The sequence below is a fragment of the Streptomyces sp. BoleA5 genome (assembly GCF_000373665.1).
Taxonomy (GTDB): Bacteria; Actinomycetota; Actinomycetes; order Streptomycetales; family Streptomycetaceae; genus Actinacidiphila.
This window is the reverse complement of record NZ_KB892135.1, coordinates 1-111208: the sequence shown is the minus strand read 5'-3', so window position 1 is coordinate 111208 and position 111208 is coordinate 1. Positions and strand designations below refer to the sequence as shown.

At 73.3% G+C, this 111208-nt stretch carries 110 protein-coding genes and 1 pseudogene (1 of these 111 cut by a window edge); 70 read left to right on the top strand and 41 right to left on the bottom strand.

Features of this window, described 5'->3' with window-relative positions; translation table 11 throughout:
- Both B085_RS0134185 and B085_RS0134180 read right to left on the bottom strand, forming a co-directional pair.
- Window positions 1-757, bottom strand: the 5' portion of a protein-coding gene (locus tag B085_RS0134185) for a hypothetical protein (protein WP_018563106.1). Its footprint begins 38 nt before the window's first position; 757 of the gene's 795 nt are visible here — the first part of the coding sequence; it begins with the start codon at window positions 755-757; the stop codon falls past the left edge of the window.
- 674 nt (window positions 758-1431) lie between these two features.
- On the bottom strand, window positions 1432-3078 hold the full coding sequence (locus tag B085_RS0134180; RefSeq protein ID WP_018563105.1) for a PucR family transcriptional regulator: 1647 nt from the start codon (window positions 3076-3078) through the stop codon (window positions 1432-1434).
- A 266-nt stretch (window positions 3079-3344) separates the two neighbouring features.
- On the opposite strand from B085_RS0134180, the gene B085_RS0134175 reads away from it, so the two are divergent.
- The 6 genes and pseudogenes from B085_RS0134175 to B085_RS52040 all read left to right on the top strand — a co-directional run bounded on the left by B085_RS0134175 (window position 3345) and on the right by B085_RS52040 (window position 9604).
- On the top strand, window positions 3345-4232 hold the full coding sequence (locus B085_RS0134175) for an FAD binding domain-containing protein (RefSeq protein ID WP_018563104.1): 888 nt from the start codon (window positions 3345-3347) through the stop codon (window positions 4230-4232).
- Window positions 4223-4783 carry a (2Fe-2S)-binding protein gene (locus B085_RS0134170; RefSeq protein WP_018563103.1) on the top strand — a complete coding sequence of 187 codons (561 nt, stop codon included), beginning with the start codon at window positions 4223-4225 and terminating at the stop codon, window positions 4781-4783. Before B085_RS0134175 ends, B085_RS0134170 begins: the two co-directional genes overlap by 10 nt.
- Before the next feature lie 5 nt (window positions 4784-4788).
- On the top strand, window positions 4789-7170 hold the full coding sequence (gene pucD, locus B085_RS0134165; protein WP_018563102.1) for a xanthine dehydrogenase subunit D: 2382 nt from the start codon (window positions 4789-4791) through the stop codon (window positions 7168-7170).
- 144 nt (window positions 7171-7314) lie between these two features.
- A pseudogene (locus B085_RS0134160) lies at window positions 7315-7824 on the top strand (solute carrier family 23 protein); the annotation flags it as partial.
- A gap of 191 nt (window positions 7825-8015) precedes the next feature.
- The gene (locus tag B085_RS0134155) at window positions 8016-9119 is read left to right on the top strand and encodes an XdhC family protein (protein ID WP_018563100.1); all 1104 of its coding nucleotides are present in this window, start codon (window positions 8016-8018) and stop codon (window positions 9117-9119) included.
- Window positions 9092-9604 carry a DNA glycosylase AlkZ-like family protein gene (locus B085_RS52040; RefSeq protein WP_420706636.1) on the top strand — a complete coding sequence of 171 codons (513 nt, stop codon included), beginning with the start codon at window positions 9092-9094 and terminating at the stop codon, window positions 9602-9604. Before B085_RS0134155 ends, B085_RS52040 begins: the two co-directional genes overlap by 28 nt.
- Here B085_RS52040 and B085_RS0134145 read toward each other — a convergent pair.
- A complete protein-coding gene (locus tag B085_RS0134145) occupies window positions 9564-10124 on the bottom strand; it encodes an NADPH-dependent FMN reductase (RefSeq protein ID WP_018563098.1) in 561 nt (186 codons plus the stop codon). The two genes, B085_RS52040 and B085_RS0134145, sit on opposite strands and share 41 nt — an antisense overlap.
- A gap of 117 nt (window positions 10125-10241) precedes the next feature.
- Here B085_RS0134145 and B085_RS0134140 point away from each other — a divergent pair, with 117 nt between their 5' ends.
- On the top strand, window positions 10242-10748 hold the full coding sequence (locus B085_RS0134140; protein WP_018563097.1) for a MarR family winged helix-turn-helix transcriptional regulator: 507 nt from the start codon (window positions 10242-10244) through the stop codon (window positions 10746-10748).
- Window positions 10749-11241: 493 nt separating this feature from the next.
- Here the strand turns inward: B085_RS0134140 and B085_RS0134135 are convergent, their stop codons facing one another.
- Window positions 11242-14046 (bottom strand): helix-turn-helix transcriptional regulator, encoded by a 2805-nt coding sequence (locus B085_RS0134135; protein WP_018563096.1) that lies wholly within the window; start codon window positions 14044-14046, stop codon window positions 11242-11244.
- A gap of 448 nt (window positions 14047-14494) precedes the next feature.
- Entirely contained in the window at window positions 14495-15343 is an 849-nt protein-coding gene (locus tag B085_RS0134130) for a helix-turn-helix transcriptional regulator (protein ID WP_018563095.1), read from the bottom strand.
- Window positions 15344-15436: 93 nt separating this feature from the next.
- Between B085_RS0134130 and B085_RS0134125 the strand changes: the two genes are divergently transcribed.
- From B085_RS0134125 to B085_RS46040, 4 genes are all read left to right on the top strand, one after another.
- Window positions 15437-17113 carry an AMP-binding protein gene (locus B085_RS0134125; RefSeq protein WP_018563094.1) on the top strand — a complete coding sequence of 559 codons (1677 nt, stop codon included), beginning with the start codon at window positions 15437-15439 and terminating at the stop codon, window positions 17111-17113.
- Window positions 17110-18735, top strand: a complete 1626-nt coding sequence (locus tag B085_RS0134120) for an AMP-binding protein (RefSeq protein ID WP_018563093.1) — start codon at window positions 17110-17112, stop codon at window positions 18733-18735. The genes B085_RS0134125 and B085_RS0134120 overlap by 4 nt, the downstream gene beginning before the upstream one ends.
- A 181-nt stretch (window positions 18736-18916) precedes the next feature.
- Window positions 18917-19441 carry a hypothetical protein gene (locus B085_RS0134115; RefSeq protein WP_018563092.1) on the top strand — a complete coding sequence of 175 codons (525 nt, stop codon included), beginning with the start codon at window positions 18917-18919 and terminating at the stop codon, window positions 19439-19441.
- 226 nt (window positions 19442-19667) lie between these two features.
- Entirely contained in the window at window positions 19668-20789 is a 1122-nt protein-coding gene (locus tag B085_RS46040) for an RICIN domain-containing protein (protein ID WP_018563091.1), read from the top strand.
- A 31-nt stretch (window positions 20790-20820) separates the two neighbouring features.
- Here the strand turns inward: B085_RS46040 and B085_RS44715 are convergent, their stop codons facing one another.
- Entirely contained in the window at window positions 20821-21591 is a 771-nt protein-coding gene (locus tag B085_RS44715) for an LppU/SCO3897 family protein (protein WP_158689880.1), read from the bottom strand.
- 235 nt (window positions 21592-21826) lie between these two features.
- Between B085_RS44715 and gcl the strand changes: the two genes are divergently transcribed.
- Entirely contained in the window at window positions 21827-23614 is a 1788-nt protein-coding gene (gcl, locus tag B085_RS0134100; protein ID WP_026251726.1) for a glyoxylate carboligase, read from the top strand.
- Window positions 23615-23728: 114 nt separating this feature from the next.
- Here the strand turns inward: gcl and B085_RS0134095 are convergent, their stop codons facing one another.
- The 4 genes from B085_RS0134095 to B085_RS0134080 form a co-directional block, all read right to left on the bottom strand.
- The gene (locus tag B085_RS0134095; protein ID WP_018563089.1) at window positions 23729-24274 is read right to left on the bottom strand and encodes an EF-hand domain-containing protein; all 546 of its coding nucleotides are present in this window, start codon (window positions 24272-24274) and stop codon (window positions 23729-23731) included.
- Between the two features lie 128 nt (window positions 24275-24402).
- The gene (locus B085_RS0134090) at window positions 24403-25131 is read right to left on the bottom strand and encodes a hypothetical protein (RefSeq protein WP_018563088.1); all 729 of its coding nucleotides are present in this window, start codon (window positions 25129-25131) and stop codon (window positions 24403-24405) included.
- A gap of 314 nt (window positions 25132-25445) precedes the next feature.
- Window positions 25446-26345, bottom strand: a complete 900-nt coding sequence (locus B085_RS0134085; protein ID WP_018563087.1) for a 2-hydroxy-3-oxopropionate reductase — start codon at window positions 26343-26345, stop codon at window positions 25446-25448.
- A 15-nt stretch (window positions 26346-26360) separates the two neighbouring features.
- On the bottom strand, window positions 26361-27191 hold the full coding sequence (locus B085_RS0134080) for a TIM barrel protein (protein ID WP_018563086.1): 831 nt from the start codon (window positions 27189-27191) through the stop codon (window positions 26361-26363).
- Window positions 27192-27309: 118 nt separating this feature from the next.
- Here B085_RS0134080 and B085_RS0134075 point away from each other — a divergent pair, with 118 nt between their 5' ends.
- Window positions 27310-27561 carry a hypothetical protein gene (locus B085_RS0134075; RefSeq protein WP_018563085.1) on the top strand — a complete coding sequence of 84 codons (252 nt, stop codon included), beginning with the start codon at window positions 27310-27312 and terminating at the stop codon, window positions 27559-27561.
- On the top strand, window positions 27558-27938 hold the full coding sequence (locus tag B085_RS0134070; protein WP_018563084.1) for a helix-turn-helix domain-containing protein: 381 nt from the start codon (window positions 27558-27560) through the stop codon (window positions 27936-27938). Before B085_RS0134075 ends, B085_RS0134070 begins: the two co-directional genes overlap by 4 nt.
- A gap of 46 nt (window positions 27939-27984) precedes the next feature.
- On the opposite strand, the gene B085_RS0134065 is transcribed toward B085_RS0134070, so the two are convergent.
- Entirely contained in the window at window positions 27985-28551 is a 567-nt protein-coding gene (locus B085_RS0134065) for a dihydrofolate reductase family protein (RefSeq protein WP_018563083.1), read from the bottom strand.
- Between the two features lie 283 nt (window positions 28552-28834).
- On the opposite strand from B085_RS0134065, the gene uraD reads away from it, so the two are divergent.
- From uraD to B085_RS0134045, 4 genes are read left to right on the top strand one after another with little or no spacing between them, the layout of a single operon-like run.
- Window positions 28835-29347 carry a 2-oxo-4-hydroxy-4-carboxy-5-ureidoimidazoline decarboxylase gene (gene uraD, locus B085_RS0134060; protein WP_018563082.1) on the top strand — a complete coding sequence of 171 codons (513 nt, stop codon included), beginning with the start codon at window positions 28835-28837 and terminating at the stop codon, window positions 29345-29347.
- A complete protein-coding gene (gene uraH / locus B085_RS0134055; protein ID WP_018563081.1) occupies window positions 29344-29736 on the top strand; it encodes a hydroxyisourate hydrolase in 393 nt (130 codons plus the stop codon). The genes uraD and uraH overlap by 4 nt, the downstream gene beginning before the upstream one ends.
- Window positions 29737-29743: 7 nt before the next feature.
- The gene (gene pucL / locus B085_RS0134050; RefSeq protein ID WP_018563080.1) at window positions 29744-30631 is read left to right on the top strand and encodes a factor-independent urate hydroxylase; all 888 of its coding nucleotides are present in this window, start codon (window positions 29744-29746) and stop codon (window positions 30629-30631) included.
- An 11-nt stretch (window positions 30632-30642) separates the two neighbouring features.
- Entirely contained in the window at window positions 30643-32028 is a 1386-nt protein-coding gene (locus tag B085_RS0134045) for an 8-oxoguanine deaminase (protein ID WP_018563079.1), read from the top strand.
- Window positions 32029-32316: 288 nt separating this feature from the next.
- On the opposite strand, the gene B085_RS51205 is transcribed toward B085_RS0134045, so the two are convergent.
- Window positions 32317-33366: a hypothetical protein gene (locus B085_RS51205; protein ID WP_018563078.1), complete on the bottom strand. Its 1050-nt coding sequence runs from the start codon at window positions 33364-33366 to the stop codon at window positions 32317-32319.
- Between the two features lie 72 nt (window positions 33367-33438).
- On the opposite strand from B085_RS51205, the gene B085_RS51200 reads away from it, so the two are divergent.
- On the top strand, window positions 33439-33771 hold the full coding sequence (locus tag B085_RS51200) for a substrate-binding domain-containing protein (protein ID WP_026251725.1): 333 nt from the start codon (window positions 33439-33441) through the stop codon (window positions 33769-33771).
- 61 nt (window positions 33772-33832) lie between these two features.
- On the opposite strand, the gene B085_RS0134030 is transcribed toward B085_RS51200, so the two are convergent.
- Window positions 33833-34924: a PP2C family protein-serine/threonine phosphatase gene (locus tag B085_RS0134030; RefSeq protein ID WP_018563076.1), complete on the bottom strand. Its 1092-nt coding sequence runs from the start codon at window positions 34922-34924 to the stop codon at window positions 33833-33835.
- A gap of 187 nt (window positions 34925-35111) precedes the next feature.
- Here B085_RS0134030 and B085_RS0134025 point away from each other — a divergent pair, with 187 nt between their 5' ends.
- Window positions 35112-35432 carry a hypothetical protein gene (locus B085_RS0134025; protein ID WP_018563075.1) on the top strand — a complete coding sequence of 107 codons (321 nt, stop codon included), beginning with the start codon at window positions 35112-35114 and terminating at the stop codon, window positions 35430-35432.
- A gap of 20 nt (window positions 35433-35452) precedes the next feature.
- Here the strand turns inward: B085_RS0134025 and B085_RS0134020 are convergent, their stop codons facing one another.
- The 4 genes from B085_RS0134020 to B085_RS0134005 all read right to left on the bottom strand — a co-directional run bounded on the left by B085_RS0134020 (window position 35453) and on the right by B085_RS0134005 (window position 39224).
- Window positions 35453-36058 (bottom strand): class I SAM-dependent methyltransferase, encoded by a 606-nt coding sequence (locus tag B085_RS0134020; protein WP_018563074.1) that lies wholly within the window; start codon window positions 36056-36058, stop codon window positions 35453-35455.
- The gene (locus B085_RS0134015) at window positions 36048-36659 is read right to left on the bottom strand and encodes an exonuclease (protein WP_037733058.1); all 612 of its coding nucleotides are present in this window, start codon (window positions 36657-36659) and stop codon (window positions 36048-36050) included. The genes B085_RS0134020 and B085_RS0134015 overlap by 11 nt, the downstream gene beginning before the upstream one ends.
- Before the next feature lie 122 nt (window positions 36660-36781).
- Window positions 36782-38404 (bottom strand): malate synthase A, encoded by a 1623-nt coding sequence (aceB, locus tag B085_RS0134010; protein ID WP_018563072.1) that lies wholly within the window; start codon window positions 38402-38404, stop codon window positions 36782-36784.
- 175 nt (window positions 38405-38579) lie between these two features.
- Window positions 38580-39224 carry a nucleotidyltransferase family protein gene (locus tag B085_RS0134005; RefSeq protein ID WP_018563071.1) on the bottom strand — a complete coding sequence of 215 codons (645 nt, stop codon included), beginning with the start codon at window positions 39222-39224 and terminating at the stop codon, window positions 38580-38582.
- Window positions 39225-39269: 45 nt separating this feature from the next.
- Between B085_RS0134005 and B085_RS0134000 the strand changes: the two genes are divergently transcribed.
- Together B085_RS0134000 and B085_RS0133995 are read left to right on the top strand one after the other, a co-directional pair.
- Window positions 39270-39923, top strand: a complete 654-nt coding sequence (locus B085_RS0134000; protein WP_018563070.1) for a histidine phosphatase family protein — start codon at window positions 39270-39272, stop codon at window positions 39921-39923.
- A 176-nt stretch (window positions 39924-40099) separates the two neighbouring features.
- Window positions 40100-40408, top strand: a complete 309-nt coding sequence (locus B085_RS0133995) for a DUF5955 family protein (RefSeq protein WP_078620205.1) — start codon at window positions 40100-40102, stop codon at window positions 40406-40408.
- A gap of 21 nt (window positions 40409-40429) precedes the next feature.
- On the opposite strand, the gene B085_RS0133990 is transcribed toward B085_RS0133995, so the two are convergent.
- Both B085_RS0133990 and B085_RS0133985 read right to left on the bottom strand, forming a co-directional pair.
- A complete protein-coding gene (locus tag B085_RS0133990; protein ID WP_018563068.1) occupies window positions 40430-41311 on the bottom strand; it encodes an LLM class F420-dependent oxidoreductase in 882 nt (293 codons plus the stop codon).
- A gap of 281 nt (window positions 41312-41592) precedes the next feature.
- Window positions 41593-42357, bottom strand: a complete 765-nt coding sequence (locus tag B085_RS0133985; RefSeq protein WP_018563067.1) for an IclR family transcriptional regulator — start codon at window positions 42355-42357, stop codon at window positions 41593-41595.
- Between the two features lie 259 nt (window positions 42358-42616).
- Between B085_RS0133985 and allB the strand changes: the two genes are divergently transcribed.
- Together allB and alc are read left to right on the top strand one after the other, a co-directional pair.
- Window positions 42617-43978 carry an allantoinase AllB gene (gene allB, locus B085_RS0133980; protein WP_018563066.1) on the top strand — a complete coding sequence of 454 codons (1362 nt, stop codon included), beginning with the start codon at window positions 42617-42619 and terminating at the stop codon, window positions 43976-43978.
- Complete coding sequence (gene alc / locus B085_RS0133975; protein WP_018563065.1) at window positions 43975-45084, top strand: allantoicase; 1110 nt, start codon at window positions 43975-43977, stop codon at window positions 45082-45084. The genes allB and alc overlap by 4 nt, the downstream gene beginning before the upstream one ends.
- A 359-nt stretch (window positions 45085-45443) precedes the next feature.
- On the opposite strand, the gene B085_RS0133970 is transcribed toward alc, so the two are convergent.
- Genes B085_RS0133970 through B085_RS0133955 form a run of 4 tightly spaced genes read right to left on the bottom strand, consistent with a single transcriptional unit; the run spans window position 45444 to window position 50038 of the window.
- A complete protein-coding gene (locus B085_RS0133970; RefSeq protein WP_018563064.1) occupies window positions 45444-46802 on the bottom strand; it encodes a GH1 family beta-glucosidase in 1359 nt (452 codons plus the stop codon).
- A 41-nt stretch (window positions 46803-46843) separates the two neighbouring features.
- Window positions 46844-47704 carry a carbohydrate ABC transporter permease gene (locus B085_RS0133965; protein ID WP_106435098.1) on the bottom strand — a complete coding sequence of 287 codons (861 nt, stop codon included), beginning with the start codon at window positions 47702-47704 and terminating at the stop codon, window positions 46844-46846.
- Window positions 47697-48707, bottom strand: a complete 1011-nt coding sequence (locus tag B085_RS0133960; protein WP_018563062.1) for an ABC transporter permease subunit — start codon at window positions 48705-48707, stop codon at window positions 47697-47699. Before B085_RS0133960 ends, B085_RS0133965 begins: the two co-directional genes overlap by 8 nt.
- A 14-nt stretch (window positions 48708-48721) precedes the next feature.
- Entirely contained in the window at window positions 48722-50038 is a 1317-nt protein-coding gene (locus B085_RS0133955; protein WP_018563061.1) for an ABC transporter substrate-binding protein, read from the bottom strand.
- Between the two features lie 139 nt (window positions 50039-50177).
- On the opposite strand from B085_RS0133955, the gene B085_RS0133950 reads away from it, so the two are divergent.
- Genes B085_RS0133950 through B085_RS44700 form a run of 3 tightly spaced genes read left to right on the top strand, consistent with a single transcriptional unit; the run spans window position 50178 to window position 52584 of the window.
- Window positions 50178-51449, top strand: a complete 1272-nt coding sequence (locus tag B085_RS0133950; protein ID WP_018563060.1) for an ROK family transcriptional regulator — start codon at window positions 50178-50180, stop codon at window positions 51447-51449.
- A 34-nt stretch (window positions 51450-51483) separates the two neighbouring features.
- On the top strand, window positions 51484-52299 hold the full coding sequence (locus tag B085_RS0133945; RefSeq protein WP_018563059.1) for an AIM24 family protein: 816 nt from the start codon (window positions 51484-51486) through the stop codon (window positions 52297-52299).
- 33 nt (window positions 52300-52332) lie between these two features.
- The gene (locus tag B085_RS44700; RefSeq protein ID WP_018563058.1) at window positions 52333-52584 is read left to right on the top strand and encodes a hypothetical protein; all 252 of its coding nucleotides are present in this window, start codon (window positions 52333-52335) and stop codon (window positions 52582-52584) included.
- Window positions 52585-52629: 45 nt separating this feature from the next.
- Here B085_RS44700 and B085_RS0133935 read toward each other — a convergent pair whose 3' ends face one another.
- Window positions 52630-53277, bottom strand: coding sequence for a helix-turn-helix domain-containing protein (locus B085_RS0133935; protein ID WP_051102233.1), 648 nt, complete (start codon window positions 53275-53277; stop codon window positions 52630-52632).
- Between the two features lie 107 nt (window positions 53278-53384).
- On the opposite strand from B085_RS0133935, the gene B085_RS0133930 reads away from it, so the two are divergent.
- Window positions 53385-54371, top strand: a complete 987-nt coding sequence (locus tag B085_RS0133930) for an alpha/beta fold hydrolase (protein WP_018563056.1) — start codon at window positions 53385-53387, stop codon at window positions 54369-54371.
- A 23-nt stretch (window positions 54372-54394) separates the two neighbouring features.
- Here the strand turns inward: B085_RS0133930 and B085_RS0133925 are convergent, their stop codons facing one another.
- On the bottom strand, window positions 54395-54997 hold the full coding sequence (locus B085_RS0133925) for a TetR/AcrR family transcriptional regulator (RefSeq protein ID WP_018563055.1): 603 nt from the start codon (window positions 54995-54997) through the stop codon (window positions 54395-54397).
- A gap of 102 nt (window positions 54998-55099) precedes the next feature.
- Here B085_RS0133925 and B085_RS0133920 point away from each other — a divergent pair, with 102 nt between their 5' ends.
- The 4 genes from B085_RS0133920 (at window position 55100) to B085_RS0133905 (ending at window position 59052) form a co-directional block, all read left to right on the top strand.
- The gene (locus B085_RS0133920; RefSeq protein ID WP_018563054.1) at window positions 55100-55582 is read left to right on the top strand and encodes a peroxiredoxin; all 483 of its coding nucleotides are present in this window, start codon (window positions 55100-55102) and stop codon (window positions 55580-55582) included.
- 248 nt (window positions 55583-55830) lie between these two features.
- Complete coding sequence (gene tdh, locus B085_RS0133915) at window positions 55831-56859, top strand: L-threonine 3-dehydrogenase (protein WP_018563053.1); 1029 nt, start codon at window positions 55831-55833, stop codon at window positions 56857-56859.
- Between the two features lie 62 nt (window positions 56860-56921).
- Window positions 56922-58115 carry a glycine C-acetyltransferase gene (locus tag B085_RS0133910; RefSeq protein ID WP_018563052.1) on the top strand — a complete coding sequence of 398 codons (1194 nt, stop codon included), beginning with the start codon at window positions 56922-56924 and terminating at the stop codon, window positions 58113-58115.
- 4 nt (window positions 58116-58119) lie between these two features.
- Window positions 58120-59052 carry a LysR family transcriptional regulator gene (locus tag B085_RS0133905; RefSeq protein ID WP_018563051.1) on the top strand — a complete coding sequence of 311 codons (933 nt, stop codon included), beginning with the start codon at window positions 58120-58122 and terminating at the stop codon, window positions 59050-59052.
- Between the two features lie 44 nt (window positions 59053-59096).
- Here B085_RS0133905 and B085_RS0133900 read toward each other — a convergent pair whose 3' ends face one another.
- Entirely contained in the window at window positions 59097-59918 is an 822-nt protein-coding gene (locus tag B085_RS0133900; protein ID WP_018563050.1) for an HAD family hydrolase, read from the bottom strand.
- Between the two features lie 193 nt (window positions 59919-60111).
- Here B085_RS0133900 and B085_RS49760 point away from each other — a divergent pair, with 193 nt between their 5' ends.
- From B085_RS49760 to B085_RS0133830, 14 genes are all read left to right on the top strand, one after another.
- On the top strand, window positions 60112-60267 hold the full coding sequence (locus tag B085_RS49760) for a hypothetical protein (protein ID WP_018563049.1): 156 nt from the start codon (window positions 60112-60114) through the stop codon (window positions 60265-60267).
- A gap of 264 nt (window positions 60268-60531) precedes the next feature.
- On the top strand, window positions 60532-61824 hold the full coding sequence (locus B085_RS0133890) for an ABC transporter substrate-binding protein (RefSeq protein WP_018563048.1): 1293 nt from the start codon (window positions 60532-60534) through the stop codon (window positions 61822-61824).
- Window positions 61825-61826: 2 nt separating this feature from the next.
- Window positions 61827-62723, top strand: coding sequence for a carbohydrate ABC transporter permease (locus B085_RS0133885; RefSeq protein ID WP_018563047.1), 897 nt, complete (start codon window positions 61827-61829; stop codon window positions 62721-62723).
- Complete coding sequence (locus B085_RS0133880; protein WP_018563046.1) at window positions 62723-63646, top strand: carbohydrate ABC transporter permease; 924 nt, start codon at window positions 62723-62725, stop codon at window positions 63644-63646. The genes B085_RS0133885 and B085_RS0133880 overlap by 1 nt, the downstream gene beginning before the upstream one ends.
- Window positions 63643-65754 carry an alpha-galactosidase gene (locus tag B085_RS0133875; protein WP_018563045.1) on the top strand — a complete coding sequence of 704 codons (2112 nt, stop codon included), beginning with the start codon at window positions 63643-63645 and terminating at the stop codon, window positions 65752-65754. The genes B085_RS0133880 and B085_RS0133875 overlap by 4 nt, the downstream gene beginning before the upstream one ends.
- Window positions 65755-65809: 55 nt before the next feature.
- Window positions 65810-66568 (top strand): SDR family NAD(P)-dependent oxidoreductase, encoded by a 759-nt coding sequence (locus B085_RS0133870; protein ID WP_018563044.1) that lies wholly within the window; start codon window positions 65810-65812, stop codon window positions 66566-66568.
- 49 nt (window positions 66569-66617) lie between these two features.
- A complete protein-coding gene (locus B085_RS0133865) occupies window positions 66618-67379 on the top strand; it encodes a FadR/GntR family transcriptional regulator (RefSeq protein WP_026251718.1) in 762 nt (253 codons plus the stop codon).
- Window positions 67376-68521 carry a galactonate dehydratase gene (dgoD, locus tag B085_RS0133860; RefSeq protein WP_018563042.1) on the top strand — a complete coding sequence of 382 codons (1146 nt, stop codon included), beginning with the start codon at window positions 67376-67378 and terminating at the stop codon, window positions 68519-68521. The genes B085_RS0133865 and dgoD overlap by 4 nt, the downstream gene beginning before the upstream one ends.
- Window positions 68515-69312 carry a hypothetical protein gene (locus B085_RS0133855; RefSeq protein ID WP_018563041.1) on the top strand — a complete coding sequence of 266 codons (798 nt, stop codon included), beginning with the start codon at window positions 68515-68517 and terminating at the stop codon, window positions 69310-69312. The genes dgoD and B085_RS0133855 overlap by 7 nt, the downstream gene beginning before the upstream one ends.
- Window positions 69313-69338: 26 nt before the next feature.
- Window positions 69339-69974, top strand: coding sequence for a bifunctional 4-hydroxy-2-oxoglutarate aldolase/2-dehydro-3-deoxy-phosphogluconate aldolase (locus B085_RS0133850; protein WP_018563040.1), 636 nt, complete (start codon window positions 69339-69341; stop codon window positions 69972-69974).
- The gene (locus B085_RS0133845) at window positions 69971-70861 is read left to right on the top strand and encodes an SMP-30/gluconolactonase/LRE family protein (RefSeq protein WP_018563039.1); all 891 of its coding nucleotides are present in this window, start codon (window positions 69971-69973) and stop codon (window positions 70859-70861) included. The genes B085_RS0133850 and B085_RS0133845 overlap by 4 nt, the downstream gene beginning before the upstream one ends.
- 9 nt (window positions 70862-70870) lie before the next feature.
- Window positions 70871-71848 carry a sugar kinase gene (locus B085_RS0133840; protein ID WP_018563038.1) on the top strand — a complete coding sequence of 326 codons (978 nt, stop codon included), beginning with the start codon at window positions 70871-70873 and terminating at the stop codon, window positions 71846-71848.
- Window positions 71849-71929: 81 nt separating this feature from the next.
- A complete protein-coding gene (locus B085_RS0133835) occupies window positions 71930-73159 on the top strand; it encodes a cytochrome P450 family protein (protein ID WP_018563037.1) in 1230 nt (409 codons plus the stop codon).
- A gap of 365 nt (window positions 73160-73524) precedes the next feature.
- Window positions 73525-74262, top strand: coding sequence for an SAM-dependent methyltransferase (locus B085_RS0133830; RefSeq protein ID WP_018563036.1), 738 nt, complete (start codon window positions 73525-73527; stop codon window positions 74260-74262).
- Between the two features lie 10 nt (window positions 74263-74272).
- On the opposite strand, the gene B085_RS0133825 is transcribed toward B085_RS0133830, so the two are convergent.
- The 7 genes from B085_RS0133825 to B085_RS0133795 form a co-directional block, all read right to left on the bottom strand.
- Window positions 74273-74941 (bottom strand): hypothetical protein, encoded by a 669-nt coding sequence (locus tag B085_RS0133825; protein WP_018563035.1) that lies wholly within the window; start codon window positions 74939-74941, stop codon window positions 74273-74275.
- Between the two features lie 117 nt (window positions 74942-75058).
- Complete coding sequence (locus tag B085_RS0133820; RefSeq protein WP_018563034.1) at window positions 75059-76096, bottom strand: Gfo/Idh/MocA family oxidoreductase; 1038 nt, start codon at window positions 76094-76096, stop codon at window positions 75059-75061.
- Between the two features lie 106 nt (window positions 76097-76202).
- Complete coding sequence (locus B085_RS0133815) at window positions 76203-77222, bottom strand: Gfo/Idh/MocA family protein (protein WP_018563033.1); 1020 nt, start codon at window positions 77220-77222, stop codon at window positions 76203-76205.
- A gap of 31 nt (window positions 77223-77253) precedes the next feature.
- Window positions 77254-78165: a sugar phosphate isomerase/epimerase family protein gene (locus B085_RS0133810; RefSeq protein WP_018563032.1), complete on the bottom strand. Its 912-nt coding sequence runs from the start codon at window positions 78163-78165 to the stop codon at window positions 77254-77256.
- Between the two features lie 193 nt (window positions 78166-78358).
- The gene (locus tag B085_RS0133805; RefSeq protein WP_037733050.1) at window positions 78359-79234 is read right to left on the bottom strand and encodes an ATP-binding cassette domain-containing protein; all 876 of its coding nucleotides are present in this window, start codon (window positions 79232-79234) and stop codon (window positions 78359-78361) included.
- Window positions 79235-79239: 5 nt separating this feature from the next.
- Complete coding sequence (locus B085_RS0133800; protein ID WP_026251717.1) at window positions 79240-80313, bottom strand: ABC transporter permease; 1074 nt, start codon at window positions 80311-80313, stop codon at window positions 79240-79242.
- A 5-nt stretch (window positions 80314-80318) separates the two neighbouring features.
- A complete protein-coding gene (locus B085_RS0133795) occupies window positions 80319-81332 on the bottom strand; it encodes a sugar ABC transporter substrate-binding protein (RefSeq protein WP_018563029.1) in 1014 nt (337 codons plus the stop codon).
- A gap of 274 nt (window positions 81333-81606) precedes the next feature.
- Between B085_RS0133795 and iolC the strand changes: the two genes are divergently transcribed.
- From iolC to B085_RS0133730, 13 genes are all read left to right on the top strand, one after another.
- On the top strand, window positions 81607-82554 hold the full coding sequence (gene iolC / locus B085_RS0133790) for a 5-dehydro-2-deoxygluconokinase (protein WP_018563028.1): 948 nt from the start codon (window positions 81607-81609) through the stop codon (window positions 82552-82554).
- 32 nt (window positions 82555-82586) lie between these two features.
- Window positions 82587-83465 (top strand): Cgl0159 family (beta/alpha)8-fold protein, encoded by an 879-nt coding sequence (locus B085_RS0133785; RefSeq protein WP_018563027.1) that lies wholly within the window; start codon window positions 82587-82589, stop codon window positions 83463-83465.
- Between the two features lie 37 nt (window positions 83466-83502).
- Window positions 83503-84408 carry a 5-deoxy-glucuronate isomerase gene (gene iolB, locus B085_RS0133780; protein ID WP_018563026.1) on the top strand — a complete coding sequence of 302 codons (906 nt, stop codon included), beginning with the start codon at window positions 83503-83505 and terminating at the stop codon, window positions 84406-84408.
- Window positions 84408-86279, top strand: coding sequence for a 3D-(3,5/4)-trihydroxycyclohexane-1,2-dione acylhydrolase (decyclizing) (gene iolD / locus B085_RS0133775; RefSeq protein WP_018563025.1), 1872 nt, complete (start codon window positions 84408-84410; stop codon window positions 86277-86279). Before iolB ends, iolD begins: the two co-directional genes overlap by 1 nt.
- A gap of 207 nt (window positions 86280-86486) precedes the next feature.
- Window positions 86487-87206, top strand: coding sequence for a GntR family transcriptional regulator (locus tag B085_RS0133770; protein WP_037733049.1), 720 nt, complete (start codon window positions 86487-86489; stop codon window positions 87204-87206).
- Window positions 87207-87340: 134 nt separating this feature from the next.
- Window positions 87341-88303, top strand: a complete 963-nt coding sequence (locus B085_RS0133765; RefSeq protein ID WP_018563023.1) for a sugar ABC transporter substrate-binding protein — start codon at window positions 87341-87343, stop codon at window positions 88301-88303.
- Window positions 88300-89322, top strand: a complete 1023-nt coding sequence (locus B085_RS0133760) for an ABC transporter permease (protein WP_018563022.1) — start codon at window positions 88300-88302, stop codon at window positions 89320-89322. The genes B085_RS0133765 and B085_RS0133760 overlap by 4 nt, the downstream gene beginning before the upstream one ends.
- A complete protein-coding gene (locus B085_RS0133755; protein WP_018563021.1) occupies window positions 89319-90098 on the top strand; it encodes an ATP-binding cassette domain-containing protein in 780 nt (259 codons plus the stop codon). Before B085_RS0133760 ends, B085_RS0133755 begins: the two co-directional genes overlap by 4 nt.
- 199 nt (window positions 90099-90297) lie before the next feature.
- On the top strand, window positions 90298-91416 hold the full coding sequence (locus tag B085_RS0133750) for an ROK family glucokinase (RefSeq protein WP_026251715.1): 1119 nt from the start codon (window positions 90298-90300) through the stop codon (window positions 91414-91416).
- 5 nt (window positions 91417-91421) lie between these two features.
- Entirely contained in the window at window positions 91422-91943 is a 522-nt protein-coding gene (locus B085_RS0133745; RefSeq protein WP_037733025.1) for a hypothetical protein, read from the top strand.
- A gap of 84 nt (window positions 91944-92027) precedes the next feature.
- On the top strand, window positions 92028-93308 hold the full coding sequence (locus tag B085_RS0133740) for an alpha/beta fold hydrolase (RefSeq protein WP_018563018.1): 1281 nt from the start codon (window positions 92028-92030) through the stop codon (window positions 93306-93308).
- Window positions 93309-93435: 127 nt separating this feature from the next.
- Window positions 93436-94083, top strand: a complete 648-nt coding sequence (locus tag B085_RS0133735; RefSeq protein ID WP_018563017.1) for an MBL fold metallo-hydrolase — start codon at window positions 93436-93438, stop codon at window positions 94081-94083.
- A gap of 84 nt (window positions 94084-94167) precedes the next feature.
- Window positions 94168-94947 carry an exodeoxyribonuclease III gene (locus B085_RS0133730; RefSeq protein WP_018563016.1) on the top strand — a complete coding sequence of 260 codons (780 nt, stop codon included), beginning with the start codon at window positions 94168-94170 and terminating at the stop codon, window positions 94945-94947.
- Here B085_RS0133730 and B085_RS0133725 read toward each other — a convergent pair.
- Complete coding sequence (locus B085_RS0133725) at window positions 94872-95753, bottom strand: hypothetical protein (RefSeq protein ID WP_018563015.1); 882 nt, start codon at window positions 95751-95753, stop codon at window positions 94872-94874. The two genes, B085_RS0133730 and B085_RS0133725, sit on opposite strands and share 76 nt — an antisense overlap.
- A gap of 108 nt (window positions 95754-95861) precedes the next feature.
- On the opposite strand from B085_RS0133725, the gene B085_RS0133720 reads away from it, so the two are divergent.
- A complete protein-coding gene (locus B085_RS0133720; protein ID WP_018563014.1) occupies window positions 95862-96200 on the top strand; it encodes a cupin domain-containing protein in 339 nt (112 codons plus the stop codon).
- A 5-nt stretch (window positions 96201-96205) separates the two neighbouring features.
- A complete protein-coding gene (locus B085_RS0133715) occupies window positions 96206-96646 on the top strand; it encodes a DUF6278 family protein (RefSeq protein ID WP_018563013.1) in 441 nt (146 codons plus the stop codon).
- Between the two features lie 25 nt (window positions 96647-96671).
- Here the strand turns inward: B085_RS0133715 and B085_RS0133710 are convergent, their stop codons facing one another.
- Entirely contained in the window at window positions 96672-97526 is an 855-nt protein-coding gene (locus tag B085_RS0133710; RefSeq protein ID WP_018563012.1) for a helix-turn-helix domain-containing protein, read from the bottom strand.
- 140 nt (window positions 97527-97666) lie between these two features.
- Between B085_RS0133710 and B085_RS0133705 the strand changes: the two genes are divergently transcribed.
- Both B085_RS0133705 and B085_RS0133700 read left to right on the top strand, forming a co-directional pair.
- The gene (locus B085_RS0133705; protein WP_018563011.1) at window positions 97667-98188 is read left to right on the top strand and encodes an ATP-binding protein; all 522 of its coding nucleotides are present in this window, start codon (window positions 97667-97669) and stop codon (window positions 98186-98188) included.
- A 29-nt stretch (window positions 98189-98217) separates the two neighbouring features.
- A complete protein-coding gene (locus B085_RS0133700; RefSeq protein WP_018563010.1) occupies window positions 98218-98502 on the top strand; it encodes a TfoX/Sxy family DNA transformation protein in 285 nt (94 codons plus the stop codon).
- Between the two features lie 52 nt (window positions 98503-98554).
- Here B085_RS0133700 and B085_RS0133695 read toward each other — a convergent pair whose 3' ends face one another.
- Window positions 98555-99301: a GntR family transcriptional regulator gene (locus B085_RS0133695; RefSeq protein ID WP_018563009.1), complete on the bottom strand. Its 747-nt coding sequence runs from the start codon at window positions 99299-99301 to the stop codon at window positions 98555-98557.
- A 119-nt stretch (window positions 99302-99420) separates the two neighbouring features.
- Window positions 99421-99561, bottom strand: a complete 141-nt coding sequence (locus tag B085_RS49755; RefSeq protein WP_018563008.1) for a hypothetical protein — start codon at window positions 99559-99561, stop codon at window positions 99421-99423.
- 204 nt (window positions 99562-99765) lie between these two features.
- Here B085_RS49755 and B085_RS0133685 point away from each other — a divergent pair, with 204 nt between their 5' ends.
- Window positions 99766-100680: an SGNH/GDSL hydrolase family protein gene (locus tag B085_RS0133685; protein WP_018563007.1), complete on the top strand. Its 915-nt coding sequence runs from the start codon at window positions 99766-99768 to the stop codon at window positions 100678-100680.
- A 55-nt stretch (window positions 100681-100735) separates the two neighbouring features.
- Here B085_RS0133685 and B085_RS0133680 read toward each other — a convergent pair whose 3' ends face one another.
- The gene (locus B085_RS0133680; protein WP_018563006.1) at window positions 100736-101491 is read right to left on the bottom strand and encodes a hypothetical protein; all 756 of its coding nucleotides are present in this window, start codon (window positions 101489-101491) and stop codon (window positions 100736-100738) included.
- 88 nt (window positions 101492-101579) lie between these two features.
- Here B085_RS0133680 and ggt point away from each other — a divergent pair, with 88 nt between their 5' ends.
- Window positions 101580-103394 (top strand): gamma-glutamyltransferase, encoded by a 1815-nt coding sequence (gene ggt, locus B085_RS0133675; protein WP_078620196.1) that lies wholly within the window; start codon window positions 101580-101582, stop codon window positions 103392-103394.
- On the opposite strand, the gene B085_RS0133670 is transcribed toward ggt, so the two are convergent.
- The gene (locus tag B085_RS0133670) at window positions 103376-104122 is read right to left on the bottom strand and encodes a metallophosphoesterase (protein WP_018563004.1); all 747 of its coding nucleotides are present in this window, start codon (window positions 104120-104122) and stop codon (window positions 103376-103378) included. The two genes, ggt and B085_RS0133670, sit on opposite strands and share 19 nt — an antisense overlap.
- 91 nt (window positions 104123-104213) lie before the next feature.
- Here B085_RS0133670 and B085_RS0133665 point away from each other — a divergent pair, with 91 nt between their 5' ends.
- From B085_RS0133665 to B085_RS0133650, 4 genes are all read left to right on the top strand, one after another.
- Window positions 104214-104816, top strand: a complete 603-nt coding sequence (locus B085_RS0133665) for a CGNR zinc finger domain-containing protein (protein WP_018563003.1) — start codon at window positions 104214-104216, stop codon at window positions 104814-104816.
- A gap of 194 nt (window positions 104817-105010) precedes the next feature.
- Window positions 105011-106462, top strand: coding sequence for a hypothetical protein (locus B085_RS0133660; RefSeq protein WP_018563002.1), 1452 nt, complete (start codon window positions 105011-105013; stop codon window positions 106460-106462).
- A 130-nt stretch (window positions 106463-106592) separates the two neighbouring features.
- On the top strand, window positions 106593-107438 hold the full coding sequence (locus B085_RS0133655) for a nitrilase-related carbon-nitrogen hydrolase (protein ID WP_018563001.1): 846 nt from the start codon (window positions 106593-106595) through the stop codon (window positions 107436-107438).
- Window positions 107439-107446: 8 nt separating this feature from the next.
- A complete protein-coding gene (locus B085_RS0133650) occupies window positions 107447-108754 on the top strand; it encodes an aspartate aminotransferase family protein (RefSeq protein ID WP_037733047.1) in 1308 nt (435 codons plus the stop codon).
- A 56-nt stretch (window positions 108755-108810) separates the two neighbouring features.
- Here B085_RS0133650 and B085_RS0133645 read toward each other — a convergent pair whose 3' ends face one another.
- Window positions 108811-109650, bottom strand: a complete 840-nt coding sequence (locus tag B085_RS0133645; RefSeq protein ID WP_018562999.1) for an endonuclease/exonuclease/phosphatase family protein — start codon at window positions 109648-109650, stop codon at window positions 108811-108813.
- Window positions 109647-110393 carry a hypothetical protein gene (locus B085_RS0133640; protein ID WP_018562998.1) on the bottom strand — a complete coding sequence of 249 codons (747 nt, stop codon included), beginning with the start codon at window positions 110391-110393 and terminating at the stop codon, window positions 109647-109649. The genes B085_RS0133645 and B085_RS0133640 overlap by 4 nt, the downstream gene beginning before the upstream one ends.
- Before the next feature lie 291 nt (window positions 110394-110684).
- On the opposite strand from B085_RS0133640, the gene B085_RS0133635 reads away from it, so the two are divergent.
- On the top strand, window positions 110685-111208 hold a 524-nt coding region (locus B085_RS0133635; RefSeq protein ID WP_018562997.1), incomplete at its 3' end, for an amidohydrolase family protein.

Genomic DNA, 111208 nt, shown 5'->3' with positions numbered 1-111208 from the left:
CCGCCAGCCACACGGGCACCCCGCCCAGGGTCCGGAACAACCGCGCCGCCTCCGCGCGCAGCCGTCCCGCCTCGGGATCCGGCGTCACCCCGGCCAGCGCGGTCAGGGCCGGCGCGACCCCGACGGCGTAGCCGAGCTCCACACGGATCCGCAGCGACTCCGTGAAGCCGTGGCGCGCCTCGGTGACGTCCCCGTCGCGAGCCGCCAGCCCGGCCAGGTGCCGCCAGGTGTACGAGGTCAGCAGCACGTCGTCGTGGGCCACCGCCCCCGCGTGCGCCCGGCGGTACGCGGCGCGCGCCGCGGCCGGGTCGTCGCCCAGGTTCTCCGCGACCAGCCCGCGGCGGAAGTCCAGCAGCGGACGCCCCGCCGCACCGGGCGCCAGCAGCGCCGCGCTGCGCATCAGGGCCGCCCGTGCCTCGTCGGCCCGGTCGCGGAGCCCGAAGAGCGTCGCCAGGTACGCCAGGTTGCCGCGTTCGCAGGCGGCCTCGCCGCGCTCGTCGTCGGTACGGGCCAGGGCCTCCGCCGTGCGCAGCGCGTCCTCGGCCTCCGCCCAGCCGTCCAGGGTGAACATGCAGCACTCGATCAGCAGCGCCGCCCGCCGTGTGGCCGCCGCCGGCGACCGCTCCGCGTGGGGTGCGAGCAGCAGCGCGGCCTCCGTCCAGCACCCGCGGCCCCGCAGCCGCGTCACGTCGGGCGGCGTGTCGCCACCCGGCGCGTTCGGTCCCACCTCTGCGTCCGACATGGCGGTGTCCGCCACTTGCCCTCCCCGAAGCGCGTCATCGAGCCGGTTGGGCCGAAGTCCAGCACGACACCGGGTGTCACGCCAAGAGGGCGGACGGCGCGTGATCGATTTCCTGCCCGTCCCCGGCCCCCTTCACCCCGCAACCGCGGCGCAACTTCCCCGCATCCGCGCCGCATCCGCCGGGGCGCACGGCGTTCACCGGTTCCGAAGGTGTGCATGTCCCAGGAGGTACAGGGCCCACCGGTACCGCCCGGCCCACGAGGGGGCGCCACCCCACCCGTCGCCGGACGACGGCAGGGGCATCCGGCTGGATTCCCCCGTCCGGCCCCCGGTGCGGATCGGGAAAGTGCCACGGTGTGCCGCCGCGGACGGCGCTCACGGCCCCGCGGACCGCGGGGACCCCGGGCGGCCGCCCGGGGCGCAGGAGACCGTATCCTCCAGGCCCGGTGCGCCGCCCGCGGCGAACGCCGCCTCGCAGGCGGCGTCGCCGGAGGCGAGGCGGCGTGCGCCCGGGCGTCGACGCGCACGGCCATCTCCGGGGTGCCGCCGAGCAGCCGCCGCACCGTCGGGGAGGCCCGCACGTGGCCCGGCGGCCGCGGGCACGACGGCCGCGGCGGCACCCGGCGGATGTCCGAGGCGACCCGGGAACGGCCGCCGCCGACCGCCCGCGCCGGCGCGGCGTGGCGCCGTCAGCTCATCCGCAGGGCCAGGAAGAAGTCGAGCTTGTCCTCCAGGCGCGACAGGTCGCGGCCCGTCAGTTGCTCGATCCTGCCGATGCGGTAGCGCAGAGTGTTGACGTGCAGATGCAGCCGGTTCGCGCAGCGCGTCCAGGAGCCGTCGCACTCGAGGAAGGCCTCGAGGGTGGGGATGAGCTCCGCGCGGTGCCGCCGGTCGTAGGCCCGCAGCGGGTCGAGGAGCCGGGCGGTGAAGGCGCGGCGGACGTCGTCGGGGACGAACGGCAGCAGCAGGACGTGGGAGGCCAGTTCCTCGTGGCCCGCGACGCAGACCCGGCCCGGGCGGGCGGCGGCGACGCGCCGGGCGTGGCGGGCCTCCTCCAGGGCGCCGCGCAGGCCGTCGGCGGAGTGGACGGCGGCGCTGACGCCGATGGTGAGCCGTCCGTCGCCGTCCAGGCCCCGGGTGAGGGGGGCCCGCAGGAAGGAGAGCAGGCCCTGCGCGGACAGCTCGGGGGCGCTGCCGCCGGACTCCGGCGAGGACAACGGGACGAGGGCCATCGCCTCCTCGCCCGCGTGGGCGACGGCGATGCGGTCGGCCTGGTCGGGGCCCACCGCGCCCGGGTCTACCAGGGCCTCCTCCAGCAGTGCCTGGGCGACCGGGCCGGCCGCGGGCCCGCCGCCGGCCCAGTCGACGCGGGCGACGACGACCTGCCACTGCGGCGCGGTGCCGAGCCCCGGCACCAGCACGGGCGCGGCCACCCGCAGCCGTGCCGCGATCTCGCCCGTCGGCGCACCGGTCTGCACGAGGTCCATCACCTCGGCGGCGAGCCGGCGGCGCACGGTGCGCTCGGCGTCCCGCCGGTCGCGCTCGACGGCGATGAGCTGGGTGACGCCGTCCAGCAGGTCCAGGCGCTCGGCAGGCCAGTCGCCCGTGTCGGCGTCGACCGCAAGGAACCAGTCGGAGAGCACGGTGCCGCGGATGTCGTCGGCGGGGTCGCCGCTGCGGATGGGGAAGAGCGCGTAGTGGCGGCCCACGGTGTAGGCGCGGTGCGGCCAGGGGCGGCCCGTCCGGGCGGCGGCCAGGTGCTCGCCGGCGAGCTCGGCCGGTACGCCGGCGGGCAGCGGATGGTCGGAGCCGGCGATCCTGCGCCCCGTCGAGGACAGCACCCAGGCGCGCAGGTCGAGGTCGCTGCCGAGCAGGTCCAGCACGGCGTCGGGACCGCCGCCCTCGGGTCCGGAGGTCATCAGGCGGCGGTGCCGCTCCACCACGGCTGCCAGGTCCCCGGCACGCTCGGTGGACACCTGGCGCACGACGTGCTCGGTGATGGAGGCGAAGGCGACGTCCTCGTCGACCGCGAACAGCGGCAGCCGGTGCCGGGCGCAGGCCAGCACCAGATCGTCCGGGACGGAGCCCAGCTCCGCCTCGCCGGCCGCGAGACCCGCGACACCGGCCGCGGCGAGGATCCGCACGAAGCGCTCGGAGTCGTCCGGCCCACGGCGCCAGGCCAGCCCGGTCAGCACCAGTTCGCCACCGGAGAGGTAGCGGCTGGGGTCCTTCAGGTCGGTGGTCATCACACCACGGACCGTGCGGTCCAGCTCCTCCCCGCCGCCGAGCAGCCGCAGGCCGAGGGCATCGGTGTCCAGCAGTGCGCGCAGCCGCATCGTCGTCGCCTTGTCTCGAACGCTTCCGTCTCTGAGGCGGTACCAGGGTGGCGCCCGCTCGATTGCATCGGTGTTGCCGCGTCGATGCCGACAGGTTTCAGGTCAGCGTCTTTCGGAGGAATCTACGAGGCCAGCTTACCGACCAGCGAAGTGCTTCATGCGTTCGGTGACTGCACCCGGCACGGTGCCCGGACGTGTACTGGGTCACACAGCGTGAACAGGACATGAACAGCCATCCCGTCCCCCCGACGAAGAAGAGAGCACTCATGGACTTCCTGCGTCCCGCGACCTGGGAGGAGGCCCTCGCCGCCAAGGCGGAGCACCCCACGGCCGTACCCATCGCGGGTGGCACCGACGTGATGGTGGAGATCAACTTCGACCACCGCCGGCCCGATGTCCTGCTGGACCTGAACCGTGTGGGCGACCTGTACGAGTGGGAGGTGGGGGAGGAGACCGTACGGCTGGGCGCCGCGGTCCCCTACACCCGCGTCATCGAGGCGCTGGGCAGGGAACTGCCCGGTCTCGCGCTCGCCGCCCGCACCGTGGGCTCCCCGCAGATCCGCAACCGCGGCAGCGTCGGCGGCAACCTCGGTGCCGCCTCCCCGGCAGGCGACTCGCACCCGCCGCTGCTCGCCGCCGGCGCCGAGGTGGAGGCGGTGTCCGTACGCGGCACCCGGCTCATCCCGGTCGAGGAGTTCTACACCGGGGTGAAGCGCAACGCCCTCGCCCCGGACGAGCTCATCCGCGCCGTGCACATCGCCAGGGCCGACGGCCCCCAGCAGTTCTCCAAGGTCGGCACCAGGAACGCCATGGTCATCGCGGTCTGCGCCTTCGGCCTGGCCCTGCACCCGGCCACCCGTACGGTGCGCACGGGCATCGGCTCGGCCGCGCCCACGCCGGTCCGCGCCGGCACCGCCGAGGAGTTCCTCACCGCGGCGCTGGAGGAGGAGGGCCTGTGGGACAGCGGGAGGACCGTCCCGCCGTCCGTGGCACGCCAGTTCGCGGAACTGGTCGCCGCCTGCGCCAGCCCCATCGACGACGTGCGCGGCAGCGCCGCCTACCGCCGCCACGCCCTGCGGGTGATGGCCCGCCGCACCCTCGGCTGGACCTGGGACGAGTACCTCGGCAACGAGAGGAGCGCCCGATGCGCGTGACCTTCACCGTCAACGGACGGCGCCAGGAGGCCGACGACGTGTGGGAGGGCGAGAGCCTGCTGTACGTCCTGCGCGAGCGCATGGGCCTGCCCGGCTCCAAGAACGCCTGCGAGCAGGGCGAGTGCGGCTCCTGCACGGTCCGGCTGGACGGGGTGCCGGTGTGCGCCTGCCTGGTCGCCGCCGGCCAGGTGCAGGACCGTGCGGTCGTGACCGTCGAGGGCCTGGCGGACTTCGCCAAGGAGCGCGGCACGGGCGAGGCGGGCCCCGGCACCGATCCGGGCGCCGCACAGCGGTGGCAGCCGCGTCCCGCCGGCCCGGCCACGGAGCTGTCCCCGGTCCAGCAGGCCTTCGTCGACGCCGGAGCCGTCCAGTGCGGCTTCTGCACCCCGGGTCTGCTGGTCGCCGCCGACGAACTGCTGGAGCGCAACGCCCAGCCCACCGACGCCGACATCCGCGAGGCCCTCTCGGGCAACCTGTGCCGCTGCACCGGCTACGAGAAGATCCTCGACGCGGTCCGCCTCGCGGCCGCCCGCACGGGGGAGGAGGCCTGACCGCGATGGGCGTGACCCGCACCCCCACCCCCACCACCCAGGGCAGCGAGACCAGGGGCGGCATCGGCGAGTCCACGCTGCGCCCCGACGGCGTCCTCAAGACCACCGGCGAGTTCGCCTACGCCTCGGACCTGTGGCACGAGGACATGCTCTGGGGCCACACCCTGCGCAGCCCGCACGCGCACGCCGAGATCGTCTCCCTGGACGTCTCGCGGGCGCTGGCGCAGCCCGGTGTGTACGCCGTGCTCACCTACGACGACCTGCCCACCGACGTGCGGCACTACGGCCTGGAGATCCAGGACACCCCCGTCCTCGCCCACGGCCGGGTCCGCCACCACGGCGAACCGGTCGCGCTGGTCGCCGCCGACCACCCCGAGACCGCCCGCCGCGCCGCCGCCAAGATCGAGGTCGAGTACCGGGAACTGCCCGTCGTCGTCGACGAGGCCACCGCCACCGCCCCCGGCGCGCCGCTGCTCCACGAGGACCGCACCGACCACCACAGCGGCCACGTCCCGCACCCCAACATCGTCCACCGCCAGCCGATCGTCCGCGGCGACGCCGACGCGGCCGCCCGGCGCGCCGACGTGATCGTCACCGGCGACTACGAGGTCGGCATGCAGGACCAGGCCTTCCTCGGCCCCGAGTCGGGGCTCGCCGTTCCCGCCGAGGACGGCGGCGTCGACCTCTACGTCGCCACCCAGTGGCTGCACGCCGACCTCCGCCAGATCGCCCCCGTCCTCGGCCTGCCCGAGGAGAAGGTCCGCATGACGCTCTCCGGCGTCGGCGGCGCCTTCGGAGGGCGCGAGGACCTGTCGATGCAGATCCACGCCTGCCTGCTGGCGCTGCGCACCGGCAAGCCCGTCAAGATGGTCTACAACCGCTTCGAGTCCTTCTTCGGCCACGTCCACCGGCACCCCGCCACGCTCCACTACGAGCACGGCGCCACCCGCGACGGGAAGATCACCCACATGCGGTGCCGCATCGTGCTGGACGGCGGCGCGTACGCCTCCTCCTCCCCGGCCGTCGTCGGCAACGCCTCCTCCCTCGGCGCCGGCCCGTACGTCATCGACGACGTCGACATCGAGGCCCTCGCGCTCTACACCAACAACCCGCCCTGCGGAGCGATGCGCGGCTTCGGCGCGGTCCAGGCCTGCTTCGCCTACGAGGCGCAGATGGACAAACTCGCCGCCGCCCTCGGCATGGACCCGGTCGAGTTCCGGCGGCTCAACGCCATGTCCCAGGGCGCCGTCATGCCCACCGGGCAGGTCGTCGACTCCCCGGCGCCCGTCGCCGAACTGCTGCGGCGCGTCAAGGCGATGCCGATGCCGCCCGAGCGGGAGTGGGAGAGCGCCGGCGGAGGCGTGGACGTCCGCGCGCTGCCCGGGGGGCTGTCCAACACCACCCACGGCGAGGGCGTCGTCCGCGGCGTCGGCTACGCCGTCGGCATCAAGAACGTCGGCTTCTCCGAGGGCTTCGACGACTACTCCACCGCCCGCGTCCGCCTGGAGGTGATCGCCGGGGAACCGGTGGCCACCGTGCACACCGCGATGGCCGAGGTCGGCCAGGGCGGCGTCACCGTCCACGCCCAGATCGCCCGCACCGAACTCGGCGTCACCCAGGTCACCATCGACCCCGCCGACACCCGAATCGGTTCGGCGGGCTCCACGTCCGCCTCCCGGCAGACGTACGTCACCGGCGGCGCCGTGCGGCACACCTGCGAGGCGGTGCGCGAACGCGTCCTGGAACTGGGCCGCGCCAGGCTCGGCACCCACCACCCGGCCTGGGCCACCGCCGAACTCCTGCTGGAGGGCGGCAAGGTCGTCACCGACGGCGGAGAGGTACTCGCCGGGATCGCCGAGGTGCTGGGCGACGAGGCGATCGACATCGAGCGCGAATGGCGGCACCGCCCCACCGAACCCTTCGACCCGCGCACCGGCCAGGGCCGCGGCCACGTCCAGTACTCCTTCGCCGCGCACCGCGCCGTCGTGGACGTCGACACCGAACTCGGACTGGTCAAGGTCGTCGAACTCGCCTGCGCCCAGGACGTCGGAAAGGCACTCAACCCGCTGTCGGTCATCGGCCAGATCCAGGGCGGCACGACCCAGGGCCTCGGCCTGGCCGTCATGGAGGAGATCCTCGTCTCCGACCGGGCCACGGTCCGGAACCCGTCCTTCACCGACTACCTGATCCCCACCATCCTCGACACGCCGCCCATCCCGGTCGACGTGCTCGAACTCGCCGACGACCACGCCCCGTACGGGCTGCGCGGCGTCGGCGAGGCCCCGACCCTGTCCTCCACCCCGGCCGTCGTCGCCGCCATCCGCGCCGCGACGGGCCTCGCCCTGCGCCGCGTACCGGTGAGGCCGGAGCACCTGACCGGCACGTGAGGCAGCTCCGCCCGGCGCCGCACGGCGCCGGGCGTGCACACCGCACCACTCTCGGGCCGTCCCCCGGTCGTGCTGCGGACCATCCCCAATCCCGTACGGCGCAGGCCGTCCGGGTGTCCCTGTGAACCTTGGGAGTGGCACCGCATGACCCCATCGACCCCGTCAGCCACGGACAGCACCGCCGCCGACGCCACCACCACCGACGCCACCACCGGCACGCCGCCTCCCCGGCCGGCCGGGCGAACCCGGCTCGACCGGTACTTCCACATATCCGAACGCGGCTCGACCGTCGCCCGCGAACTCCGCGGAGGCCTGACGACCTTCATGGCGATGGCGTACATCCTGCTGCCCAACCCGCTGCTGCTGTCCGGCCCCGACGTGGACGGCCACCGGCTCGGCCAGACGGGCCTGATCACGGCGACCGCGCTGGCCGCCGCCGTCTCCACGCTCCTCATGGGCCTGCTCGGCAAGGTGCCGCTCGCCCTCGCCGCGGGCCTGTCCGTCTCCGGCGTGCTCGCCACGCAGGTCGCCCCGCACATGACCTGGCCCCAGGCGATGGGGACGTGCGTGCTGTACGGCGCGGTGATCGTGGTCCTGGTGGTCTCCGGTCTGCGCGAGGTCGTCATGAACGCGATCCCGCTGCCGTTGAAGCACGATGCCCTTCACCTACTCCATCACCGCCGGGGTCGGCGCCGGAGTCATCGCGTACACCGCGATCAAGTCGGCCCAGGGCAGGTTCCGTGAGCCCGGGCTCTTCATGTGGGTGCTCACGGCCGTCTTCGTCGTCTACTTCGCCCTGCACCCCTCGAGGGCTGGCTGGGCGTCGGCTAGGAGGAGTCCCCACCATGCTCGACATCGCCGACGCGCTCGACCGCTGGTCGGCCGAGGGCAGGCCGTTCGCCGTGGCGACCGTCGTCGCGGTCGGCGGCAGCGCACCCCGGCAGCCCGGCGCGGCACTCGCCGTCGACGCCGAGGGCACCGCCGTCGGCAGCGTGTCCGGCGGATGCGTCGAAGGCGCCGTCTACGAACTCTGCCAGGAGGTGCTGGAGACCGGCGAGCCGCTGCTCAGGCGCTTCGGGTACTCCGACGACGACGCCTTCGCCGTGGGGCTGACCTGCGGCGGTGCCATCGACGTCTTCGTCCAGCGGATCGCGCCCGGGGCGCGAGCGTTCGCCGGGGCGCTGGCCGCCGCCTCCCGCGGGGAGGCGGCGGCGCTGGCCAGGGTGGTCGCGGGCCCCGCCGGCATGCCCGGCCGGGCCCTGCTGGTGCGCCCCGGCGGGACGTACGAGGGCACCCTCGGCGACCCGGAACCGGACCGCACCGCCGCGGCCGAGGCCCGCGCCCTGCTGGACGCCGGCCGCACCGCCACCGTCGGCATCGGCGCGGACGGCGGGCGCCGCGGCGAGCCGCTCACGCTGCTGGTCGAGACCAGCGTCCCGCCGCCCCGCCTGCTGGTGTTCGGGGCGATCGACTTCGCCGCCGCACTGGTGCGGGTCGGTGCGTTCCTCGGCTACCGGGTGACGGTCTGCGACGCGCGCCCGGTCTTCGCGACCGCCCTGCGCTTCCCCGAGGCCGACGAGGTCGTCGTGGAGTGGCCGCACCGGTATCTCGAACGCACCCCGGTCGACGGGCGCACCGTCGTCTGCGTCCTCACGCACGACGCCAAGTTCGACGTACCGCTGCTGGAGCGGGCCCTGCGCATGCCCGTCGCGTACGTCGGCGCGATGGGGTCCCGGCGCACCCACGAGCAGCGGCTCGCCCGGCTGCGCGAGACGGGCCTCGGCGAGGCGGAACTGGGCAGGCTGCGCAGCCCGATCGGCCTCGACCTCGGGGCGCGCACGCCCGAGGAGACGGCGCTTTCCATCGCGGCGGAGTTCGTCGCGGAGGGGCGGGGCGGCACGGGGCGTCCCCTTACGGGGGTGTGTACGCCGATCCACGGGGTGGTGTGACCGGGGTCGGTTGTTGCTGCCGGTTGCTCGTGTGCGGGTTGTTCGCGCCTGCGGGCGGCTGCGCCGGGCTGCCCGGTGGGTGCCCCTTGCGGCCGGTTGTTGTGTCGCGGGTCCTGGCCCGGGAGCACATGCGCCGGGTGATGACGGCCAACGGCATCGTCCGCGGCACGGTCCTGGTCGACGGCTTCGTGGCGGGCACCTGGCGCACCGACCGGGCGCGAGGCTCCGCCGTGGTCGAGGTCGCGCCGTTCGCGCCCCTGGCGAGTGCAGACCGCGACGCCCTTGAGGCGGAGGGCAGGCGGCTGCTGGCCGCCTCCGACCGGAGGCCGGCCACCACGACGTGCGCTTCGCCTGACCGGCGCGGGCAGCAGCCGGGGCCGGACGGAGGATCACTCCGCCCGGCCCCGAGTGCTGCCCCGCCCGGCGGCAGGGGCGGCGCGGAGGTCAGCCGCGCAGCGGCGCCAGGGCGCGGCTCCACTCGATGACCTCGTCGATGAGGGTCGACAGGCTCGCGGCCTGGTGCTCGCCGGGGGCGAACTCGCTGAAGTTGACGAAGTCGGTGAAGAGGGAGAGCGCGACCTGGGAGCGCACGTCGGCCATCTTCAGCTCGCCGGCGATCAGCCGCAGGTGCTCGGCGGCGCGGGCGCCGCCCACGGAGCCGTAGGACACGACGCCCAGCGCCTTGTGGTTCCACTCGGCGTGCAGGTAGTCGATGGCGTTCTTCAGCACGCCCGAGGTGGAGTGGTTGTACTCCGGGGTGACGAAGATGAAGCCGTCGAAGCCGGCGATCTTGGCGGCCCACTCCTTGGTGTGGGCGTTCTGGTACTGGCCCATGGCCGGCGGGATCGGCTCGTCGAGGTGGGGGAGCGGGTAGTCGGCGAGGTCCACGAGCTCGAAGGTGGCGTCGCCGGTGTGCTTGGCGGCCTGCTCGACGACCCAGTGGGCGACCTTCTCGCCGTTACGGCCGGGGCGGGTGCTGCCGAGGATGATGCCGATCCTGGTCATGAGGCGTGATTCCCGATCTGTGTGGTGCGGGGTGTGGATTGAAGCTTCAACTTGAAGCTTCAAGTGCACTGTAACAGATCGCCTTGAAGCTTCAAGCGGTCCGATAGCCTGGTGACCATGACGAAGAACACAGCGGAACCGCCCGCGCCCGCCGCCGTGGAGCCGCGGTGGCTGCGGGGCGGCGAGCTGGCCGCGTGGATGTCGATGGCCCGGGTCATGGCCCGGCTCCTGCCGGCCCTGGAGCGCGAGCTGGAGCGCGACGCGGATCTGAACTGGATGGAGTACCACGTCCTCGCGATGCTCTCCGAGCAGGAGGGGCACACCATCAGGATGAGCGTGCTCGCGGACCGCGCGAGCTCGTCCCTGTCGCGGCTGTCGCACGTGGTGCGGCGTCTGGAGCACCAGGGCTTCGTCCGCCGCGAGCCGGACCCCGGGGACGGCCGCTACACGCTGGCGATCCTCACGCCCGAGGGGTACGAGAAGCTGGTGGCCTCCGCGCCCGCGCACGTGGAGACCGTGCGCCGGATGGTTCTGGATCCGCTGGACCCGGGCGAACTGGAGAGCCTCAAGCCCGTCCTCGACCGGATCTATGAAGCCGTCGACGCCGCCGAGCGCGGCCGCTGACGTGGAGAGGGGCCGCTGCGGGCGGCTCGTGGCAGCCCGCAGCGGCCCCCGGCTCGGCCTGACCTGACGTCAGGAGTCCGTGCGCGCCGCTCCCGGCGGCGCGGGTGCGGACGTCCGCCGGGAACGGGCGGCGGCCCGCCTCACCCGGCGAACCGTGCCGTGGGGCTCCGCGCGATGCCGGTGGGGGAACGCGCGGGTCGCCGGTGGGGGCGGCACCGCATCCCGCGCGTACGGCGCGGCTGGACCGGCGCGAGCGCCGGCGGCCGTGGACGAGGGGCGTTGGCGCACGTGCACTCGTGGGACGGTGGCCTGCTTGCTCTGTGCGGGACCCAGGCCAGGGTCGTCGCCCGCGCGCCCCAAGGAGGGAAGCCCCTGACCCGGTCGCTTGGGGAAACCCCTCGGTCACGCCGCGTGCCCGCCCGGCGGGTGCGCGACGGCGCGCGGCCCGTCCCGGCGCGGTGGCCGACTCAGCCGGCCCGGCGCGGTGATCGCCTCAGCCGGCCCGGCGGCCCGCCGCCAGTCGCACGATGTCCACCCGTGAGCGGATGCCCAGTTTGCGGTACACGCGGGTCAGAGTGGCCTCGACCGTCTTCACACTGACGAACAGCGCCGCGGCGATCTCCCGGTTGGTGGCGCCCTCCAGGACGAGCCCGGCCACCTGCCGCTCCATCGAGGCCAGCCCGTCCAGCTCCGGTGGCGCGGCGGTCGCGGGGGCGGGCGGGGCCTGGCCCGTCTGCTCCAGCCACGGCAGGGCCTTCGACCGCCGGAACAGCCGGCCGGCCTCGTCCAGCGCCGCCCCGGCCGCCCCGCGGTTGTGCCGCTCCGCCTCGACCCGGGCCAGCGCGAGGACGGCGCGGGCCTCGTCCAGCCCGTAGCCGAGGGCGGCCGTCCGCTGCCGGGCCCCGGTCAGGACCGCCACCGCCTGGTCGGTGTCGCCGTGCGCGGCGAGGAGCATCCCCTCGGCGCGCTCCAGGACGGCCAGGATGCTCTGCCGGCCGAGCCGCAGGGCGTGCCGGCGCGTCTCGTCGATGACCTCCCGCGCCTCACCGAGCGCGCCGGTCAGCACCAGTGCCTCGGCGAGGTCGCCCTGCCAGCGGCCGCGCGCGGGCTCCGTCACGCCCATCTCGCGTTCGAGGGCGCGCACCCGGCGCAGCGCGTCCACCGCGCCCTGCGGGTCGGCGCCGACCAGCCGGGCGTGTCCGAGCGCGTACAGCGCCCGCGTCAGGTACGGCAGGTCGCTGTCGGCCTCGGCCCGCCGCACCGCGTCCCCGGCCAGCGACAGGGCGCGTTCCACTGTGCCGCCGGCCGCCTCGGCCAGGGACGCGATCTGCAGCGCGAAGCCCTCGCCGATGCCGGTGTCCTCGGCCAGTCGCAGGCTCTCGCGGGCCAGGTCGAGCGCCGTGCCGCAGCGGCCGGAGCGCAGCTCGATCTCGGCGAGGCTGCGTACCGAGTAGACCTCGGTCTCCACCGCTCCGCGCTGCCGTGCCTCGCCGGCCAGCCAGGTCAGCGCCGTTCGCGCCTCGTCGAGCTGATCGCTCATCAGCAGATAGCGGGAGCGGATGTAGACCGGGCCGTTGTGGTTCATGGCCACGTCCGGGTCCTGCGGCTCGGCCGAGGCCAGGGCCAGGGTCGCGGCGGCGTCGGGATGCCCCATGGTCGTCTCGTTGAGGGCCTTGAAGGAGAGCGCCAGCAACTCGGTGCGCCGGTCGCCGGCCTGCGCGGCGAGCGCCGCCGAGCGGGCGGCCTCGGCCCGCGCCTCGTGCATCTGGCCGTCCACCAGGGCCCGCCAGGCGAGCTGGTAGCGCACCAGGCCCTGCAACCGGGGGTCGTCGCCCGCGTCCGCCAGGGCCTGCGGGAAGACGTCGTCCACCTCGGACAGCGCCTGCCCGGCCGAGTCGATCACCACGCCCCACGCCCGCACCCGGTCCGCCGGGACCGTGGCCCGCGCCAGCACCTCGCGGGCGGTGGCGCGGGCGAGTTCGGGCTCCGCGGCGGTCAGCGCGTCCTCGGCGGCCCGCAGCCGCCGCTCGTCCGCGGTGGGCACCGCGCCTTCGGGGCTGTGCCGGGCGGCCAGCAGGCCGAGTTGGGCGGCCACCGCGGGGGCTCCGCGGGACCGGGCCTCGTCCGCGGCCTCGGCGAGGCTCGCCGCGACCCGTTCGTCCTTGCCGCTCGTCGCCAGCGCCAGGTGCCGGGCCCGTTCGATCGGGTCGACGGCGGCCGCGGCCAGCGCGGCGTGGGCGCTGCGCCGGTCCTCCGGGGTCGCCTCCGCGTACAGCGCCGCGGAGATCAGCGGATGGGCGAAACGCACCGGACCGCCTCCGTCGTCGGGGTCCATCTCCACCAGACCGAGGGACGCGGCCACCCCCGTCTCGCTCTCGGCGTTGGCGCGACCGGCGCTGCGCAGCGTCGCTAGGGTCGGGCGCGCCCCCGCGCTGGCGATCAGCAGCGTGCGGCGGGTCTCCGCGGAGAGCATCTCCAGCCGGTTGAGCACCAGGGCGCGCAGCGAGGTCGGCACCGGCAGCGGCTCCCCGGGGCGGGGCGGGGTGCGGCTCTCCGCGAGGGCACGGCCGAGCTCCAGGGCGAACAGCGGATTGCCGCCGCTGGTGCGGTGGATGTCCCGGACGACCGCGCGCGGCAGACCCGTGTGGCCGCGCCCGTCGAGGAGTTGGGAGACGTCCGGCCGGGACAGCGGCGTCACCCGCAGCGTGAGCACGTCCTGCGGGAAGGCGCGCAGATAGCGGTCGTGCTGGTCCTGCGGATCGGCGTCGGTGCGTACGGCGCCCAGCACCCGCACCGGCAGTTCGGCGACCCGGCGGGCGGCGAAGGCCAGCAGCTCGGCGCTGGCCGGGTCCATCCACTGCAGGTCGTCCACGACGATCAGCACCGGGCCGTCGGCGGCCAGCGCCCGCAGCACCGACAGCACGGCCAGCCGAAGCGCCAGTCCGTCCCGTTGCAGCGAGGACTCCCCGCGGCCGGTGAGTGCCGACTCCAGCGCCGCCCGCTGCGGAGCGGGCAGCCGGTCGGACACCTGGTCGGCGACCAGGCCGAGCAGATCGACCAGGGCGAGGAAGGGGAGGTGCGATTCGGATTCGGTCGCGGAACAGCGCAGCACCGTGGGCTCGCCGCCGTATTCCTCGGTGAGTGTCCGCAATACGGTGGACTTCCCGATTCCGGCCGGTCCGTACAGCAGCAGGCTGCCATTGTGGGCGAGGTGCCCGCGGGCCCGTGAGAGCACGTCACCGCGCCCGATCACCTGGTCGGGGCGGGGCCTGGCCGGCGCGTCGAAGGCCTGCTCCACGGTCGCCGCTCCCCTCGTGTCGTGTCCGGGACAATGTTAAGCGGAGAGCCGTGGAAGACCCCGGGTACGGGCGTGGCTCCTCGGCGTCCGGTGCAGGGACAATTCGCCGCCGCCGATACGGATGTCGCGCGAGGGCGGCAGGCCGGGAAATGCGCGGGGGCAGCGACCTGTTGAACACCGGACCGTTCGTCAGGCCGGCCCCCGTCCCGCGTGTGCCGGTGGACACACCCCGAATGATCGGTCCGATCCCGCCGGCGGTCAAACCCCGAAATCGCCCCGGGCGAGGCGAACGTGGCGGCTTGTCCGTGGATCCGGTGCTGCCCCCGATCACGGTGCTTTGCGGGTGAACGCGGTGCCGGTGAGCGGCCGGCGCGCCGTCTGCGTCGTCGGCGTCACCGCGCGGGCGCCACCGGCGGGCACCGGCCGGCCGCCGGCCCGGGCCGGCGACTCAGGGGAGCAGACCGGCCCGGCGGGCGGCGACGACCGCCTCGAGACGGGTACGGGCGCCGAGCTTGCGCATGGCCGAGCGCAGATAGCTCTTGACCGTCTCGGGACGCAGCCCCAGCCGGTCGGCGGCAGCCGCGTTGGTGGCCCCCACGGCCACGCACGCCAGCACGTCCAGCTCCCGCGAGGAAACGGCGGCCGGCCGCCCGGCGGGGAGTCCGTCGCCGCCCCCGGCGGCCCCGGTCGCCGCCGCGAGCCGGCCGCACACGGCGAGCAGCTCCTGCCGCAGCAGCGGATCGGCGACCCGGCCGGCCAGCGCCCGCAGCTCACCGTGGGCCTCGCGGACCTCCTCCCAGGCCGCCGGGTCCCCGGCGGTCGGCTGGCGGCACGTCGACAGCAGGCGGTCGGCCTCGTCCCGTACCGCCAGCCGCTGCTCCAGCTCGCGCGCCGCCTCCACCGCGGCGCTCACCGGGCGGTCGCCGAGCGCCAGCGGATGGCGCAGCGCACCGTAGAGCACCCCGCGCACCCGGCGGCGCACGACCACCGGCACGGCCAGGACCGAACGCAGACCCTCGGCGGCGACCGCCGCGTCGTACTCGTGGCTGATGACCCGCGAGGTGCTGTAGTCGGTGACGGCCAGCGGCCGGGAGAGCGCGATCGTCTTGCCGCCCAGGCCGTTGCCCGCGGTGATGGTGAGCCCCTGCAGGGAGGTGGTGGCCGTGCCGGACAGCTCGGTGATCCGCAGCCGGCGGGGCTCCGGGAGCAGCCCCCCGAAGGCCACCGGCAGACCGCTGGTGCGCCTCATCCGCAGCAGCGCCGCCCGTAGCTCCGCCGCCTCGCCCTGTCCCGTCACGCCCCGCCGCTTCCTCACCCCCGTTCGGGGGTAGTGAGAGCCTCGTCACTGACAGCAGGATGCTACCGAGGGGGCCGGCGACGAGGAGGACACATGACGGCAACCAGCCGGACGGAAGAGTTCCGGGCGGCCCGGGACTTCCTGCTGCGCCACCGCGAGGACTACCGGGCGGCGTACGAGGGCTTCCGCTGGCCGCGTCCGGAGCACTTCAACTGGGCGCTGGACTGGTTCGACGTCATCGCCCGTGACAACGACCGCCCCGCGCTGCACATCGTCGAGGAGGACGGCACCGAGTCGGTCGTCTCCTTCGCCGCGATGTCCGAGCGCTCCGCCCGGGTCGCGAACCGGCTGCGCGGCCTCGGGGTGGGCGCCGGCGACCGGATCGTGGTCATGCTCGGCAACCAGACCGAGCTGTGGGAGACCGCCCTCGCCGCCATGAAGCTGCGCGCCGTCGTCATCCCGGCCACCCCGCTGCTCGGTCCCGCGGACCTCACCGACCGCGTCGAGCGCGGCCGGGCCCGGCACGTGATCGTCCGGGCCGCCGACACGGCGAAGTTCGAGCAGGTGCCGGGGGAGTACACCAGGATCGCCGTCGGCGGGGCGCCCGCGGGCTGGCACGCCTACGAGGACGCCTACGACGCCCCCGCGGACTTCACGCCCGACGGGGACACCCGCGGCGACGACCCGCTGATGCTCTACTTCACCTCGGGCACCACCGCCAAGCCCAAGCTCGTCGAGCAGACCCACCTGTCCTACCCGGTGGGCCACCTGGCGACGATGTACTGGATCGGCCTGCGCCCCGGCGACGTCCACCTCAACATCTCCTCGCCCGGCTGGGCCAAGCACGCCTGGTCCAACCTCTTCGCCCCGTGGAACGCCGAGGCGACGGTCTTCATCCACAACTACACGCGCTTCGACGCGGGCCGTCTGATGGCCGAGATGGACCGGGCGGGCGTCACCAGCTTCTGCGCGCCGCCCACGGTCTGGCGGATGCTGATCCAGGCCGACCTCGGCGTGCTGCGCACCCCGCCGCGCGAGGTCGTCGCCGCAGGCGAGCCGCTCAACCCCGAGGTCATCGAGCACGTGCGGCGCGCCTGGGGCCTCACCATCCGGGACGGCTTCGGCCAGACCGAGACGGCCGTCCAGGTCTCCAACCCGCCCGGCCAGCCGCTCAAGCCGGGTTCCATGGGCCGCCCCAGCCCCGGCTACGTCGTGGAACTCGTCGACCCCGTCACCGGCAAGCCCGGCGACGAGGGGGAGATCTGCCTCGACCTGTCCACCCGTCCGGTGGGCCTGATGACCGGCTACGAGGGCGACCCGGAGCGCACCGCCGAGGCCATGGCCGGCGGCTGGTACCGCACCGGCGACATCGGCTCCCGCGACGCCGAGGGCTACATCACCTACATCGGGCGCGCCGACGACGTCTTCAAGGCCTCCGACTACAAGATCTCCCCCTTCGAGCTGGAGAGCGCCCTGCTGGAGCACGAGTGCGTGGCCGAGGCCGCCGTCGTCCCGGCGCCCGACCCGCTGCGGCTGGCCGTGCCCAAGGCGTACGTCGTCCTGGCCGAGGGCTGGGAGCCGGGACCGCAGACCGCGGCGGCGCTGTTCGCGCACTCGCGGGCCGTGCTCGCCCCGTACAAGCGGGTGCGGCGCATCGAGTTCGCAGAGCTGCCCAAGACCGTGTCCGGCAAGATCCGCCGCATCGAGCTGCGGCAGCGCACCGCCGACGGGGCGGTCGGCACCGAGTACCGCGAGGAGGACCACCGGTGAGCACCCCCGCGACGCCCGTCGAGCCGTCCTACGCGAGCGGCACCGGCACCACGCCCCTGCTCGGCGACACCATCGGCCGCAACCTGGACCGGACGGTCGCCGCCTGGCCGGACCGCGACGCGCTGGTCGACGTGCCCAGCGGCCGGCGCTGGACGTACGCGCAGTTCGGCGCCGCCGTCGACGACGTGGCGCGCGGCCTGCTCGCCAAGGGCGTCGGCAAGGGAGACCGGGTGGGCATCTGGGCGGTCAACTGCCCGGAGTGGGTGCTCGTCCAGTACGCCACCGCCCGCATCGGCGCGATCATGGTCAACATCAATCCTGCGTACCGCGTCCACGAACTGGCCTTCGTGCTCGACCAGGCCGGCATCGAGGTGCTGGTCGCCTCCACCGCGTTCAAGTCCAGCGACTACCGCGCCATGGTGGAGCAGGTGCGCGGAGAGTGCCGCTCGCTGACCGAGGTCGTGTACATCGGCGACCCCACATGGGACACCCTCGTCGAGGCCGGGGCGAACGTCCCGTACGAGCAACTCGCGGAGCGGGGGTCGGAGCTGTCCTGCGACGACCCCGTCAACATCCAGTACACCTCGGGCACGACAGGCTTCCCCAAGGGCGCGACCCTCTCCCACCACAACATCCTCAACAACGGCTACTTCGTGGGCGAACTGGTCGGCTACACCGAGCAGGACCGGGTCTGCCTGCCGGTGCCTTTCTATCACTGCTTTGGCATGGTCATGGGAAACCTGGGCGCCACCTCGCACGGCGCCTGCATCGTCATCCCCGCGCCCGGCTTCGACCCGGCGGCGACGCTGCGCGCGGTCGAACAGGAGCGCTGCACCTCGCTGTACGGGGTGCCGACGATGTTCATCGCCGAGCTCAACCTGCCCGGCTTCGCGGGCTACGACCTCTCCTCGCTGCGCACCGGCATCATGGCGGGCTCGCCCTGCCCGGTCGAGGTGATGAAGCGGGTCGTCGCCGAGATGCACATGGCCGAGGTGTCCATCTGCTACGGCATGACCGAGACCTCGCCGGTCTCCACGCAGACCCGCCGGGACGACGACCTCGAGCGCCGCACCGGCACCGTCGGCAGGGTGCTTCCGCACGTCGAGGTCAAGGTCGTCGGGCCGGACGGCGTGACGGTGCCGCGCGGCACGGCGGGCGAACTGTGCACCCGCGGGTACTCGGTGATGCTGGGCTACTGGGACGAGCCGGACAAGACCGCGGAGGCGATCGACGCCGGCCGCTGGATGCACACCGGCGACCTGGCCGTGATGCGGGAGGACGGGTACCTGCAGATCGTCGGCCGTATCAAGGACATGATCATCCGCGGTGGGGAGAACGTCTACCCGCGCGAGATCGAGGAGTTCCTCTACGCCCACCCGAAGATCGCGGACGTCCAGGTGGTGGGCGTCCCCGACGAGCGGTACGGCGAGGAGATCCTGGCCTGCGTCATCCTCAAGGACCCGGCGTCCGCGCTCACCGTCGAGGAGCTCGGCGAGTTCTGCCGCGGCCGGCTCGCCCACTACAAGGTCCCGCGCCACCTGCGGCTGATGGACGCCTTCCCGATGACCGTCAGCGGCAAGGTCCGCAAGGTCGAACTGCGGGAGTCCTTCCGCCCCGTGTGAGTTCCGCCGGCCGCCGCGGCCCGCGGAGCCGGGCCGGGTCAGGGCGCCCGCCGGGCACGTCGCGGTCCCGCCCCGCGCGCGCCGAGGGTGCCGTTCCCGCGGGCGATCACGCGCGCCACCGCAGCCGCCGCCGCTACCCTGGCAACACACCTGCCACGTACGGGAGATGGGGGCGACGGGGATGGCTCACTGGGAGGACGTCCGGCCGGGGGGCGGTGACCAGTCCGCCATTCCGGAGCTGGTGTCCGCCGTGGTCGGCGCGGGCGGGGTGGTCCTGCTCAGCTCGTTCATGCAGGCGGTGGGGACCAGGCTCGGCGAGATCACCGCCACGCGCATGGGCGGCCGCGGCTTCTGGCGGCGGCGCGCGGTCACCGAGGAGGAGCAGACGGCGGCCGCCTTCATCGCGGCGGTGAGGAAGCTCGGTTCGGTCCGGCGCGAGGGCGGCGGGGTGCTGCGGCTCGAGGACGAGGGCTCCGGGACCACGGTGCAGGTGCACCCGTTGCTGCCGGTCGGGGCGATCGGCCAGTTCCAGCGACTCGATCTGAGCCACCCGGAGGTCGCCGGCCTGGAGATCGCCTGGACCGACACCCTCGGCGACCACCCGCAGGGCGTCTGGGCCACCACGGGCGGCGCCGGGGGCGCCGGCACCCGCTACCTGTGGAGCGACGTCCGCCGCACCTGGGAGCCCCACCGGCGCACGCCCTGAGGGACACCGTCGCCCGCGGAGCACCCGCAGTTCACGCGACGGCCACCGTGCCGTCACGGTGCGCGTCGTCGCGGCCGGGAGTGATTGCTAGGGTGCTTGCTGCGCTGCCGCGGAGACCCCCTTGCGGGGTGACGGTGCGGCGCGGATGCCCCGGGGGACGGATGTGCCCGCGCCCCGGCCCACGTGGCGGGGCGGCTCTTGGCACATCTTGGGTTTGGAAGGATTCATGACGGCTTCTCCCTACGATCCGGCGGGCGGCGAGGCTCCGGAGGCGGGCTCCCCCGCCGGTACGGCGCTTCCCCGGCGGACCCGCAGGACGTCCGCGATCGCGGACGCGTCCGCCACCACCAGCCGGACCCCCACGGACTGGAACGGCGGCGACGCCTCCACGTTGCGGGCCCGGCAGACCGCCGCCGCCCTGCCGGAGCGTCAGGATGAGGACGTGGAGCAGGAGTCCACCTACGCGGACGGCTTCGCCGCGGGGCTCGCCTTCGCGTCCCGCCCCGCACCCGACGCCGACGAGGGGCGCGCCGCGCAGGCGGCCGCGGGGACCGCCGCGCAGGCGGCCGCCGGGCCGCCCCCGCAGGCGCCGCGCCCCGCCGCTCCCGCGGCGAAGCGCCGTGCCCGGTCCCGCCCGCTCCTCCTGCTCGGCGGGGGCCTGGCGGTCGGTGTGCTCGTCTGCGTGCCGTTCCTCGTACGGGGTTCGGGCGGGGAGGAGCGCGGCGCGGCCGCCGTCACCCTCGCGGACGAGGACCCGGCGGTCGAGGCCCCCGGGACCGGCCCGGCCACCGCGAGCCCGAACGGCGGGCGGTCGCCGTCCCCCGGCGACACCCCCCGGCGGCGGGCGGAGTCCGGTTCCCCGGACGGGCCGACCGCCACCCCGAGCGTGAGCGCGGGCAAGGCCACCCCCCGCGCCACGGGCGGGGGATCGACGCAGCAGCCGGCCGTGGGGCCCTCGCACTCCGCCGCCGTCTCCGGCACGGCGATCCGCAGCCACGACTCGGGCCGCTGCATCGACGGCAGCCCCCCGTGGGGCAGTCCGCTGCAGCTCTGGGACTGCACGGGCAGCGCGGCGCAGTCCTGGCAGATCAAGCCCGACGGCAGCGTCCACTCCCGGGGCCAGTGCATGGACATCGCGGGCGGTTCGCGGGACGACGGCGCGGCGGTCCAGCTGGTCGACTGCAACGGCACCGGTGCCCAGCAGTTCCGCCTCAACGCCGCTCACGACCTGGTCAACGTCCAGGCGGACAAGTGCGTCGAGGCGGAGGACTCGCCGGGGGTCAACGGCACCAGGCTGCGGCTGTGGAGTTGCAGCGGCCGGGACAACCAGAAGTGGAGCCGCGGCTGACCGCCGGTCCGGCGGTAGGCGCGGGCGGCGGTCAGGTGTTGTCGTTCCGCGCCAGGCACAGCACGTACTTGCTCGAGCCGCGCTCCGCCCGCAACATGGCCACCGTGCGCGGGTAGGCGGCGCACCCGCCGGTGTCGGTGGTGTTGTCGAAGCGCCCGACGACCTCGAACTCGGCCTTCGCGGAACCGCAGTCGACGACCGAGACGTCGGGGAAGAGGACTTCTCCGTTGCTGTGGACGCAGTCGCCGACCTCGGCGTACTCGGGGTCGTCGTGGAGCACCAGCCAGCCGCAGCCGATGAGGATCACGGGTATCAGCAGGCCCAGGGCGGTGGGGCGGAGGAAGATCGGCCGGCCGGGGTCGGCGGGCGTGCCGGGGGCGCCGGGTACCGGCTCGGGCAGCCGGCTGATCCTCCAGCGCTGGAAGAGGTTGACCAGCAGGGTGAGCGGGTTGAGCAGCATCGAGGCCGGACTCCACCAGCCCTGCACCAGGCTGTCGGAGACCATCTCGCGGTGCTTGGCGATTCCGCAGCGCCGGCAGAACGGGGCCCGGATCTTCAGGAAACGCATCATCACGACCATGCCCTGGTGGCCTCGGACGGTCGCCTGGACCGCCGGCACCGAGCCGCAGAACAGGCAGGAGCGTCCGTAACCCGGCACTTCCTGCCCGAAGGGCGGCAGCGGCCTCGGCCGGGCGGCCGGGGGCGCCGCCGGTGCCTGCGGCTCTGCCTGCGTCTGCGTGTGCGCCTGCGACGGGGGAGCTGACGGCTGGGACTGTGCGGGCGACGGTGTCGGCGTGGTCAAGGAGATCACCTGGGGTCCGTGTGAAGCCGATGTGAAGGGCGAGCGGAACCCTAGTGGGTGGTGCCGACATCGATCGAGGCGATGACCGAACGGCTTTGGCGTCTGCTTCTTGACCCGCGAGCCGGGGGCGCCCTATGGTCGCCTGAGTTCCGCATCACAAAAGAACACTTCCGCAATGTGAAATGCAGCACCGGGCGCGACAACCTGGACCGCAGGACGACGCAGGAGTGACCGAATGCCTCGAATGACCGCCGCCCGAGCGGCAGTGGAGATCCTCAAGCGCGAGGGCGTGGACACCGCGTTCGGCGTGCCCGGCGCCGCGATCAACCCCTTCTACGCCGCCCTCAAGGCCGCCGGAGGCATCCAGCACACGCTGGCCCGGCACGTGGAGGGCGCCTCCCACATGGCCGAGGGCTACACGCGCACCGCCCCCGGCAACATCGGCGTCTGCATCGGCACGTCGGGCCCCGCGGGCACCGACATGATCACCGGCCTCTACTCGGCGACCGGCGACTCGATCCCGATCCTGTGCATCACCGGCCAGGCGCCCACCGCGGTGATCCACAAGGAGGACTTCCAGGCCGTGGACATCGCGTCCATCGCCGCTCCCGTGACGAAGGCGGCCACCACCGTCCTGGAGGCGGCCCAGGTCCCCGGGGTCTTCCAGAAGGCGTTCCACCTGATGCGCTCCGGCCGCCCCGGCCCGGTCCTGATCGACCTGCCGGTCGACGTCCAGCTCACCGAGATCGAGTTCGACCCCGACACGTACGAGCCGCTGCCGGTCTGGAAGCCCGCCGCCAGCCGCCGCCAGATCGAGAAGGCGCTCGCCATGATGGCCGCCGCCGAGCGGCCGCTGATCGTCGCGGGCGGCGGGGTGATCAACGCCGACGCGGCGGGTCTGCTGGTGGAGTTCGCCGAGCTGACCGGCACCCCGGTGGTGCCGACCCTGATGGGCTGGGGCGCCATCCCGGACGACCACGACCTCAACGCGGGCATGGTCGGTCTGCAGACCTCGCACCGCTACGGCAACGCGACCTTCCTGGAGTCGGACTTCGTCCTCGGCATCGGCAACCGCTGGGCCAACCGCCACACCGGCCGGATCGACGTCTACACCAAGGGCCGCACCTTCGTGCACGTCGACATCGAACCCACCCAGATCGGCAAGATCTTCGCCCCCGACTACGGGATCGCCTCCGACGCCGGCGTCGCGCTGGGGCTGTTCGTCGAGGTGGCCCGGGAGCTGAAGGCCGCCGGCGGACTGCCGGACCGCTCCGGCTGGGCCGCCTCCGCCCGGGAGCGCAAGGCGACCCTGCACCGCCGTACGCACTTCGACGACATCCCGATCAAGCCGCAGCGCGTGTACGAGGAGATGAACCGCGCCTTCGGCCCCGACACCCGGTACGTCACCACGATCGGCCTCTCCCAGATCGCCGGCGCGCAGATGCTGCACGTCTACCGGCCGCGCCACTGGATCAACTGCGGCCAGGCCGGCCCCCTCGGCTGGACCGTGCCGGCCGCCCTGGGCGTGGCGAAGGCCGACCCGGGGGCGCCGGTGGTGGCCCTTTCGGGCGACTACGACTTCCAGTTCATGATCGAGGAGCTCGCGGTCGGCGCACAGCACCGGATCCCGTACGTCCACGTCCTGGTGAACAACGCCTACCTGGGTCTGATCCGGCAGGCCCAGCGGGCGTTCGACATCGACTTCGAGGTCAACCTGGAGTTCGAGAACGTCAACTCGCCCGAGCTGGGCGCCTATGGCGTCGACCATGTCAAGGTCGCCGAGGGCCTGGGCTGCAAGGCGATCCGGGTCACCGACCCGGACGGGCTCGGGGCCGCCTTCGAGCAGGCGAAGAAGCTCGCGGCCGAGTACCGGGTGCCGGTCGTCGTCGAGGCGATCCTGGAGCGGGTCACCAACATCTCCATGAGCGTCACCAACGACATCGGCAACGTCGTGGAGTTCGAGGAGCCGGCCACCGAACCCGGCCACGCGCCCACCGAGATCATCCCGCTCACGGGCTCCTGATCCCGGGTCCGACCGCCGTGCCACCGGCTGCCCCGTCCTGACCTCCCGGGCGCGGCGGCCGGACTCCACGCACCCGTCCCGGGCAGCCTCCCGGCGGGCCCGGACCGGTCCGTCCTACAGCGGCCCGAACAGCCAGTTGCCGGGGGCCTCGGGGTCGGTGCCGATGTAGTAGGCACGGATGGCCGCCACCAGTTCGGCGGTGCTCACACAGCCGTCGCCGTCGGTGTCGATGCGGTTGAAGGCGGCGGAGATGTCGCTGACGGGGGTGTTGAAGGCCCGCTGCAGGACCTCGAACTCACCGCGCACGACGTGGCCGTCGCCGTCGGTGTCGCACAGATGCGCGACGGCTTCGGCCGCCGGATGGAAGACGGGGTCGAAGGCCGGTCCCTCGATGAAGGCCTTGGTCATCCCGTGGTGGTACTCCGCGGAGGACAGCCGCCCGTCGCGGTCTCTGTCGGCGTACGCCGCCAGCTCCGCCCAGACGGCGTCCAGGCGCACCGCCACCGCCTTGCCCTTGGGCGAGGTGGGCGACATGCCGAAGCCGTGGATCAGCCGCGCGCCGACGTCCTGGAAGTCGGCGCGCTCGGCATATCCGTTGCCGTCCGTGTCCAGACGGCGGAAGGATTTGTCGAGCTTGCGCTTCAGAAGGGCCGTAGACATCGCTGCGTCCTTGACGTAGTCCTGGATTGCCGTACGGAGGGGGAACCTCTCGATACTCCCCCGGGAGCGGCGGTCGCGCGACCCGAGTGACCACGGACGGTGAAGGGTTGGGCCGAGCTCGGCCCGGTTCAGGGCCTGGCGTGCGGGCCGGTCCTGATCAGGGCGTCGGCGGCGTCGTTGACCGGTTGCGGCGTGCCGGTGAGGTCCATGACGAACAGCGGCACCCCCAGCCGGTCCGCGCGCAGCCGGGCGTCGTGGGCGTAGCCGGCCAGGGAGAAGAAGGCGCCGGTGGAGTCCTCGTTGAGGCAGTTGAGCCAGAGGGTCTCGACGTCCCGCAGCGGCGTCGGCCGGGTCGTCGGGTCTACCTGGGCCACGACCCCGTCGCCGCGCAGGTCGATGCCGTTGGCCGAGCGGTCCCCCGCGGTGCGCACGCCCGCGAAGCCGAGCCACTTCAGGTACTGCGCGGCGGCGGTGACGGCGTCCCGGGCGGTACGGATGGTCACCGGCCGGAACGGCGGCCGCGACGCCGCCGCCAAGGCCCCCGGGCCGGTCTGCCGCACCGGGGGGACGGGTCGCCGCGCGGGCGCCCGCAAGGCGCCGGTGTCCACCGGCAGCCGGACCACCGCCCCGCAGTCGCAGCCGAGTTCGGGCTGCGGCCACTGGTCGTCGCGGCCGCAGTCCGGGCAGCGCATGGCCACCCAGGAGTCGTCCCAGGACCGGTGGCGAATCTGCAGCGGGACGCCGCCGCGCAGGATCGGCAGGGTCAGCGGCGTGCCGCAGGCGCAGGGGAAGGTGGGCGCGGTGTAGGCGTGCTCCCGGCGGCAGGCCGGACAGCGCACGGGCACGCTCTCTGCCATGGTTCGCGACTCCTGGGCGGTGCGGGCGGAGGGACGGCGGTGCTCGCCGGACGGTGCTGCGCTCCATCGTCCCGCACCTGAAGCCCCTCGTGCACCCGTCTTCGCGTCCCCGGTCGCCGCGGACGCACCGCCGCCCGGGAACCCGTTCCGCGGCCGGCCCGGTCGCGGAACGGATCCCCGGGCGGGGCCCGGCCCGCGCCGCCTCGACCTACCCCTCAGAAGCTCTCGGCGGCGCGGACGTTCGTGGTTCCGGGCGGCGGCGCCCCATCGGGCGCGACAGGACAGGTCGGGGCGCCGCCGCCCGGAAGTCGGGGTCAGCCGGTGACGGGCCGGCCGGACAGGCGCTCCACGCCGCGCAGCAGGGCGGAGTGGTCGAGGCCGCCGTCGCCCTGGGCCCGCAGCGAGGCGACGAGGTTCGCCACCACCGAGCCGACCGGCAGGGCGGCGCCGACGTTGCGGGCGGCGTCGGTGACGATGCCCATGTCCTTGTGGTGCAGGTCGATGCGGAAGCCCGGGGCGTACTCGCGGTCGAGGAAGTTGCGCTTCTTGCGGGTCAGCACCGTGGATCCGGCGAGGCCCCCGTTCAGCACCTCCAGGGCCGCGGCGAGGTCGACCCCGGACTTCTCCAGGAAGACCACGGCCTCGGCGCACGCCTGGATGTTCACCGCAACGATCAGCTGGTTGGCCGCCTTGACGGTCTGCCCGGCACCGTGCGGACCGCACAGGACGACGGTCCTGCCGAGGGCGTCGAACAGGGGCCGCGCCTCGTCGAAGTCGGCCTGCTCGCCCCCCACCATGATCGAGAGCACCGCCTCGACGGCACCGGCCTCGCCCCCCGAGACGGGGGCGTCCAGGACCCGGACGCCCCTTGCGGCAGCGGCCGCGGCGAGGTCGACCGAGGTCTGCGGGGTGATCGACGACATGTCGATCAGCAGCGCGCCCGGCCGGGCGTTCGCCAGGATGCCGTCCTCGCCGTAGGCGACGGCCTCCACCTGGGGCGAGGCCGGGACCATGGTGACGATGACGTCGGCGTCCTTGACGGCCTCCGCGATCGAGCCCGCGGGGGTGCCGCCGGCCGCGGCCAGGCGGTCGAGCTTGTCCTGCTCCAGGGTGTGGCCGGTGACGGAGTACCCGGCCTTGATGAGGTTCTCCGACATCGGGGAGCCCATGATGCCGAGGCCGATCCACGCGACCGTGGGAAGTGGGGTGGTCATGATGTCCTCTCCGGATTACTTGTCGGCGTCGGCGAGCCAGTCGAAGGACGCGGCGCTGCCCTGCGGGCCCGGCTTGTACTCCAGGCCGACCCAGCCGTCGTAGCCCGCGTCGCGCAGCCGGCCCAGGAGGGCGGCCAGCGGCAGGGAGCCCGTACCGGGCGCGCCGCGGCCGGGATCGTCGGCGATCTGGACGTGGCCGGTGCGGTCCGCGTAGGCGTCGATCACGGCGGGCAGGTCCTCGCCGTTCATCGACAGGTGGTAGAGGTCGAGCAGGAACCTGGCGTTGCCCAGCCCCGTCTCGGCGTTGACCTTGTCGACCACCTCGACCGCGGCGGCCGCGCTCACCAGCGGATAGCGCGGCGACTCCGGCTTGTTGAGGGTCTCGACCAGCAGCACCGCGCCGACCCGGTCGGCCGCGTGCGCGGCCCGGACCAGGTTCTCCAGGGCGAGTTCGTCCTGCGCCTCGGGGCTCACGCCGTCCACGCGGTTGCCGTACAGCGCGTTGAGCGCCGTGCAGCCCACCGAGTGGGCGAAGTCGGCGGCGACGTCGATGTTGGCGCGGAAGCGCGCGGACTCCTCGCCCGGCACGGACAGGGCGCCGCGGTCGGGGCCGGGGAGCTCGCCCGCGTAGAAGTTCAGGCCCACCAGCTGGGTGCCGGCCTCCTGCAGCGCGTCGCGCAGGGCGTCGAGTTCGGACTGCGGAGGGCTCGGCATCCGGGTCCACGGCCACCACAGCTCGACCGCGGAGAAGCCGGCCGCGGCGGCGGCCGCGGGGCGCTCCAGGAGCGGGAGTTCGGTGAAAAGGATCGAGAGGTTCACATCGAAGCGCGTGGAGTCGAAGCCCATCACATGCGCCCTTCCGTAATACGGAAACTTATTTCTACTTAACGGAAGACTCCCCGAGCGGGACGGCGGCTGTCAAGAGGGATGTTCCGGAAAGCCCCTGACCGGCTAGGTTGAAGGCGTGCGCCTGAGACTCGAATTCACCACCGAGCCGTTCGACCTGGACGAGCCCCCGCGGCACGCCGTGGTGGGCCGCGAGGTCCTGGAGACGGCCGGCCTCGACGCCGTCGACGTCGGGCCCTTCGGCAACTCGGCCGAGGGCGGTACGGAGCAGGTGGTCGCCATGGTCGGCGACCTGCTGCGGCGCACCCTTCAGGCCGGTGCGACCCGGGTGTCGCTGCAGGTCAACGTCCTCGGCGAGGCGGAGCGGTGACCGGGCCGGCCGAGCATCCGTTCAGCGCGGCGATCAAGCCGCTCGCCGACGCCATGGGTGCGGAACTGGTGCCCCCCGGTGAGGCGCGCGGTGACGACGTCGTGCTCAGCTGGCAGGGCGCGGAGGTCGTGGCCGTACGGCTGCCGCACCTCGCGGACTCGCTCGACCACATCCTGGCCGACCTCGAACGCCGGCACGGCAAGGCGCTGTCCGAGCTGGAGCGCAAGGAGAAGCAGACGGTCGTCCGCATCCTGGAGGAGCGCGGCGCCTTCTCGGTGCGGCACGGGGTGGAGACGGTCGCCTCCGCGCTCGGCGTGAGCCGCTTCACCGTCTACAACTACCTCAACAGGGAGAACGCGGCGAAGGACGGCGGCTAGGCCGTGGCCTAGCCGCGTCGTCACGGCCTGTCGGGCGTGCCGCTGCTCAGCGCCTCGTCTCGTACCTGGTCAGGACCACGCCGCCGGGACATGTCCGCGTCTCCACCATGTTCAGGTTCACCCAGCTGTCCAGCGCGGTGAAGAACGGCGTGCCGCCGCCCACCAGGACCGGATGGACGGCGATCGCGTACTCGTCGATCAGTCCGGCGCGCATGGCCGCCCCTGCGAGCGTCGCGCCGCCGATGTTCATCGGGCCGCCGTCCTCGGCCTTGAGCCGGCTGATCTCCGCGATCGCGTCGCCGGTGACCAGGCGGGTGTTCCAGTCGACCTTGTCGATCGTCGAGGAGAACACCACCTTCGGCGTGTCCCGCCAGTTCCGCGCGAACTCGATCTCCGCCGGTGTGGCGTCGGGCTGCCGGTCGCCGGTCGGCCAGTGGGAGCTCATCGCCTCCCACAGCCTGCGCCCGTACAGCGACAGGTCGCTCGCCTGCTCGTGGTCGAGCCACCACTGGAACAGCTCGGGGCTCGGCGGTCCGCTCCAGCCGATGGAGTCGCCGGCGGCGGCGATGTAGCCGTCCAGGGTCAGGTTCATGCCGTAGACCAGTTTCCGCATGGGGAGGCCTTCCGTCCGGGGGTGCCCGGTGTACGGACCGGCGCGGCGCGGGAAACTCATCGGTGCGCGCTCCGGACCCGCCGGTGGTCCTCGTGCCCGGAGCTCGCGGCGGTGTGCTCGGCCGGCACGGGCGGAGCCGCCTGGACTCGCCCCCCGCCCTCGCCGGCGCGGCCCCATGGACAGGCCCTGCTTCACCGCGCGAGGCGTCCGTCCGGGCGTTGCGGGCCGCAACCTTTCAACAAACTGTTGACGTCGCGTGGTGGGCGCTCCTAGCGTGCACCTTGTGACTTCCAGCCCATCCCCGGGCCTGGCCCGGTTCAACGCCGCCGGCGGACCGGAGGCGATCGCGCTGCTGCACGAGGTCTGCGCGAGCCGCTCCTGGGGTGCCGCCGTCACGGCGGCCCGCCCGTACGACACCCTTGACGCGCTGCTCGCCGCCTCCGACGCCGCGACCGCCGGCCTCACGCCGGACGACCTGGCCGAGGCGATGGCGGGCCACCCGCCGATCGGCCGCCCCCGGCCCGGTGACCCGGTCTCCGCCCGCGAACAGGGCGGGGTGCGGGACTTTCAGCGCGAGGAACTGCTCGCGCTGAACCTCGCCTACCAGGAGCGGCACGGCCACGTCTTCCTCATCTGCGCCACCGGCAGGACCGGCGACCAGATGCTGGCCGCGCTCAAGGAGCGCATCGGCAACGACCCCGGCACCGAGCGCGAGACCGTCCGCACCGAACTGGGGAGGATCAACCGCGTCCGCCTCACCCGGCTCGTCGAGGCCGCGAAGGAGGACCCCGCATGACCTCCGTGTCCACCCACGTCCTGGACACCAGCGCCGGCCGCCCCGCGCGGGGCGTCGCCGTCACCCTGGCGGTACGTGCCGGAAGCGAGGCCACCTGGGTGCCGCACGGCGCCTCGGCGACCGACGCCGACGGCCGCTGCAAGGACCTGCCCGACCCGCCGCGGGGCACGAGCCACGTACGGCTGGAGTTCGCCACCGAGCCCTACCTCACCCGCCAGAGCACCGACCACCGCAGTCGAGCCGAGGACCAGCAGGACGCCCCCCGCACCCGGGACAGCGGAGCCTTCTTCCCGGAGGTGGCGATCGTCTTCGCCGTCGAACCGGGCGAGCACTACCACGTGCCGCTGCTGCTCAACCCGTTCGGCTACTCCGTATACCGAGGGAGCTAGCACCGACATGTCGCCCACCCGACTCGGCCAGAACCAGTACGGCAAGGCGGAGACACGCGTCGTCCGCGTCACCCGCGACGGCGCGACCCACCACGTCAAGGACCTCAACGTATCCGTCGCCCTCTCCGGCGCGATGGACGACGTCCACACTTCCGGCAGCAACGCCGCCGTGCTGCCCACCGACACCACCAAGAACACCGTCTTCGCCTTCGCCAAGCAGCACGGCATCGAGTCCGCCGAGCAGTTCGGCATCCACCTCGCCCGGCACTTCGTCACGAGCCAGGGGGCCATCGAGCGGGCCAGGATCCGGATCGAGCAGTACGACTGGGAGCGGATCACGCGGGAGCACTCCTTCGTCCGCGGCGGACGGGAGACCCGCACCACCGAGGTCACCTTCGACGGCGCGCGCTGGCAGGTCGTCTCCGGCCTCAAGGACCTCGTGGTCATGAACACCACCGACTCCGAGTTCTGGGGCTTCGTCAAGGACCGCTACACCACGCTGCCGGAGACCCGCGACCGCGTCCTCGCCACCGAGGTCAGCGCCCGCTGGCGGTTCCACTGGACCCGCGACGAGGACCCCGCCCCGCGGTGGGAGCAGTCCTGGGCCGAGGTCCGCCGGCACCTCCTCGACGCCTTCGCCGGCACCTACTCGCTCTCCCTGCAGCAGACGCTGTACGCGATGGGCGACCGGGTGCTCGAGCACCGCCCCGAGATCGACGAGGTGCGGCTCTCGCTCCCCAACAAGCACCACTTCCTGGTCGACCTCGAGCCGTTCGGCCTCAAGAACGACACCCCCGACAGCGCGGTGTACTTCGCGGCCGACCGCCCCTACGGCCTCATCGAGGGCACGGTCCTGCGCGACGGAACCGAGCCCCGCATCCCGGTGACGGACTGAGAGGCCACACCATGACCGCTCCAGCAGAGCGCATCGTCATCGAGAACTGCGCCGTCGCCACCGTCGACGCGGACGACACCGAGTACCCGGCCGGACACGTCGTCGTCGCCGGCGACCGCATCGAGTCCGTCGGCCCGGGCCCCGCCCCCGCCGGACTGAACGGCGTCGTACGGCGGGTGGACGGCACCGGCCACCTGCTCACCCCCGGCCTGGTCAACACCCACCACCACTTCTACCAGTGGATCACCCGGGGCCTGGCCACCGACCACAACCTCTTCGACTGGCTCGTCGCCCTCTACCCCACCTGGGCCCGCATCGACGAGGCGATGACCCACGCGGCCGCCCAGGGCTCGCTGGCGATGATGGCCCGCGGCGGCGTCACCACCGCCATGGACCACCACTACGTCTTCCCCCGCGGCACGGGCGACCTGTCCGGCTCCATCATCCGGGCTGCCGCCGCCATGGGCGTGCGCCTCACCCTCGCCCGCGGCTCGATGGACCGCGGCGAGTCCGACGGGGGACTGCCCCCGGACTTCGCCGTCGAGACCCTCGACGACGCCCTCGCCGCCACCGAGGAGACGATCGACAAGCACCACGACGCCTCGTTCGGCGCCATGACGCAGATCGCCGTCGCCCCCTGCTCGCCGTTCTCGGTCTCCACCGAACTGCTGCGCCGGGGAGCCGAACTCGCCCGGCGCAAGGGCGTGCGGCTGCACACCCACGGCAGTGAGACCGTGGAGGAGGAGCAGTTCTGCAGGGAACTGTTCGGCATGGGCCCCACGGACTACTTCGAGTCCACCGGATGGCTTGGCGAGGACGTGTGGATGGCGCACTGCGTCCACATGGCCGACCCCGACATCGCCGCCTTCGCCCGCACACGTACCGGCGTCGCCCACTGCCCGTCCTCCAACGCCCGCCTGGCCGCCGGCATCGCCCGTGTGCCGGACATGCTCGCGGCGGGCGTCCCGGTCGGGCTCGGCGTGGACGGCGCCGCGTCCAACGAATCGGGCGAACTGCACACCGAGTTGCGCAACGCGCTGCTCATCAACCGCCTCGGCTCCCACCGCGAGGCCGCGCTGACCGCCCGTCAGGCCCTGCGCCTGGGCACCTACGGCGGGGCCCGGGTGCTCGGCCGGGCGGAGGCGATCGGCTCCCTGGAGGCGGGCAAGCTCGCCGACCTCGTCCTGTGGCGGATGGACACCCTCGCCCACGCCTCGATCGCCGACCCCGTCGCCGCCCTCGTCCTCGGCGCCGCCGCCCCCGTCACGCTCTCCCTGGTGAACGGCCGGCCGGTGGTCGAGGACGGCCGCCTCGTCACCGCCGACGAGGACGCCATCGCGCGCGCCACCCGCGACGAGGCCCGGCGGCTCGCCCGGATCGCGGGCCTCACCGGCTGATCACCGCGCTCACCCGCGGACCCCGGTCGGGGGAGGGACGGCCCTTCGACCGGTGCCGGGTCCCGCCCCGCCCGGGGCGGGACCCGGCGTAACCCGAGCCCGACCACGCCCGGTTCCTCGCGGGGGGCGGTCGGCCGCGCGCGGCCCGCCGGCCGGGAATCCCTTGGAGGACTCCGCACCGGCTCTGTCACGGCCGCGTGTACCGGACGGGCCCCTTCACTCTCTCCCGGTTCCTGCCGGGTCGACGAGGCGCAACTGGGCCGGCGTCTGGAGTCCGCGGGCTTCGGTTCACTGCTCCGCCAGGACGTCCTCGACGGCCACCGGGCGCGGGCCCGCACCCGCTGAACCTGCGTGACGGGACGGGCCGCGCCCCTGCGAGCGGCCCTGGGCCTCGCGCAGGACCGCGCCGCCGCGGGAGACGGTGTACAGGTCGGTCGGCACCGGCCAGCCCTTCTGCCCGGCGTGGTCGCCGTTGAGCCTGCGCGCCCACTTGCTGTAGTCGGTCTCCAGCCCGTTCCCCGTGATGCGGATGCCGGGCGGCACCATCCGGGCCGCCCCCGAGGCCGGTTCGGCCACGGTGTGCCGCAGGGTGACGAACAGGGCCTGGTTGGCGGGATGGTCCGGCCCCGCGTCCAGGTGCCGGGCGACGACCTCCCGGCGCACCGGCAGCCAGAGCCGCAGCGCCGCCCGCGCCGACCGGGGGAGCGCGAAGTCCTGCCGGGTCGGCGCCGTCCGGCCGGGCAGGTTCACGGTGAGCCGGATGCGGGACTCCTGCGCCGACAGGTCGGTGATGTCCGCGGCCACCAGGCCCTCGCGCGGCACCGCCGTCGCCCACAGCACCTCCAGCGCCGCCAGCAGCCGCAGCCGGTACGGCTCGCGGCGCGGCTCCACGGGGGTGCTCAGGGCCCGGCGCAGCACGATGTGCCCGGTGAAGTCCAGGGGCTCCTTGGTGTGTTTGGACCAGGGGCGCATCCCACGGGCCTGCCACCCGAACGCGGGGCGTCCGGCGGCCCGGTTGAGGTCGGCGATGCCGTCCATGACGTCGCGCTGGCTCGCAGGGGTGAGCGGCCTGCCCACCTGGCCCGCACGGGTGCGGTAGAGACCGGCCGCGATGCGGCCGAGCACGGTGTCCGGCCGCCCGGGGTGGCCCAGGACGGCGTCGGCGAACAGCTCGTCGAGGCCGCCCAGCGCCTGGGGCGGGACGTCGGGGGCCGCACGCTCCAGTACGGCGGCGGCCTTTCGCAGCCGTTCCTCCCGGGAGCGGGAGGTGGCGATGGCCGGGTCGGCGAGGGCACGTTCCAGGGCGGCGCGGAGCTGGCGCAGAGCGGGCGCGGTCACGGCAGCAGCGTAGGGGCAGGGTGTGACAGGCATGGAGCACCAAGTAATGCGAGGGTCGAGATCTCCGTAGACGTGGCGGTGCGGCATGTGCGGGCGCTGGTGGAGGAGCACGGGGTGCACGCGGTGCTGATGCACGGTGACGAACTGGCGGTCATGGTGGTCTCCCGGTTGAAGGCGCTGGGGCTGCGTGTTCCGGAGGACCTGGCGTTCGTGGTCTACGACGATCAGGCGGCCGGTCTGGCGGATCCGCCGCTGACGGCGGTCGCGGCGCCCAAGCGGGAGGTGGGGGAGGCGGCGGTCGCCCTGCTGCTGGAGCGCGTCGCGGCGGGCGGGGCGTCTTCGCCGCGCCGGCACGTGGATCTGCTGCCCTCGCTGCGGGTGCGGTCCTCCTGCGGGGCGGCGTAAGGGCCCTGACGGTTGCTGACGGCCGCGGCGGGCGGGGCGGCGGGCGGGGCGGCGGGGCGGTCTAGAAGTGGCAGACCGCCAGGAGTGCCATGTCGTCGTTGCGGGGGCCGCCGGTGTGGGCGTGGACGTCGTCCAGGAGGGCGTCGAGCAGTTCGGCGGGGCCGGTGAAGGGCACACCGTCCAGCCGGGTGACGGGGTCGTAGAAGGCGCCGTCGGCGTCGCGGGCCTCGGTGACGCCGTCGGTGTGCATGAGCAGGGTGGAACCGGGCGGGAAGGCGACGGTGTCGACGTGGTCCGCGGCCTCGCACAGGCCCATTCCGAGGGGCAGGGCGTGGCCCGCCGGTTCCGCGGAGCGCACGCCGCCCCGGTGCAGCACCAGCGGGGACGGGTGCCCGCGGTTGACCAGGCGCAGTCCCGTGCCGTCGGCCGGGAACTCGGCGAGGACGGCGGTGACGAACCATTCCAGGCGGTCCATGCCCTCGCGGCGTTCGGCCTCGCGCCACAGTGCCCGGTCCATGCGGGCCGCCACTCCCGCGAGGGTGGGTTCCTCGTCGGCGGCCATGCGGAACGCGCCGAGCACGACGGTGGCCGCCGCCACTGCGGCCATGCCCTTGCCGCGTACGTCGCCCATGATGCAGCGCAGCCCGTAGGGGGTGTCCTGGACGGTGTAGAGGTCGCCGCCGATCTCCGCCTCGGCCTCGGCGGTCTCGTAGCGGGCGGCGATGCGGTAGGGCCCGACGTGCCGCGGCGGTACGGGCAGCACGGCGCGTTGCACGGCGGCGGCGACGCTGCGCGCGGAGCGCAGCCGTACCTCGCGGATGTGGAGGAGGCGGTTGATGAACACGGCCACGGCGGCGACGGCGCAGATCGACAGCAGTTCGCTGATGCCGCCTGGGCCGCCGATGTATCCGAAGTGGGCGAGGATGCCCGCGTCGGCGGCGATGGCGCCGACTCCGACCAGGACGGTGCCGGGCAGGGACATCAGGGGGGCGGCGAGCATGGGGGCGACGGAGTAGAAGGCGGTGGCGCTGAACTGGGCGGGTGTCAGGTAGTCGACCAGGAAGCCGCCGACGAGCAGTACGACGGGGAGCAGCCGGACGTACCGCAGGACGTCGCGTCCTTCGCCGGTGAGGTCCTCGCCCCCACTCGCCACGCGTGTGCTCCTGCCGTCGCTGTCGGGCCGCCGGGCTGGATCCCAGGGTCGCCGTGGTCCCGTCGCGGGGCCAGCCGTGGCGGTCCCCGCGGGTGAACGGCGGGCGGGCGGCCGGGCCCCGGGTAGCGCGCCGGGGTCGCTCGGGCGAGGCTGGTGGCACGACCCGTGAGCACAGGGAGCAGCAGCGATGATCCGCACCGACGCCCTCAACGAACCGGCCGTGCGCGCCTTCGTCTCGGCGGTGAACGCCGGGGACAGGGACGCCTTCGAGGCCGCGCTCACCGAGAACGCGACGATGTCCGACGACGGCTCCGACCGCGACCTGCAGGAGTGGGCGGAGCGGGAGATCTTCGATTCCCACGGCCACATGGACGTTCAGTCCCAGGACTCGGCGGGGCTCACCCTCATCGCGGACTACCGCAACGACGCGTGGGGTGAGATGCGCACCAAGTGGCGTTTCACCGTTGACGGCGGCAAGATCAGCCGTTTCGACACCGGTCAGGCCTGAGCGGGGCCGGCGAGGGCCGGTCAGCCGGCCGTGCGGTCGCGGTACACCAGCAGGTAGCGCCAGAACAGCAGGCGCCTGACGCGGCTGCCCGGCAGCAGTTGCGCCGCTTCGGCGCGGATCTGCGGCAGGGGCGTGCCGGGTGGGCGCACGGGGGCCCGGACCGGTTGCGGTCCGTGGCCGCGGATCCGGTCGGCGGCGGCGACGGCGAGCCGGGCGGCGGCGTTGACGGGGACGGCCGCCAGGCTCACCGCCCAGTCGGCGGGGGTGTGTTCGGGGTAGCAGCCCAGGACGAGCAGGGTGCCGCCGGGGGCGAGCGCGGCGCGCAGTGCGGTGACCGTGCCGAACGGCATGTGGTGGAGGCTGGCCAGGCAGGTGATGAGGTCGTAGTGGGCCGTGGGGAGGTCCACGGCGGTGGCGTCCGCGGTGCGGAAGGTGACCCCGGGCGCGGTTCCGGCCGCTGCCACGGCCTGCGGGGAGGCGTCGATCGCGTCGACCCGCAGTCCGCGGGCGGCCAGGCGCCGGGCGAAGCGTCCGGTGCCGCATCCGACGTCCAGGGCGGTGAGCGCGCCGGGCGGGATGTTGCGCAGGAGCAGCCGGTGGTAGTGGTCGTTGTGGTCAAAGGGCATGCGTGGTGCCCTTCCGGTTCATGAGGTTGGCGAAGAGTTCGGCCTGCTCGATGGCGTCGTCGAGGGCGTGGTGGGTGTGGCGGCGGCGGGAGCGCAGTTCGCGGGGCATGGTGCCCTTGGCGACGGCGCGCAGCGGGACGCCGGCCTTGGTGGCGTACATGGTCTTCATGTCGAGGCAGCCGGAGTGCCCGAAGGGGCTGGAGCCGGTGAAGCGGATGAGGTGCCAGTACAGGAGCATCCAGTCGTAGCCGGCGGGGTAGCCGGTCTTGACGGGCTGGGCGTCTTCGCTGCCGGCGCGCACGCATGCGGTGAACTCGGCCATGGCGGCGGCCGGTTCGCTGCCCTCGGCGGTCTGGCGTGCCCGGTCCAGGCCGCTGACGGCGAGCGCCTGCGGGGCGGTCTCGGTCCCGGTGGGGCGCAGTTCGCGGTAGAAGGTGTCCCGTTCGGGGTCGGCGGCGGTGAATCGGCCGGTGTCCTGCCGGCCCGCGACGGCGGCCCCGAGGCTGAGCATCGAGTACGGGCCGGGGATGGGGCCGTCCGCTTCGATGTCCACCGAGATGTACAGGCTGGGCCGCACGGCGCGCGGTCGGGGTGCTGGCATGCCGACGATCATGCCAGCGGCGCCGCGTCGGATACCCGGCTTTTTCGGGGGTCGCGGGAGGTGCCGGGTCCCGCGGCGGGTGGCGGCTCTCCCCGGCGGTGGCCGGGGAGAGCGCGCGTGGTTCAGTCCAGCAGTTCGTACGCCGGCAGCGTCAGGAAGTCGACGTAGGTCTCGTCGAGTGCCGTCTTCAGGAGCAGGTCGTGGGCCTGCTGCCAGCGGCCGGCGGCGAAGGCCTGCTCGCCGGTCTCCTCGCGGATGGCGGCGAGTTCCCGGTCGGCCAGGGTGCGTACGAGGTCGGCGGTGGCCTTCTCGCCGTTGTCGGCGAAGACGACGCCGGCGTTGACCCACTGCCAGATCTGGGAGCGGGAGATCTCGGCGGTGGCGGCGTCCTCCATGAGGTTGAAGATGGCGACGGCGCCCATGCCCCTCAGCCAGGCCTCGATGTAGCGGGTGCCGACCTGGACGGCGTTGCGCAGTCCCTCGTAGGTGGGCCTGGTCTCGAGGGAGTCGACGGCCAGCAGGTCGGCGGCGGTGACGTGGACGTCCTCGCGCAGCCGGTCCTTCTGGTTCGGCCGGTCGCCGAGGACGGCGTCGAAGGAGGCGCGGGCGATCGGCACCAGGTCGGGGTGGGCGACCCAGGAGCCGTCGAAGCCGTCGTGGGCCTCGCGGTCCTTGTCGGCCTTGACCTTCTCGAAGGCGACCGCGTTGACCTCGGCGTCGCGCCGGGAGGGGATGAAGGCGGCCATGCCGCCGATGGCGTGGGCGCCGCGCTTGTGGCAGGTGCGGACCAGCAGTTCGGTGTAGGCGCGCATGAAGGGCGCGGTCATCGTCACGGCGTTGCGGTCGGGCAGGATGTAGCGCTCGCCGGCGTCGCGGAAGTTCTTGACGATGGAGAACAGGTAGTCCCAGCGGCCGGCGTTGAGGCCGGAGGCGTGGTCGCGGAGTTCGTAGAGGATCTCCTCCATCTCGAAGGCCGCGGTGATCGTCTCGATGAGGACGGTGGCGCGGATGGTGCCCTGCGCCACGCCGAGGAGGTCCTGGGCGAGGACGAACACGTCGTTCCACAGGCGGGCTTCGAGGTGGGACTCGGTCTTGGGGAGGTAGAAGTAGGGGCCTTTGCCCTTGGCGAGCAGGCGCCGCGCGTTGTGGAAGAAGTAGAGGCCGAAGTCGACGAGGGCGCCGGGGACGGGTTCGCCGTCGACGGTCAGGTGGCGTTCGTCGAGGTGCCAGCCGCGGGGGCGCATGACGACGGTGGCGAGTTCCGTCTCGTCCTTCAGCGCGTAGGACTTGCCCTCGGGGGAGGTGAAGTCGATGCGGCGCTCGTAGGCGTCGATCAGGTTGACCTGGCCGCCGACGACGTTCTCCCAGGTGGGGGCGGAGGCGTCCTCGAAGTCGGCGAGCCAGATCCGGGCTCCGGAGTTGAGGGCGTTGATGGTCATCTTGCGGTCGGTGGGGCCGGTGATCTCCACGCGGCGGTCGTCCAGCGTGGCGGGGGCGTCGGCGACGCGCCAGTCGCCTTCGCGGATGTGGGCGGTCTCCGGGAGGAAGTCGAGGGTGCCGGTGCGGGCGATCTCGGCGCGGCGTTCCCTGCGCCTGGCGAGGAGTTCCGTGCGGCGGGGCGCGAACCGGCGGTGGAGTTCGGCCAGGAAGGCGAGCGCCCCGTCGGTCAGCACCTCCTCCGCGCGCTCGACGGGGGGTGCGGTGTCGGCGACGACGGCGTGCGGTGCGGGCCCTGATGCGGACATGTACCTGACTCTCCTCTTGCCGATGAGGGGTGGTGCCGTGCGGCCGGCGGAGCCGGGCGGCCACCGCGCCCCGGCCCTGGCACGGGATGCCGGACCGGGCGGGTTTCGGCTGCGAGGCGCGCCGACCGTACGGGCGCTTCTGCTGGGTGGAGCATAGTTTTTGCATTGCGGAAGTTCAACGTTCTGTGGCACCCGGTGCAGGGGGCTCCGGCGGGTCCGCCAGCAGCCGCAGGTCGTCCGGGGTGTCGATGTCGGCGGGGAGGGCGACGTCCCCGCACTCGACGAGTGCGATCGCCTCCTCGTGCCGCCTCAGGTAGGAGCGTGCCCCCTGGTCCCCCACCGCACTCGCGGCGATCGCCGCCCAGTGGGCGGCGCCCAGCAGGATCGGATGGCCCCTCCTGCCGCCGTACGCGGCGGAGGCGAGGGTGCGCGGCGAGGCGTACGCGGCCACCACCCGGGCCACCGCCGTGGCCCCGATCCCCGGCTGGTCCACCAGTGCCACGACCACGGCCGGCGCGCCGGTGCCGGCCAGTGCCTCCAGGCCCGCGCGCAGTGAGGAGCCCATGCCCTGCTCCCAGCGCGGGTTCACGGTGACGGCGTACTCGTCCAGGGCGGCCCGTTCGCGCACCCGGGCGGCGTCCGCGCCCAGCACGATGTGGACCGGGCCGCAGCCGCCGGCCCGCAGCGCCCGCGCCGTGTGCTCGACCAGTGGGCGGCCCCCGTACTCCAGCAGCGCCTTGGGGCGGCCGCCCAGCCGCCTGCCTCCGCCGGCGGCCAGCAGCAGCCCGGCCACCGTGCCCGTGCTCGCGTCGCGTTCCATGCTCCCCTGGATACCGTGGACGGGGGGCGGGGGAAAGGACCGGGCATGGCGAGCTGGATCATCGCCGTACGCCACGGCGAGAGCGAGGCCAACGCGGCCTTCGCCCGCGGCAGGTCCCTGGACGGGGTCCGGGACGCCGGCGTGGCGCTGACCGCGCTCGGGCGGGAGCAGTCGGCGCGGCTGGGCCGTGAGCTGCTGGAGCTGCCCGGTGCGCAGGCACCCGGCCGTGTCCGCTGCTCGCCCTTCGAGCGGGCCCGGCAGACGCTGCGCGCCGTCGAGGAGGCCGGCGTGGCCGCGGGCCGCGAACCGCTGCCCGTCGCCTACGACGAACGCCTCCGGGACCGCGGCATGGGCCTGCTGGAGCTGATCACCTCGAAAGGGGTGCGCGAGCGCTTCCCCGAGGAGGCGCTGCGGCGCGAGCGTGAGGGCGAGGCCGCCTACCGCCCGCCGGGCGGGGAGTCGCCGCGGGACGTCGAGGTGCGCGTCAGGGACTTCCTGGAGGACGCCGTCGCCCGCCCGGGCCCGCCCCTGCTGGTCGTCACGCACGACGCGGTGGTGCTGGCACTGTGCCGCCTGCTGGGGACCCCGCCGCCCGGCGACGGCCGCGTGGTCAACGCCTCGATGGCCCGCTGGTGGCGCGACGACACCGGGAACTGGCGGCTCGTCGACTGGAACCGGATCGCGGGTCCCGGACGTTGATGTCGGCAAGTCGGCACGTGAGGAAGGAAGTTACGGCGGATTTCGCTCTCCGTATAGCGGGGGAAGCGCTCCGTCGCGTTTACTGTCCTCCCCGATGCGGCGGACCGGATGGGGCCGGCCGCCCATGGGGGATCACCGGGGGCCTACCTGTGGGGGACGTATCAGTGGTGAAGGACATGGCCGCCCGCGCGGCGGTGGACGACGACGGGACCCTCGACCCGAGGGTGACCGCCCTGCGGGTCGCGGTCGCCCGCTGTCGCCGTGAACTCGCCGGGTACCGGGGCAACTTACCGGACCGGCACATCGCCGAGGACGAGCTCTCCGCGCTGGCCGCCGCCGCGGACGCCGGTGTCCCGGACGTCCTGCGGCTGCGCCGCGGCCTGCTCGTGATCGCCGGGGCGCTCGGCTCCGTCAGCGCCCTGGCCGGTGCCCTCACCGAGGTGCGGCGGGCGATCGAGCTGTTCGGCAGCCCGCGTCCCCAGTGACGCGGGGCGCCCGCGGGCCGGTCAGCCGAGTTCGGCCAGCCGGGGGACGGCCGGCGCGCAGCGGCTGTCGATCCAGCCGGCCGGCTCGGCGTCCGGCGGGACCACGATGACCGTGTCGACGCCGAGCTTGGCGTAGCCGGCCATGTCGGCGACGAAGGCGTCGGTGTCGCCGTCGCGGATGGAGTCGCCTACGAAGAGCATGGTCTTGCGGATCCGCTCGTAGTCGCGTCCGGCCTCGTCGCAGTGGGCGCGCAGCACGTCCAGCTTGTGCGCGACCTCGGTGGTCGAGGAGGCGAAGAGGTTGCAGGCGTCGGCGTACCGGGCGACCAGGCGGAGGGTCTTCCGCTCGCCGCCGCCCCCGATCATGATCTCCGGGCGGGGCGTGCTCACCGGGGCCGGGGCGCTGCGGGTCTCCGCCAGGGAGTAGTGCGTGCCCTCGAAGGGGCCGTCGTCGCCCCCGTCCCACATCTGCAGGCAGATCCGCAGGGTCTCCTCCAGCCGTTCGAAGCGCTCCGCGAGCGGCGGGAAGGGCACGCCCAGGCCCAGGTGCTCACGCTCGTACCAGGCGGCGCCGAGCCCCAGCGTCGTCCGACCGCCGGACAGGACGTCGAGCGTGGTCGCGATCTTCGCCAGCAGGCCGGGGTGGCGGTAGGTGACCCCGGTGACGAGGACGCCGAGCCGTACGGAGGAGGTCCGGGCGGCGAGGAAGCCCAGCGTCGTGTAGGCCTCCAGCATGGCGGCCTCGGCCCCGCCGTTGTTCTCCATCTGGAAGTAGTGGTCCATCACCGACAGCCAGCCCGCGCCGGCCGACTCGGCGGCCTCGCCCGCCGCGGCCAGCGCGGGCGCGAGCCCGGCCGGTCCTGCCGGATGGTCGAACTTCGTGAGGTGCAAGCCCAGTTGCATGGTCCCCCCGTCCGGGGTCGTGGGGTCGTTACGGTGCTGACCGTAGGCCTTGGAGTGCGCTCGAGGTCAAGCTGTCGCGGGGGCGCGACGTCCTGCTTCCGGCCACGTGTGCCTGTGCGGCGACCGCTTTCGCCGCGTCGGCGGCCGTCTGGGGCGGCCCTCGCTTTGTCGTGGCCCCGGGTTTCGCATCGCCTGTGCGCCCGCAGGGCGCGAGACGGCGCGACAGCCGAACCGCCCGCCCGCCCGCACCCACCGGCGCGGGCGCCATGCCGACCGGGCGCTCAGGCCGCGCCGTTGCTCGCCAGGGCCGCCGACAGCTGCCGCGCCACGCCCTGCAGCACCGGCACGATCTTCTCCGTGGCCGCCTCGGTCACCCGTCCGGCGGGTCCGGAGATGGAGATGGCGGCGGCCGTGGGGGAGTCGGGGACGGTGACCGCCAGGCAGCGGACCCCGACCTCCTGCTCGTTGTCGTCGACGGCGTAGCCCTGCGCGCGGATGTGCTCCAGTTCCGCGAGGAAGGCGTCCGGCTCGACGATGGTCCGCTCGGTGGCCGCCGGCATCCCGGTGCGGGCCAGCAGGGCGCGCACCTCCTCCGGCGGGACGTGGGCCAGCAGGGCCTTGCCGACGCCCGTGGAGTGCGGCAGGACGCGCCGTCCGACCTCGGTGAACATCCGCATCGAGTGCCGTGAGGGGACCTGGGCGACGTAGACGACCTCGTCGCCGTCGAGGAGCGCCATGTTGGCGGTCTCGCCGGTCGCCTCGACCAGCTCCGCCAGGTAGGGGCGGGCCCAGGTGCCCAGGAGGCGGGCCGAGCTCTCGCCCAGGCGGATCAGCCGGGGCCCCAGCGCGTAGCGGCGGTTGGGCTGCTGGCGTACGTAGCCGCAGTCGACCAGGGTGCGCATCAGCCGGTGGATCGTGGGCAGCGGCAGCCCGCTGCTCGCGGACAGTTCGCTGAGGCCCACCTCGCCGCCCGCGTCGGCCATCCGCTCCAGCAGGTCGAAGGCGCGTTCGAGGGACTGGACGCCCCCGGCGCGGTCTGACGCCACGTTTCCTCCCCAGGCGGACGGTGGTGATGGTGCAGCCTACCGGCCCTGACCAGGCAGGTGACCGCTGTTCGGGGCGGCCGTGGGCGCGGCGGTGGCCGGTGTGTGCGGAAAACGCATTCCATTGGGTGGAATTATCCAACTGTACCGCCGGGGCGGCGTGCGGCGCCGGGGAAGGGGTTGACGGCGGCTCGCGCGCGAGCGGAGGATGCGTTTCAACAGAACGTTGAATTCCTGTGCGACGCCGGTGGAAGGGGAACCCGTGTCCGAGGCCGCTGACGCGATCGAGCTCGTGCTGCGTTCACCGCGGGTCGTCACACCGCAGGGCGAGCGCCCCGCCGACGTGGCCGTCGCGGGCGGCCGGATCGCCGCCGTCCTGCCGTACGGGACCGAGGCCCCGCCCGGTGCCCGCCTGGTCGACCTCGGCACGGACGCCCTGCTCCCCGGCCTGGTCGACACCCACGTCCACGTCAACGACCCCGGGCGCAGCGAATGGGAGGGCTTCGAGACCGCCACCCGGGCCGCCGCGGCCGGCGGCGTCACGACGCTGATCGACATGCCGCTCAACAGCATCCCGCCGACCACCACCACCGCCCACCTGGAGGTCAAGCGCGCCGCCGCCCGCGGCCGGATCCACACCGACGTCGGCTTCTGGGGCGGCGCCGTACCCGGCAACGCCAAGGATCTGCGCCCCCTCCACGAGGCCGGGGTCTTCGGCTTCAAGTGCTTCCTGCTGCCCTCCGGCGTCGGGGAGTTCCCCCAGCTCGGCCCGGCGGAACTGGAGGAGGCGATGCGCGGGATCGCCCGGTTCGACGGGCTGCTGATCGTCCACGCCGAGGACTCCCGGCTCATCGAGGGCGCCCCGCAGCCCTCCGGCCCCGCATACGCAGGCTTCCTCGCCTCCCGCCCCCGCGCCGCCGAGAACGCCGCGGTCGAGGCGCTGATCGCCCTCGCCCGCCGCCTGGACTGCCGGGTGCACGTCCTGCACCTGTCCTCCGCCGAGGCACTGCCCCTGATCGCGGCCGCCCGCCGCGACGGCGTACGGCTGACGGCCGAGACCTGCCCGCACTACCTGACCCTCACCGCCGAGGAGGTCCCCGACGGCGCGACCCAGTTCAAGTGCTGCCCGCCGATCCGCGAGGCGGGCAACCGGGAGGCCCTGTGGCAGGGCCTGCTCGACGGCACCCTCGACTGCGTCGTCTCCGACCACTCGCCCTCGACCGCCGACCTCAAGCACCTCGACACCGGCGACTTCGGCGCCGCCTGGGGAGGGATCTCCTCCCTGCAGCTCGGCCTGCCCGCGATCTGGACCGAGGCCCGCCGGCGTGGCGCCACGCTCGCCGACGTGGTCGGCTGGATGGCGCGGGGCCCGGCACGCCTCGCCGGGCTCACCACCAAGGGCGCCGTCGCGCCCGGCCACGACGCCGACTTCGCCGTCCTGGCTCCCGACGAGAGCTTCACCGTGGACCCGGCGGCGCTCCACCACCGCAACCGGGTCACCGCCTACGCGGGCCGCACCCTCCAGGGGGTCGTACGGAGCACCTGGCTGCGCGGCGAGCGGATCGCCGACCACGGAACCCCGGCCCACCCCTCCGGCCGCCTCATCACAAGGGAGAACGCGTGACCGCCGTACCCCGGTACACCGGCGCCGCCCAGCCGTACCCCGGAGGGGACCCCTACGCCGACTACCGCGGCGCCGACCTGCCCTTCACGGGTCTCGCCGACCTCGCCGACCGGCGCCTGGGCGCAGGCGTGATCGCCGCCAACGACGAGTTCTTCGCCGAACGGGAGAACCTGCTCGTCCCCGAGCGGCCCGAGTTCCGTGCCGAGCACTTCGGCCACAAGGGGCAGGTCATGGACGGCTGGGAGACCCGCCGCCGCCGCGGTGCCGACGCCGCCGGCCCCCACCCCGCCGACGCCGACCACGACTGGGCGCTGATCCGCCTCGCCGCCCCCGGGATCGTGCGGGGCGTGGTCGTGGACACCGCCCACTTCCGCGGCAACCACCCTCAGCAGATCGCCGTCGAAGCCACCTGCGCATCCCTGTCCGCCGCCCCCGAGGACCTGCTCGCCGACGGCGTGGAGTGGACGGAACTCGTGCCCCGCACGGCCGTCGGCGGCCACGCCGCCAACGGCTTCGAGACGGCCGTGGAGCGCCGCTTCACGCACCTGCGGCTCAAGCAGTTCCCCGACGGCGGCATCGCCCGGCTGCGCGTCCACGGCGAGGTCGTCCCCGACCCGGCGTGGCTGACCGCGCTCGGCACCTTCGACCTGGTCGCGCTGGAGAACGGCGGCGCCCCCGAGGACGTCTCCGACCGCTTCTACTCCTCCCCGGTCAACCCCATCCTGCCGGGCACCTCCCGTCGCATGGGCGACGGCTGGGAGACCCGCCGCCGCCGCGACAAGGGCCACGACTGGGCGCGCTACCGCCTCGCCGGGCAGGGCACCGTACGCGCCGTCGAGATCGACACCGGCTACTACAAGGGCAACGCCGCCGGCTGGGCCGCCCTGCTCGGCCGCGACGGCGAGGACGGCGAGTGGTTCGAGATCCTGCCCCGCACCCCCCTGCAGCCCGACACCGTCCACCGCTTCGTGGTCGGCGTCCCGCCCGCCACCCACGTACGGCTGGAGATCTATCCCGACGGAGGCATCGCCCGCCTGCGGCTGTGGGGCTCACTGACCGGGGCGGGCGCCGCGCTCCTGGCCCGGCGCTGGGCCGAGCTGGCCTGACGGCCCTCAGGAGGCGGCGGGCACGAGCGGCACCCGCTGGAGCGAGGTGTGGTCTCCCACCGTCGCCTCGACGGCGTGGACCGCCCGGCGCCCGGGCGGCAGCGGGACGTCACGCGCGAAGGCGTCCGCGGCGCCGCTGTCGCGCCCGCCGCCGATGGTGAGCCCCCTCCGGGGCCCCGGTGCCCCGGAGGGGGTGCTGGTGCCGCGCGGCGCCGGCGTCTCCCTCGTACGCCGGCGCCGCGCGGGGCCGGTCAGCCCGACGGCGTCAGCCGGAAGGCCTGGGCCGCGGTGCCGTTGCAGGTGTACTGCTGCAGCAGGGCGCCGTCGGCCGCGGGGTGGAGACGGGATGACGAGGGGGGTCAGGCCGCGCTGCGGGCGCGGCCGCGGTGGGCGGCGATGATGTCGGCGTAGCGGCGGCCGCTGCCCTTGACGGTCCGGCGCTGGGTCGCGTAGTCGACGTGGACGAGGCCGAAGCGCTTGTCGTAGCCGTACGCCCACTCGAAGTTGTCCAGCAGCGACCAGGCGAAGTAGCCGGCGAGCGGGGCACCGCCGCGCACGGCGCGGGCGCAGGCCGCCAGGTGCTCCTCCAGGTAGGCGGTGCGCTCGGGGTCGTGGACCTGCCCGTCGGGGCCGACGTGGTCCTCGTACGCCGAGCCGTTCTCGGTGACGTAGATCTTGCGGGCGCCGTACTCCTCGGTCAGCCGCAGCAGCAGCCGCTCCAGGCCGCCGGCGTGCACCTCCCAGTCCATCGCGGTGCGGCGGACGTCGGGGACGCGCACGGCGCGGGTGTGGGGGACCGGCCCCGCCGGGTCGTCGGCAACGATGTCGCGGAAGTAGTAGTTGAGGCCCAGCCAGTCCAGCGGCGCCGCGATGGCCTCCATGTCGCCCGCCTGCACGGGCAGTTCGACCCCGTACAGCTCCAGCATGTCCTCGGGGTAGCCGCGGCCGTGGATCGGGTCCAGCCACCAGCGGTTGGTGTGTCCGTCGGCGCGCAGCGCCGCGGCGACGTCCTCGGGCCGGTCGGAGGCCGGCTCGCACGGGCTGAGGTTGTTGACGATGCCGACCTGCGCGTTCGGGATCGCGGCGCGCAGCGCCTGCACCGCCAGCCCGTGGCCCAGGTGCAGGTGGTACGAGGCGCGGACGGCTGCCGTCAGGTCCGTGAGGCCGGGGGCCATCACGCCCTGCAGATGGCCGATCCAGGCCGAGCACAGTGGCTCGTTGAGCGTCGCCCAGTGGGTGACCCGGTCCCCGAGCCGCTCGGCCACCACGGCCGCGTACTCGGCGAAGCGCAGCGCGGTCTCCCGCTCCGGCCAGCCGCCGCGGTCCTGCTGCGCCTGCGGCAGGTCCCAGTGGTACAGGGTGGGGAAGGGGGTGATGCCCGCCTCCAGCAGGGCGTCCACCAGGCGGTCGTAGAAGGCCAGGCCCGCGGGGTTGACCGGCCCGCCGCCCTGCGGCATCACGCGCGGCCAGGCGAGTGAGAAGCGGTACGCGTCCAGGCCGAGCCGGCCCATCAGGCCGATGTCCTCCGGCACGCGGTGGTAGTGGTCGCAGGCGACGTCACCGGTGTCGCCGTTCGCGACCTTCCCCGGGGTGCGGGAGAAGGTGTCCCAGATGGAGGGCGCTCGGCCGTCCTCGGCCACGGCTCCTTCGATCTGGTAAGCGGCCGTCGCGGCGCCCCACACGAATCCGTCGGGGAGGGCGCTGAGGTCGAGGGTCACGGACTGCCTTTCGTTCGGGTGACGCTGAGGGGCGGTGGGGCTCACTTGACGGCGCCGGCGGTCAGCCCGGCGACGAGGTAGCGCTGCAGGAGCAGGAACCCGGCGACGACGGGCACGCTGACCACGAGCGAGGCGGCCATGACCTGGTTCCAGTACACGTCGGTCTGGGTGGCGTAGCCCTGCAGGCCGACGGCGAGCGTGCGGGTGGTGTCGTTGGTCATGACGGAGGCGAACAGCACCTCGCCCCAGGCCGTCATGAACGCGTACACGCAGACCGCGACGATGCCGGGCACGGCGGCCGGGACGACCACCCGGAACAGCGCGCCCAGCGGCCCGCACCCGTCGACCATGGCGGCCTCGTCCAGGTCCCGGGGGATCGAGTCGAAGTAGCCCGCCAGCATCCAGATGGAGAAGGGGAGCGAGAAGGTGAGGTAGGTCAGGATCAGGCCGCCGCGGCTGCCGTACAGGGCGATGCCCGTGGCGTTGCCGAGGTTGACGAAGATCAGGAAGAGCGGCAGCAGGAAGAGTATGCCGGGGAACATCTGGGTGGACAGGATCGTCACCGAGAAGAAGCGGCGCCCCTTGAAGTCGTAGCGGCTCACCGCGTACGCCGCGAAGATCGCCACCGCGACCGAGCACAGCGTCGCCCCGCCCGCCACGAGCAGCGAGTTCACGAAGTACCGGGCGAGCGGCACGGTGTGCCAGATGTCCGCGTACGGGCGCAGGGTGAAGCCGCTGGGGAACCAGCGGAACGGGCCCTGCACGTCCTGCAGCGGCTTCAGCGACGAGACGACCATGACGAACACCGGCGCCAGCGCGAAGGCCGTCAGCACGGTCAGCACGATCCGCCGGGTCCACACGAAGGAGCGCGGCGCGGCCATGGGGCTGCGGGCGTCAGGCATCCTTCCTCCTCAGGGAGGTGGCGAGCAGGTAGAGCACCGTCACGACGAGCAGGAACAGCAGCAGCAGCACGGACATCGCCGAGCCGGAGCCGAAGTTCCAGGTCACGAACGACGACTGGTAGATGTGGATCGAGATCAGGTCCGCGGCGTCCGGCGCGGCCCGCCCGAACAGCACATAGGGCGTGTTGAAGTCGTTGAACGTCCACAGGAACAGCACCAGCACCAGCACCTGGTTGACCGGGCGCAGCGACGGCAGGGTGATCCTGCGGATCTGCTGCCAGATCCCGGCGCCGTCCATCGCCGCCGCCTCGTACAGCTCGCGCGGGATGTTCTGCAGACCGGCCATCAGGCACAGGAACGCGAACGGCCACTGCCGCCACACCGACACCGTCACCAGCGCGAAGAAGCTGTTGTCGCCGATCAGCCAGAAGGGCCGGCCGTCGGTGAGGTGCAGCTGGTCGTGGAGGACGTGGTTGATCATGCCGGTGTCCCGCTGGAACATGAACGACCAGGTGATCACCGCCGCGTAGACCGGCAGCGCGTACGGCACCAGGAAGACCGCGCGCAGCAGTCCGCGGCCGCGGAAGGCGTCCTGCATCAGGATCGCGGCGGCGGTGCCGAACAGCCAGGACAGCCCGACCGCCAGCACCGTGAACTCGCAGGTGACGAGGAAGGACTTGAGCAGGTCCTCGCCGACCGGTGCGTTGAAGTCCACCGCCACGCGGTAGTTGTCCAGGCCCTTCCAGGGGGCGGCCGACCAGTCGCTGATGAAGAACTGGGTGAGCTCCTTGAAGCTCATCACCACGCCGACGACCATCGGCACCAGGTGGATGAGCAGTTCCAGCGCGAGGGCCGGCAGGAGCAGGACGTACGGGAGCGACGCGCGCCGCAGCCGCGCCGGCAGGCGCAGCCGCGACCGCGGGGCCCTCCCCCCGGCGGCCCGCCGGCCGCCGGGGGGAGGCGTCTTGGAGCTGTGCCGGACGGGCGGCACGGTGGCGGTCACGGGTTCCTTCACGCTCACGACGCCGGCATCTGCTGCTGGGCCTTTTCGAGGGCGGCCTTGACGCTGTCGGTGGTGACCGGCTTCCCGGCGGCGGCGTCGGCGAACAGGTCCTTCATCGCGGTACCGACGGCGGTCTCGAACTGGCTCTCGTTGGCGACCTGCGGCAGCGGCGCCGCGCTCTTGGCGAGCGCGTCCGCGAGGACCTTCAGGTCCGGGGTGGCGAAGGCCGGGTCGGACTGGGCGGCCTTGACGGGCGGGAGCGAGCCGTAGGTGCCGTTGAGGATCTTCTGCTCGTCGTCGCTGGTCATGAACTTCACGAACTTCAGCGCGCCGTCGACGTTGTCGGTCTTCTTGAAGACGGCCAGGTTGATGCCCGCCACCATCGAGTTCACGGCGGTGTCGCCGGAGGCGCCCGCGGTCTGGAACGGCACCTGGGCGACGCCGTAGTCCTCGGGCTTCATGCCGTGGGACTTCAGCGAGGAGCCGGCGGCCTGCCAGAGCAGCATGGCGGCCTTGCCGGTGGCGAAGTCGGCGACGGACTGGTTGGCCGCGTACTCGGCGTTGCCGGGGGCCGTGATCTTGTCCTTGGCGATGAAGTCGATGTACTGCTTGACGGCCGTGACCGCCTCGGGGGTGGTGAAGGTCGGCTTCCCGGAGGCGTCGAAGAAGTCGGCGCCGTGCTGCTTGCCGAAGACGAAGGCGTGGTGGACGTTCTCGGAGAGGTTGCCGCCCTCGACGGCGAGGCCGTACTTGCCGCCCTTGGTGAGCTTCTTGCCGTCGGCGACGAGCTCGTCCCAGGTGGCGGGCGGGTTGGCTATGCCCGCGTCGGCGAACATCTTCTTGTTGTAGTACAGGCCGTACGCCAGCGAGTACAGCGGGACCGCGGCCGGGTCCTTGCCCTCGGCGCCCGTCGCGCCCAGGGCCGAGGAGACGAAGCGGTCCTTGCCGCCGATGGCCTCGAACGCCTTGGCGTCGAAGGGGCGCAGGGCGCCCGTGGCCTGCAGCGAGGCGGACCAGGTGTTGCCGATGTTGAGGACGTCGGGGCCCTGGCCGGAGGTGGCCGCGGCGAGGATCCGGTTGAGCAGGTCGGACCACGGGATGACCTCGAGCTTGACCTTGATCCCGGTCTGCTTCTCGAATTTCTTCAGCTCGGGCGTCAGGGTCGCCTTGTCGGCCTCCAGGCTGGCGCCCTGGTTGCTGGCCCAGTAGGTGAGCTCCTTGGGGCTGCCGTTGCCGCCGCCGTCGGTCGAGGAGCCGCCGCCGCACGCGGTGGCGGAGGCGATGAGCGCGGCCGCGAGCGTCGCGGCGGCGGTGGTACGGGTGATGTGCATGACCGGGGATCCCTCTCCAGGGTGGGTGCCTTCGGGAAGTGAAGAACGTCACGCCTTAATTCAAGGCGTGATTTAACGTCTGAGAAAACCTGGCGTCAAGACTTGGCGCAGCGATAGATTCAGCCGGGGAGGGAGCACCATGGCAGACCGAGGCAAGCGGACCGTACGCGACCTGCGGCGGGGCAACCGTTCGGCGCTCTTGCGTCACCTGTACTTCGAAGGACCCCTCAGCCGTCAGGAGTTGGCCAGGGACACCGGACTGAGCACAGGTTCCATCAGCAACGTCGTGGCCGAGCTCATCGCCGACGGCGTCGTCGAGGAGGCCGGCTCCGTCGAGTCCGACGGCGGCCGCCCCCGCGTTATGCTCAAGGTCGCCCCCCGGCACGGCTTCCTCATCGGCGTCGACGTCGGCGAGACCCGCGTCCGCGTCACCCTCTTCGACCTCGCCCTCGCCGAACTCTCCTCCACCGACCGTCCGCTGGCGGACAGCGGCCACGACGTCGCCCTCGTCGTCCAGCTCATCCTCGACGGCCTCTCCGTCGTCCTGGAGGACGCCCGCGTCGACCCCGCCCTCGTGCTGGGCGTCGGCATCGGCGTCCCCGGCATCGTCGAACAGGGCGCCGGCGGCGCCGGCGCGGTCGTCCACGGCCAGACCATCGGCTGGGACGCCGTCCCCCTCGGCGCGCTGCTCGCCGAGGGCACCTCGCTGCCGCTCCACATCGACAACGGCGCCAAGACCCTCGGCCAGGCCGAGATGTGGTTCGGCGCCGGCCGCGGCGCGCGCAACGCCGTGATCGCCCTGCTCGGTTCCGGGGTCGGCGCCTGCGTGGTCGCCGACGGCAAGCCGTACCGCGGCGCCAGCAGCAGTGCGGGGGAGTGGGGGCACACCACCCTCCAGGTCGGCGGACGGCGCTGCCGCTGCGGCGCCCGCGGCTGCCTGGAGGCCTACGTGGGCGCCGAGGCGCTCATCGAGCGCTGGGACGCGCCCGCCGGGGTGAGCGAGGAGTCCGCGATCGCGGCCCTCCTCGCCGCCGCCGAGGCCGGAGAGGCCGCCGCCGTCGCGCTGCTCGACGAGACCGCCGAGTACCTCGGCGCCGGCATCGCCGACCTCGTCAACCTCTTCAACCCCGAGCGCATCGTGCTGTCCGGCTGGACCGGCCTGATGATCGGTCCCCGGCTGCTGGACGCCGTCCGCGAGGCCACCGCCGCCTACGCGCTGCACCACCCCTGCGCCCAGACCTCCATCGAGCTGGGCCGGCTCGGGACGGACGCGGTCACGGTCGGCGCCGCCACCCTGCCGCTCGCCCGCTTCCTCGACGCCGGCGGGCGGCCGACCGCCCCCGCCGCGCGGCCGGAGGAGCAACCGGAACCGAATCGTCCGGGTCGTTCGTTGTCGGGTACATCCGCCTGAACGAGAGCACCCCGAGACCACCCGGAGCACAGCAGTGACCCTCAAGCAGCAGATCGTCGGCAACGCCATGCAGATGGCCGTGTGCACCCTTCAGCCCGGCCAGACCGTCTACTGCGAGGCGGGGAAGTTCCTGTTCAAGACCGCGAACGTGAGCATGGACACCCGGCTGGCCGGCCCCGGCGCCCAGCGCCAGGACCAGGGCGGCGGGGCGGGCGGCGGCATGGGCGGCATGCTGCGCCAGGCGATGGGCACGGCCATGCAGGCCGGCCAGCGCATGCTGGCGGGCGAGAGCATCGCCTTCCAGTACTTCAGCGCGAGCGGCGGCGAGGGCACCGTCGGCTTCGCGGGCGTCCTGCCCGGCGAGATGCGCGCCCTGGAGCTGGACGGGTCGCGCGCCTGGTACGCGGAGAAGGACGCCTTCGTGGCCGCCGAGTCGACCGTCGACTTCGGCATCGCCTTCCAGGGCGGCCGCACCGGCACCAGCGGCGGCGAGGGCTTCATCCTGGAGAAGTTCACCGGCCGCGGCACGGTGATCATCGCGGGCGCGGGCAACTTCATCGACCTCAACCCCGCCGACTTCGGCGGCCGCATCGAGGTCGACACCGGCTGCATCGTCGCCTTCGAGGACGGCGTCCGCTACGGCGTGCAGCGCATCGGCGGGCTCAACCGGCAGGGGATCATGAACGCCGTCTTCGGTGGCGAGGGGCTCTCGCTGGCGACCCTGGAGGGCGACGGCCGGGTCATCCTGCAGTCCATGACCATCGAGGGCCTGGCCAACGCCCTGAAGAAGGCCCAGGGCGGCGACAAGCAGGGCCCGACCGGCGGGCTGTTCTCCACCCACGCCGGCTGACCCCCGCCCCGTCCCGCCCCACGGGGCAGCCCCGTGCACGGCGCCGGGCCGCGGCGAAGCCCACCCGCCGCACGGCCGTGCGTCGCGTCGCCGCCGTGGCCCGGGCTCCGCGCCGAAGGCCACGACATCAAGGACGAGGACGTCGCCCGCCCCACCCACTCAAGGGACCGGCACACCAACTTCCTGAGCCGCTACCTGTTCGACATCAAGGCCAGCGGCCCCGGCCAGGGCCCGCGCCCCTTCCGTGACCCCGACGCCGCTGAGGCCGACGAGGAAGAGCCCTGACATCCTGGGCGTGTCCGGGACGTGAGGCCGTTCGTTCGCTGCGTGCTACCGGGCCCTGGGGCCGGGGCCGGGGGCGGGCGGGGTGCGCGGTCGCAGACGCTCTCCCTGCGGCCCGAACATGATCAGGTACTCGACCGGGCCGCCGGGGCCGGCGTTCGTGACCCCGTGGGGATTGCGGGTATCCAACTCGGCGACGTCCCCGGCGCTCAGGACGAGGTCCTGGTCGCCGAGGGCGAGCCACAGCCGCCCGTACAGGACGCACAGCCATTCCCAGCCGTCGTGGGAGACCTGCCGGGGCCGCGCGGGCGGCTCCTGGACGGCGGGTAGGACGTGTTTGTGGGCGTGCAGGCCCCCGACGTACCGGGTCAGCGGCAGCACCGCCTTGTCGTCGCCGAAACGCTGGAGCGCGGAGGTACGGGGCGCGGCGGCGGGGGCGGTGCCGGCCAGTTCGTCCAGGGAGACGCCGTACTCCTTCGCCAACCGCAGCACCACTTCCAGGGTGGGCTTGCGTCGGCTGGTCTCGATCCGCGACAGCGTGCTCGGGGAGATGCCGGTCGCGCAGCTGACGCCGGTGAGCGTGGCGCCGCGGTGTTCGCGTGCGGCCCGCAGCCGGGGGCCCATCGCCGCCAGTGTGTCGGCCACGTGGTCGCCTGTCACCCGCAATGCCCCCTTCCGGACGTGCCACTCCACCATCCTGTCCTGCAAGTTTGCCAGATTGGCAAGGGTAATCGCATCGGACGGTCGCCGCGTCGCATGATCGATGCGTACCTGCGTCCACCCGCGAACCGAGAGAAGACCCCATGCAGCCCGATCCGTGCCCCGCACTCCGCCACCGCACCGTCGAGGCCCCTGCCGGGCGCCTGCACCTGGTCGAGCAGGGCACCGGCCCGCTGGTCCTGCTCGTGCACGGCTTCCCCGAGTCCTGGTACTCCTGGCGCCGCCAGCTCCCGGCCCTCGCCGCGGCCGGCTACCGGGCGGTGGCGCTCGACGTGCGCGGCTACGGCCGCTCATCCAAGCCCGCGGCGACCGATGCCTACCGGATGCTGGACATGGTGGAGGACAACGTCGCCCTCGTGCACGCCCTCGGCGAGGAGAACGCGGTGGTCGTCGGCCACGACTGGGGCTCCAACATCGCCGCCACCTCCGCCCTGCTCCACCCCGAGGTCTTCAGCGCCGTCGCCCTGCTGAGCGTCCCGTACGCGCCACCCGGCGGCCCCCGCCCCACCGACATCTTCGGCCGGATCGGCGGCCCCGAGCAGGAGTTCTACGTCTCCTACTTCCAGGAGCCCGGCCGTGCCGAGACGGAGATCGAGCCTGACGTGCGGGGCTGGCTCGCGGGCTTCTACGCCGCCCTGTCCGCCGACACCATGCCCGCCCAGGGCGAGCCCGACCCGCACTTCGTCGCCCACGGCGGCCGGCTACGTGACCGTTTTCCCGCCGGCGTCCTCCCGGCCTGGCTGGCCGAGGACGACCTCGACGTGTACGCCGGAGAGTTCGAGCGCGCGGGGCTGACCGGCGCCCTCAACCGCTACCGCAACGTGGACCGCGACTGGGAAGACCTCGCCCCCCACCGCGGAGCCCCGATCAAGCAGCCGTCCCTGTTCATCGGCGGCGCCCTGGACGCCTCGACCACCTGGATGTCCGACGCCATCGACGCCTTCCCCACCACCCTCCCCGGCCTGACCGCCTCCCACCTCGTAGAGGGCTGCGGCCACTGGATCCAGCAGGAACGCCCCGAGGAGATCAACCGTCTGCTGACCGGCTGGCTCAACACCCTCACGGGCTGAACCGCCTGGCGCGGCCGGGGCGCTCACCCCACCCCGGCGGCCTCCAGGACGTGCCGCACCGCCCGGTCCAGGGAGGCCCGCACCGCGTCCGCGTCACCGAGCGCCGCGGTCATCACGGCGCCGTCGCGCAGCATCATCAGCGTCGCCGCGTCCTCGGCGGCCTCGGGGGCGCCCGCCTCGGCGAGCAGCCGGGCGACCAGCTCCCGCAGCCAGGTCCGGTGGGCCACGATCGCGCGCGAGACGGGGTCGGCCGGGTCGGGGTACTCCGCGGCCGCGTTGAGGAACGGGCAGCCGCGGAAGCCCGGTGAGCACAGCTGGTCGCCGAGCGCGCCGGCCACCCCCGCCAGGGCCTCCCGGGGGCCCAGACCCTCCAGCGCGGCCGTGGTGAAGGCGCGGATCTGCTCGTCGGTGGCCTGGATGTAGCTCAGGACGAGCTGCTCCTTGCCCAGGAAGTGCCGGTAGAGCGTCGCCCTGGTGGTGGACGCCTCCGTGACGATCCGGTCCATGCCCACCGCGTGGATGCCCTCGGTGTAGAACAGCCGGGCCGCGGTGGCCAGGATGCGGTCGCGCGGCGGCGCGTCCGCGGCGGCGAACGTGACGAGGGGAACGGCGGGAGGTGCACTCATGTCCTTGACGGTAGCGGACGGCACCGCGTAGCGTCTCGGCAAGAACGAACGTTCTGCATCGTCGCTCGAAGCTGTCGAGTCACCCCCTGTGAGAGGACCCCCATGCCCGTGCCCGAGATCGGCACCCCCGCCCCCGACTTCACCCTCCCGGGAGTCCTGCTCGACGGATCGGGTGCCGAGCGCGGCGCGTACTCGCTGTCCGCGCAGCGCGGCGCCCCCGTCGTGCTCGCCTTCTATCCCGGGGACGACTCGGCCGTGTGCACCAAGCAGCTCTGCTCCTACACCTCCGACCTGGACCGCTTCCGCGACCTCGGGGCGACGGTGTGGGGCGTCAACTTCAGCGACCTCGACAGCCACGAGCGCTTCGCCCGCAAGCGCGACCTGCGCTTCCCACTGCTCGCCGACACCGAGCGCACGGTGGCCAAGGCGTACGGCATCACCATGCCGGGCCTCGGCCTGAAGCGCTCGGTCTTCATCGTGGACGCGGAGGGACTGGTGCGCTGGAAGCACGTCGCCCGCATCGGCCTGTCCTTCCAGGACACCGACACCATCACCGCGCAGCTGGCCGCGCTCGGCGGGCGCTGAGCCGCGACGGCGCCGGTGCGCGGGCGGCCCGCGTCGCCCTTCCGGCCGAGTGTGAAGCTGCGCTGTTGCCGAGCTTAAGAAAAGATCGATGGACTGAACGCCCGAAGCCGGGCAGATTGCTGTCTGCCCGGCGCAACGCGCGAGCCGGCGCCGTCGGGCGCCGCCGCTTCCGCCCGGGTCCCCTCGTGCCCGGTCCGCGTCCCCCCGCGCGGGCCGGGCCACCTCGTCTGCCGGCAGGAGTCGCAAGAGTGAAGGCACTGGTGAAGGAGAAGGCCGCGCCCGGCCTGTGGCTGCGGGACGTCCCGGAGCCGGAGATCGGTCCCGGGGACGTCCTCATCAAGGTGCTGCGTACCGGCATCTGCGGCACCGACCTGCACATCCGTTCCTGGGACGGCTGGGCCCAGCAGGCAGTGACCACCCCGCTCGTGCTCGGTCACGAGTTCGTCGGCGAGGTCGCGGCCGTCGGCTCCGACGTCGCCGAGATCACGACCGGCGACCTCGTCAGCGGCGAGGGCCACCTCGTCTGCGGCAAGTGCCGCAACTGCCTGGCCGGCCGCCGCCACCTGTGCCGCAACACGATCGGCCTCGGAGTCGGCCGCGACGGCGCCTTCGCCGAGTACGTCGCGCTGCCCGCGTCCAACGTGTGGGTGCACCGGGTCCCCGTCGACCTCGACATAGCGGCGATCTTCGACCCGTTCGGCAACGCCGTCCACACCGCCCTGTCCTTCCCGCTGGTCGGCGAGGACGTGCTGATCACCGGCGCCGGGCCGATCGGCATCATGGCCGCGGCCGTCGCCAGGCACGCCGGCGCGCGCAACGTCGTCATCACCGACGTCAGCGAGTACCGCCTGGAGCTCGCCCGCAAGGTCGGCGTCAGCCTCGCCCTCAACGTCGCCGAGACGACCATCGCCGACGGCCAGCGCGAGCTGGGCCTGCGCGAGGGCTTCGACATCGGCCTGGAGATGTCCGGCCGCCCCGAGGCCATGCGCGACATGATCGCCAACATGACGAACGGCGGCCGCATCGCGATGCTCGGCCTGCCCTCGGAGGACTTCTCCGTCGACTTCGCCAAGATCGTCACGTCGATGATCACCATCAAGGGCATCTACGGCCGCGAGATGTTCGAGACCTGGTACGCCATGTCCGTGCTGCTGGAAGGCGGCCTCGACATCGCCCCGGTGGTCACCGGCCGCTACTCCTACCGCGACTTCGACGCCGCCTTCGACGACGCGGCGAGCGGCCGCTGCGGCAAGGTCGTCCTCGACTGGACCGCCTGACCCTTCCGGCCCCCGAGGCACGGCCCGCCCGCACCACCCGCAGCTTCCCAGGGAGAACCCCGATGTTCGACTCCGTCCGCGACGACCTGCGCGGCACCCTCGACGAGATCCGCGAGGCCGGACTCTTCAAGCCCGAGCGCGTGCTCGGCAGTCCCCAGAGCGCCTCCGTCTCGGTCACCGGCGGCGGCGCCCCCGGCGACGTCCTCAACTTCTGCGCCAACAACTACCTCGGCCTCGCCGACCACCCCGAGGTCACCGCCGCCGCCAAGGACGCCCTGGACCGCTGGGGCTACGGCATGGCGTCCGTCCGCTTCATCTGCGGCACCCAGGAGGTCCACAAGGAGCTCGAGGCCCGGCTGTCGGCCTTCCTCGGGACCGAGGACACGATCCTCTACAGCTCCTGCTTCGACGCCAACGGCGGCGTCTTCGAGACCCTCCTCGACGAGAACGACGCCGTCATCTCCGACGCGCTCAACCACGCCAGCATCATCGACGGCATCCGGCTGTCCAAGGCCCGCCGCCTGCGCTACGCCAACCGCGACATGGCCGAGCTGGAGGCCCGCCTCAAGGAGGCGTCCGACGCCCGCCGCCGCCTCATCGTCACCGACGGCGTCTTCTCGATGGACGGCTACATCGCGCCGCTGGACGAGATCTGCGACCTCGCCGACCGCTACGACGCCATGGTCATGGTCGACGACTCCCACGCCGTCGGCTTCACCGGCCCCGGCGGCCGCGGCACCCACGCCCTGCACGGGGTGATGGACCGCGTCGACATCCTCACCGGCACCCTCGGCAAGGCACTCGGCGGCGCCTCCGGCGGCTACGTCGCGGCCCGCGCGGAGATCGTCGCGCTGCTGCGTCAACGCTCCCGTCCGTACCTGTTCTCCAACTCCCTCGCGCCGGTCATCGCCGCCGCCTCCCTCAAGGTCCTGGACCTGATCGAGGACTCCGAGGAGCTGCGCACCCGCCTCGCGGAGAACACCGCCCTCTTCCGCTCCCGCATGACCGAGGCCGGCTTCGAGATCCTGCCCGGCGAGCACCCGATCGCGCCGGTCATGATCGGCGACGCCTCGGAGGCGGGCCGCATGGCGGAGCTGCTGCTGGAGCACGGCGTCTACGTCATCGGCTTCTCGTACCCCGTCGTGCCGCACGGCAAGGCCCGCATCCGGGTCCAGCTGTCGGCCGCGCACTCCACCGCGGACGTCGAGAAGGCGGTGGACGCATTCATCGCCGCGCGCGATGCCCTGGCAGGATGAATGGGTGATCGACGCACGACGGCTGCGGACCCTGCGGGCCGTGGCGGACCACCGTACGGTGACCGCCGCGGCCGCGGCGCTGTACCTGACCCCCTCCGCGGTCTCCCAGCAGCTCGCGGCCCTGGAGCACGAGACCGGCCACCGGCTGCTGGAACGCGGCGGCCGGGGCGTCCAGCTCACCCCCGCCGGCGAGATCCTGCTGACCCACGCCAACACGGTCCTGGCCCAGCTCGAACGCGCCGAGGCCGAGCTGGCCGCGTACACCTCCGGCGCCGCCGGCGAGGTGACCGTGGCCTCCTTCGCCACCGGCATCGCGCTGGTGCTCGCCCCGGCCATCGCCGCCCTGGCCGGCACGGCCCCGGGCATCAGGGTCCGGGTCCGGGACGCCGAGGGCGACGAGTCGCTGCCCATGGTGCTGGACGGCCGCGCGGGGATCGCCGTCGCCGTCGAGTACCGCGGCGCCCCCCGCGCCGACGACCAGCGGCTCTCCCGCGTCCCCCTGTACGCCGAGCCCTTCGACGCCGTCCTCCCGTCGGGGCACCGCCTCGCCGACGCCGGGACGGGCTCCGTCCGCGTCGCCGACCTCGCCGGCGAGACCTGGATCGGCCCCTACCCCGGCAACCCCTGCCACGACGTGGTCGTCCTCGCCTGCGAGTACGCCGGTTTCCAGCCCCGGCTGGAGCACTCCTCCGACGACTTCCGCGCGGTCGTCGCCCTCGCGGCGGCGGGCGCGGGCGTGGCCCTCGTCCCGCGCAGCGCCCTGCGCGACATGGACCTGTCCGGCGTCGCCGTGCGCCCCGTCGACGACGTCGTCGCCACCCGCCGCGTCTTCGCCGCCGTCCGCCGCGGCGCCGAGGAGCACCCCCTGCTCCGCCCTGTCCTGGAGGCCCTGCGCGAGGCGGCGGAGGGCGCGGGCGGCACGGACGGAATCGGCTGACACGGTCCGGACGGTGTGAATTCCGGGGATCGCCCTTCGGTGTGTCAGCGCTCCCGCGCTCCTGCTCCGAAGAGCCGCTCCAGGACGCGGGCCACGCCGTCGTCCTCGTTGGAGGCCGTGCGGTGGGGGACTGCCGCGAGCACGGCCGGGTGGGCGTTGGCGACGGCGCACGCGGTGCCCGCCCAGGTCAGAACGGGCAGGTCGTTGGGCATGTCGCCGAAGGCGACGACCCGCTCGGCGGGGATGCCGCGGTCCGCGCACAGGGCCGCGAGGGCGGCCGCCTTGGTGACGCCGCGGGCGCTGACCTCCAGCAGGCCGCGGCCGCCGGAGTGGGTGAACTGGGCCCCGCCGCCCGCGGCGTGCTCCGCGACGGCCAGCAGGGCGTCCGCGTCGAGCGCGGGCGACCAGGCGAGCAGCTTCACCACGGGGCCCGGGGCCGTCCACAGTTCGGCGAGCGAGCGCACGGGGAGTTCGGCGTCCGCGTCCTCGGGCAGGTGGTGCCCGTACCCCGGTGCCCAGCGCAGATGGTGGCCCGTCTCCACGGCGAAGCCGACGCCGGGTGCCGCGTCCCGCAGGGCGGCGGCGACCCTTCGTGCGATGGAGGGGGCGAGTGGGGTGGACCCCGTGACGGTGCGGCCGGCGATGTCGTACACGATCGCGCCGTTGGAGCACACCGCGGTCCCGGTGAGGCCGGTGGCGGCGGCCAGGGCGTCGAGATAGCGAGGCGGCCGGGCGGTGACGAGGACGACCTCGGCGCCGGCGCCGGACGTGGTGCGCAGGGCGTCCAGGGTGCGTGCGGAGAGCGTGCCGTCGTTGCGCAGGAGCGTGCCGTCGAGATCGGTGGCGACCAGGAGGGGGCGGGGCATCGCCGCATCCTACGGATGTCCGCGGGACCGGGTGCCGCGACCCCTTCCAGGTCACCGAAAGATCGCGTTTTTAAGTTAATTAGCAATTAATATTGACAGGCTTCGGGGGTCCGGCCACAGTTTCCGCCGTGGCACCGGCGCCCGGTACGACCGGAGCGGGGTGCCCCGAACCCCCAACTCTCGGGAGAACCCCTTGGCTTCGCATCGTGGGCGGCAGTACTGCGACAGCGGCTGCGGCATCGTCGGCGGTGCCTTCGACGGTTCCCCCGACGGTGTCGCCGGGACGGGTGGCGGTGTGCTCGTCACCATCCTCGGGGTGGACGGTCGCGTCCGCCGGGACGCCTTCTGAGCCCCGCGCGACCGTCGCGCGGTACCTCGTAACACCCTGCTCCACCCTGCTCCACCCTGCTTCACCTGCGTCAACCCGTGCCACTCGGCACCAACGGGTGTGCCCCCGGGCCTTGTTCGGCCCGGAGGCGGACCCCTCAGAAAATAAATTAGTAATTAATCTTGACGGGACGCTGACCCCTGCGACAGGCTCTTCCTGCCGCACCCAGAGCCGGGCCGTCAGGGGGCCTCAGCTCCGTTCCGTGGGCACCAAGGGAGTGCACATATGACCGCCTTCAACGCCAGCCGCCGCCGGTTCCTCGCCGTGTCCGGCGCAGTCGGCACCGGCGCTCTGCTCAGCAGCTGCGTCACCCAGAGCCCGTCCGCCTCCGGAGGAGAGTCCGGCGGCCCGGTGACCCTGCAGTCCAACCTCTCCTCCCCGCAGGCGAAGACCTCGATGCAGCAGCTCGTGGCCGCCTTCAACAAGAGCGGCAAGGCCGAGGCGAAGCTCAACACCGTCGCGTCGGAGACCTTCCGCACGCAGCTGCCGACGTACCTCACCTCGGCCAACCCGCCGGACATCTACACCTGGTACCCGGGCTCCGTCGCCGAGTCGTACGCCAAGAAGGACCTGCTCCTCGACCTGGACGACATCTGGGGCAAGCCCGAGCTGTCGGGCTACTCCGACGCCCTGAAGAAGCTGTGCACCTCGACCTCCAGCGGCAAGAAGGTCTTCGTGCCCACCAGCTACTACTGGTGGGGCATGTTCTACCGGAAGTCCAACTTCGCCAAGTGGGGCGTCCAGGAGCCGAAGAACTGGGACGAGTTCCTCGACCTGTGCGACAAGCTCAAGAGCAAGGGCGTCGCCCCCATCGGCCTCGGCGCCGGCGGCGACACCCCGTGGGTCGCCTCCGCCTGGTTCGACTACCTCAACATCCGTGTCAACGGCGCGACGTACCACCGCGAACTGCTCGCGGGCAAGCACCGCTTCGACGACCCCGAGGTCCGCAAGGTCTTCGACACCTGGGACCAGGCCCGCCCGTACTTCGACCCCAACGGCACGGCGATACCGTTCCAGGACGCCACCACCGCCCTCCTGCAGGGCCGGACCGGCATGATGCTCATCGGCACCTTCTTCGCCGACGCCGCGCCGAAGGACGCCCTGGGCGACCTGGACTTCTTCCAGTTCCCGATCATCGACCCCAAGGTGCCGGTCGCCGAGGAGGCGCCCACCGACGGCTACTTCGCCAGCGCCCGCAGCAAGCGCGCCGACGGCGTCAAGGAGCTGCTGGGCTACCTGGCCTCCGCCGAGGCGCAGGAGCTCTACCTCAAGAACTCCTCCGGCACCGCGCTGCCCACCCACCCGGACGCCAAGGACGCCGGCACCCCGCTGGTGGTCAAGGGCCGCAAGCTCATCGAGAGCGCCGCCGACGTGACGCAGTTCTTCAACCGCGACTCCAGCGACGCACTCCAGCCGACCGCGGACACCGCGCTGGTGCACTACCTGGCCAAGCCCAAGCAGATCGGCTCCATCCTCACCACGTGGCAGCGCAGCGCACAGAAGATCTGGAGCCAGTGACAATGGCGCTGATCGGCTCCACACGTCGGTCCAGGGCCACCCGGGTGCCCCCGGTGGTCCTGGCCTTCGTCCTCATCCCGCTGCTCGCCGAGGCCTTCTGGGTCTTCTGGCCGGCCCTTCAGGGCTTCTACCTGTCCCTGACCTCCTGGGACGGCCTGGCGGCCCCGAAGTTCGTGGGCCTCGGCAACTTCGGCGAGATGGCGCACGACCCGGTCTTCCGCACCGCGGCGATCAACACGGTGCTGTGGCTGCTGCTCTTCGGCGGGCTCTCCGCCGCGCTGGGACTCGGTGCCGCGCTGCTGCTCCAGCAGGAGCGGCGCGGCGTCGGGTTCTACCGGGCGGCGCTCTTCCTGCCGGTGGTCTTCTCGCTGGTCGCCACCGCGCTGGTCTGGCAGGCCATGTACCAGCCGGACGGCCTGATCAACAACGTGCTCGACGGCATCGGCCTCGGCAGCTGGAAGCACGCCTGGCTCGCCGACCAGGACACCGCCTTCTACGCGGTGATCGTGCCCGCGCTGTGGCGGCAGGTCGGCTATGTGATGGTGCTGTACCTGGCCGGCCTCAAGGGCGTCGACCCCGCCCTCTACGAGGCGGCCAGGGTCGACGGAGCCACCCGCTGGCAGCAGTTCCGGCACATCACGCTGCCCCAGCTGCGCAGCGTCAACGCGGTCGTCCTGTCGGTGATCGTCATCGACTCGCTGCGCTCGTTCGACGTGGTGTGGGCCCTCACCCGCGGCGGCCCGTACCACTCCTCCGAACTGCTGAGCACCTACATGTACTCCACCGCGTTCCAGTCCCTGCGCCTGGGATACGGCTCCGCGCTCGCCGTCGTCATCTTCGTGCTGGCCTTCGGTGTCATCGCGAGCTACCTCGTGCGCGCCTTCCGGGAGGCCGACTGATGACCGCCACCCACGCCACGCTGCGCGTCGAGGAGCCGTCCGACCACGACGGCGGGCCCGTCAGGGTACCGGCCGTGGCGCCCCGCCGGTCCGTCCTGCGCGGCCGTGCCCTACGCACGACCGGTTTCCACCTCAGCGCGGGTCTGCTGTCCGCCCTGTGGCTGCTGCCGATCGTCCTCGTGCTGGTCACCAGCACCCGGACCTTCGACGACATCGCCGCGCACGGCGTCGGCAGCTGGCCGCACTCCTTCACCCTCGACGGCTTCCGCCAGGCGTGGGTGGACGGCGGCCAGCAGCGCGCCCTCATCAACAGCCTGCTGGTCACGATCCCCAGCGTGCTGCTCTCCCTGGGCCTGGCCTCCATGGCCGCCTTCGGGCTGAGCCGTTACGACCTGCCCTTCCGGCGCGTCCTGCTGCTGCTCATGCTCGGCGGCAACCTGCTGCCCCCGCAGATCCTGCTGATCCCGGTCTCCAAGCTCAGCGAAGTGCTCGGCATCTACGACCAGCTGTACGCCCTGATCGGCGTGCAGGTCGGATTCGGCGTCGGCTTCTACGTCTTCGTGCTGCACGGCTTCATGCGGGCGATCCCCGGCGAGATCCAGCAGGCCGCCGTGATCGACGGCGCGGGCCCCTGGCAGATCTACTGGCGGATCATCCTTCCGCTGGCCCGCCCGGCGCTGGCCGCGCTGAGCGCCCTGTCGTTCACCTGGATCTTCAACGACCTGCTGTGGGCCATCACGGTGCTGCGCACCGACACCCAGATGCCCATCACCGCGTCCCTCATCGGACTGCAGGGCCAGTACGTCTCCATGTGGAACGTGATCGCGGCCGGCTCGGTGATCGCCGCCGCCCCGACAGTGGCCGTCTTCCTCCGCTTCCAGCGCCACTTCGTGGCCGGACTCAACCTCGGAGCCGTCAAGTGACCGCGCACGACCGGTGGCTGCTGCGCACCGACACCACCACCTACGCCGTCACCCTCGGTGGCGACGGCCGCTGGGCCGAACTCGCCGCCTGGGGGCCGCACGGCGCCGAGGACGGGCCGTCGCCCATGGACTGGTCGCGCCGCACCCACTTCATCACCCCCGCCGACGCCGCCCCGGCCGAGTACATCCCTTACGGGCTGCGGCCGTTCACCGGCGCCGACCTGGTCGCCTCCCGCCCCGGCGGCGACCGGGGCAGTTGGTGGCGGTTCGAGGGAGCCACGCAGGACGGCGACCGCGCCCTGCGCCTGGACTTCGCCGACGACCTCCTCGGGCTGCGCACCACGCTGCGCTACGAGACGGTGCCCGGCACCGACGTCGTCCTGCGCTGGACGGAGCTGACCTGCACCGGCGAGCACGAGGTGCGGCTTGAGCGCTTCGACTCCGCCGCCGTCAACGTGCCCGTCCAGGGCGGGGCGCGGCTGACGTACCTGGCCGGCCAGTGGTCCCAGGAGTTCCAGCTGAGGGACGTGGAGCTGCGGCGCGGGCGCTTCGAGATGGAGAGCACCCAGGGCTCCGCCGGGCACGCGTACCACCCGTGGCTCGCGGTCCAGGACGCCGCCGCCCCCGCCGAGGGCCCCACCCCCACCTACGGGATCGCCCTGGAGTGGTCCGGCAACTGGCGGATCACCGCCGACGCCGAGCCCGGCGGCGCGGTGCGCGTACGGGCCGGCCGCGTGCCCCACGAGGGCGCCGTCCGCCTGGCCCCCGGCGCCACGCTCGTCACGCCCCGGCTGGCCTGCGCCTTCAGTCCCGACGGCCTCGACGGCCTGGCCCGTGTCTGGCACCGCTACGAGCGGCACCTGACCGGCGAGCGCATGGACCGGCCCCGCAAGGTCCTCTACAACTCGTGGGAGGCCACCGGCTTCGACGTCGACGCCGAAGGCCAGCTGGAGCTCGCCAAGGTCGCCGCCGAACTCGGCGCCGAACTCTTCGTCGTCGACGACGGCTGGTTCACCGGCCGGCCGGACGACACCGGCGGCCTCGGCGACTGGGACCCGGACCCGGCCGAATTCCCCGGTGGGTTCGACCGGTTCGTCGAGGACGTGCGCGCCCTCGGCCTGGACTTCGGCCTGTGGGTCGAACCCGAGGGGATCAGCCCCCGCTCGAAGCTCTACGCCGAGCACCCCGAGTGGGTCTACCGGATCGACGGCCGGCCCGCGACGCTCGTGCGCAACCAGCTGCTGCTCGACCTCGGCCGCGAGGACGTCCAGGAATTCGTCATCGGCACGCTCGACGGGTTGCTCGGCTCCCACGCCATCAGCTATCTCAAGTGGGACATGAACCGTCCGCCCACCGAGCGCGGCCGCCCCGGCCACCCGGCGGGCGCCGACCCCGAGCGCCAGGACCTCGACGCCGCGCACATCGCCGGCTACCTCCGCGTGCTGGAGCACCTGCGCACCGCCCATCCCCACGTCACCGTCGAGGGCTGCGCGGGCGGCGGCGGGCGCGTCGAGCACGCCACCATCGCCCGCACCGACGTGGTGTGGCCCAGCGACAACACCGCGCCCATGGACCGGCTGCGCATCCAGTACGGCTACCTCCACGCGCACGCCCCGCACACCATGAGCTCCTGGGTCACCGACGCCCCCGGCGTCTTCGACCCGCGGCCGCGCTCGCTCGCCTTCCGCTTCGTCAACTCCATGGCGGGCGTGCTCGGTATCGGAGCCGACATCCGCCACTGGACGCCCGCACAGCGGTCCGAGGCCGCAGGGTGGATCGCCCGCTACAAGGAGGTCCGCGACGTCGTCCACCACGGCGAGGTCCACCTCCTGGGCAGCCCCGCCGACCCGACCTGCGGTGTCCAGTACGTGGAACCGGGCGGTGACCGCCTGGTGGTGACGGCCTGGAACACCGGCCCCCTCGACGGAGCGCCCCTGGTGCCCGGCCGGGACGCCCGGCTCCGCCTGCGCGGGCTGCGACCGGACGCCGTCTACACCGACGCCGCCACCGGCACCCGCTACAGCGGCGCGTACCTCCTCCACTCGGGGCTGCCGTTCGCCTGGACCGCAACGCACGACGCGGAGTTGACCGTCCTGGCACGGCAGTGACAACAGCGGAAGAATTCTCCCCCCACCCCCGCTCGAACAGGAGACGACCCACCCCATGAACCCAGCGGCCCGTTTCACCGACCGCGTCGCCGTCGTCACCGGCGCCGCGTCGGGCATCGGCGCGGCCAGCGCGGCCCGCCTCGCGGCGGAGGGCGCGGCCGTCGTCCTCGTCGACATCGCCGCCGAACGCGGCGAGGAGACCGCCGAACTGCTGCGCAAGGAGGGGGCCCGTGCCCTGTTCGTCGCCGCCGACGTCGCCGACGAGGACGACTGGGCGCGGGTGATCACCGCCGCCCACACCTTCGGGCCCGTCGGTGTCCTGGTCAGCAACGCGTACACGGTCGCGGTCGCGCCGGCCCACGAGACCAGCCTCGCCTCCTGGGAACGGCAGCTGTCGGTCAACCTCACCGGCGCCTTCCTGGGCGTGAAGGCGACGCTGCCCGACCTGCGCGAGCACCAGGGGGCGGTGGTGCTCGTCTCCTCGGTCCATGCCCACCGCGGCATCCCCGGCCACCCGGCGTACGCGGCGAGCAAGGGCGCCCTGCTGTCGCTGTGCGGTCAGCTCGCCGTCGAGTACGGCCCGGACGTCCGCGTCAACGCGGTGCTGCCGGGACCGATCCTGACCGCCGCCTGGGACCGCGTCCCGGAGGCCGACCGCGTGACGAGCGTCGCCGAGACCGCGGCCCGCCGTTTCGGTACTCCCGAGGAGGTCGCCGCCGCCGTCGCCTTCCTCGCCGCCGGCGAAGCCTCCTACATCACCGGATCGAGCCTGCTCGTGGACGGCGGCTGGAGCGTCACCAAGGCCTCGGCCTGACGGAACAGAACGCACCGGCCACCGACCGAACAGTAAGAAAGGCAAACACATGACGCCATACGCGCGCCGAGGAGTGCACGGCCAGACCGTGGAGACCCTCGCCCGCCGGGTGCTCAGCGGCGAGATCCCCGAGGGAGCGACGCTCGACATGGCGGCCCTGCAGAGCGAGCTGGACGTCAGCCTGACGGCTTTGCGTGAATCGTTGAAAGTGCTCGCGGCCAAGGGAATGGTCGACGCCCGGCAGAAGCGCGGCACGTTCGTCCGGCCCCGCTCGGACTGGAACCTGCTCGACGCCGACGTGCTGCGCTGGCAGTTCTCCGAGAGCAGCGGCACCGGTGCCGACACCGCGCTGCTGCGCAACCTCGGCGAGGTCCGCGGCATCATCGAACCCGCCGCCGTGCGGCTGGCCGCGGCCCGCCGCACCGACGCCGATCTGGAGGCGCTGGAGGCGGCGCTGACCGCCATGGGCGAGGAGAGCGGCCCGAACCACGCCGTGGAGGCCGACCTCGCCTTCCACCGGGCGCTGCTCGCGGCCACCCACAACGAACTGCTGGAACGCATGGAGATGGTCATCGAGTCGGGCCTGGCCCAGCGCGACCAGCTCGTGCACAGCGCCCCGCACAGCGAGGACCCGGTGCCCAGCCACCGGGCCGTCCTCGACGCTGTGCGCGACCGGGACCCGGACGCCGCGGAACACGCCATGCGCGCCCTGCTCGACCAGGCGACGCGCGATCTCGACAAGATCAGCGGCCCGCAGGCGCCCGAGGGCGCGGACCGTTCCGCCGAGCAGAAGGACGGCCAGGCACAGTGAAGATCGCGCGCGTCGAGACCTTCCTCGTACCGCCCCGCTGGCTGTTCTGCCGCATCGAGACCGACGACGGCGTCGTCGGCTGGGGCGAGCCGGTGGTGGAGGGCCGGGCCGAGGTGGTGCGGACGGCCGTGGAGGTGCTCGCAGAACACCTCGTGGGCCAGGACCCGCTGCGGATCCAGGACCACTGGCAGGTGCTCAGCAAGGGCGGCTTCTACCGGGGCGGGCCCGTGCTCTCCAGCGCGGTGGCCGGCATCGACCAGGCCCTGTGGGACATCGCCGGCCGCGCCCTCGGCGTGCCGGTGCACACCCTGCTCGGCGGCCCGGTCCGCGACTCGGTCCGGGTGTACGCCTGGGTCGGCGGCGACGAGCCGGACCGGCTCAAGGAGGAGATCAACGCCCAGGTGGAGGCGGGCTTCACGGCCGTCAAGATGAACGCCGCCGGGCGCACCCCGCCGCTCGGCAGCCCGGCGGAGACGGCCGCCGTCGTGCAGCGCGTCGCGGCCGCCCGCGAGGCCCTCGGCCCGCACCGGGACGTCGCGGTCGACTTCCACGGACGCTTCACCGCCGCCAACGCGCGGCGCGTGCTCCACGAGATAGCCCCGCTGCACCCGCTGTTCGTCGAGGAGCCCGTCCTGCCCGAGCAGGCGCACCTGCTGCCGGGCCTGGTCGCCGCCTCGTCCGTGCCGCTCGCCACCGGTGAACGGCTCTACGGACGCGCCGACTTCCTCCCGGCCCTGACGGCGGGCATCGCCGTGGCCCAGCCGGACCTGTCGCACGCCGGCGGGATATCGGAGGTCACCCGGATCGCCTCGCTCGCCGAGACCTTCGGCGCGCACCTGGCGCCGCACTGCCCGCTCGGTCCGATCGCGCTGGCCGCGAGCCTGCAGGTCGCCTTCGCCACACCGAACTTCCTGATCCAGGAGCAGAGCCGGGGCATCCACTACAACAAGGACGCCGACCTGCTCTCCTACGTGGTCGACACCGAGCCCTTCCGGTTCGTCGACGGCCAGGCGCGCCGCACCGAACTGCCCGGGCTCGGCGTCGTGATCGACGAGAACGCGGTCCGCGCGGCGGACCGTTCCGGCCACGCCTGGCGCAACCCGGTGTGGCGGCACGCCGACGGCTCCTTCGCCGAATGGTGACCGGAGACCGGGTCCCGGTCGCCGTGGTCACCGACCCGGACCACGGCGGCCGCTGGACCTCGCTGACCGCGGGCGGCCGCGAATGGCTCTGGCACCGCGAGGAGCCCCGCCGCCCCCTGGTCCGGCCCGGCGACCCCTTCGCCGACGCCGGCGGCCTGGAGGAGTGCGTACCCACCGTGCGCGGGCTCCCCGACCACGGGGACGCCTGGTCGCGGCCCTGGCACCGGGAGGGGGACGCGGAGGTCGTGGACTGCCCCGACTTCCGGCTCACCCGGCGCCTGAGCTCGCAGGCGGGCGCGGCCGTCGCCGACTACACGCTCACCGCCGAGCCGGGCTACCGCTTCGTGTGGGCCGCCCACGCCCTGCTGGAACTCTCCCAGGACGCGTGGCTCGGCGTCGACGCGGGGACGGAGACCCGGCTCTACCCGGACGAGGGCGCGGGCTGGGTCACCGGTGCCTGGCCGCGCGTCGAGGGCATCCCCCTCGACCGGCTCGGACCGGACGACGGGAGCGCCGCCGGGGCGGTCGTCCTCACCCCGGGGGTGACCGTGCACGACGGCCCCGACGCGCTGCACCTGGCCGTCGAGGCCGGCGGTCTGCCCGTGGCGGTCGCCCTGTGGCGCAACCTCGGCGGCTTCCCCCAGGACGCGCCGTACCGATCGATCGGCGTCGAGCCGATGCTCGGCCGCGTCTTCGACCGCGCCGGGGCGGACGACGGCGACACGGTCGTCGTCCCGCCCTCAGGCGAGGTCGCCTGGCGGCTCACGGTCACCGCGACCCGCCGCCCCTGAACCCCCATCACCAGAAGGGATGTCGGATGGACCTGCTCGCCACGCTGCGTGACCGCCGGCTGCTCGCCATCGTCCGCGGCAGCGACCCGGACGCCGCGCTGACCACCGTGCTCACCCTCGTCGAGGAGGGGATCACCCTCATCGAGGTGTCTCTCAGCGGACGTGACGCGCTCGACGTCATCGCCCGGGCGCGGACCGCGCTCGGCCCGGACGCGACCCTCGGGGCCGGAACCGTGCTCAGCGCGGACGACGCGCGGGCCGCACACAAGGCCGGTGCCGGCTTCCTGGTCACCCCCGCGGTCAGCGACGGCATCGCCACCGGACGGGAACTCGGACTCCCCGTCCTCGCCGGGGTGATGACCCCCACCGACATCCTCCAGGCGCTGCGGCTGGGCGCCGACGCCCTCAAGTTGTTCCCGGCCGGCAGCGCCGGCGGCCCGGGTTACCTGCGGGATCTGCGCGGTCCCTTCCCCGGCCTGCCGTTCGTTCCGGTGGGCGGGGTGGACGCGCAGGCCGCCCAAGAGTACTTGCGGGGCGGCGCCGTCGCCGTCGGCGTCGGATCGCCCCTGATCGGTGACGCCGCCGAGGGCGGCGACGTCACGGCCCTGCGTGAACGGGCCCGCACCTTCCTGGACGTCGTCCGCGCGGAGGCCCGCCCGTGACCGCCACCGTGCCCCCGGCGGTCCTGGGGACCGACCGCCTCGAACTCGGCGAGGGCATCCGCTGGACGGACGGCCGCGCCGTGCTCACCGACATCCTCAGCGGCCGGCTGCTGGCCGCCGCCGACGGGCCCGACGCCCCGCACACCCTTGTCGCGCAACTCCCCTGTCTGCTGGGCGCGGTGGCGCCGGTCGAGGGTCGCCCGGGCCACTGGGTCGCGGCCGCGGGCACCGGTATCTGCCGCATCGACCCGGCGGGCCGGGCCGAGTGGATCGCCCGCCCCGAGGACGACGCGCCGGTGCCGATGCGGATGAACGACGGCGTCGCCGACCCGCACGGCCGCTTCTGGGCGGGCAGCATGGCGTACGACACCACCACGGACGCCGGCTCGCTCTACCGCCTGGACCGCGACGGCCGCGTCACCCGTGTGCTGCGGGACGTCACGATCCCCAACGGCCCTGCCTTCACCGCCGACGGCGCCGTCATGTATCTGGCCGACAGTGCCCGGGGCCTCGTCCGGCGCTACCCGGTCGACCCTGAGAGCGGCGACCTCGGCACCCCCGAGACCTTCGTCGCCCTCGCGGACGGCAGCCCCGACGGCATGACCACCGACAGCGAGGGCGGGCTGTGGACCGCCGTCTGGGGCACCGGGCAGGCCCACCGCTACCGCCCGGACGGCAGCCTCGACCGGATCGTCGACCTGCCCGCCGGACAGCCCGCAGGGCTCTGCCTCGGCGGTCCCGACGGCCGGACCCTCCTGGTCACCAGCGCGCACATCGGCCTGGCCGCTCCGGGACCGCTCGACGGCGCCGTGTTCGCCGTCCGGGTGGACGTGCCCGGCACACCGGCCGCCGCGTACCGTCCGGCGGACCGCGCCGACATCCCCTAGGAAGCCACCATGAGCACCCCCCGGACGCTGCGACCCGGACCCGTGGTCTGCGTCGGCGAGACGATGGCCGCCCTCGCCCCCGACCCGCTCGGGCCGCTGGACGACGCGGACCTGCTGCGCGTCGACATCGCGGGCGCCGAGTCCAACGTCGCGCTCTACCTCGCCGACCACGGCATCCCCGCCCGCTGGGTGTCCGCGGTCGGCGACGACCCCTTCGGCCGGCGGGTCCGCGCGCGGATCGCCGCGGGCGGCGTCGACGTCTCCGGGGTGCGCACCGACCCCGACCGGCCCACCGGGCTGCTGCTCAAGGACCCGGCCGCGCACGGCACCCGCGTCCACTACCACCGCGCGGGGTCCGCCGCCTCGGCGCTCACCCCGGACGTGCTCGACGGCCCGGCCCTGACCGGGGCCGCGCTCGTCCACCTCAGCGGCATCACACCCGCGCTGTCGCCCGGCTGCCACGCCCTCGTCGAACGGGCGCTGCGCCCGGACCGCCCCTGGCCCGTCAGCTTCGACGTCAACCACCGCCCCGCGCTGTGGACCGGCCGCTCCGCCGCCGACGTGCTGCGGCCGCTCGCCGACCGGGCCGACATCGTCCTCGTGGGTCTCGACGAGGCCCAGGCACTGTGGGGCGAGGGGATCACCGACGCCCGCTCGGTCCGCGAACTGCTTCCCGGGCCCGGTGTCCTCGTCGTGAAGGACGGGGCGCACGCCGCCACCGCCTTCACCGGGGCCGACGCCCACACCGTGCCCGCCCTCACCGTCCGGGTGGCGGAACCGGTGGGCGCCGGGGACGCCTTCGCCGCCGGTTTCCTCAGCGGTCTGCTGCGGGACCTGCCCGTGGAGCGGGCCCTGCGACTCGGCCATCTGACCGCGGCCTCGGCCCTGCGCGTCGCCGCCGACCACGGGCCCCTGCCGGACCCCGTCGTCCTCGCCTCGCTCCTGGAGACGGACGCGGAGACCTGGCGGGCCGCCACGATCGGCTGAATCCTTCGGATGAGACCGTCCGGGGTGTCTCGTCCCGCAGGGTGACGTGTCGCGGCGGGCCCCCGGGTTACCGTGCGGTACATGGACACGGTCGATCTCACGGTCTACGGCGAGGAGTTCACCGCCGATCCCTACCCCTTCTACACCAGGCTCCGCGAGATGGGGCCCGTGCACCGCGTGCGCACCGCCGACGTCGGGGAGCTGTGGCTGATCGTCGGCCACGACCAGGCCCGGGCCGCGCTCGCCGACACCCGGTTCGCCAAGGACTCCCGCGCACTCGGGTGGATGTCCTACGACGAGGAACTCCTCGGCCGCCACATGCTCGTCTCCGACCCGCCCGAGCACACCCGGCTGCGCAAGCTGGTGGCCCGGGAGTTCACCGGCCGCCGGGTCGAGGAACTGGCGCCGCGCGTGGAGGAGATCACCGCCGGGCTGCTCGACGCGATGCTGGCCCGCCCGGACGGCACCGCCGACCTCGTCGAGGCGCTCGCCTACCCGCTGCCCATCACCGTCATCTGCGAGCTGCTCGGGGTTCCCGACCTGGACCGGGAGGCCTTCCGGGCCTGGTCGAACGAGGTCGTCGCACCGACGGGGCCGGAGGCCGAGCGCAGGGCCTTCGAGGAACTCGCGGCCTACCTCCACGAGCTGATCGAGGACAAGCGCTGCGCGCCCGGCGACGATCTGATGAGCGCGCTCATCCGCACCACCTCCGAGGACGGCGACCGGCTCTCGCGCCCCGAGCTCAGCGGCATGGCCTTCCTGCTGCTGATCGCCGGACACGAGACCACGGTCAACCTGATCTCCAACGGTGTCCGCGCGCTGCTCACCCATCCGGACCAACTGGCTCTCCTGCGAGCGGACATGGACCTCATCGACGGCGCCGTGGAGGAGATGCTCCGCTACGACGGCCCGGTGGAGACCGCCACCTTCCGCTTCACGACGGAACCGGTCGACGTCGCCGGCACCCTCATCCCGGCCCGCGAACCCGTCCTCGTCGCCCTGGCCGCCGCCGACCGCGACCCGGGCCGTTTCCCCGAGGCGGACCGCTTCGACATCCGCCGGGACACCCGCGGCCACGTCGCCTTCGGGCACGGCCTGCACTTCTGCCTCGGTGCCCCGCTCGCCCGGCTCGAAGGACGCGTCGCCGTCCGCGCCCTCCTGGAGCGCTGCCCCGACCTCGCCCTCGACGCCGATCCGGCGAAGCTGGACTGGCTGCCCGGCATGCTCATGCGCGGTGTGCGCCGGCTCCCGGTGCGCTTCACGCCCACCTTCCCCGGCACGCCCACCGGCCCCGGCACGCCCGGCGCCTAGCACGGCCGCGCCCCTCACCAGGGCGGGCTCGCACGGCAGGCACCACGGGAGACCTCGGAAGGGGCGTCCTTCGACGAGCCGGACTGCGCCGGGAACGCCCTCCCCGGGTTCCACGACACGTTCGCCGCGCCGCGCGGAGAACAGGGCCCGCCGCGGTGGACCGTGGCGGCCCGCTGCCCTGACGGTCTTCCTGTCCATGCCGGACGTCCCTTCCCCCGTGGCGGCCTGCCGGTCGTGACGCCGTGACGGCTGCGCTCCCGCAAGAGCCTTGCGAAGAGGGAAACCGCCACCGTCGCGGATCGCGTTGCACGCCCGAGCCGAATTAACCGGATGCGGTGACCCGCCCGCCCTGCGAGGCTGCGCCAATGGACCGACGCCGCATCTCACGCATCGCGCACACCCACCACCCCATCGCCGCACCGCTCGACGACGCAGTGGTGCGCCGTCTCCTCGGCAGGGCGCTGCGCCGCGGCGACGAACGCGTCCTCGACCTCGGCTGCGGGGAGGCCGCCTGGCTCCTGCGGGCCCTCGACGACCACCCGGGCGTCACCGCGGAGGGCGTCGACCTGGACACCGGCGCACTGGGGAAGGCGGCCCGCGAGGCCGCCGCGCTCGGCGTCGGCGACCGGCTGACCCTCCACGAACAGGACGCGGGTGACTTCGCCGCGAAGCGCCCCTTCGACCTCGTCCTCAGCGTCGGCGCCGCGCACGCCTTCGGCGGCCTCCTGCCGACCCTCGCCGCGGCCCGCACCCACCTCGCCCCCGGAGGCACCGTCCTCGTCGGCGACGGTTTCTGGGAGCGCGAACCGACCCAGGAACTCGTCGACATGCTGGGGGAGTACGACGACCTGGCGAGCACCGTGGACCGGATCGTCGCGGACGGCTGGACCCCGGTCCTCGCCCACGTCAGCTCCGTCCGCGAGTGGGACGACTACGAGTGGTCCTGGACCGGCTCCCTCTCCGAGTGGGCCCTGGACAACCCCGGCGACCCCGACAGCGGAGCCGCCCTCGAAGCCGCCGCCGTCCACCGAGCCGAGTGGCTGCACGGCTACCGCGGCAGGTTCGGCTTCGTCACGCTGCTTCTGCGCCGTACGACCGCCTGACCGCCCGCGCTCAGGCGCCCGGCAGCCCCGTCGGCCGGGAACGGAAGCTCGCCACCACGATGTGGAGGCTGACGACCAGCGCCCAGAGGGGGAAGACCAGCTCGGCCAGCGGCACGTTCGGCACCACGAACAGCAAGGTGACGCCCACGAGATACCCCAGCAGCACCAGCCAGCGCGGGAACGACCCGAGCCGCATCGCGACGGTCGAGGCCGACAGCACGAACACCGCCGCCATGCGCATCGAGTACGTCGTCAGCAGGCTGTAGGTGAAGTGCTGCCCGAAGTACGACAGCTCGGCCCGCGGGGTACCGGGCGAGGCGATCTCCGTGGTGGCCAGCAGGCTGCCGGCCGCGGCGGCGGCGCCGAAGAGCGTCGCGACGAACACCAGGCCGCTGCCGAGGAAGACCGTCGAGAGGAACTTGTCCTCGCCCGAGCCTACGTGCGCGCGCACCGCGCCGATGAACCACAGGAAGAAGATGCCGGCGAAGGGGATGAGGGCCAGCGCCGTCTGCACGCCGCTGCGCGAGGACAGGCTGAGCGGCGAGCCGGTCAGCGCGCCCTCGCCGCTGGGGATGGAGGCCCGGACCAGGACGATGGCGGCGCCGATCAGCACGGCGAACGCGATCCCCACCAGTCCCGCCGCTCGAGGCGTGCGCAGCGCCTGGGCCTTCATCGCCATGAAAGGTTCTTCCCTCGTGGACAGCCGGGACCGACTCATCCCAGGAAGCACCGGCGCAGGTGATCACGCCACCCGGGGCGGACCGCGGGGGTGACGTGCCCGCGGCGCCCCGCGCGGTCATCCCGCGCGCCTGCCGGCGCGCTCCGCCACCTCGGCCATCTCGGCGGTCGTGACCGGCCGCCGCCCGCTGCGCGAGACCTCGCACGCCTCCGCCACGAGCAGCGCGTCGAGCGCCTCGCGCCCGTCGCAGGGGTTCTCCGACCGGCCCGTCACCACCCGCAGGAAGGCGTCGATCTCCGCCCGGTACGCGTCCCCGAAGCGGTCCACGAATCCGGTCCACGGGTCGGGCACGCCCGGCGCCGCGCCCGGTTCCACGGACGTGACCGGCGTACGGGGGCCGACGCCGACCGCGATCTGGTCCAGAGATCCGGCGAGTTCCATGCGGATGTCGTACCCCGCGCCGTTGTAGCGGGTGGAGGTGGCGGTCGCGAGGGTGCCGTCGTCGAGGGTGAGGAGTGCCGCCGCCGTGTCCACGTCGCCCGCCTCGCGGAAGAAGTCGGCCCCTCCGTTGGCACCCATGGCGTACACCTCGACGACCTCACGGCCGGTCACCCACCGCACCGCGTCGAAGTCGTGGATCAGGCAGTCCCGGTAGAGCCCGCCGGACAGCGGCACGAACTCCGGCGGCGGGGGCGCCATGTCGGAGGTCAGCGCACGTACGGTGTGCAGCCGTCCGAGCCGGCCGGCCCGGACGGCCGCGCGGGCGGCGCGGTAGCCGGGGTCGAAGCGGCGCTGGAAGCCCATCTGGAGGACGGTGCCGGCCTCCTCGACCTCACGCAGCGCGGTGACCGTCGACTCCAGGTCGAGGGCGACCGGCTTCTCGCAGTAGGCGGGGAGCCCGGCCCGCACCGCGCGCGAGATCAGCCCGGCGTGGGCGGCGGTCGCCGAGGCGATGACGACGGCGTCCGCGCCGTCCGCGAACGCCGCGTCGACCGAGGCCGCCGCCCGGGCCCCGGCACCGATCCGCGCGGCGGCCTCGGCGGCCCGCGCGGTGTCGGCGTCCGCGAGGACCAGTTCGGAGACCTCGGGATGGGCGTGGAGGGTGGCCGCGTGGAAGGAGCCGAGGCGCCCGACGCCGAAGAGGACGACGCGCATGTACGGGGATGCCTTTCTCACGGGTGCGGTGGAGGCGCGGGCGGGGCGGCCAGGGAGTAACCGCCCCACCCGCGCCGGATCCGGGGTGGCCTGGGACGTGCGTCCCTCAGCGGTAGAACGCCGGACGGCCGACCAGCTCGACCTCGACGCGCCCGCCCTCGCTCTGCGAGCGGACGCCGGCCTCGCAGACCGCCGCGGCGGCGTAGCCGTCCCAGACACTGGGGCCGGTGACCTCGCCGCGCCGGGTGGCGTCGACCCAGGCCTGGACCTCGCGGTCGTAGGCGTCGGCGAAGCGTTCCACGAAGTCCTGGGCGATCGTGCCGCCCCAGCGCCCCGCGGTGTTGACGAGCAGGTCGTGCGCGTCGCCGATGCGGGCGCTGCCGTGTTCGCAGACCGCCTCGGCCTGCACCTGGTAGCCGAAACCGCAGTTGAGGTAGACCTCGACGTCGACGATCGCGCCGCCGTCGGTCTCGAAGACCACGAACTGCGGGTCGTCCAGGCCCTCGGGCGCGTTGGCGGAGGGGCGCGGGCGCAGCACGGTCACGGCGGTGATCTCCTGGCCGAGCAGCCAGCGGGTCACGTCCATCTCGTGCACGAGGGAGTCGTTGACGAGGTTGGCGTTGGTGAAGCCGGGCGGGATGCTCGCGTTGCGGTGCCGGTTGTGCAGCATCAGCGTCCGGCCCAGTTCACCGCTGTCCAGCAGCGTCTTGAGCCTGGTGTACTCCGCGTCGTAGCGCCGCATGAAGCCGACCTGGACCCGACGGTGCCCGAGCCGCTGTTCGGCCTCCATCACCCGCAGCGCGGAGGCGGCGTCGGGTGTGAGCGGCTTCTCGCACAGCACCGGCAGGTCGTGCTCGAAGGCGGTGAGCAGCGCCGCCTCGTGGGCGGGGCCGGGAGAGGCGATCAGGACGGCGTCCACGTCGGCCGCGGCCATGGCCGCCGCGGGGTCGGTGTAGGCCGTGCAGCCCTCGACGCCGTCGGCGACCGCCTTCACACGTTCGGCGTCGACGTCGACGACGGCGGTCACCCGGGCGCCGCTCACGACGTCGTTGATGCGGCGTACGTGGTCGGCGCCCATCTTGCCGGTCCCGATGACGGCGACCCCGAGCGGTCCGTGCTGCGTCATGATGCGTGTCTTCCCTTTCGTGGGCGGTGCGTCAGGCACCGCAGGAGCGCAGGAACTTCCGGGTGCGCTGCGCGATGGGCAGCGGCCGCTCCGGCTCGCAGGGGTACATGTCCTGCTCGACGATGGCGAACAGGTCGACGCCCAGGCCCTGGGCGGCGGCCAGCACCGGTTCCAGGGCGGGCACCCCGCCCGGCGGCTCGCACATGACGCCGCGCTGCACGGCCGGGCCGAAGGGGACCCCGTTCTTGACGACGTCGGCGAGGATCTCCGGGTCGACCTGCTTCAGGTGCAGGTAGCCGATCCGCTCCCCGTAGGTCTCGATGAGCTTGACGCTGTCGCCGCCGCAGTAGGCGTAGTGGCCGGTGTCCAGGCAGAGGCTGACCAGGCCCGGGTCGGTGGCGTCGAGGAAGCGCTCGACGTGCTCCTCGGTGTCGATGTGCGTGTCGGCGTGCGGGTGGACCACGATGTCCAGGCCGTAGGTGTCGCGGACCTGGCGGCCCAGCCGCTCCATGCCGGTGGCGAGGTGTCCCCACTGCTCGGCGGTGAGCTCGCGCGGCTCGAGGATCTCGGCGGTCTTGTCGTCGCGCCAGAAGGACGGGATGACCACCAGGTGCCGGGCGTCCATGGCCTGGGCGAGCGCCGCGACCTGGCCGACGTGCTCCCAGGTGGCGTCCCAGACCGACGGGCCGCGGTGCAGGGAGGTGAAGACGGTGCCGGCGGAGACCTTCAGGCCCCGGCGCGCGGTCTCCTCGGTGAGCCGGGCCGGGTCGGTCGGCAGATAGCCGTACGGGCCGAGCTCGATCCATTCGTAGCCCGACTGGGAGACCTCGTCGAGGAAGCGCTGCCAGGGCACCTGCTGCGGGTCGTCGGGGAACCAGACGCCCCACGAGTCGGGCGCGGAGCCGATCCGGATCCGGTCCAGAACGGGGGAGGGGGCAGTCATGAGGAGGGCTCCTCTCGCCGGTCGCCGCGGACCGGTCGTGGTTCGGTAGGGCGGCCCGTCAGGGCGGTGGTACGGATGCCCGCGGAGCTCCGTGGTCCCGCTGGAAGCTTCGCCGTCCGGCCGGGCAGCCGTCAAGAGTTGGTCCTGACATACGGACGTCATGTCAGGCTGGGGGGAGTCCGGGGCCGCTCCCTCACGGGGAGGGGCGGCCCTCGGCCAGGTCCTCCAGTTCGGGCAGTTCCTCCACGTCGACACCGCGGACCTGGGCCAGTTCGTGCTTGAGCGCGGCCAGCTCGGCGCCGCCCGCCATGTGGTTGGTCAGCTCTTCCAGGGACACCTCCTCGCGGGGCGCGCTCAGTTCCAGGGTGCCCAGCCGCAGCACGGAGAAGTGGTCGCCCACCATGAACGCGTGGTGCGGATTGTGGGTGATGAAGATGACGCCCAGGCCCCGGTCGCGTGCGGCCGCGATGTACTTCAGGACGACCCCCGACTGCTTGACGCCCAGCGCCGCGGTCGGCTCGTCCAGGATCAGCACCCGCGCACCGAAGTGGACCGCGCGGGCGATGGCCACGGACTGCCGCTGGCCGCCGGAGAGGGTGCCGATGGGCTGTTCGAGGTCGTCCAGGACGATGCCCATCGCCCGCAGTTCCTCGTCCGCGGTCCGTTTCATCCGGGCGATGTCCAGGCGGCGTACGGGCCAGGGGCCGCGGGTCAGCTCGGAGCCGAGGAAGAAGTTCCGCCAGACCGGCATCAGCGGAACGGTCGCCAGGTCCTGGTAGACCGCGGCGATGCCGCGGTCCAGGGCCTCCCGCGGGGTGTTCAGCCGTACGGGCGCGCCGTCGATGCGGAACTCGCCCTCGGTGTGCCGGTGCAGCCCGGAGATGATCTTGATCAGTGTGGACTTGCCCGCGCCGTTGTCGCCGAGGACGCAGGTGACCTGCCCCGGACGGACGGCCAGGTCGACCCCGTGCAGGGCGCGGACGTTGCCGTAGCTCTTGCCCACCCCGTCCAGTTCGACGAGGGGCTCGGTGCCGGCGGCGGTGCCGCCGGCCGTGGTGGCAGTGGTCATCGGGCTCACCTCCGGGTCGCCGTGCGGCGGACCCACAGATTGACGAGGGTCGCGATCAGGAGCATCACGCCGAGGAAGAACTTGAACCAGTCGGGGTTCCAGTTGGCGTACACGATGCCCTGCGAGACCATCCCGAAGATGAATGCGCCGATCACCGAGCCGATCGCCGAACCGTAGCCGCCGGTGAGCAGGCAGCCGCCGATGACCGCCGCGATGATGTACAGGAACTCGTTGCCGACGCCCTCACCGGACTGCACCGCGTTGAACGAGAAGAGCAGGTGCATGCCGGTGAACCAGGCGCCGAAGCCCACCGCCATGAACAGCGCGATCTTGGTGAAGGCCACCGGTACGCCGACCGCCCGCGCGCTGTCCTTGTTCCCGCCGACCGCGAAGGTCCAGTTGCCGAACCTGGTGCGCAGCAGCACCCAGGTGGCGAGGGCCGCGAAGCCCAGCCACCACAGCACCGTCACCTTGAGCTGGACACCGCCGACGCCGATCTCCGAGGCGAACACGGCGCGCGCCTGGTCGAAGCCGTCCATGTCGCTGATGGAGTCGGTGGCGACGTTGTCGGTGAAGATCTTGGTGACCGCCAGGTTGAGGCCCTGCAGCATCAGGAAGGTGGCCAGGGTGATGAGGAAGCTGGGCAGTCCCGTCCTCACCAGCATGTAGCCGTTGAGCGCCCCGATGCCCAGGGACACCACCAGGGCGACGGCCACGCCCGTCCAGACGTTCATGCTCAGCTGGAAGCTGAACATGCTCGCGGTCAGCGCCGACGCGGTCACCGCGACGCCGGCCGAGAGGTCGAACTCGCCGCCGATCATCAGCAGGGCCACGGGCAGCGCCATGATGCCCATGACCGATGCCTGGTAGAGCACGGTCGCCAGCGAACCGGCCTCGCGGAAGGACGGCGCCACCGCGAAGAAGAAGAGGTAGACCGCGACGGCGGCGATCAGCGCGCCGATCTCCGGGCGGGCCAGCGTCCGGCGCAGCAGCGAGCGTTCGGTGGTGCGGCCGTCCGCCTCGGAGGCGGGCGACGCGGGTGGTGAGGGGGACGCCGCTGGGGCGGCTGCCTGGGACACGGGGATCACCGGGTGCCCTTCGCGGCGAACGCGGCCACGGACTCGACGTTGTCCTTGTCGACGAAGGCCGGGCCGGTCAGGACCGGTGCCACGCCGCCGCCGCTGACGTTGCCGTTGGTCTTGTACAGCCACAGGGAGTCGACGGACAGGTAGCCCTGCAGGTACGGCTGCTGGTCGACGGCGAACTGCACCCCGCCGTCCTGGACGGCCTTGACCAGGTCCTTGTTGAGGTCGAACGTGCCGACCTTGGCCTTGCTTCCGGCGTCCGCGACCGACTGGACGGCGGTCAGCGCGAAGGGCGCGCCCAGGGTGACGACGTAGTCGATGCCGGAGTCCTGCTTGAGCTTCGCGGTGATCGTGGACTTCACCGACGGCATGTCCGTGCCGTTGACGTAGAGGTTCTCGGTCTTCCCCTTGAACGTCTTCTTCACGCCGGCGCAGCGGGCCTCGAGGGCGACGTGGCCCTGTTCGTGGATCACGCAGATGTTGTGCTTGGCGCCCAGGTCGTTGAGCTTGTCGCCCAGCGCCTCGCCGGCGACGCTCTCGTCCTGTCCGAAGTACTCCAGCAGCCCCTGGTCCTTCCAGTCGTCCAGGCCCGCGTTGAAGCCGACCACCGGGATGCCCGCGGCCTCCGCCTTGGTGACGACGTCCTTCATGGCCTCGGGCTTGGCCAGGGTGACGGCTATACCGTCGACCTTCTGGTCGATCGCGTTCTGGATCAGGTTGGCCTGGGTCGCGGCGTTGGGGTCGTTGGAGTAGATCAGTTCGACGTTGTCCTTGGCGGCGGCGGCCTGGGCGCCCTTGCGGATCAGGTCCCAGAAGGTGTCGCCGGGGGCCGCGTGCGTGACCATCGCGATCTTCATCCGCGGCGTGTCCGCCTTGCCCGCGGCGGCGGCGTCCGGCGACTCCTCGGCCTTCTTCCCTCCTGAGCTGCTGGAACAGCCGGCTGCGAGGAGGAGCGCGGCGGCGGAGAGGGCCGCGACGGCGGAGATCCGACGGTTTCTGCGAGAGCGTTCCATGTTCCTGCACCTCACTGCGGTGGGAGGGAGAAGAGGACGGACGTGTTCACATGGCCGGGTGCTGCACGGGAGCAAACCCCTCCCCGGGGTCCCTGTCAAGACTTTGTCAAGACATCAATGCATCTTGACGTAACGACAAGATAACGACCTGGACGTCCGGCAAGGCGGTACGTTCGTATGTAAGGACATAGTGTTGACATCCCGCGACCGGGCGGGCTAGACCTGACAGGGCCGCAGAGCGACCCCCGGTGACGCACGACGAGGAGTCACGCCCATGACCGAGCCGTACGACCTGATCACGATGGGCCGGATCGGGGTCGACCTCTACCCGCTGCAGACCGGCGTCCCCCTGCCCCAGGTCGAGACGTTCGGCAAGTTCCTCGGCGGCTCCGCCACCAACGTCGCGGTCGCCGCCGCCCGCCTCGGCCGCCGCACCGCCGTCATCACCCGCACCGGCGACGACCCCTTCGGCACCTACTGCCACCAGGCGCTCGACGAGTTCGGGGTCGACGACCGCTACGTCACCCCGGTCGCCGCGTACCCGACGCCCGTCACCTTCTGCGAGATCTTCCCGCCGGACGACTTCCCGCTCTACTTCTACCGGCTCCCCAAGGCTCCCGACCTGGAGATCCACGCCGACGAGCTGGACCTGGACGCCGTCCGGGCCGCCCGCATCTTCTGGATGACCGGAACCGGCCTGTGCGCCGAGCCGAGCCGCACCGCCACGCTCACCGCCCTCGAGGCCAGGGCGCGGCGCGGCACCACCGTCTTCGACCTCGACTGGCGCCCCATGTTCTGGAAGGACCCGGAAGAGGCCCGCCCCTACTACGCGCGGGCGCTGGCCTCGGCCACCGTCGCCGTCGGCAACCTCGACGAGTGCGAGATCGCCACAGGGGTGCGCGAACCGCGCGCCGCCGCCGAGGCGCTGCTCGCCGCCGGTGCCGAACTCGCCGTCGTCAAGCAGGGCCCCAAGGGCGTGCTCGCCGTCCACCGCGACGGCACCACCGCCGAGGTGCCGCCGGTACCCGTCGAGGTGGTCAACGGGCTCGGCGCGGGCGACGCCTTCGGCGGCTCCCTCTGCCACGGGCTGCTCGCCGGCTGGGAACTGGAACGGATCATGAGCCATGCCAACGCCGCGGGCGCGATCGTCGCCTCCCGTCTCGCCTGCTCCTCCGCGATGCCCACCGCGTCGGAGGTCCAGGACCTCCTCGGCCGCGGCTGACGGTCCGCCCTCTGCCCGAAAGCGAGCTCCTCTTGAGCATCAGCATCTCCGACCTGGTGAAGGTGCGGACCCACCACCCCGAGGCGATCGCCGAGGCCGCCGCCCGGCGTGTCCGGCGCCCGCTCGTCGGTGACAGCGGCCGGCTGATGATCCTCGCCGCCGACCACCCCGCGCGGGGCGCCTTCGCCGTGGGGGACCGCGAGTTCGCCATGGCCAACCGCGTCGACCTGCTGGAGCGGCTGTGCACCGCGCTCTCCCGTCCCGGTGTGGACGGGGTCCTCGGCACCGCGGACATCCTGGAGGACCTGCTGCTGCTCGGCGCGCTCGAGGGCAAGGTCGTCATGGGGTCGATGAACCGCGGCGGCCTGGCCGGCGCCTCCTTCGAGCTCGACGATCGCTTCACCGGCCACCGCGCCCAGGACATAGCCAGGCTCGGCTTCGACGCGGGCAAGCTGCTGCTGCGCATCAGCTACGAGGACAGCGGCTCGCTGAGCACCATGGTCGCCACCGCCCGCGCCATCGACGAGATGGCCGAGCACCGGCTCCCGGTCTTCGTCGAGCCCTTCATATCCCGCCGCGTCGACGGCCGGGTCCGCAACGACCTCAGCGCGGAGGCCGTCACCAAGTCCATCGCCATCGCCTCGGGTCTCGCCGGGACCTCCGCCTACACCTGGCTCAAGGTGCCCGTCACCGAGGACGTCGACGACATGGCCACCGTCATGGAGGCCTCCACCCTGCCCGCCGTCCTGCTCGGCGGAGAGGTGGGCAGGGAACAGGACGCGGTCTACGAGAAGTGGCGCAAGGCGCTGCGGCTGCCCACCGTCCAGGGCCTGGTCGTCGGCCGCACCCTGCTCTACCCGCCGGAGGGCAGTGTGGAGACCGCCGTCGACACCGCCGTCGGTCTCCTGTGAAGACCGGTCGAACCGCGAGAAGTGCGAGGCCCACGCCATGACCAGCACCGAGAACCACCTGGCCGCCGGGAAGGCCGCCGCCGGCCCGTACGCCGTCGACGTCGACCCCGGCCGGGCCGGCTGGGACCACTCCTCCCTGCGGATCCTGGACCTTCCGCCCGGCGGACGGCACGAGTTCACCACGGGCGACAGCGAGTGGATCGTGCTCCCGCTCTCCGGCGGCTGCGAGGTCTCCGCCCAGGGCGAGACGTTCCGGCTCGCCGGGCGCGAGAGCGTGTTCACGGCGGTCAGCGACTTCGCGTACGTGCCGCGCGACGAGACGGTGACCCTCACCACCGCCTCCGGCGGCCGCTTCGCCCTGGCCGGTGCCCGCTGCGAACGCCGGCTGCCCGCCCGCTACGGACCGGCCTCCGCCGTCCCCGTCGAGCTGCGGGGAAGCGGCAGTTGCAGCCGGCAGGTCAACAACTTCGGCGCCGCCGGTGTGTTCGCGTGCGACCGCCTGATCGCGGTCGAGGTGCTCACCCCGGCGGGCAACTGGTCGTCCTTCCCGCCGCACAAGCACGACGAGGACCGCGAGGGCGAATCGCGCCTGGAGGAGATCTACTACTTCGAGATCGCCCCGGCACACGGCAGGGAGGGCATCGGCTACCAGCGTGTGTCGCCCTCCGGCAACGGCCGCAACACCGACGTCCTCGCCGAGGTCCGGGGCGGTGACGTCGTGCTCATCCCCGACGGCTGGCACGGCCCGTCGATGGCCGTCCCCGGCCACGACATGTACTACCTCAACGTCATGGCGGGCCCGGGGGAGGAGCGCGCCTGGCTGATCTGCGACCACCCCGACCACGCCTGGGTCCGTGCCACCTGGCCGGACCAGCCCGTCGACCCGCGCCTGCCCCTGTACACCGCACCCGCCGCCACCGGCGAAGCCCCCGAGAGGTCCTGATGAGCAGCCAGTCCGTACGCCGCCTCACGGTCGCCCAGGCTCTGGTGCGGTTCCTGTCCGCGCAGTACACCGAGCGCGACGGGGTCCGCCGCCGGCTCGTCGCCGGCACGTGGGGCATCTTCGGCCACGGAAACGTCGCCGGCATCGGCCAGGCGCTGGTGGAGTACCGGCAGGAGATGCCGTACCACCAGGGCCGCAACGAGCAGGCCATGGTGCACGCCGCCGTCGGCTACGCCCGCCAGCTCGACCGGCTGTCCGCGCAGGCCGTCACCACCTCCATCGGCCCCGGCGCCACCAACCTCGTCACCGGTGCTGCGCTCGCCACCGTCAACCGGCTGCCGGTGCTGCTGCTCCCCGGCGACTCCTTCGCCAACCGGATCCCCGACCCGGTGCTCCAGCAACTGGAGCACACCCAGTACGGCGACGTCTCCGTCAACGACGCGCTGCGCCCGGTCTCCCGCTGGTTCGACCGGATCACCCGGCCCGAGGCCCTGATCCCGTCCGCGCTCCAGGCGATGCGGGTGCTCGCCGATCCCGCCGAGACCGGAGCCGTCACGCTCGCCCTCCCGCAGGACGTCCAGACCGAGGCGTACGACTGGCCCGAGGAGTTCTTCGCCGAGCGCGTCTGGCACGTACGCCGTCCGGCCCCCGAGGCCGCCGAGCTCGCCGCCGCCGCGGAGGCGGTGCGCACCGCCCGGCGCCCGCTGATCATCGCGGGCGGCGGCGTCCACCACAGCGCGGCCGAGCCGGCCCTGCGCGCACTGGTCGAGGCGACCGGCATCCCCGTGGCCTCCACGCAGGCCGGCAAGGGCTCGCTGCGCCACGACCACCCGGCCGACCTCGGCGGCGTCGGCCACACCGGCACCGCCGTCGCCGACGACATCGCGCGCACCGCCGACCTGGTCATCGGCGTGGGCACCCGCTACACCGACTTCACCACCGCCTCCTCCACGCTCTTCGCCGCGCCCGGCGTGCGCTTCCTCAACCTCAACATCACCGGCTCCGACGCCCACAAGCTCGGCGCCCGCACCCTGGTCGGCGACGCCCGCGCGAGCCTCGAAGCCCTCGCGCAGGCCGTGGCGGGACACCACGTCGCGCCGGAGTACGAGGCCGAGTACCGCGCCGGCAAGGAGCGCTGGGAGCGAGTCGTGGACGCCGCGTACGCCGCGGACGACACCGACCGCCCCACCCAGACCCAGGTCCTCGGCGCCCTGGACTCGGTGGTCGGCGAGGACGACGTCCTGATCAACGCCGCCGGCTCCCTCCCCGGTGACCTGCACAAGCTGTGGCGCGCCCGCTCCCCGCGCCAGTACCACCTGGAGTACGGCTATTCCTGCATGGGCTACGAGATCCCGGCCTCCATCGGCGTGCGGATGGCGGCGCCCGACCGTCCCGTGTGGGCGCTCGTCGGCGACGGCACCTACCTGATGATGCCGACGGAGATCGTGACCGCCGTCCAGGAGGGCGTGAACATCAACCTCCTCCTCATCCAGAACCACGGCTACGCCTCCATCGGCGGGCTGTCCTCCGAGGTCGGCGGCGAGCGCTACGGCACCGCCTACCGCTATCGCGCCGCCGACGGGTCCTTCACCGGCGACCCGCTCCCCGTGGACCTCGCCGCCAACGCCGCCAGCCTCGGGATGGACGTGCTGCGCGCCGATACCGTGCGCGAACTGCGTGAGGCGCTGGCCGCCGCCCGTGCCTCCGACCGCCCGACCTGCGTGTACGTCGAGACCGACCCCACACCGACGGGCCCCGACGCCCAGGCCTGGTGGGACGTGCCGGTCGCCGAGACGGCCTCCCGCGAGGCGGCCGTCGAGGCCCGCAAGTCCTATGAGCGGCACCTGGGCGACCGCCGCCGCCACCTGTGAGGAGGCAAGCCGGAACCCGCTCCCGGAAGCCGCTCCTGAACCCGCTCCCGAACCCCGCACCACCGACCGCACCGGCCTGTCCGCAGGCTCTCGAGAAGGCGTGGATCCAAATGTTCGGACAATGTGATGTCAGAGTTTCCTGAGATCGAGACCGGCGGATACGCTCCCCCTGTGTCCAAAGCAGAGTCCGCGCCGCTCGAGTTCGAGGTGGACCGCTCCAGTCCGGTGCCGCTGTACTACCAGCTCGCCCAGCAGCTGGAGGGTGCCATCGAGCACGGCAGGCTCGCCCCCGGCAGCCTCCTGGGCAACGAGATCGAACTCGCCGGACGCCTCGGCCTCTCCCGGCCGACCGTCCGGCAGGCCATCCAGTCCCTCGTGGACAAGGGGCTGCTCGTGCGCCGGCGCGGCGTGGGCACCCAGGTCGTGCACAGCCAGGTAAAGCGGCCCCTGGAGCTGAGCAGCCTCTTCGACGACCTCCAGGCCGCCGGGCAGAGTCCCGCCACCCAGGTGCTGCGCAACGAGACCGAGCCGGCCACCGCGCAGGTCGCCGCCGCCCTCGGAGTCGCCGAGGGCAGTGACGTCGTCGTCCTCCAGCGGCTGCGCTTCACCCATGGTGAGCCGATGGCCCACATGTGCAACTACCTGCCGCCCGGACTCATCCCCCTGGACAACGCCAAGCTGGAGTCCACCGGTCTCTACCGCATGATGCGCGCCGCCGGGATCACCCTGCACAGCGCCCGTCAGTCGGTCGGAGCGCGCTGCGCCACCGAGGCGGAGGGTGAGCTGCTCGCCGAGGAGCCGGGAGCCGCGCTGCTCACGATGAGCCGGACGACGTACGACGACACCGGACGGGCCGTCGAGTACGGCACGCACATCTACCGCGCATCCCGCTACGCCTTCGAGTTCCAGCTGCTCGTACGGGCCTGAACGGCCGCGGAACCCCCCCTTCCGCAAGCATCGCCCCCTGTGACGGATACTTGGTCGGTTCCAAGACCAGCAGGGAAAGGCACGACGTGGAGAGCGCGAACAGGGGAAAGCGTGCACTCGGTGCGCTACTGACAGTGGTCATCGGTGTGGCGCTGGCGGGCTGCAGCAGCACCGGGGGCCTGCGCGCGGAGCAGCGGGCCAAGGAGGCCCAGGCCAACGGTTCGGCCGTCGACACACCGAGGTGGACGGTCGCCATGGTCACCCACGCCGGTGCCGGCGACAGCTTCTGGGACATCGTCCAGAAGGGCGCCCGGCAGGCCGCCGCCAAGGACAACATCAAGTTCCTGTACTCCAACAGCGACCAGGGCAAGGACCAGGCGCAGCTGGTGCAGACGGCCATCGACCAGAGGGTCGACGGCCTGGTCGTCACGCTCGCCAAGCCCGAGGCCATGAAGGACGTGGTCCTGAAGGCGGAGAAGGCGGGCATCCCGGTCATCACCATCAACTCCGGGTCCGCCCAGTCCAAGGATTTCGGGGCCCTGGCCCACATCGGCCAGGACGAGACCATCGCCGGCGAGGCCGTCGGCGACGAGCTCACGGAGCGCGGCAGGAAGCACGTCCTGTGCGTGCTGCACGAGCAGGGCAACGTCGGCCACGAGCAGCGCTGCGCGGGTGTGAAGAACACCTTCGAGGGCACGACGGAGAACCTGTACGTCAACGGCACCAACATGCCCGACGTCCAGTCCGCCCTCCAGGCCAAGCTGGCGGCCGACCGCTCCATCGACGCCGTCGTGACCCTCGGCGCGCCCTACGCCGCCACCGCCGCCAAGGCGAAGGAGCAGGCGGGCAGCCAGGCCGAGGTCGACACCTTCGACCTCAACGGCCAGGTCGCGGGCGCGCTGGAGGCCGGCACCATCGGCTTCGCCGTGGACCAGCAGCCGTACCTGCAGGGATACGAGGCCGTCGACCTTCTGTGGCTCTACCGCTACAACGCCGACGTCCTCGGCGGCGGCAGGCCCGTGCTCACCGGCCCGCAGATCGTCACCAAGGACGACGCGGCCGCGCTGAAGGACTACGCGAAGCGGGGCACCCGATGAGCGCGGACAGTCTCGCGCCTCCGAGGCGGCTCGGGCACCGCCTGTTCGGCCGCCCCGAGCTGGGCGCGGTCGTCGGCGCCGTGGCCGTCTTCGTCTTCTTCTCGGTGGCCGCCGACTCCTTCCTGCGGCCGGCGAGCCTGGGGACGGTCCTGTACGCGGCGTCCACGATCGGGATCATGGCGGTGCCGGTGGCGCTGCTGATGATCGGCGGCGAGTTCGACCTGTCGGCGGGCGTCCTGGTGACGTCCTCCGCCCTGGTGTCGTCGATGTTCAGCTACCAGATGACGGCGAACGTCTGGGTCGGGGTCGGCGTCTCGCTGCTCGTCACCCTTGCCATCGGCTTCTTCAACGGCATCATGCTGTCCCGCACCAAGCTGCCGAGCTTCATCATCACGCTGGGCACCTTCCTGATGCTCACCGGCCTCAACCTGGGCTTCACCAAGCTCATCGACGGCACGGTCAGCACCAAGTCCATCGCCGACATGGAGGGCTTCCCCTCGGCGCGTGCGCTGTTCGCCTCGCACCTGACCATCGGCGACGTCGACCTCCAGGTGACCATCCTGTGGTGGATCGCCCTGGTCGCCGTCGCGACCTGGGTGCTGCTGCGCACCCGCGCCGGCAACTGGATCTTCGCGTCCGGCGGTGGCCCCGACGCGGCCCGCGCGGTCGGCGTCCCCGTCACCCGTACGAAGACGGGCCTCTACATGGCCGTCGCCTTCTGCGCGTGGATCTCCGGGCAGCACCTGCTGTTCTCCTTCGACGTGGTGCAGTCGGGAGAGGGCATCGGCAACGAGTTCCTGTACATCATCGCCGCCGTGATCGGCGGCTGTCTGATGACCGGCGGCTACGGCTCCGCCATCGGGTCGGCGGTCGGCGCGTTCATCTTCGGCATGACCAGCAAGGGCATCGTCTACGCCGAGTGGAACCCGGACTGGTTCAAGTTCTTCCTGGGCGCCATGCTGCTGCTGGCGACGCTGCTCAACGCCTGGGTCCGCAAGCGGGCGGAGGCGGCGAAGTGACGGCCCTGGTGAAGCTGACCGGCGTCAGCAAGGCGTACGGGCACGTGCGCGCTCTGGAGGACGTCTCCCTGGAGGTCCACGCGGGGGAGATCACCTGCGTCCTCGGCGACAACGGCGCCGGGAAGTCCACCCTGATCAAGATCATCGCGGGGCTGCACCAGCACGACCGGGGCAGCTACGAGATCGAGGGCGTGCCCGTGCGCCACGCGTCCCCGCGTGAGGCGCTCGACCACGGCATCGCCACCGTGTACCAGGATCTGGCGGTCGTCCCGCTGATGCCGGTGTGGCGGAACTTCTTCCTCGGCTCCGAGCCGAGGAAGGGCCGCGGCCCCTTCAAGCGCCTGGACGTCGCCATGATGCGGGAGACGACCCGCACGGCCCTGCGCGACATGGGCATCGACCTGCACGACGTGGACCGGTCCATCGGCACGCTGTCGGGCGGGCAGCGCCAGTGCGTCGCCATCGCCCGGGCGGTGCACTTCGGGGCCAAGGTGCTCATCCTTGACGAGCCCACGGCGGCGCTCGGTGTCCGGCAGTCCGGCGTCGTCCTGAAGTACGTCGCCGCGGCGCGGGACGCCGGGCTCGGCGTGGTCCTCATCACGCACAACCCCCATCACGCCCACCTCGTCGGCGACCGCTTCGTCCTGCTGCGCCGCGGCGCGATGACCGGAACCTACACCAGGGACGGGATCACGGTGGACGAGCTCACCCGGGAGATGGCCGGCGGCACGGACCTGGAGGCCCTCGCCCACGAGCTGCGCCGCCCGGCGCCGTGACGGCGGGGCGGGCGGCCCCGGCCGCCCGCCCCGCGCACCCGCCCGCCGTCGCCCCGGGCCGGGGGCCACACCCCCGCTGCCACCGGCACTTAGAATCACTCGGAGAAACGCCCCCGACCCCGGAGAGACGAGCCTTGCGAGCGACGACCGAGCTGCAGTTCGGGACCGAGTCCGGGATCGGAACCACGGGGGTGAACCGATGAGCATGTACCGGGGTGCCGCCCGCACCTCCAGCAGCTCCACACTGCTGAGCACGGTGGGCCGCCGTGAACGCCGCTCGCACCTCACCGCGCCCCGCGTCCCCACCGTCGGCATCGACATCGGCGGCACCAAGGTGATGGCCGGCGTGGTCGACGCGGACGGCAACATCCTGGAGAAGCTGCGCACCGAGACCCCGGACAAGAGCAAGAGCCCGAAGGTGGTGGAGGACACCATCACCGAGCTCGTCCTCGACCTGTCCGAGCGGCACGATGTGCACGCCGTCGGCATCGGCGCGGCCGGCTGGGTCGACGCCGACCGCTCGCGGGTGCTCTTCGCGCCCCACTTGTCCTGGCGGGACGAGCCGCTGAAGGCCCGCCTCACCGAACGCCTGCGGGTTCCCGTCATGGTGGACAACGACGCCAACACCGCCGCCTGGGCGGAATGGCGCTTCGGCGCGGGCCGCGGCGAGAACGACCTCGTCATGATCACGCTCGGCACCGGCATCGGCGGCGCCATCCTGGAGGACGGCCAGGTCAAGCGGGGCCGCTACGGCGTGGCGGGCGAGTTCGGCCATATGCAGGTGGTGCCCGGCGGGCACCGCTGCGCCTGCGGCAACCGCGGCTGCTGGGAGCAGTACAGCTCGGGCAACGCCCTGGTGCGCGAGGCCCGGGAGCTGGCGGCGGCCGAGTCCCCGGTGGCGTACGGGATCATCGACCGGGTCGGCGGCCAGGTGCGGGAGATCACCGGTCCGCTCATCACGGAGCTCGCCCGTGAGGGTGATGCTATGTGCGTCGAGCTCTTCCAGGACATCGGCCAGTGGCTGGGCGTCGGCATCGCCAATCTCGCCGCGGCCCTGGATCCTTCCTGCTTCGTCATCGGAGGCGGCGTCAGTGCGGCCGACGATCTGCTGATCGCCCCGGCCCGCGACGCGTTCCGGCGCCATCTGACCGGGCGCGGCTACCGGCCGGAGGCGCGTATCGTCAAGGCGCAGCTCGGCCCCGAGGCCGGGATGGTCGGCGCCGCGGATCTGGCGCGGCTGGTCGCGCGCCGCTTCCGGCGGGCCAACCGGCGGCGGGTCGAGCGGTACGAGCGCTACGCGAAGGTTGTCGGCAAGTGAGTGCCATGCCCCCGAGGAAGCCACCGGGCTGGGTGCAGTGGACGGTCGTCCCGCTGCTGATCCTGGTCCCGATCGGCTATGTGATCATCTCTGCGGAGCAGAGCCGGGACAGCGGCGAGGAGAAGCAGCAGCAGGCCGCCGCCACCACGCTCACCCATCTGTGGCCCACCAAGGTGCAGCGGCGGATCTACGAGGTGACGATCCCGTCCGGTTCGGCGCCGGTGGCATACCTGGAGACCAACAACTGGGCGTCCAGCTCCTTCTACGTGCAGTTCCGCACCAACCAGGGCGGCCTGGACACCTTCCTCGCCCAGTACGGCAGGAGCCGCTCCGCCCTCGCGGACGGCGAGGTGACCGTGAGCCGGAAGCAGGCCCGCACCGTGCGCTGGAACTTCGGCGCGGACGGCAGGTGGGCGGGCCTCAAGCTCAAGCAGCACGGCGACAAGCCGGACCACAACATCACGGTCGACTTCTCCAACACGGACCACCCCGTGGTCTATGTCGTGTCCACGATAAACTTCCGCTGACCGGCGCCCAGGCGCCGCAAGGGTCCCGCGCCGCCGCGGGGCCCGGCCGTCGGCGCGCGCGAACGCCTGGATAGCGTGGCGCGAGTGACCGACGAGCATAGCCCCAAGACCCTCCAGCACCGCATCGACGGACCGCAGGACGCGCCGGTCCTGGTCCTCGGCCCCTCACTGGGCACGACGTGGCACATGTGGGACCGGCAGATACCCGAGCTGACCCGGCAGTGGCGGGTCCTGCGGTACGACCTCCCGGGGCACGGCGGCGCCCCCGCCGACCCCTCGATCTCCACCGCGGACCTCGCCGACCGCCTGCTGCGTACCTTGGACGAGGCCGGCGTCGAGCGCTTCGGCTACGCGGGCTGCGCCTTCGGCGGCGCCATCGGTACCCAGCTCGCGCTGCGCGCCCCGCAGCGCGTCGCCTCGCTCGCCCTGGTCTCCTCGGCAGCCCGCTTCGGCACGCCCGACGCCTGGCGGCAGCTCGGGGTGGTCGTCCGCGCCAACGGCCTGGAGCAGATCGCCCTGAGCGCCCCCGAGCGCTGGTTCGCCCCCGCCTTCCGTGACGTCCAGGCCGCCATCGTGGACTGGTCAGTCCAGATGGCCCGGGCCGTCGACCCGGAGTGCTACATCGCCGCCTGCGAGGCGCTGGCCGCCCACGACGTGCGCGCCGAGCTGGGCCTGATCACCGTGCCGACGCTGGTCCTGGGCGGAGCCGAGGACCAGGTGACGCCGCCCGCCGACGCCCGGGCCCTGGTCGCCGGGATACCCGACGCGCGGCTCGCGGTCGTCCCCGGAGCCTCGCATTTGGTGCCGGTGGAGCAGCCCGCCGCCGTGGGCGAGCTCCTCGCCCGCCACTTCGAGGCCACCTGGACCGAGCAGCCCGCGGTCGTGGCCGTACCCGCGCAGCCCGCCCCCGTCGTCCCTGGGCCGGTACCGGCGGCGGCCCCCGTGTGGCCCGTCCCGCAGCACGCGGGCGGCGCCGCGGCCGGGCCGGACCGGTACGCCGAGGGCGACCGCACCCGGCGCGAGCTGCTGGGCGACGCGTACGTCGACCGGGCGGCCGAGGAGACCGAGGAGGCCGCCGGGGACTTCGAGGACTTCGTCACCCGCTACGCCTGGGGCGAGGTCTGGAACCGGCCCGGGCTCGACCGGCGGACCCGCAGCGTCATCACCCTGACCGCGCTCGTCGCCGGCGGCCACCACACGGAACTGGCCGCGCACACCAAGGCCGCGCTGCGCGGCGGCCTCACCCCGGCCGAGATCGAGGAGGTGCTGCTGCACACCGCCGTCTACTGCGGGGTGCCCGCCGCCACCTCCGCCTTCGCGGTGGCGCGGCGCGTCATCCGGGAGGAGACTCGCCCACGGGAGTGAGCCCGCGCGCACGGCGACCTGGTCGCCCCGTCAGCCGTTCGGCATCTCCACCTGGATACGGCGTGTGCGGCGCCCGGGGCCTCGGCCATGATGGTCGTGCAAAGGATCACCGCTCTGGAGGAGAGTCATGAAGCTGACGAAGAGGGGCCACGCCTGCGTCCGGCTGGAGAAGGACGGGCGGGCGCTCGTCATCGATCCCGGGGGCTTCACCGAGCCGGACGCCGCGGTGGGCGCGGAGGCGGTCCTCGTCACGCACGAGCACCCGGACCACTTCAGCGAGCAGCAGCTGCGCGCCGCCCTGGAGGCCAACCCCGCCGCCGAGATCTGGACCCTGAAGAGCGTCGCCGACCAGGTCTCGGCCGCCTTCCCGGGCCGGGTCCACACCGTCGGCGAGGGCGACACCTTCAGCGCGGCCGGCTTCGACATCGAGGTGTACGGCCAGATGCACGCCGTGATCCACCCCGACATCCCGCGCATCACCAACGTCGGCTTCCTCGCCGACGGCTCCCTCTTCCACCCCGGCGACGCGCTCACCGTGCCCGGCCGGCCCGTCGAGACGCTGCTGCTGCCCGTGCACGCACCTTGGAACAAGGTCTCCGAGGTCATCGACTACCTCCGCGAGGTCAAGCCGGTCCGCGCCATCGACGTCCACGACGGGCTGCTCAACGACCTCGCCCGTACCCTGTACGACCGGCTGCTCGGCCCCGACGGGCCCGGTGTCGGCGGCGCCGAGCACGGCAGGATGGCCCCCGGCGACAGCGCCGAGCTGGGCTGACGTCCCAGGCTGACGACCTGGCGCGGACGGTCTGCGGGAACGCCCCGGAACCGGCTGTCGGAGGCGGGCGGTACATTCGGGTCCATGCGCATCGCCACCTGGAACGTCAACTCGATCACCGCCCGCCTGCCGCGACTGCTGGCCTGGCTGGAGAAGAACAGCCCGGACGTGCTGTGCATCCAGGAGACCAAGTGCGCCGAGGAGCAGTTCCCGTTCGACGAGCTGCGCGCCCTCGGCTACGAGACCGCCGTCAACGCCACCGGCCGGTGGAACGGCGTGGCCCTCCTGTCCAAGGTGGGCCTCGAGGACGTCGTCGTGGGCCTGCCCGGCGGTCCGCTGTACGACGAGGTCGACGAGCCCCGAGCGGTCTCGGCGACCTGCGGCCCGGTCCGGGTCTGGTCGGTGTACGTGCCCAACGGCCGTGAGGTCGGCCATGAGCACTACGCGTACAAGCTCCGCTGGTTCGAGGCGCTGCGCGCGGCGGTCGCGCAGGACGCGGCGGGCGAGCGCCCCTTCGCCGTCCTCGGCGACTACAACGTGGCGCCCACCGACGAGGACGTGTGGGACCCGTCGGTCTTCGATGGGATGACCCACGTCACCCCCGCCGAGCGGGAGGCGCTGGCGCACCTGCGCGAGGCCGGGCTCAGCGACGTGGTGCCCCGCCCCCTGAAGTACGACCGTCCCTACACCTACTGGGACTACCGCCAGCTGGCCTTCCCCAAGAACCGCGGCATGCGGATCGACCTGGTCTACGCGAACCAGTCCTTCGGCAAGGCGGTCGGCGACGCCTACGTCGACCGCGAGGAGCGCAAGGGCAAGGGCGCCTCCGACCACGCCCCGGTCGTGGTCGACCTCGACGTCTGACCGGTCCGGGGGAGACCCACGGCGAAGCGCCCGCCGGCCCTGCGCTGGAACTCGACGTAGCCGCGCAGCCCCGGCGGGCAGGGCAGGTGCAAGGTCGCCGGGTGCGCCACGTCGCGCAGGTCCACCACCAGGGCGTCGTCCGGCAGCCCGGTCAGCACGGCGGCCAGCTCCGGGTCGGCCTCAGGCCGGGCCCGGCCCACCGGGGTGCCCCTCAGGTCGGGCCGGTAGGAGAAGACGTGCGAGGTCTCGGCGAGCCGCTCCAGCACCGCGGCGTGCTCCGGGAGCGTCTCGTCCGCCCCATCCGGCACCGACGCCGGCCCTGACCCCGGCTCCCGTCCTGCCTCGGGCGCCATGCCCGCCAGGGCGGCGAGCCCCGCCCTGGCGAGCAGGGTGACCCAGTCGACCAGTGACGGCGCCACATACGCCCAGGTGTCGAGGAAGACCCCGGTGGCGGCGAACACCCTGCCCCAGGCACCCGTGTTCTCGTCCACGTCGACGAAGAGCGTGTCCCCGCCGGACTCGTGCAGCAGGTGCGCGGTGCCCGGCGGCCCCACGGCCCAGCCGCCCGGGTGCAGACCGCGCTCGGGGGCCAGCCGGTACTCCTCCAAGCCGCCGATGCGGATCGACCTCACCCTGCCGACCAGGTGCCGCACCTCCTGGGGCAGCGGCACGCCCCACGCCGCGACCTCGGGGTCGTCCGCGCCGGGTGCCAGCCACACCGTCCCCGGGGCCCGCGCCGCCAACTCCTCCAGCAGCCGCCAGGCGCGGTCCGCCGCCCGCACCCCGGCTTCCCGTTCATCCCGCATTGCGTGGTCCTTCTCCCGCCGGGCAGCCTTACGTTACGTATTGTGCGGCAACGGAACGTATACAACGTGTCGTTACCGTCGGCATACGCCCGCGCGTACGCTCCGGCCATGAAGAGCTTCTCCGTCGACATCGCCACCGCCGTGCTCGAACCCGAGCCCCTGGATCCGGGGCAGATCGTCTCCGGCTCCCCGGAGGTCACCGGGAAGGTGCTGTGGCAGTCGCCCGACGGCACCCGCACGAGAGGGATCTGGCAGATCACCCCGGGCGTGGTGACCGACACCGAGGCGGACGAGATGTTCGTGGTCGTCAGCGGCCGCGCCACCGTCGAGGTGGAGGGCGGACCGACCCTGGAGCTCGGACCGGGCGACGTCTGCGTCCTGCGCGAAGGAGACAGCACGACATGGACCGTCCACGAGACACTGCGGAAGGCCTACACCATAGGCTGATGCCCATGGACATCTCCTTCCTGGACAGGTGGCGCAAACGGTACGGCGAAGTCCGCGGCGCGGCCGTACCGGAGTCCCTCGCCGAGGACCCGGAAGGAGTCGCCGAACTGCTCTCGGAGTGCGAGCTGCTGCGTGCCAGGGCCGAGGCCGAGGGAGTGGAACTGGACGACACGTCCGTCTCCTTGGAGCGTCTGGACCAGCTGGTCCCGCGCTGGCGCGACGACCCGGACGAGCTGTCCTGGCTCGGCAACGACGCCGGGCTCTACCTCGGCACGGTCGTCGTGCGCACCGTGCCCGGCGCGAGCTGGCAGATCTGGCCCAACGGCCGGCCCGTCATCCTGCTGGCCTCCGGCCGTGAACTCGACGTCGTCGAGGCCGGCCACGAGTGGGCGGAGAGCGGCACCCCGGAGCTGTCCCAGGTCTACGCCGAGGCCTCCGAGGCCTGAGCGCCGCCAGGGCCCGCGGCACGGCCTATATGACGCGTTCGGCCTCGCCGAGCATGGCCTCGAACCAGCGGTCGAAGCCGTGGAGCACCGAACCGGGCGGGGTGGGGGAGAGCCGGTAGACCAGCGAGCCCCGCGGGTCCGCGGGCGGTCCTATGACGGAGACGAAGGTGGCGGCGTCGAGGCGCACCAGCCGCCACACCGGCGTGGTGCGGTAGCGGTAGACCTCGAGGTGAATCGTTCCTTCCTCGGCGAGGGCGCCGAGCATCTCCTCCGCAAAGCGCAGGCTCGAGGCGAAGAAGCGCGGTGTCTCGCCGACCTCCTCCGCGATGGGGGCGACCGCGGGGCTCTCCGGGTGCAGCAGCAGCAGCCGCATACGGGCGGGGGTCCGCTCCCGGCGGGTCAGCGGTCCGCGCAGCAGCGAGTCGCCGAGCGCCAGCAGCCCCATGGCGCGCACCCCCACCACGTCCACCGCGTCCGCGCCCGCCGCCGCCTCCCGGATCTCGGCGGCCGCCTCCGGCTTGGTCAGCGCGACAGCGGCGACCTGCGGATGGTCCATCAGGTCCCCGACTCCGTAGGAGCGCAGACGGCGCGGCGCGAGCCCCATGAGCAGCCGCGCGTGGTCCGGCATGCGCAGGCCCTGGGCGATCCGCTCGAACACGTCGAACCGCACCACCGAACGGCGGCCCCGCACGATCTCGTTGACCCGGCCCTGCAGCAGCCCCGTCGCGGCCGCGATGCGCGACTGGCTCGCGCCGCCGTACTGCTGTGCGAACCGCAGGATCGCTCCGGCGTCGCGGGTCCGCAGGGCCTCCCGTATCTCCTCGCGCTCCCAGGCCCACGCGGGGATATCGACGGCATCACCGGAAACCGGTTCCGACATCCACGACTCCCGTCCACCCGTCGGCGCTCCACCGGTGTTACCAGCGGGTATGTCGTGGTGAGAATAGCGCGGGGGTATCGCGTGCACGTGGGCTTCACGGGAATGCTCGGCGCCACCTACGACACCTGCGAGGTGGTCACATGGGGGACAACCTGGCCGCGCCGCCCCCGTTCCGGCGGGTCGCCCCCGGCGCCGACCGGGGTGCGGGCGGCGCGTCGCCTCCGGATACCCTCCGTACCCGCGATCCGGCGGCCGACCCCGTCACGGCCCCGCCCGCCACGGTGCTGCTGGGCGAGGTCTTCCTGCCCGCCGACGACCTGGCGCCCGCCCAGGCACGCCGCATCCTCGCGGCGACCCTGGACGTGTGGGGTCTCGGGTACCTGCTGGACACCGCGGGCATCGTGCTCGCCGAGCTCGTCTCCAACGCCGTACGGCACGCCGGCGGCCGGCGCGTGGGCGTGATGCTGTCGCGGCGGCTGACGCTGGTGCACATGTCGGTCCGCGACGGCTCCCGCACTCCGCCCTGCCTGGTGCTGACCGGCCGGGTCCCCGACACGGCCGGGAGCACCCGCGGTCTCCAGGTGGTTTCCGCCCTCACATACCGCTGGGGGACAGAACTCCTCCCGGGCGGCAAGCGTGTCTGGGCCGAGATCGCCGTCTGACGGGGCGTCGGGAGGTGCATGATGGGGTCATGGACTCCCTGCAGCAGATGCCCAACATCGGCGCGGTCCTGGCCGAGCGCCTCCGCAGCGCCGGCGTGCCGGACGCCGACGAGCTGCGCCGACTCGGATCCGGAGGGGCCTTCGCGATGATCCGCGAGGGGCTTCCCGAGGACGCCCGCACCCACACCCTGCTCGCCCTCGAGGGCGCGATCCGCGGTACCCGCTGGACCGCCATCCCCAAGGCCGACCGCGACGCGCTGGTCGGCCGGGTGCTCGGCGAGGGCCATGCGGGCGCTGCCGCCGGAGGCCGATAGCCACAGCCCGTACACACCGCCGACGGCCGGGCGCGGCCCCCAACGGGCCCGGTCAGGACGAGAAGTCGATGCTGTAGGCCACGCGCCAGCGGTCGGCGCGGATCACCGTGTCGGAAGTCTCGACGGCACGGTCGTCGGCGTCGAAATACGTCCGCTGGACCGCCGTCACGCACTGTCCGTGCGCGCAGCCGAGCGCCTGTGCCTCCCAGCCGGTGGCCGGGCGCGACTCCAGGATCTCGCGGGCCCGTACGACGCGGACCCCGATCGCGGCCAGCCGCCCCCGCACCCCCCGGCGGGCGTAGGGGCCGCGCTCGGGGTGCGCGACGTCGGTGCCGTCGGTGACGGCCAGCGGCTCCCAACTGGTGGCGAGCTGCACGGGCCGGCGGTTCGCCAGGTACTCGTAACGGGTCATCACCACCGGGTCGCCGGTGGTGATGCCCAGCCGCTCGGCGATGGCCGGCGGGGCGGTCGTGGTGACGGTCGAGGCCTCCCAGTCCACCTCCGCGGTGTCTCCGACGACCCGTGCGGCGAAGGGCGAGTCCACCGCGCCCGTGCCGCGGTCGAGGGTCGCGCGGGCGGAACGGTCCACCACGAACACCCCGCGCCCGAACTGCCCTTCGACGTATCCCGCCGCCTTCAGCACGCGCACCGCCCGGTCGACGGTCTGGTCGCTCGCCCGGTAGGCCTCCTTGAGCCGGGAACGGGAGGGGATGGGGGACTCGGGCTTGAGGAGTCCCTCGTCGATCCGCCGCATGAGGTCGTCGGCGATCCACTGGTACACCGGCCCCGGCTCGGCCATCCCCGCTGTCCTCTCTCCCGCTCGTGGCACGACCTTAGGTACGCAGGCCACGGCTGCGTACCGAGGTACGCACGCTACGGGAGTGACGGTCGGCGAAGCGGTACGGAGAGCCGCGCGGGTCACATTGCCGGGGAGGAGAAGGCCAGGCCGGAGAGGGCCGGGACGTGCTCGGTGCGGAGGGGGCCGACGGTGTCCGCGGCCGCCTCCGTGCGGTGGCCGGCCGGGACGGCGCAGGGGGCGGAGCACAGCGTCGGTTCCACTCCGAAGGGGTCTTTCGGAGTGCGCTCCCGGACAGCGAGGCCGCGGTCTTCACGGCGCCGATGCGACCGCATGCCGCACGCCGGCAGGGGTTGCCCGACCTGAGGGAACGTCAGTCCGTCGAGCGAACTTGCGACACCTCCATTGACTTCGGACACCTGGGACGCCGAGTCTGAACCCGTCAGCGTCGACAGGGGGAGGGCCCGATGGGTGTCGGACGTGCATCGATCCTGGGGGCGGCCGTGGCATCGGCCGCGCTCGTGCTCACCGCGGTGAGCGCGGTTCCGGCCACCGCGCACACACGCGACGGCCACCATCCGGGACACGGCCACGGCAACGGCCACCGGGACGCGTACGTCGCGCTCGGGGACTCGTACACGTCGGGACCGCTCATCCCCGACCAGGTGGACGCCAACTGCGCACGGTCGAACCGCAACTACCCCTCGCTGGTCGCGCAGCGCCTGAGAGGCACCGTACTCACCGACGTGAGCTGCGGCGGGGCCACCACCGCCGAGATGTGGAAGGCCCAGGGCAGCAACCCGCCGCAGCTGGACGCCCTGAGCCGCCGTACCTCCCTGGTCACGCTGCAGATCGGCGGCAACGACGTCGGCTTCGGCAGCATCATCCGCACCTGCGCCGGTGCCGCGGTCTCCGACCCGACCGGCAATCCCTGCGAGAAGTACTACTCGGCCGGCGGCACCGACCAGTTGCGGGCCGCCGTGGAGGCGACGGCGCCGAAGATCGACGCCGTGCTCGACGCCATCCACCACCGCGCGCCGCGGGCGCGTGTCGTGGTCGTGGGCTACCCCGCGCTGCTCCCCGACAGCGGGGTCGGCTGCCGGCCGGCCGTGCCCTTCGCCGACGGGGACTTCGCCTACCTCCGGGACACCGAGAAGCGGCTCAACGCCATGCTGGCCCGACGTGCCAAGGCCGCCCACGCGACCTACGTCGACACCTACACGCCGACCGTCGGCCACGACATGTGCACGGCCCCCGGCGTCCGCTGGATCGAGCCGCTCACACCCGCGGCTCCGGCCGCGCCCGCCCACCCCAACGCGCTGGGCGAGGAGGCCATGGCCGCCGCGGTCCTGGACCGGCTCTGCGCACGCGGCCGTATATGACGGGGCCGCGGGGGCCCGTGCCCCCGCGGCCGCCCGCCCGACCGGCCCCGGGCCGTCACTCCGCGGCGACGGCCACGGGGCGGCCGGCGGGGGTCCTGGCCTCACGGGTGACGTCGGCGACGACCTCCACCACGTCGGGTCCGTAGGCGTCGGAGTTGACGACCTTCAGCAGCAGGCAGAAGGTGCCGTCCACCCCGTACTTACGGGCCAGCCGCAGGTAGTGGCGGGCGAGGTAGCGCACGGCGGCCTGGTTGTTCACCCCGCGCTGGCCGGAGGCGAGGAAGACCGGGCGGTTGTTCCCGGTGTTCTCGTCGGCGGCCAGCCGGGCCAGGAAGACGTACTCCACCTTGCCCTTCTCCATGCGGTAGGCCTCGCCGCCCACGGTCAGCGCGCCCTGGTCCTCGACGGGCCCGGTGAAGTCGTTCACCTGGAAACCGGGCAACATGGAGCGCAGGTGCGCCGCCATGCGATGGTTGGATATGGGACCGCCGATGCAGAACTCCGTGCGCGCCCCGAAGCCCTGCCACGCGGTGTCGTGGGGCAGGATCTCGGCGTGCGCCCCGCACTCCTTGATCAGCGCGGACAGCTCGATCAGCGCGAAGACGTCATGGCGCGCCACGCTCCATCCGCGCGTCGAGCCCGGATCGCGGTTGATCACCATCAGACACTCCGAGCCGGTGGGCAGCCCGAAGAAGCGCTGTTTGCGGCGCAGCTTGCGCCGCCACAGGTACGTGCGGACGAACCAGCCCAGCGCGGCGCTGATACCGCTCGCGGCCAGTCCCAGCACGATGTTGCGCACGTCGTCGCTCATGGGCCGGGATGGTAGTTGAGGCGTTCCTGACGAGAAAGGCAGGGTGGGGTTAGGCTGCCCGGACGGTCGCCCCAGTGGAGGTCCACGTATGCGTCGTCACGCTGTACGGAGTCTGTCGCTGCTCGCCGTAACCGCCACCGCCGCGTTGTCGGTGGCCGCGGCCCCGCCGGGGGTGGACGCCCCGGCCCGGGACTCGACGCCCGCCAAGGTCCCGCTCGCCGTCGGCTACGGGGGCGCGGTCTCCAGCGTCGACGCCGACGCCTCCGCCGCAGGCATCGAGGTGCTGCGGCGCGGGGGGAACGCCGTCGACGCCGCGGTGGCCACCGCGGCCGCCCTGGGCGTCACCGAGCCGTACTCCGCGGGGATCGGCGGTGGTGGTTACTTCGTCTACTACGACGCCAGGCACCGCAAGGTCCACACCATCGACGGCCGTGAGACGGCCCCGAAGAGCGCCACCGACAAGCTCTTCGTCGAGAACGGCCAACCGCTTCCCTTCAACGACGCCGTCACCAGTGGTCTGAGCGTCGGCGTCCCCGGCACCCCCGCGACCTGGGACACCGCCCTGCGGTCCTGGGGCAGCCGCAGCCTGCGGGACGTGCTGCGGCCCGCCGAGCGCCTCGCGCACGACGGCTTCGCCGTGGACGCCACCTTCCGCAGCCAGACGGAGGCCAACCAGGCGCGCTTCAAGGACTTCCCGGCGACCGCGGCACTCTTCCTGCCCGGCGGGCAGCCGCCCGCCGTCGGCTCCACCCTCAAGAACCCCGACCTCGCCCGCACCTACGCCGAACTGGGCCGCAAGGGCGTCTCCGCCGTCTACAGCGGCGGCATAGGCGCCGACATCGTGAACACCGTGCGCAAGCCTCCGGTGGACCCGGCCGCGAGCCGCGTCGTCCGCCCGGGCGACCTCACGACGGCGGACCTCAAGGCCTACAAGGCCAAGCCGCAGAGCCCCACCCGCGTCTCGTACCGCGGTCTGGACGTCTACGGCATGGCCCCCTCCTCCTCCGGCGGCACCACGGTCGGCGAGGCGCTGAACATCCTGGAGCGCACGGGCAGGCTCTCGCGGCTGTCCGAGGCCCAGTACCTGCACCGCTTCCTCGAGGCGAGCCGGATCTCCTTCGCCGACCGCGGTCGCTGGGTCGGCGACCCGGCCTTCGAGAAGGTCCCGACCGCGGGGCTGCTGTCCCGGTCGTTCGCCGACTCCCGGGCCTGCCTGATCAAGGACGACGCGGTACTGACCAGCCCGGTCGCCCCGGGCGACCCGTTCCACCCGGCGCGCTGCGCCAGCGGCGGCAAGGCCGCCCCGACGACGTACGAGGGCGAGAGCACCACGCACCTCACCGTCGCCGACAAGTGGGGCAACGTCGTCGCGTACACGTTGACGATCGAGCAGACCGGCGGCAGCGCGATCACCGTCCCCGGGCGCGGTTTCCTGCTGAACAACGAGCTGACCGACTTCTCGTTCGTCCCGGCCGCCCCCGCCGTCCACGACCCCAACCTGCCGGGCCCCGGGAAGCGGCCCCGCTCCTCTATGTCGCCGACGATCGTGCTGAAGGACGGCCGTGTCGACTTCGCGCTGGGCTCGCCCGGCGGCGCCACGATCATCACCACCGTGCTGCAGGTGCTCACCGAGCACGTCGACCGAGGCATGCCGCTGGTGGACGCGATCGCCGCGCCGCGCGCCAGCCAGCGCAATGCGACAGCCACCCAGGTAGAGCCCGCCTTCCTCGCGAGCGACGTGGCGGCGGAGCTGAAGAACATCGGGCACGGCTTCGCCGACGCGGGTGAGATCGGTGCCACGACCGGCGTGCAGCGGCTGCCGGACGGCCGTTGGCTCGCCGCCGCCGAGACGGTGCGCCGCGGCGGCGGCTCGGCGATGGTGGTTCAGAGCACCACTCGGTAGTGAGTCGTCAGGCGCCGCTCGTCGTCCAGCACATGGAAGGCGACGCCGGGCGGCGCCGAGCGGTCGGCCACCGAGCCGTCCTGCTCGCCCTCCCACGGCATGCGCAGCGTCCACGTCACTCCCGGCGCGGCGATCAGCGGCCGCCCGGCGAAGGTGGTGGCGGCGGGCGTGTGCGCGTGCCCGGTCAGTACGGCGACCACTTCCGGGTGCGCGGCCAGCAGTTCCTCCAGGGCCGCGGGCCGGCCGAGCCGGTAGCCGTCGGGCAGCGGATGGTGCAGCGCGACGGGCGGATGGTGGAAGGCCAGCAGCGCCGGGGTGCCGGGGGCCAGCCCGCCCAGGGTCGTGGACAGCCACTCCAGGGTCTCCTCGTCGAGCAGGCCGTCGTCCTCGCCCGGGATCGTCGAGTCGCACATCAGGACCGCGGTCCCGGCGACGAGGTGCGCCCGGTTCACCGGTCCCGTCTCCCCGGCCTCGCCCAGCAGCGCCTTGCGGTAGGCGGCGCGGCGGTCGTGGTTGCCCGGACAGGGGAATACCGGGAAGGGCGCGTCGAGGATCCGGGCGGCCTCCTCGTACTCGGCCGGGGCGCCGTGGTCGGCGATGTCGCCGGTGACCAGCAGTGCGTCCGGCTGCCGGGGGAGCCCGCGCAGATAGGACATGACGCGGGTGGCGCGTTCCGTCGAGCGTTCGGTGCCGTCCAGATGCAGGTCGCTGATGTGAGCCAGCAGCATGGGCCGCTCCCCTCCAGGCTTAATGCTAAATTCCTCTTCTGACGTTAGAACGGTATGGTGCGGCCGGCGAACGATCAAGAGGAGGGGCGCCGTGGAGCGCTACCTGGCCCTGGAACTGGTGAGCACGGTCCGGCACGACGGCGACGGAGGGGTCGCCGACGACCTCGGCGACCCTTCAGCGCTCACCGCCTGGGTCCGCGAACACGTCCCCGAGCACGGCGGTTTCACCGCGGACGACGCCGCGCTCACCGATGTCCTCGCCCTCCGCCGTGCCGTGCGCGCCCTCTTCGCCCGCGCCGTGGCGCCGGCGCCGCCCAGCTCCGCCGACGCCCGGCGCCTGATGCCCGCCGAGGAGGCCCTCGCGCACCTCAACGCCGCCGCTGCGCGGGTCCCCGTCGTACCCCGGCTGGTGTGGGAGGCGCAGGAGGCTCCCGCCGCCCGGCTGGAGGCCGCGGTGGAGCCGGCCGGCCGGGCCGGTGCCGACGCCCGGATCGTCGCCGAACTCGCCCGCGCCGCCGTCGACTTCCTCGCCGGCCCCGAGCGTGAACGGCTGCGGGCCTGCACCGCGCCCCGCTGCGTCCGGTACTTCGTGAAGTCCCACGGCCGCCAGGAGTGGTGCAAGCCGTCCTGCGGCAACCGCGCCCGCGTCGCACGCCATTACCGCCGTCACCGCCCGCAGGCGGCCCCGTCCTGAGCTCCTGGGACGCCGTGGTGCCGGGTCCCCGGCGAGGGGGCGCGCCGCCGTGCCTCCGCGCGGGGTCCGGGCGCCCGTGCACCCTCCGCCCCCTGTGCGAAAACTCTCCGTAGCACCGTCGTAACACCACGGGTGTCGAATGCCGTGCGGACCACACGCTTCCGCCGCCGGGCGGCAGGCAGGGAGGAGCGAGAGTGGAACGCGGGGCGCGCAGCCAGGTCACGGGCTCGGTCGAGCAGTTCGCCCGGTACCTCCGGGGGCTCGTCGGCGCGGCGGGCGACACGCCCGGCTGGTACGCGGTCTTCGCCGAACGCGATCCCGAAGGCGTCAGGGCCTGGCTCGACGGGTCCGACGTCCCGCCGTGGGACGTCGTCCTCGCCCTGCTCCAGGACGCGGCCGCCGCGCGGGGCACCCACCCGCAGGAGGCTGCGGCCGAGCCCGCCCGCAGACTGCACGCCGCCGCCGTCGCCGCTCACGACGCCGTACCGGGCGGCGAGGCGGCGCTGAGCACGCGACTGGACGCCTTATCCAGGGAACGCCGGTACGCGGTGCTGCACGAGCGCGACGTCGCCGCCGCGCTGCGCGTCGCGGCCACCCCCGCCGAGGCGGAGCGCCTCGGCAACGAGCTCGCCTGGGCCCGCGACGACCGTGAACGGGCCGTCGCGCGCTGCGCGGAGTTCCAGGCGCGCCTCGACGCGGTCCGCTCCCGCCCGGTCGTGCCCGAGGGGTGGTTCCGCCCGCAGGCGGCCCCGGCCTCCCGCGTGCCGGCGCCCCGCGCCCCGGCCGCACCCCGGCCCCCCGGCGCGGACGCCCCGGCGGTCGCACCCGGCCGCGGTGACGACGACGCCGCCCGGCCCGGGACGGCCGACCGGTCCTCCGCCCGCGGACGCTGGCAACGCCCCCGCGGCGGAGCGCGGTACGGCGGCGCCCGCTTCGCCGGCGCACCCGAGGCCGAGGCGGCCGCGCTCCCCGTCGTGCCGCCCGTGGTCGCGGCGCCGGAGGGCGGCAGCGACCCAGGTCCCCGCGGGGCGCGCTTCGCCGGCGCGGCGGGCCGGGACACGCCCGGTACCCGCGAGGCCGGGCAGGCGCGCGGCGGCGTCCGTGAGGCGCACGTCCGCAGGGAGGCCGCACGGACGGCCGCGGCACGCATGGCGGAGCTGCGCCGGACCGGCCGCACCGGCGAGGCGTACGTGCTGATGAGCGAGGCCGTGGCGGGCCCGCCCGAGGACATCCCCGAACTCGCGGCCGCGCTGGAGCGGTCGGGGTTGGCCGCGGACGTGGCCACACTGCTGTGGGAGCTGGCAGCACAGCCCCCGCACCGTCTGGCGGCCGCCGCGACCGCCCTGGACTCGGCGGGCCGCGGCGACGACCGGCGGACCCTGCTGCACCAGGCGGCCGCCAGGCCCGCCGCCGAGGTCGCCGCGACCGCCTGGGCCCTTCTCGACGCCGGCCACCGGGACGCGGCGCTGAGCCTGCTGACCGCCCTCGTGCGCGCCCGCAGCCCGGAGGCGGCCGCCGGGATCGCCCGCGAGCGCGCCGGGCTCGTCGGCCCGCTCCTGGACGCGGCGGGGCTGGTGTCGGTCTCCAAACGCCGTGACGTGGCCGCCGCACTGCGCCGAGCGGGTCTGCCCGACCGCGAAATCTGATCGGCTTCGTTGAGTAACGGCGCCGGTATTGCCACAGTGGGCTGTGGGCTCTTACGTTCGTCCCAGCGCCGGATCTACGTGCGTAGACCAGCCCGCCGTTCCGGCGTGACCTCGCGTCAAAGGAGCTGTCATGCCCAATGTCGTACGCGCCGCGCTCGTCCAGGCGACGTGGACCGGTGACACCGAGTCGATGATCGCGAAGCACGAGGAGCACGCCCGCGAGGCGGCCGCGCGGGGCGCCCGGGTGATCGGCTTCCAGGAGGTCTTCAACTCCCCGTACTTCTGCCAGGTGCAGGAGGCCGAGAACTACCGGTGGGCCGAGCGGGTGCCGGACGGCCCGACCGTGCAGCGCATGCAGACCCTCGCCCGTGAGACGGGCATGGTGACGGTGGTGCCGGTCTACGAGATCGAGCAGGACGGCTTCTACTACAACACCGCCGCCGTCATCGACGCCGACGGCAGCTATCTCGGCAAGTACCGCAAGCACCACATNCCGCAGGTCAAGGGCTTCTGGGAGAAGTACTACTTCAAGCCCGGCAACCTGGGCTGGCCGGTGTTCGACACGGCCGTCGGCAAGGTCGGCGTGTACATCTGCTACGACCGCCACTTCCCCGAGGGATGGCGGGCGCTGGGCCTGGCCGGCGCGCAGCTGGTCTACAACCCCTCGGCGACCCACCGCGGGCTCTCCTCCTACCTGTGGCAGCTGGAGCAGCCGGCCGCGGCCGTCGCCAACGAGTACTTCGTCGCCGCCATCAACCGGGTCGGCCAGGAACCGGTCTACGGCGACAACGACTTCTACGGCACGTCCTACTTCGTCGACCCGCGGGGCCAGTTCGTGGGCGACGTCGCCTCCGACAAGGAGGAACAGCTGATCGTGCGTGACCTGGACTTCGACCTGATCCCCGCCGTGCGCCAGCAGTGGGCCTTCTACCGGGACCGCCGCCCTGACGCCTACGGCACCCTGACGGAGGCGTGAACACGTCCATGACCATCACCGAGAACCCGCACGCCGCGCTCCACTCCCGCCACCGGGCCGTGATGCCGCAGTGGCTCGCGACGTACTACCGGGAGCCCATCGAGATCACCCACGGCGAGGGCCGGCACGTCTGGGACGCCGAGGGACGCCAGTACCTCGACTTCTTCGGCGGCATCCTCACCACCATGACCGCCCACGCCCTGCCGGAGGTCACCGCGGCGATCCGCGAGCAGGCCGGGAGGATCCTGCACTCCTCCACGCTCTACCTGAGCTCCCAGGCCGTCGACCTCGCCGAGCGCATCGCCCGGCTGTCGGGCATCCCGGACGCCCGGGTCTTCTTCACCACCTCCGGCACCGAGGCGAACGACACCGCGCTGCTGCTCGCCACCACCTACCGGAAGTCCAACCAGATCCTGGCGCTGCGCAACAGCTACCACGGGCGTTCCTTCTCCGCGATCGGCATCACCGGCAACACCTCCTGGTCGCCGACGAGCCTGTCACCGCTCCAGACGCTGTACGTGCACGGAGGCGTCCGCCACCGCGGCCCCTACGCGCACCTGTCCGACGCGGAGTTCACGGCCGCCTGCGTGGCGGACCTCGAGGACATCCTCGGCCAGGCCAACGGCCAGGTAGCCGCCTTGATCGCCGAACCGGTCCAGGGCGTCGGGGGCTTCACCTCGGGCCCGGACGGGCTGCTGGCCGCCTTCAAGCAGGTCCTCGACCGGCACGGCATCCTGTGGATCACGGACGAGGTGCAGACCGGCTGGGGCCGGACCGGTGAGCACTTCTGGGGCTGGCAGGCGCACGAGGGCTCCGGCCCGCCGGACGTCCTGACCTTCGCCAAGGGCGTCGGCAACGGGCTGTCCATGGGCGGCGTCGTCGCCCGCGCCGAGGTGATGAACTGCCTCACCGCCAACTCCATCTCCACCTTCGGCGGCAGCCCCATCACCACGGCGGGCGCGCTGGCCAACCTCCAGTACCTCCTCGACCACGACCTGCAGGGCAACGCGCGGCGCGTGGGCGGTCTGCTCAGGTCGCGGCTGGAGGCCATCTCCGCCGGGCTCCCGGTGGTACGCGAGGTGCGCGGCCGCGGGCTGATGCTCGGCGTCGAACTGGCCTCGCCGGCCGCGGCGGGCGTGGTCCTCGAGGCGGCGCGTGAGGGCGGTCTGCTGATCGGCAAGGGCGGCCGGGCCGGCGACGCGCTGCGCATCGCCCCACCGCTCTCCCTGACCGTCGCCGAGGCGGAGGAGGGCGCCTCGATCCTGGAGGCGGCGCTCAAGCAGGCGCAGAGCGAGCTGGGCGACGGTCCGGCCTGACGGGACGTCACCGCGGCGGGTGGGCCGGGGCCTTGGCCCCCGCCCACCCGCCGCCGTCAGAGCTGCAGGTCGACGACGAGCGGCCGGTGGTCGGAGACCGGCACGGCGGGCGCCCTCGCGGAGCGCACGGCGGCCCGCCCGAGGCCCGCAGCCAGCACGTGGTCGAACTGCACGACGGGGCGGTGCGAGGGGTAGGTGCGCGTACGGGCGAGCGTCCGCCAGGCCCCGCCCAGCGCCAGCGGCGGCACCGGGCCCACCAGGTTGGGGTCGCCCAGGAGCAGGTGGGGCCGGGGCAGGCCGGCGATCCAGCGCCGGATCGCCACCAACTGGCCCACGTTCCAGCCGGGGACGAACGACAGGTGCACCGCGACCACCGTGAACGGCCCTCGCGCGCCATCAAGGACGGCCGCCAGGGCGCAGCGCGGCTGGTCGGCCATCATCCGGAGCCCGGCGAGTCCGGGCACCCGCAGGGGCAGCCCCACGGGCGAGGGGGGCAGCCGCCGGGCCCGCCACTCCCGTGCGGGCAGCCGGGTGGCCAGGGCGATCCCGTGCGACGGCGGGCCGTCGCCCCGGGCCGCGTCCTTCGGCCCGTACACCCGCATCCCGGGTTCTGCCGGATCACGCACCCACCCCGTGCCCGGCACCGAGCGGCCGTGTGCCGCCGACGCGTAGCGCCAGTCCCGCGCGCCGGACGCCGCGGCGGCGGCCGCGGCCTGGTCCACCCGTCCGGACCGGACCTGGAAGCGGTCGAGCTCCTGCAGCGCGAGGACGTCGGCGTCCAGGGACGCGACGGCACGCGCGAGGGGTTCCCCCGCGGACTCGCCGCGGGGGAATGGGGCCGGCCTGCCGTCACTGATCGGCAGACCGTGCAGCACGTTGAACGTCGCGAACCTCATGGGCCCGCCGCCCGCGGTCCGGTGGCGGCGGGAGAGGGCGCCGGGGCGCCGCCCCGCCGCCGTGGACGGCCGGGCCTGCGGAAGTGGGCGTACGGCGGGTACGCCTTGAAGGCGATGTCGAGTTCGGGCCCGCGCCGCCGGTCGCCGGACTCCAGCAGCGGTGTGAGGCCCTCGACCAGGGCCATGTGCCCTTTTGTCAGGCCCTTCTGACGCGGCCCCAGGCCGGCCGCCCGCGCCAGTGCCGTCGCGGCGAAGGAGAAGGTGCCGCGGCTGCCCACCAGGAACAGCGTCCGCGCGTGGCCGACCGGCCGCAGCCGGTCGCGGGTGTCCGCGTGGCCGCAGCGCCGCAACCAGGCGTCGGCGTCGCGCGCGGTGCGCGCCTCGTCCGTGCGGACGCTCAGGGGCACTCCGCCGGTCAGACGGCGGCGCAGCCCGGGCCACTCGCTCACCCGCAGGCCCAGCGAGTGGTGGACGAGGTCGACGCGGCCGCCGGCTGTCTCCAGGTACGCCTCCTCGTCCAGGGGGACGCCGCCGCGCAGCGGCACATGGACGACGGTGCGCCGCGAGTACGCGGCGAAGGCGAACAGCCCGGCCAGCGCCGAGAGCCCCGTATGGTCGCCGACCAGGAAGCCGTAGCCGGCCGGGTCGGTGAGGGCCGTGTGGCGCGGGGGCTGCCAGGGCTGCACGATCCGGTGCTCCACCGGGCCGGTGCGCGGGCTGAAGTGACGCAGCCTCAGCCGCATGCGGGATCCTCCATGCGCCCATCGTCGCCGTGCCACCGCGGCCGGGGCAACGCGATTTCACACCTCGTCACCTACAGACCCGAACGCCCGGTTCATGGCATATTGTGAGCGTTCGCCGTAGGGGGCTCGGAGTCGCAGCGATCGTCCCGTCGATGGAGAGCAGCGGTATTGCCACCGTGGGTGACCGGTCATACGTTTTCCACCATGGCGGGGTCTACGTGCGTAGAGCCGTTCCGACATGGCATCGAGGTTTCCGCGGACCCCGCCCTCACCATTGGAAGGAGTGGGAGCATGAGCCGCATCGTCATCCGGGGCGGACTGGTCGTCACCGCCGCGGAGGAGGTCCACGCCGACGTCCTCGTCGAGGGGGGCAGGGTCGCCGCCCTCGCGTCGCACGACTCCGACCCGGCGCGGGGCTGGGCCGCGTCCGCCGACCGCGTCGTCGACGCGACCGGGAAGTACGTCATCCCGGGCGGCGTCGACGCGCACACCCACATGGAGCTGCCCTTCGGCGGCACCTTCGCCTCGGACACCTTCGAGACCGGCACCCGGGCCGCCGCCTGGGGCGGGACGACGACGATCGTGGACTTCGCCGTGCAGTCGGTCGGCGAGCCGTTGCGCGCCGGACTCGACAGCTGGCACGCCAAGGCCGACGCCCAGTGCGNGATCGACTACGGCTTCCACATGATCCTCTCCGACGTCAACGAGGACACCCTCAAGGAGATGGACATCCTCGTCGAGGAGGGCGTCACCTCCTTCAAGCTGTTCATGGCCTACCCCGGCGTCTTCTACAGCGACGACGGCCGCATCCTGCG

Excerpts from the sequence above, each read along its gene's own strand:
- B085_RS0134180 (WP_018563105.1), bottom strand. The coding sequence starts at position 3,078 with ATGCGGCTGCGCGCACTGCTGGACACCGATGCCCTCGGCCTGCGGCTG.
- B085_RS0134175 (WP_018563104.1), top strand. The coding sequence starts at position 3,345 with ATGGACTTCCTGCGTCCCGCGACCTGGGAGGAGGCCCTCGCCGCCAAG.
- B085_RS0134170 (WP_018563103.1), top strand. The coding sequence starts at position 4,223 with ATGCGCGTGACCTTCACCGTCAACGGACGGCGCCAGGAGGCCGACGAC.
- pucD (WP_018563102.1), top strand. The coding sequence starts at position 4,789 with ATGGGCGTGACCCGCACCCCCACCCCCACCACCCAGGGCAGCGAGACC.
- B085_RS0134155 (WP_018563100.1), top strand. The coding sequence starts at position 8,016 with ATGCTCGACATCGCCGACGCGCTCGACCGCTGGTCGGCCGAGGGCAGG.
- B085_RS0134145 (WP_018563098.1), bottom strand. The coding sequence starts at position 10,124 with ATGACCAGGATCGGCATCATCCTCGGCAGCACCCGCCCCGGCCGTAAC.
- B085_RS0134140 (WP_018563097.1), top strand. The coding sequence starts at position 10,242 with ATGACGAAGAACACAGCGGAACCGCCCGCGCCCGCCGCCGTGGAGCCG.
- B085_RS0134125 (WP_018563094.1), top strand. The coding sequence starts at position 15,437 with ATGACGGCAACCAGCCGGACGGAAGAGTTCCGGGCGGCCCGGGACTTC.
- B085_RS0134115 (WP_018563092.1), top strand. The coding sequence starts at position 18,917 with ATGGCTCACTGGGAGGACGTCCGGCCGGGGGGCGGTGACCAGTCCGCC.
- B085_RS46040 (WP_018563091.1), top strand. The coding sequence starts at position 19,668 with ATGACGGCTTCTCCCTACGATCCGGCGGGCGGCGAGGCTCCGGAGGCG.
- gcl (WP_026251726.1), top strand. The coding sequence starts at position 21,827 with ATGCCTCGAATGACCGCCGCCCGAGCGGCAGTGGAGATCCTCAAGCGC.
- B085_RS0134095 (WP_018563089.1), bottom strand. The coding sequence starts at position 24,274 with ATGTCTACGGCCCTTCTGAAGCGCAAGCTCGACAAATCCTTCCGCCGT.
- B085_RS0134090 (WP_018563088.1), bottom strand. The coding sequence starts at position 25,131 with ATGGCAGAGAGCGTGCCCGTGCGCTGTCCGGCCTGCCGCCGGGAGCAC.
- B085_RS0134085 (WP_018563087.1), bottom strand. The coding sequence starts at position 26,345 with ATGACCACCCCACTTCCCACGGTCGCGTGGATCGGCCTCGGCATCATG.
- B085_RS0134080 (WP_018563086.1), bottom strand. The coding sequence starts at position 27,191 with ATGGGCTTCGACTCCACGCGCTTCGATGTGAACCTCTCGATCCTTTTC.
- B085_RS0134065 (WP_018563083.1), bottom strand. The coding sequence starts at position 28,551 with ATGCGGAAACTGGTCTACGGCATGAACCTGACCCTGGACGGCTACATC.
- uraH (WP_018563081.1), top strand. The coding sequence starts at position 29,344 with ATGACCTCCGTGTCCACCCACGTCCTGGACACCAGCGCCGGCCGCCCC.
- pucL (WP_018563080.1), top strand. The coding sequence starts at position 29,744 with ATGTCGCCCACCCGACTCGGCCAGAACCAGTACGGCAAGGCGGAGACA.
- B085_RS0134045 (WP_018563079.1), top strand. The coding sequence starts at position 30,643 with ATGACCGCTCCAGCAGAGCGCATCGTCATCGAGAACTGCGCCGTCGCC.
- B085_RS0134025 (WP_018563075.1), top strand. The coding sequence starts at position 35,112 with ATGATCCGCACCGACGCCCTCAACGAACCGGCCGTGCGCGCCTTCGTC.
- B085_RS0134020 (WP_018563074.1), bottom strand. The coding sequence starts at position 36,058 with ATGCCCTTTGACCACAACGACCACTACCACCGGCTGCTCCTGCGCAAC.
- B085_RS0134015 (WP_037733058.1), bottom strand. The coding sequence starts at position 36,659 with ATGCCAGCACCCCGACCGCGCGCCGTGCGGCCCAGCCTGTACATCTCG.
- aceB (WP_018563072.1), bottom strand. The coding sequence starts at position 38,404 with ATGTCCGCATCAGGGCCCGCACCGCACGCCGTCGTCGCCGACACCGCA.
- B085_RS0134005 (WP_018563071.1), bottom strand. The coding sequence starts at position 39,224 with ATGGAACGCGACGCGAGCACGGGCACGGTGGCCGGGCTGCTGCTGGCC.
- B085_RS0134000 (WP_018563070.1), top strand. The coding sequence starts at position 39,270 with ATGGCGAGCTGGATCATCGCCGTACGCCACGGCGAGAGCGAGGCCAAC.
- B085_RS0133995 (WP_078620205.1), top strand. The coding sequence starts at position 40,100 with ATGGCCGCCCGCGCGGCGGTGGACGACGACGGGACCCTCGACCCGAGG.
- B085_RS0133990 (WP_018563068.1), bottom strand. The coding sequence starts at position 41,311 with ATGCAACTGGGCTTGCACCTCACGAAGTTCGACCATCCGGCAGGACCG.
- B085_RS0133965 (WP_106435098.1), bottom strand. The coding sequence starts at position 47,704 with ATGCCTGACGCCCGCAGCCCCATGGCCGCGCCGCGCTCCTTCGTGTGG.
- B085_RS0133955 (WP_018563061.1), bottom strand. The coding sequence starts at position 50,038 with ATGCACATCACCCGTACCACCGCCGCCGCGACGCTCGCGGCCGCGCTC.
- B085_RS0133950 (WP_018563060.1), top strand. The coding sequence starts at position 50,178 with ATGGCAGACCGAGGCAAGCGGACCGTACGCGACCTGCGGCGGGGCAAC.
- B085_RS0133935 (WP_051102233.1), bottom strand. The coding sequence starts at position 53,277 with ATGGTGGAGTGGCACGTCCGGAAGGGGGCATTGCGGGTGACAGGCGAC.
- B085_RS0133930 (WP_018563056.1), top strand. The coding sequence starts at position 53,385 with ATGCAGCCCGATCCGTGCCCCGCACTCCGCCACCGCACCGTCGAGGCC.
- B085_RS0133925 (WP_018563055.1), bottom strand. The coding sequence starts at position 54,997 with ATGAGTGCACCTCCCGCCGTTCCCCTCGTCACGTTCGCCGCCGCGGAC.
- B085_RS0133920 (WP_018563054.1), top strand. The coding sequence starts at position 55,100 with ATGCCCGTGCCCGAGATCGGCACCCCCGCCCCCGACTTCACCCTCCCG.
- B085_RS0133910 (WP_018563052.1), top strand. The coding sequence starts at position 56,922 with ATGTTCGACTCCGTCCGCGACGACCTGCGCGGCACCCTCGACGAGATC.
- B085_RS0133900 (WP_018563050.1), bottom strand. The coding sequence starts at position 59,918 with ATGCCCCGCCCCCTCCTGGTCGCCACCGATCTCGACGGCACGCTCCTG.
- B085_RS0133890 (WP_018563048.1), top strand. The coding sequence starts at position 60,532 with ATGACCGCCTTCAACGCCAGCCGCCGCCGGTTCCTCGCCGTGTCCGGC.
- B085_RS0133885 (WP_018563047.1), top strand. The coding sequence starts at position 61,827 with ATGGCGCTGATCGGCTCCACACGTCGGTCCAGGGCCACCCGGGTGCCC.
- B085_RS0133880 (WP_018563046.1), top strand. The coding sequence starts at position 62,723 with ATGACCGCCACCCACGCCACGCTGCGCGTCGAGGAGCCGTCCGACCAC.
- B085_RS0133870 (WP_018563044.1), top strand. The coding sequence starts at position 65,810 with ATGAACCCAGCGGCCCGTTTCACCGACCGCGTCGCCGTCGTCACCGGC.
- B085_RS0133865 (WP_026251718.1), top strand. The coding sequence starts at position 66,618 with ATGACGCCATACGCGCGCCGAGGAGTGCACGGCCAGACCGTGGAGACC.
- B085_RS0133855 (WP_018563041.1), top strand. The coding sequence starts at position 68,515 with ATGGTGACCGGAGACCGGGTCCCGGTCGCCGTGGTCACCGACCCGGAC.
- B085_RS0133850 (WP_018563040.1), top strand. The coding sequence starts at position 69,339 with ATGGACCTGCTCGCCACGCTGCGTGACCGCCGGCTGCTCGCCATCGTC.
- B085_RS0133840 (WP_018563038.1), top strand. The coding sequence starts at position 70,871 with ATGAGCACCCCCCGGACGCTGCGACCCGGACCCGTGGTCTGCGTCGGC.
- B085_RS0133835 (WP_018563037.1), top strand. The coding sequence starts at position 71,930 with ATGGACACGGTCGATCTCACGGTCTACGGCGAGGAGTTCACCGCCGAT.
- B085_RS0133830 (WP_018563036.1), top strand. The coding sequence starts at position 73,525 with ATGGACCGACGCCGCATCTCACGCATCGCGCACACCCACCACCCCATC.
- B085_RS0133825 (WP_018563035.1), bottom strand. The coding sequence starts at position 74,941 with ATGGCGATGAAGGCCCAGGCGCTGCGCACGCCTCGAGCGGCGGGACTG.
- B085_RS0133820 (WP_018563034.1), bottom strand. The coding sequence starts at position 76,096 with ATGCGCGTCGTCCTCTTCGGCGTCGGGCGCCTCGGCTCCTTCCACGCG.
- B085_RS0133815 (WP_018563033.1), bottom strand. The coding sequence starts at position 77,222 with ATGACGCAGCACGGACCGCTCGGGGTCGCCGTCATCGGGACCGGCAAG.
- B085_RS0133810 (WP_018563032.1), bottom strand. The coding sequence starts at position 78,165 with ATGACTGCCCCCTCCCCCGTTCTGGACCGGATCCGGATCGGCTCCGCG.
- B085_RS0133805 (WP_037733050.1), bottom strand. The coding sequence starts at position 79,234 with ATGACCACTGCCACCACGGCCGGCGGCACCGCCGCCGGCACCGAGCCC.
- B085_RS0133795 (WP_018563029.1), bottom strand. The coding sequence starts at position 81,332 with ATGGAACGCTCTCGCAGAAACCGTCGGATCTCCGCCGTCGCGGCCCTC.
- iolC (WP_018563028.1), top strand. The coding sequence starts at position 81,607 with ATGACCGAGCCGTACGACCTGATCACGATGGGCCGGATCGGGGTCGAC.
- iolB (WP_018563026.1), top strand. The coding sequence starts at position 83,503 with ATGACCAGCACCGAGAACCACCTGGCCGCCGGGAAGGCCGCCGCCGGC.
- iolD (WP_018563025.1), top strand. The coding sequence starts at position 84,408 with ATGAGCAGCCAGTCCGTACGCCGCCTCACGGTCGCCCAGGCTCTGGTG.
- B085_RS0133760 (WP_018563022.1), top strand. The coding sequence starts at position 88,300 with ATGAGCGCGGACAGTCTCGCGCCTCCGAGGCGGCTCGGGCACCGCCTG.
- B085_RS0133750 (WP_026251715.1), top strand. The coding sequence starts at position 90,298 with ATGAGCATGTACCGGGGTGCCGCCCGCACCTCCAGCAGCTCCACACTG.
- B085_RS0133745 (WP_037733025.1), top strand. The coding sequence starts at position 91,422 with ATGCCCCCGAGGAAGCCACCGGGCTGGGTGCAGTGGACGGTCGTCCCG.
- B085_RS0133735 (WP_018563017.1), top strand. The coding sequence starts at position 93,436 with ATGAAGCTGACGAAGAGGGGCCACGCCTGCGTCCGGCTGGAGAAGGAC.
- B085_RS0133730 (WP_018563016.1), top strand. The coding sequence starts at position 94,168 with ATGCGCATCGCCACCTGGAACGTCAACTCGATCACCGCCCGCCTGCCG.
- B085_RS0133725 (WP_018563015.1), bottom strand. The coding sequence starts at position 95,753 with ATGCGGGATGAACGGGAAGCCGGGGTGCGGGCGGCGGACCGCGCCTGG.
- B085_RS0133720 (WP_018563014.1), top strand. The coding sequence starts at position 95,862 with ATGAAGAGCTTCTCCGTCGACATCGCCACCGCCGTGCTCGAACCCGAG.
- B085_RS0133715 (WP_018563013.1), top strand. The coding sequence starts at position 96,206 with ATGGACATCTCCTTCCTGGACAGGTGGCGCAAACGGTACGGCGAAGTC.
- B085_RS0133710 (WP_018563012.1), bottom strand. The coding sequence starts at position 97,526 with ATGTCGGAACCGGTTTCCGGTGATGCCGTCGATATCCCCGCGTGGGCC.
- B085_RS0133705 (WP_018563011.1), top strand. The coding sequence starts at position 97,667 with ATGGGGGACAACCTGGCCGCGCCGCCCCCGTTCCGGCGGGTCGCCCCC.
- B085_RS0133700 (WP_018563010.1), top strand. The coding sequence starts at position 98,218 with ATGGACTCCCTGCAGCAGATGCCCAACATCGGCGCGGTCCTGGCCGAG.
- B085_RS0133695 (WP_018563009.1), bottom strand. The coding sequence starts at position 99,301 with ATGGCCGAGCCGGGGCCGGTGTACCAGTGGATCGCCGACGACCTCATG.
- B085_RS0133685 (WP_018563007.1), top strand. The coding sequence starts at position 99,766 with ATGGGTGTCGGACGTGCATCGATCCTGGGGGCGGCCGTGGCATCGGCC.
- B085_RS0133680 (WP_018563006.1), bottom strand. The coding sequence starts at position 101,491 with ATGAGCGACGACGTGCGCAACATCGTGCTGGGACTGGCCGCGAGCGGT.
- ggt (WP_078620196.1), top strand. The coding sequence starts at position 101,580 with ATGCGTCGTCACGCTGTACGGAGTCTGTCGCTGCTCGCCGTAACCGCC.
- B085_RS0133670 (WP_018563004.1), bottom strand. The coding sequence starts at position 104,122 with ATGCTGCTGGCTCACATCAGCGACCTGCATCTGGACGGCACCGAACGC.
- B085_RS0133650 (WP_037733047.1), top strand. The coding sequence starts at position 107,447 with ATGACCATCACCGAGAACCCGCACGCCGCGCTCCACTCCCGCCACCGG.
- B085_RS0133645 (WP_018562999.1), bottom strand. The coding sequence starts at position 109,650 with ATGAGGTTCGCGACGTTCAACGTGCTGCACGGTCTGCCGATCAGTGAC.
- B085_RS0133640 (WP_018562998.1), bottom strand. The coding sequence starts at position 110,393 with ATGCGGCTGAGGCTGCGTCACTTCAGCCCGCGCACCGGCCCGGTGGAG.